Source organism: Mesorhizobium sp. WSM4808 (assembly GCF_055811675.1).
This window is the reverse complement of sequence record NZ_JBVVQX010000007.1, coordinates 1-109689: the sequence shown is the minus strand read 5'-3', so window position 1 is coordinate 109689 and position 109689 is coordinate 1. Positions and strand designations below refer to the sequence as shown.

Below are 109689 nucleotides of genomic sequence, written 5' to 3'. Positions count from 1 at the left end.
CGGTCAGCGTGTTGTTGAGCCCGATGCGCGCATAGAGGAAGAAGGTGCCGATGCCGATCAGGATCACCGGGACGATCAGCGACGCCGTCAGCAGCGCGTTGATGGTGCCATTGAAGCGCAGCGTGCCCCGGTTGATGGCATAGGCGGCCGCGGTCCCGAGCGGTGTCGCCACCAGCACCGTCATGACAGCCACCTTGACCGAGACGATCGTGGCGTCACGCCATTCCAGCGACCCGAAATAGGTCTGGTACCAGCGCAGCGACCATTGCTGCGGCGGGAATTGCAGCAGCGTCGAGTCCGAAAACGACATGATGACGATGATGATCGACGGCGCGATCAGGAACAGAAGCACGAGGCCGCCGAGGCAATAGAGCCACAGCCGTTGCCGGTGCGAGATAGGCAGGCCAAAATCCTCGCTCATCGCGAACTCCACACACCTGTGGCGCGCGCGCCGAGCAGCCACTGGAACAGGCCGAGAAGCGCCAGCGTGACCACCAGCAGCACCACGCCGAGTGCTGCACCCGCGCCCCAGTTGGAATAGAGGCTGGTGGTCTGTTCCATGCGCATCGCCCACATGATGACCTTGCCGCCGCCCATCAGCGCAGGCGTGACGAAGAAGCCCAGGCACAGCACGAAGACGATGACCACGCCCGAGGCGAGGCCGGGCAGCGACAGCGGAAAGAAGATCTGCCGGAAGGTGGCGGCCGGGCCGGCGCCGAGGTTCATGCCGGCGCGCAGGCAGTCGGTGTCGATTGTCTTCATCGAGGCGTAAAGCGGCAGCACCAGGAACGGCAGCAGGATATGCGTCATGCCGATGACGACGCCCGAAAAATTGTTGGCGAGCGATAGCGGCTGGCTGATCACACCGAGGTCGATCAGCCAGCTGTTGATCAGGCCCTTGCGCTGCAGGATCACCAGCCAGGCATAGGTGCGCACCAGGACCGATGTCCAGAACGGCAGGATGACGAAGATCAGGCAGATCGACGCTGCGCGGCGCGGCAGTTGCGACAGCATGTAGGCCAGGGGATAGCCAAGCAGCACGCAGGCGCCGGTGACGATGAAGGCGACCTTGAAGGTGGTGACAAAGGTCTTGATGTAGGAGGCCTGCTCGAAGAATCGCGCATAATTGGCGGCGCTGAAGCCGCCCGCTTCGTCGAACAGCGACAGCCAGAACAGCCAGCCGATGGGCACGATGATGATGGCGAAGACCAGCAACAGGCTCGGCGACAGCAGCGCCAGCAGCCGCAACGACTCGCGCCGCGCGTCCGTGCGCAGCGCCTGCGTGTTCAAATCCGGGCCCGCGCGGCCGGCATTCTCCTGCATGACGGCGGTCTGCGCGCTCATCAGTCTGCCGCTACCAGGATTGTGTCCTGCGCATCGAGACCGAACGAGACTGGCTGGCCGGGCGCCGGCATTTTCGCCAGCACATCGCTGCGGCAATAGTCGCGCAAAGTCAGCTGCCGGCCGTCGCGCAGCACGGCATAGCAGACGAAGCTGTCGCCCTGATAGATGATGTCACTGAGCGTCGCGTTGAGCACGTTGACGCCGCTTGTCGGTTCGGCGGTTGCCAAGAGCCGCAGCTTTTCCGGCCGCACCACCATCAGGTACTGGCCTGCCGCCGGCGTCGCCGCCGCCGTATGGATTCTTCGGTCCTCGTACCAGACGGAGCCGTTGCGGCACTCGACCGGAATGAAATTCGATTCGCCGATGAAGCCTGCTACAAATTGCGTTTGCGGCCTGGCGTAGAGGCTTTCGGGCTTGTCGAGCTGTTCGATGCGTCCGCCGTTCATGACAGCAATGCGGTCCGACATGGTGATGGCTTCGCGCTGGTCGTGCGTGACATAGACGGTGGTCATGCCGAGCCGCCGATGCAGGGCGCGCAGCTCGATCTGCATGTGCTCGCGCAGGCCCTTGTCGAGCGCCGACAAGGGTTCGTCCATAAGAACGATGCGCGGCTCGAAGACGATGGCGCGCGCCAGCGCCACGCGCTGGCGCTGGCCGCCGGAGAGTTGGTCGACCCGGCGCTCGCCCAGTCCCTGCAATTTCACCAGATCGAGTGCCTTCTCGACACGCTCGGCCGTCTCGGCGGCGGCGACGCCGCGTTGCTTCAGCGGAAAGGCGATGTTGTGAAAGACGTTCATATGCGGAAACAGCGCGTAGTTCTGGAACACCATGCCGATGTTGCGCTTGTGCGGCGGCGTGGTGATGATCTCGTCGCCGCCGACCCTGATCGAGCCGGCATTGGCCCGCACGAAACCGGCCAGGATCATCAGCAGCGTCGTCTTGCCGGAACCGGAAGGCCCCAGCAGCGTCAGGAATTCACCAGCCTCGACATCGAGGTTGAGGTCGCGCAGCACAGGCACGCTGCCAAATCGTTTCTCGATCCCGCGCATGCCGATCGGCAACGCGGATGGCGCAATGGACAAGATTTTTCTCTCCCAGGGGCTGAGGCGGCGAAAGCAGGGCGAGGCGTCGCCCTGCCGTGGTTTGGATTGCGGCCGCAGCCTATTGCTGGATCAGATTGTTGAACTTTTCCGTCGCCTCGACCAGGTTGTCGCGCCAGAATTCTGCATCCTGCAACACCTGCTTCTTGACGTTTTCGGGCGCCGAATTGATGTCCTTGATCCTGTCCTGCGGGATCTTGCCAGTCTCGAAAGCCTTCTCGTTGACCGGGCCATTGTCGACATAGAGCGGCAGATTGGCCTGCAATTGCGGGCTGACGAACATCGCCAGCGCCTTCATGGCCGCTTCCTTGTTCTTGGAGCCCTTGGGGATGACCATGCAGTCGGCGGTCAGCACGCCCTGGTCGAAGGAAAAGCTGATCGGCGCGCCTTCCTTTTTCAAGGTGCCGGCGCGGCCGTTCCAGATGCTCGCCATGTCGACTTCGCCGTCCTTAACCAGCTGCATGGCCTGGGCGCCGGAGGTCCACCAAGCGTCGACATTGCCGCGGATCTTGTCGACGGACTTCAACGCGCCGTCGATATCGACCGGATAGACCTTGTCGATCGGAATGCCCTCGGCCAGTGCGGCAACGCTCAGCGTTTCCGTCGCCTGGCTGCCGCTCAGCGCGCGCCGTCCCGGAAACTTTTCCACGTTCCAGAAATCGGCCCAGGTCTTCGGGCCTTTGTCGCCGAAGACGTCGGTCCGGTAGATCAGCACGACCGAGGTGTAGGAAATGCCGACCCAGTCGTCGTGGACAAGCTTCGGGTTGATGCCGCTCTTGTCGATGATGCCGTAGTCGAGCTTCTCGAACAGCCCTTCCTTCGAGCCGCGCGCACATTCGTCGGCGCCAAGTTCGGTGATGTCCCACTTCACCGCATTGCCGGTCACCTGCAGCCGGACGTCGTCGAGGCCGTTGGTGGTGTCTTCCTTGATGGTGATGCCGAGCGCGTCGGCGGTCGGCTTGAAAAACGCCTTGGTCTGCGCCTCCTGGTAGGTGCCGCCCCATGAGGCGACGGTGATAGTGTCGCCCGCCATGGCGGGGGCTGCGAACGAAGCCATGAGGCCCGCCATCGCAACGATGCTAACGTTTCTGGTTCTGTTCATTTTTCGGCTCTCCAACCGGTGTTCCCATTGTTTTTGATTTGGCATGCTATTTTGTATACAATCTTGAGTGTAGCCTAGCGATCGATGTTGTCAACACCGCCGGCGCGCTCGAAATGTACGCTTCGTGCCGGACCAGGTTGGTGAGGGACGGCTTCGCCGGAGGCGTGGCAAATTGCGCCGACTGCGGCTACAGCTATGCGTGTTCCGGCTGAAAGGCCGGAGAAGTGGGAAGGGAAGCTTGGCCAAGGAAACCAAAAATACGCTGCGCGACTCGGTCTACTCCGCGCTGAAGGCGATGATCGTGACCGGCCAGATCCCGCCGGGCTCCCGCGTCACCGAAAACGACATCGCGGCGAAGCTGACGGTCAGCCGAACCCCGGTGCGCGAGGCTTTCAATCGCCTCGAGCGTGACGGGCTGGTCACCGGCCGGCCGCGCCAGGGCTATGTCGTCACCGAGTTCGACATCAACATGTTCCACGAGGCCTTCGAGATCCGCGAACTGCTCGACGGCCATGCGACGGAACTTGCGGCAACGGCGGCGACGGAACAGGACAAGGCGCGGCTGCGCGCCATGCTGGCCGAATGCGAACGGCTGGCAGCCATTCCGGAACGCACGAACCGGGAAAAATTCCAGGAACTGGAAGTCGGCATCGACCTGCACCGCGTCATCGCCGAAATCAGCGGCAACGTGATGCTGCACAACATGCTGTGCGGCATTCTCGACAAGTGCCAGCACTACGTCTGGACCGAACTGTTGTGGCTGGACGAATGGAAGATCGCCCGCGACGAGCACGCCGAGATCGTCGATGCCATCTGCGCCGGCGACGCCGCCCGAGCCGGCACGCTGGCACGCGCCCATGTGCGCGGCTCGCGAGACAATGTGCTGCGCCTGCTGCAGGCCAAGTCGGATTATCGGAATTTTCTGGCGAAGGCGTCTTGATACAGGTGGCCTTCCTGGCATTCCGCATCGCTGCACAAGAGGGCAACAAATGGCGGTGTGATCGCCGGTTCTCACTTCACCTTTTGCCGAAACTTGGAATGGCAGCTTGAGCAATCCTGGAGGATAAGGTGCAGAAGATGCTCCGCCGGCAATCCGGCCGGATCCGCCTCCGTTGTCTTCAGCCGCTTGCCGAGCAGACTGCCCCCGTCCATTGACGTCATCGCGCCCATGCGCATGTCCGAGGTGATCCGGGCAGGCGCGGTTTCGGCCTTGGCTGCCAATGCATCGGCGAGTTCGCCAATGTGACTGGCGAGCGCCTCGAACTCCGGCCGCGCCTGATCGATTTCCGCTTTGGCGCCCGACGGCGCGCCCAGCGTGCCCGCCGGGAATTCAGCCATCAGGGCGGGTCCGGTACGGGCGCTGAGCGCCTCCGCCGCCGCCTTGAAGCTGGCGGCGTCGTAGGCGCGCTTGCCGCCGAACATCTCGGCGATGGTTTTCGCTGCCGCCGCCATAACCTTCATCGAGGCCTGGCGTGCGGCCACGATCTCATCACTGGAGGCGACCGCCTGCGGCGAGGAGAGGCTCAGCGAACCGGCCAGCGCCAGCACCACCGCTCCGAACGCGATGCCGAACTTCATGCCATGACATCGAGCACGCCCATCATGCCGAGCTGCTCGTGCTCGAGGATGTGGCAGTGATACATGCGCTGCCCCGGCCTATCCTGGCGCAGCAGGAGCCGCACCGTCTCGCCGCGGGCGACGTTCACCGTGTCCTTCCATGCGAGATAGGGCGGCTTGGACACCGCGCCGTCGCGCTCATGTTCGACGACCTGGAATTGAGTACCGTGGACGTGAAAGGGATGGTCCATGTCGGCCTCGTTGACTATCTCCCAGAGCTCGATCTCGCCGGCCCTGGCGACGAAGTCGACGCGTTCCATGTCGAAGGCCTTGCCGTTGATCAGGAAACCCATCTCCATGCCGGTGGGTTTCATCGCCATGGTCTCCGTTAAAACGAGCCGCCGGGTGAGGACAGGGTCAGCGAACGGTGCGATCGACCGCAGCCGCGCCGGCAGCTGCGGCACCGCCTCGGCTTCGCTCTCCGAGACATCGACCGTCAGCAGCGTCAGCCCCGCATCGGCCGGGCGGCCGGGACCCATCCAGCCACGGTCGTAGCCGAGCGTATCGAGGGTGATGGGGCCGGGCCTGTCGAAGGATGCGACCAACTCGAGGCGTTCGCCCGGGCTGAGCAGGATCTCGTCCGCCGCCACCGGCGCCGCGAGCAGCCCGCCATCCGTTCCGATGACTGTTATCGTCGCGCCGTCGAAGGCAAGCTTCAGGAACCGTGCGTTGGTGGCGTTGTAGAGGCGCAGGCGTCGCTTGGCGCCCTTTGCCACCGAGAGCCTGGGATTCTTCTGGCCATTGACCAGCACGTGGTCGCCAATGCGGCCGTTCATCAGATCGCTCATGCTGTTGCTCGGTATCGAGCCATCGGCGGCAAGTCTGAGGTCGGTGAACACCAGCACCGTGTCGCCATATTCGGCCGGGATGGGATCGGCCTTGGCCTTGACGACGAAGGCGCCGGCAAGACCCCGATAGACCTGCTCTGCCGTCTTGCCGTGCGGGTGCGGGTGGTACCAATAGGAGCCTGCGGAGCCTTCCGGCAGCTCGAAGGCATAAACGCGCTCGGTGCCCGCCGCAACCGGATCCATCGGACTGCCGTCCTGGTCGGCGGGCACCGGCATGCCGTGCCAGTGGATGGTGCTCACCTCGTTATCGATGCGGTTGGCAAATGTGATCTCGACGCGGTCGCCTTCGAAGGCCTCGATCAGCGGCCCCGGGCTGATGCCATTATAGGCGAGGATCGGTGTGTCGCGCCCCTCGGCGAACCTCGCAATGGCCGGTTCCGCGGTCAGCCTCGCCCTGAGCAGGCCCGGCCGGTCGGCTTCGTTGGCAAGCACTTGCAGGGCGCGCAACGCCTGGCCTTCGGGCAGGGTGACCGCGTCTTGCACCATCGCGGCCATGTCGTGCCCGGCATGGCCGCCCATGCCGGGCATCGACATATCGTCCATCTTCGTCTGCGCCAGCGCACGCGGGCTCGCCAGAACCGTCGCCAGGCTTGCCGTCAGAAATCCGCGTCGATGCATTTCTCCACTCCTTGCTCTCGATGAAAGGCCCGCCGGAAGACCTCGCGTGACCCTAAGGGTTCCAGCAGCTGGAAGGTCAAGTGAGATCGAGCAGTCGACGGTGACGATAGAAGCTGCCCTGGCGCACGATGTAGTGAGAGCACGGACCCGCTGTCCGATCATGAACACCGGTCGTTCCGGCGAAGTCGCAGAGTTCTCAGCCCTTGCGCTCCTGAAGGCTGTTGCCGCCGTCGACCACCAGCAGCGCGCCATTGACATAGCTGGCGCCTTCCGAGGCCAGGAATACCACCGCGGCGGCCACCTCATCCGGCCGCCCGGCCCGCGCTGGCGGCGTATGTAGGGCGGCTTGCCGCTCCATCTCGCTCGACGAGCCCGTTTCGATCCAGCCGGGAGCCACGGCATTGGCTGTGATGCCGCTTTTGGCCACTTCGAGCGCCAGTGTCCGCGTCAGGCCGACCATGCCGGCCTTGGCGGCGGAATAAGCGGCCGTGCCTTCAAAAGATACCAGCGGGCCGGTGACCGACGCCACATTGACGATGCGCCCGTAGCCCGCTTCGACCATCGCCGGCAGAAAGGCCTTCGTGACGAGGAATGCCGTCTTCAAGCTAACGTCGATCCCCTGATCCCAGTCGGCCTCGGTCATGGCGAGAAACGCCTTGTCGACCGATGGCGATGCCAGCGAGCCCATGCCGGCATTGTTGACCAGGATGTCGACGGCGCCGACTTCAGCCCGCAGCCGCGCGACACCAGCTGCCATGGTGAGATCGGCGACCACGGCCTTGGCATCGATGCCTTCTGCACGGAGCCCAACGGCGCGATCGAGCACACGCGCACTGGCACCGGTGAGAAAAACGGCATGGTCGGCATAGCCGAGCTGCCGGGCAATGGCAAAGCCGATGCCGTCGGCCGCGCCCGCGCCGGTGATAAGTGCGCGTTTGATGCGGGTATGGGGAATGGTCAAATCAGGCTCCGCTGGTTTCCGCCTTGTCGCGGTCTTACCACGCAGATTGGACGACGGCGCTGCGAAGATTTGCTCTGCAGCATTCTGCGCCGCTTTGCCGAGCTTCGTCCTGGTGACCCGCGTAGGCGCCGCCCGAATGCTTAGTCCATTGCGTGGCCGGTGTTGACCAGCCATCCTGCCACCGCCGTGCAGTCGCAGGCCGTCACTCGTTCCCGCCGTTCGGGTTGGAGCCCGCCATGACGCAAGTTGACACGCAACCGGACCCTATGCGCCCAATGTCATCCTCGATAGGTCACTTCCATGGCAGTCCTGCTGCGCTGAGGCGTGACCACAGGTTATTTCTAAACTCCGGACCGCGCGCTTGCTGCAATCGATCGACATACTCGCCGGTCAACCTGGGCGACTCGCGCGAGACGAACGACACGTCCTTCCGCGCAGACTCGAGATCGCCCATCCCCATGTATGATGCAGCCCGCAGGAGCCGTGCCCAGTGGTATTCAGGCAGGACCATCAGAAATCGATCAAACGAGGCAGTCGCGGCGGTATAGTTCCCGCCGGCGTATTCGGCATCGCCCCTGAACAGAAAGATCGGATGATAATTCGGACTGAGAAGGTCGGCCCGCGCGAAAGCTGCCTGTGCACCTTCGAGATCTCCGGCGTAAGTTAGCCCAATTCCCAGCCAGGTACGACACTCTGCATCGTTCGGATTGAGTGCGATGGCCCGCCACAGGCAGCCAAGGCCCGTCTGCAAGTTTCCGAGATAAGTCTCGGCCAATCCGAGAGCACTGTGCAGAGATGCTTCCCGGTCATGGCCACAAAGTCCGGCCCGAGCCTCATCACCAGCCCGGCGAAAGGCCTCGATGGGTTCAATGGACCATCCGTTGAAGCAGGAGTGGAAATCGACCCAGGCAAGAGTCTCCCTTATCAATGCATGCTCTGGCTCGGCGGCGAGGAGCCTTTCACAGAGACGCCGCGCTACGACCATGCCTTTCGCCGTCGGCCGTTCGACGTGGTAAAACGCCTTCAGATAGAGCTTGTGGTGCTGAATTGCTTCCTCGAGGGCGGGCGGGCCTGCCGCGTGCTTCATCAACACCTGGAAGAGATTTCCGCTGATCACGCCTGTCAATTCGTCATGCGATGACGTCTGGGCGAGATCATATCTTGCGCTCCAGACCTCGACTTCCTCCTCGGCGTCCACGAGATGCGCGAAGGCGTGCATGGCTTTGTCTTGGCTATGGACCGCGACCTCCAGGACATAGTTGGCTCCCGTGGTCCTGCCGATTTCCTTGACAGTGAGATGCCGCTTCGCGAGCGCGAACATTGTGGCCGCTGCGACGATTCCGATCTGGGAGAAGCGTCCGAGCTCTGCGGTCAACGCGCGCGTCAATGCATCCGCATCGGTCCTTGTTTTGCCGAACTGACCCTTGACCGGCATCACCGCCAGCCGCGGTTTTTCGCTTTGATGGGGTGACAGCCCGCCTGGCCGGGCGCCGGAAGCGCCGGCAAAGTACGCCGCGAGCCCGATCTTGGTCCGCACCCCAAGTTTTCCGTAGATGGTCGCAAGGTGAGTGCGAACAGTGGCCGGAGCAATGAAAAGCGCCTTGCCGATCTCCCGATAGGTCAGGCCGGCGGCGAATTTTTCCGCGACCTCGCGCTCACGACCCGACAAAGCGACAAGCGTTTGAGCTTTCGAAGCGCCGAGCACCATTGTGGACCCCCGTCCTTGGAAACCCCTCCGTAGCCGAAGAATGCTACAGAAGAATGCTACAAATGCACTAGGCCGAATACCGCATCTGCCCGATTCCGCCGCAGGCTCGCACGGCGCAAGCTTCCCTAACGGCAACAAACAATCGGCTAAGGGGGTTCCATGCGTCCTGTATCCATAGTGCTGGCATGCACGGCCTTGGGCTATTCCGCCCAACCGTCACCTTCTTTCGCAAGCGGGTGCCGACAGTTGCTGGAATCAAACGTGAAAATCGCCAGCATGCATGCCTATGCCAGCATCTTGGCCAATGCTGCCAGCAACGGCTGGAACTACACGCCTGAATCGATCGTCAGCGGCTCGAAGCGTCACTTCGAGGAGATGAGTCTCCAGTTGATCGCAGCCGGTTATGAGATTGTCCCCGCCAACGCTCACCCGCACTGCGCCAATCTGAACAGGGCGGGAGACGACGAGAGCACGATGACGACCGAGCCGATCACCGAAGCAAGCCCGATCGACCGCGGCCTGATCTAAGCTGGTCTCACCGCGCGCCACATACACCAGCTTTTGTCGAAACATCGATATGTCGAAGGTGCGGGCCAACTGTCTGCTGCTCGGATCGAGATGATCCAGCACGTCTTCTGCGTGCGCTGCCTGATCGCGGGGTTCGTTATCAATGATCATGCATGACCTTCCCGATGCCGCCGGAGAGCCGGGCGACACTTCAGGCCTGTCGCGTTTCGCCGCGGCAATCCGTTCACGCATGGTAGGTCCCGGAGGATATTACAATCTCGGCAATGGGCTCGGGCTGGCGACGGGCGTCATGGTCCAGATCGTTGACGTGCCGCCGGGTTCCGCCGTGAGTGGCCATGCCGCGCTCCTCGATTATTTCGTTGGCAGCATCGCTGCCCTGTCGCTCACCTTGGCCACGCTGGTCTTCTTCTGGAGCGGCGAGATCTACTGCCGCGCATGGGCCAGGAAGCCGTCCCCAGACGTGTCCCTAAACCGCCTTGGCGACATGACGTCAGGGGTCGGGGCGATCGGACTCGGCATCGCCCTGTTCCTGTTCGGCGAACCTGTGCTTGCGGCGACCTCGGGCTTGCTGCATGCGCTCGGCAAGTTCGGCAGCGCCTTCGAGGACGGCAAGCCGTTGCCCGGCTGGCCAGCCAACTGGCCCAATCCGTTCCGGAGTGCCGTTCTGGCCAGCCGTCTGCCGGCGCTGGTCTCGGCCGCGGTGGGGAGCGGCGGTGCCCTGCAACTGGTATGGTCGGGCGCTTCCTGGACGCTCGTCGCAGCGCCGCTGACATTGCTTGTCTGCTATCTGCTTTGGGCCAAGGCAGACCTGTTGCTGCTGCTCCAGGAGGTGCGAGCCGGGAGCGCGCCGGCATCGTCCGCCGGCAACCGAGATCGAACGTGACGGCCCATGTCGAAGACAGAGGCCCCTGCTTGCAGGCGCCTTTGGGGGTTTGGCAACGTCGCGCAGAAGACCGTGCTGGATCATCTGCAGCATCAGAAGACTCTTCCGGAGTTGAAGCGCACCAAATTCGAGGTGCGGGCGAGGGCCGGAGCGAGAGCGCGCCTCATCCCGCCGATCAGCATGTATGAGAACGCGAGGAATCGGCGGCAGTTGAAAACGGCCTTTTTCGGACAGTCATTCCCTAGGTTTTGCGTTGGGAGCCGGCAACATCAACACCGGTGCCTCATGCGTGTACCCAGCGACAGCGCTGACCGCCAGCCCGATCATGCCGATGCGGTTGATTGGCGAGGCCTGAAAGGAAGCAATTTCAGCTGGATGGAATGGCGCGCCCGAAGAGATTCGAACTCCTGACCCCCAGATTCGTAGTCTGGTGCTCTATCCAGCTGAGCTACGGGCGCGCAACAGGCCATGCTTTCCATGACCCCGCAATCCGATCGTAAACGACCGGTCGCGACGAGACGTGTTCCCTAGCGACTGAATTTCGGAAAAGCAAGCCGATCCGGCAAAAGTTTTGTCACAAGTGCCTTGGCCGGCGATGAACGCTGGAGATTCCGGCACCTGGCAACGGTCCGAAGTCGAGCCGGTTCCTGCTCATTGGAAGAATCGGGCCAGAAGACAAGAGGGCCGGGCGACCCAGCGCTCTAAACCGTCAGGCGGGGCGGCGCAGGCTGTTGCGGGCCTGGTCGAGCCGGACCGGCTGGTCGGGGATGGTGACGGCGAATGTGGTGCGCCCGCCAATGCTCTCGACCAGTTCCACCGTGCCGCCATGCGCGCGGATCAGTTCGTGCGCGATCGCTAGGCCAAGGCCGGTGCCGCCGCTGCGCGCCGAGCCGCGAAACGCCGCGAACAGGTTTTCCCGCGCCTTGGGCGGCAGGCCGGGTCCGGTGTCGCTGACGGCGATGCGGCTGACGCTGCCCAGACGCACGGCCGAAACCGCCAGGCGGCGCACCAGGGCGTTTTCGCTGTCGGCCGCCATCGCCTGCACGGAATTTCGGCACAGATTGGTGAGCACCCTGAACAGCTGGTCGGAATCGGCATCGACCTCGAAGGCCGGCTCGACCGAATTGACGAACTCGATGCCTTGCTCGATGTCGAGCAGGCCTTGCACATCCTCGACCAGCTGCCGCAGCCGGAGCCGGCGGCGCGCGGGCGGCGGCTCCTGGGTGCGGCCGTAGTGAAGCACGCCTTCGGAATAGGACACGGCACGGTCGAGTGCGCGCAGCAGTTTCGGCGCGAAGGCCTGCACGGTCGGATCCTTGACCTGGCGCAGGCGGTCCGACATCAGCTGCGCCGAGGCCAGGATGTTGCGCATGTCATGGTTGATCTTGGAGACCGCGAGGCCGAGGTCGGCAAGATGCTTCTGCTCGGAGAGCATTTTTTGCAGCCGCTCCTGCATTTGCGACAGCTCGCGCTCGGCAACGCCGATCTCGTCGGCGCGGGCAGCCGGATGGATGATCCGTCCGGGATCGTCGGGGGCCTCGGAGAAGGACAGCATCGAGCGCGTCATCGTCCGGATCGGCCCGATCATGATCAGGTCGATGGCGGCGTAGACCAGCATGGCGGTGAACAGCGAGATCAGCAGCGAGACGAAGGCGACGTTGCGCGAATAGCGCAGCATCGCATTGCGCAGGCTGTTGTCGGGCATGATCAGTTCGAACTCCTTGTCGGAGTCGCCGACCGGACCGAAGACGCGCAGCATCCGGTCGCCGCCGAAAAACAGCGTGTCGAGCGCACCGGTCATGCCCTTGATCATGCCGATCGAGGCGATATCGATGTGCTCGTCGACCTTCGGCGGCATTTCGGCCACCACCAGCAGCCGCGAGACGCCACCGTCGCGCACCGCGATCGCCTTGGCGCCGATCGCCATCAGCACGTCGTTCTGGGCCGTGCGCGACAGCGAGGTGGATTCACCTTGCACCAGCACGATCGACACCGCCGCCGCCGTGCTCAGCCGCTCCTTCAGCCAGTTCAGCCGGTAGCTCGCGATCCAGGGCAGGAAGATCAGCACTTCGGCCAACAGCACGAAGACGATGGTCAGCAGCAGCAGCTTGGTCGACAGGCCGCGCGACAGCGGAACCGTGCGCACGGCGGCTGGCGCCTCGGTGGACGCCGCCGTGCCGATCCCTTCCTGTGCCTGTATGGTTTCGCTCATGCGGCTAATGTCTTCACGATCACTTGATCAACGCAGATTAGGCGATTACGGCTTTTTTGCCAATTTCATCCTTGGTCGCAAACATAAACCGGCCTGAACGGAGCCGGATTGCGCCCGACGACTCCGGATTGACTTCCAAAAGCCTTCTTTCTATAAGCCCGCACACGCTCGGGCCATTCGTCCCGGCGCGGTTTCGATCGCGCCAAAGCCGGCCCGGCAAAGCTCCTGTTACACAGTGACAGAATCAAGAAGGGCCGCACCCCGCGGTATTAAAACAAATGAAGCGTACCTACCAACCGTCTAAACTCGTCCGCAAACGTCGGCACGGCTTTCGTGCCCGCATGGCCACCAAGGGTGGTCGCGGCGTCGTCGCAGCTCGCCGCAACCGCGGTCGCAAGCGGCTCAGCGCCTGAACGGAAGACGAGATCGTTGCCCGCAACCGGCAAGCCAGTGGGACCAAATCCCAAGCGGCTTCTGAAGCGCGCGGAATTCCTGGCCGTCCGTCGTGGTGAAAAGCGACGCGGGCGGCTTTTTCTCGTTGAAGTTCTCGACCGCGGCGACGGCCTGTCGCCGCGCGTCGGCTACACCGTCACCAAGAAGGTCGGCAATGCGGTTGTCCGCAACCGTGTCCGGCGGCGGTTGCGAGAAGCCGTCCGCACGCATGCGGCAAGTGACATGGCGCCTGGCAATGACTATGTCATCGTCGGGCGCGAAGACGTGCTTACCACTCCGTTCGGCCAGTTGAAGGCCGAACTTTCCCGCCGACTGCGCGGAACACGATAGGCCAAGGGCTTTCGATGGAAAACAACCGGAACTTCTTCATCACCATCGCGCTGTCGGTGCTGATCCTGGCGGTATGGCAATATTTTTACGTGTTGCCGCGCAGCGAAGCGCAACGCGAGGCCGCCCGCGTCGAACAGCAGCGCGTCGAGGAGCAGAAGAAGGCCGCCGGCACCAATCCCGGTACCGACACCGGAACGCCCGCCGCCCCTGGCGCCATTCCCAACGCACCGGGAACAGACGCCGTGACGCCGGCCGGCCGCGAACAGGCACTCGCCACGACGACCCGCGCCAGGATCGACACGCCGAGCCTCGAGGGTTCGATCAACCTGACCGGCGCCCGTCTCGACGACCTCAAGCTCAAGCACTACACCGAGACGGTCGACAAGAATTCGCCCGAGATCAGCCTGCTCAACCCGGCGGCACTGCCCAATGGCTACTATGCCGAGATCGGCTTCGTCGGCAACGACAAGACTGGCGCGGTGCCCGGTCCCGAGACTGTGTGGGCCGTCGACGGCAATGCGACGCTGACGCCGACGACCCCGGTCACGCTGACCTATTCGAACGACAAGGGCCTTACCTTCAAGCGCACCTTTTCCGTCGACACCAACTACATGTTCACGGTGTCCGACACGGTGCAGAATGCGGGCACGGCCGCCGTATCGCTGTCCAATTACGGCCGCGTCACCCGCTTCGACAAGCCGCTCGTTGCCAGCACCTATGTGCTGCATGAGGGCCTGATCGGTTTCACCGGCACCGAAGGCCTGCAGGAGCACAAATACGCGTCCATCGAGAAGGACAAGCAGTTCACGCCGGGCAAGTCGACCGACGGATGGCTCGGCATCACCGACAAATACTGGGCGGTGACGCTGGTGCCGACCGAGAAGCAGCCGTTCCAGCCGCGCTACGCCTATTTCGAGGACGGCCGCCATCGCTATCAGTCCGATTTCCTCACCGATCCGATCACCGTCGATGCCGGTCAGTCGGCGACGGTGGAGAGCGAAATCTTCGCCGGCGCCAAGGAAGTCGGCAAGATCAACGCCTATGCGGAAGATCGTCATATCAAGCGGTTCGATCTGCTGATCGACTGGGGCTGGTTCCACTTCATCACCAAGCCGATGTTCTGGCTGATCGACACGCTCTACAAATTCTTCGGCAATTTCGGCCTGGCCATCCTCGCCACCACCGTCATCGTCAAGGCCATCTTCTATCCGCTCGCCAACAAGTCCTACGCGTCGATGGCGAACATGAAGAAGGTGCAGCCGAAAATGCTCGAGATCCGCGAGAAATACGCGGACGACAAGATGAAGCAGCAGCAGGCGATGATGGAGCTGTACAAGACCGAGAAGATCAACCCGCTTGCCGGCTGCTGGCCGGTGGCGCTGCAGATCCCGGTCTTCTTCTCGCTCTACAAGGTGCTCTACATCACCATCGAGATGCGGCACGCGCCGTTCTTCGGCTGGATCCAGGATCTGGCCGCGCCCGATCCGACGTCGCTGTTCAACCTGTTCGGCCTGATCCCGGTCACCCTGCCGCACATGCTGATGATCGGCGTCTGGCCGCTGATCATGGGCGTCACCATGTTCCTGCAGATGCGCATGAACCCGACGCCGCCGGATCCGACGCAGGCGGCGATCTTCACCTGGATGCCTGTCATCTTCACCTTCATGATGGCGGGTTTCCCGGCCGGCCTGGTCATCTACTGGGCCTGGAACAACACGCTGTCGATCCTCCAGCAGGGCATCATCATGAAGCGCCAGGGCGCCAAGATCGAGCTGTGGGACAATCTGGTCGCGCTGTTCCGAAAGAAACCGTCGCCGGCCGAATAGAAGACGCAGCGCTTTCTCCAGCCTTCAAAGCCCCGCCTCGCGCGGGGCTTTTCGTTTAAGCAGCTCCGGCATCACGTTCCCGTGATCGGCGAAACTTGCGCCCCGTCGGCGGCGTGACTGCCTGTGCGTTTCCAAAGGCTATCAATTCCGATCAGCCCTCACCCGGAGGAAGACCACATGCGTTTGCCGTCATTCAGGACCATCGCCCTTTCCGCGTTCGTCGCCGGCGTGGCGATTGCCGCGCCCGCCTATGCCAAAAACCCGAATGTCGGCGGCGCGCCGATGTACACCACCAAGAACATCGTCGAGAACGCCGTCAATTCGAAGGACCACACGACGCTGGTCGCCGCGGTCAAGGCCGCCGGCCTGGTCGACACGCTGCAGGGCGCTGGCCCGTTCACAGTCTTCGCCCCGACTAACGCGGCGTTTGCGAAACTGCCCAAGGGCACCGTCGACACGCTGCTGAAGCCGGAGAACAAGGGCAAGCTCACCAAGGTGCTGACCGCGCATGTCGTGGCAGGCAAGATTTCGGGCGCCGAAATGATAAAGAAGGCCAAAGCGATGGGCGGCAAGTACGAGATGAAAACCGTCTCCGGTGACACGCTGACCGCTGAAGTCAAGAAGGACAAGCTCTACATCATGGATGAGTCAGGCGGCGAGGCGCGAGTGACGATCGCCGACGTCAACCAGTCGAACGGCGTCATCCATGTCGTCAACAAGGTGCTGTTGCCGAAGTAACGGCTTTCGGCAAAGGGGATCAAGGCAGGTCCGTCGGGGCTTTCTCGGGCCTGCCATCCCCACCTCATGACGAGGTGCCATGTTTCTTGGGAAGTCGTATCGGCATCGGCCGGGGTCCCGTCCCTCACAGGACCCCGGTTTCTTTTGGTTCATGGACCGAAGACCGTAGAGAACAAATACCTGAACGGAGCGGGTAGCCGAGATGCCGGCTAGCCGTAAGCTGGCACGGACCGCCGCGCACCGGAATGTGGCGTCGCGATGCGACTGCCAACGCGGTTGAGGGGTAGAGAGACAACGCTCACCTAGCGCCCGCAGATGTGACATACTGACTGCATATCGATTTCGTAGCCTTGTTAGGAACACGACGTGGATTGGTTTACCCAACGCAAGCCTTTCCCAAATGCCGCAAAGTCAGCTTTCGGAGTTGGAGCGCTTGGCGATATAGCTGCTGAGGAATTGACTCCCATCGTCGACGACACTTACCGAACAACCTCGAGGCATCTCACATCTGATGGGATCAGCATCTACATTCCCTATCGGTTGCATTTTCTGCCGACCGTAGCTGTCGATTTCGCTAGCTTTTCGCCGGGGTCGCAGTGCTTGCTGACACGTTCGACAGACGGTTATCTGAGGCAAAAATCAGCCAAAATTATCCTTCCGCTGAACGAGCCTTGGACGATTCCATTCATCGTTCTTCTCTTAGGCGAGTACGTCGTCGAAATTCTCGACGATATCCATTTGGCGATGCCGTATTTCGATCAGACAGCTTACGCCAGTTTCGTCCGGCAGAACCGGCAGGTAATGCGTGCAATACGCGCTAAGGCGACAAGCTATTGGAATGCCTACTACCGCCAAAGTTATCCCGGCAGGAAATCGTATCCGGCGATTGCCGTCCTCAATCAGCTGGATACTTGGGCAACCTAGCATCACGTGCAACGGGACAGCCGACGACGTCGCCATACGTTGTATTTCCATTTTGTCGACAGTGACGCATTCGAAACTTGCTTCAACAAAAGGCCCTCGACCAAAACATCACTCCATCACGGCGCTGTGGTCGATCTTGGCCGGAGTGGCCGGCTTGCGCAGCAACAGAACCAGCGGAATGGCGGCAAGCGACAGGATCATCATCAGCTTGAAGTCGTTCATATAACTGATGATTGTCGCCTGCAGCGTCACCACGCCGTCGAGCGCGGCGCGGCCCGCGGCGCTGTAGGGATCCATCGCCTGGAAGATGGCCGGATTGCTGAAAGCCTGGTTGTAGGGCGTCACATAGGTGGCGATGTTGGCGTGGTTGATCTGCACGTTCTCCGTCAACAGCGCGGTGACGACGGATATGCCGACGCTGGAGCCGATGTTCCGCGACAGATTGTAAAGGCCTGTGCCTTCCGCGCGCCGCTCCGGCGCCAGCGTGGCGAAGGTGATGGTGGTCAGCGGCACGAACAGGAAGCCCAGTCCCGCGCCCTGGATGAAGCCGGTGCTGATGATCGTCCATTGCGATACATCAGGGGTCCAGCCGGTCATGTCGTACATCGCCCAGGCGGTGACCAGCAGGCCGGTCAACAGCAGCCAGCGCGTGTCCACCTTGCCGATCAGCCTGCCGACCAGGAACATGCAAGCCATGGTGCCGAGACCGCGCGGCCCCATGACGATGCCGGCCGTCACCACCGGATAGCCCATCAGCGTCTGCAGATAGGGCGTCATCAGGGCCAGCGAGGCCAGATAGGTGATGCCGATGATGAAGATGAAGATCATGCCGACGGCGAAATTCCTGTCGAGGAACAGCCGCGGGTTCACGAAGGTGTTTTTGGCGGTGAAGGTGTGGACGAGGAAGATGTAGAAGGCCGACGCGCAGATCAGCGCCTCGACGATGATCTCGGACGACGAGAACCAGTTGAGCTGCTCGCCGCGATCGAGGAACATCTGCAGCGATGCGATGGTGACGCTGAGCATGCCGAAGCCCAGCCAGTCCAGCCTGGCCTTGAGGTCCGTCTTGGTTTCCTGGACGAACATCGAGACGCCGGCGAAAGCCAGGGCCCCGATCGGGACATTGATGTAGAACACCCAACGCCAGCTGACGTTTTCGGTGAGCCAGCCGCCGATGACCGGCCCGAGCACCGGCCCGACCATCACCGAAACGCCGAACAACGCCATCGCCGAGCCGCGCTCCTCGACGCTGTAGATGTCGAGCAGGATGCTCTGCGCCAGCGGCACCAGGGCCGCGCCGAACAGACCTTGCAGCAGGCGGAAGCCGACGATCTGCGGCAGCGACTGCGCGAAGCCGCACAGCACCGACGCGACGACGAAGCCGGTGATGGATATCAAAAGGATGCGCTTGCGGCCGAAACGATTGGCAAGATAGCCCGAAGGCGGAGTCATGACGGCCGCCGCGACGATATAGGACGTCAGCACCCAGTTTATCTGGTCGGCGCTCGCCGAAACGCTGCCCTGGATATAGGGCAGCGCCACATTGGCGATGGTCGTGTCCAGCGCCTGCATGATCACGGCCAGGATCACGCAGGCGGTGATGGCGCCGCGGTTGGCGACCACGCCACCTGTCGCGGACGCGCTGCTCATGACTTTTGTCCGAACCGGCCGAGGAGGTCCGTCACGAAGTCCGGCAAGCCGCGCGCATGACCGGTGTCGATGCCGACCACGACGCTCATCCCGCCACGCAACGGCGGCTTGCCCTGGAGATCGTCGACCGTCACGCGCATCGGAATGCGTTGCACGACCTTGACCCAGTTGCCGGTGGTGTTCTGCGCCGGAAGCAAGGAGAAGCTCGACGACGACGCCGGGCTGATCGAGGCGACCGTGCCGTGCCAGACGGTGCCGGGATAGCTGTCGACGCTGATCGTCGCCGTCTGTCCCGGCCGCACATAAGTCAGTTCGGTTTCCTTCGGCTCCGCCGCGATCCACAGATCGGTCGCCGAAATCAGGCTGAAGGCCGGCTGCGAAGCCGGCAGGTACTTGCCGACCTGAAGCGCGTCGACATTGGTGACTATGCCGTCGAACGGCGCCTTGACGATGGAATCGGCAAGATTGCGCTGGGCGTCGTCCACCGCCGACTGCGCCTGGAGGTAGAACGGATTCTTCTCCACCGGCTGGCTGGCGTCGCCGCCAAGCTGGGCAAGCGTCGCCTGTGCCTGCGCCTGGGCAACGGACACTTTCTGGCGGGCGGCGACGAGGTCGTGCTGGGCGCTGTCGAAGGTCGCCTTGGAGGAGGTGGAGGTCTTGAGCAGATCCTGCTGGCGCTGGAAAGCGGCCTCGTAATAGGGGATGTCGGCCTGCGCCTGCTCGATCAGCGCCTGCGACTGCTGGTAGCTCGCCTGCAAGGTCAGCACCTGGTTGCGCACAGTGCCGAGCTGCGCCTGGGCGGCGGCAAGAGCGGTTTCGAAAGAGGCCGGCCGCAGCCGGAAAAGCACCTGGTCCTTCTTCACCGCCTCGTTCTCGTGCACGTCGATCTCGGACACAGTGCCGGAGACATCGGTGGAAACGCCGAGCGACTGCGCCTGGATGTAGGCGTTGTCGGTCGTCATGACCTGGCCGCCGATGACGTAGTAATAGCCGCCGACGACCAGCGCGACCGGAAGCAGGGCAAACAGGATCGGCCGTGCCCGGCCGCGCTTGGGCTTGACCGGCGCCGGCGGCGCCACCGCAACCCCGGCCTGCCGTGGCTCCTTGGACGGCGCCTCGAGCGCGGCCGGCTCCAGGGCGACCGGTGCTTCGAGTTCGTCATTGCCGATGAGGGTGCCGGCTCGCCTTTGTTCGCGTTCGCTGTCCAGTCGGATGATCTGGTCGTGCGCCCGGCCGGCGGAGGATCCGTCTTCTTCGACAGGCTTCTTTGGTGAGGTTGATTCAGCCATGTGTTTTCTCCGGTCGGCGGCAGGCTGGGTGCAAGCCGCGAGCAGATTGGATTTGATGAGGGATAGGGTTTGCAGCAGATGCAGCTGGGCATCCGCGGAAAGACCGACAAAGGCCTCGTCCCGCGTCTTCTGCCCATTGGTGCGCATGGCTTCAATGAGCGGATAAGCTTGCGGCTTCAGGTAGAGCAGCCATGCCCGGCGGTCAGCGGGATTGGGCCGGCGCTCGATGAAGCCGCGTGCCTCCATCTTATCGAGCAGCCGGGCGAGCGTGATCGGCGTGATCTCGATAAGATCGGCCAGTTTGTTCTGGTGGATGCCCTCATGCAGGCAGAGATAGGCGAGCACCTGCCACTGGGCGCGGGTCAGCCCCGATGCCCGCGACCTCTGCTCGAACCGCTTTCGAAGCAGGCGCGCGACATCGTGCAGCACGAAGCTGATGTTGGGTGACGATGGCATGGAAGGTACTGAGGTTCTAAGGCGCAACTTTTAGTGAGCATGCTTATTATCATCATGCACATAATCCCGCTGGACGCGGTGCGCAAGACGGACTAAGCCCGCCTGGAAAAAATGACGCATGTGCTGCGACACCATAAAAAGGCTCAGGTAGCAGGCTGTTGCCGGGCAAGGATAGGACGATGAATTGGCTGAAGATCGTGACCGTGGCGGCCATCGCGGGATGGCCGGGCCTTGCGCTCGCAAAGGACGCCGTCAGCTGCGGCGGCGCCGCGATGCTGGGTGGCGCGCAATTGAACTGCAGCCACGTCGAACCCCAGGCGCCGCCTCAGTTTTGCACCTATAGCTGGGCTCTCCACATGCCGGCCGGAGACCAGAAAATCGTCGAAGGCAGCTTCATGCTGCCGCCCGGCGCGGCGAACGTCACCGTCTATCAGGGCAGCGGTTTCGACAGCGCAATGTCCGATCCGATCGTGATCTGTCGCGGCGGCAAATGAGCAAGGCCGTCAAGGAAAGCTCGCTCGTCGCCCGATTGGTGCTATAGGGCGGATCACGCTATTTTGAACGGGCGCATTCGAGTTTCGGATGTGCCTGGCTGCCATTTCTCTGACGGATTTCGACATGGACGGACCCAACCCAGACATCAAGCACCCGATCCCGATGCATACCCGCGTCGGCTTCCTCAAGGGGCTGGTGAATGCGCCGAACATCGAGATCGGCGACTTCACCTACTATGACGATCCGGACGGCCCCGACAAATTCGCCGAAAAATGCGTCCTGCACCACTATCCCTTCATCGGCGACAAGCTGATCATCGGTCGGTTCTGCGCCATCGCCGAGGGCGCGCGCTTCATGATGAACGGCGCCAACCATGCTATGTCCGGCTTTTCGACCTATCCGTTCAATATCTTTGGCCATGGCTGGGAAAAGGGTTTTGACCCGGCGACGTGGTCGAAGGAAGTGCGCGGCGACACCATTGTCGGCAGCGACGTCTGGATCGGCATGGAGGCGGTGATCTTGCCCGGGGTGGAAATCGGCCACGGCGCCATCATCGCCGCGAAATCGGTGGTGACGCACGACGTGCCGCCCTATGCGATCGTCGCCGGCAATGCGGCCAAGGTGGTGAAGATGCGTTTCGACGACCGGACAATCAGGCGGCTGCTGGCGGTGGCGTGGTGGGACTGGCCGGTGGACAAGGTCAGTCGCAACCTCGATGCTATCCGGGGCGCCGATATCTCTCTTCTGGAGGCAGCAGCTTGAACGCTCTGAACAGCAGCATAATCGGCACCGAACTGTTTACGCGAGGTTGGATCTTCATCCGCGGCGTGCCGGCCATGAAATTCCTGCCGCCTGAAGGGCCGCCGGAAATCGCCTTTGCCGGCCGCTCGAATGTCGGCAAGTCGTCGCTGATCAACGCGCTGGTCAACCAGAAGGGGCTGGCGCGCACCTCCAACACGCCGGGGCGCACGCAGGAGCTCAACTATTTCGTGCCGGACGGATTTTCGGGTGAGGGCGCCGACCTGCCGCCCTTGGCGCTGGTCGACATGCCCGGCTATGGCTATGCCACCGCGCCGAAGGAGAAGGTCGACGAGTGGACCAAGCTGGTCTTCGACTATCTCAAGGGCCGCGTCACGCTGAAGCGCGTCTATGTGCTGATCGACGCCCGCCACGGCATCAAGGCCAAGGACGACGAAGTGCTGTCGCTGCTCGACAAGGCGGCGGTGTCCTACCAGATCGTGCTGACCAAGACCGACAAGATCAAGACTGCCGGCGTGCCGAGGCTGATCGAGGAGACGCTGGCAAAGATCAAGAAGCGGCCGGCGGCGTTCCCGTTCGTTCTGGCGACGTCTTCGGAAAAAGCCGAGGGCCTCCAGGAATTGCAGGCGGCCATCGTGCTTGCCGCCAATGGCGGCTAAGCATCCACAGCTTAGAGCATGGCCTACGGCTTGGCCTCGATAGCAATCGTCTGGTGGCCTTCTTCCGCCACAAGCCTTTCGGTGCCGTATGCCTTGAGGAACATGCTGACGCCTGACCTGACGATGCGGTCGATCTCGTCCTGGCTCGGGGCTTTGGTGCGGTAGGCGAAGATGCACTGGCGGAACAGACCGGCCAGGCACAGTTCGGTGAACTGATAGGCGGCAAGATCGACATCGTCGATGCGCAGCAGGTCGCGCTCGATGGCGGCATTGAGAAAGGCCGCGACCTTGTCGTGGCCACGCTTGGGACCGCGCTCGTAAAACCGCGCGCCCATGTCGGGTATCCGGTCGGATGCACCGATCACCGTGCGCTGCGCCTGGATCACCTTGGCCGACGTGATCTTGAGGGCCAGCACCTTGCCGAACTTCACCAGCGTCTCGCGCAGGTTGTCGGCATTGTCCAGCACGTCATACATGTTCTTGAAGATTGTGCCGCGCTCTTCCTCGATCAGCGCTTCGAACAGCTCTTCCTTGTTGGCGAAATAGACGTAGATCGTACCCTTGGAGACACCGGCCTCGCGGGTGATGTCGTTCATCGAGGCGGCTTCGAAGCCCTTGTCGATGAAGACACGACGGGCGCCGTCGATGATCTGGCTGCGCTTGACCGGATCCTGCCCCGCGGCCGGGCGGCCACGACGCAAGCTTTCCAACAGGTCGTCGCACGACTCGTTTTCAACATTGGGCGGGGTCTCGGCCATGAAAGTCACACCTCGAAAATAATTCGAACCAAGCGGTTCGATTGCCCTTGATATGGTCCTCTTTACGCGCTATGTCAACGGCCGGATCGAACCGAACGGTTCAGTATTATATTATAACTTTAGAGAGATGTCATGTCCTCGAACGCGCCGACCACTGCCGAAGTCCGTCCCTTTCCCAACGCCAAGGTTGCGCCGGCGACGGAAGCCCCGGAAGTGCCTGTCCAGCCGGTCTCGTCGCCACCGGCAGAGGCTCCGGCCAAGAAGAAGCGTTCGGTGCGTTCCTTCCTGCTGCCGATCATCGGCGTCGCCTTGCTGGGCGCCGGCGCCTGGTATGGTTACGATTACTGGACCACGGGCCGCTTCATGATCTCGACGGACGATGCCTATGTCCAGGCGGACATGGCGTTCATATCGCCCAAGATTTCCGGCTATGTCGATCAGGTCAAGGTCAGCGAGAACCAGCTGGTCAAGGCCGGCGATCCGCTGCTCGTCGTCGATGACGGCGATTACAAGATTGCCGTCGCCCAGGCCGAGGCGCAGATCGCCACTTTGAGCAAGACGCTCGACCGTATCGACGCCCAGACCGACGCGGCCCGCGCCTCGCTGCAGCAGGCGCAGGCGCAGAAGGTCGCCGACCAGGCCGCCGCCGACAATGCGGCCAAGGTCGCGGCCCGCGCCTCTCAGTTGCTCAAGACCCATGTCGGCACGCAGGCGCAGCTGGACGACGCCCAGACGGCGGTCCAGCAGGCCGATGCCGCCCTTGTCGGCGCCGACGCACAGATCGCCGCCGCGCAGGCCAATATCGGCGTGCTGCAGGCGCAACGCGCGGAATCGGCGAGCACGCTGGCGTCCCTGCAGCTCAGCCATGACAAGGCGCTGCGCGATCTTTCCTTCACCGTGCTCAAGGCGCCTTATGACGGTATCGTCGGCAACCGCTCGGTCGAACAGGGCGACCTTGTCAGCCCCGGCCAGAAGCTCGCCGTCATCGTGCCGATGGACAAGCTCTACATCGTCGCCAACTTCAAGGAGACGCAGCTTGCCCGGCTGGTGCCCGGAGAGAAGGTGAAGATCTCGGTCGATGCGACCGACGGCCAGGACTTCGAGGGCACCGTCTCGTCGCTGGCGCCGGCTTCGGGTGCCGTGTTCTCGCTGCTGCCGCCCGAAAACGCCACCGGCAACTTCACCAAGGTCGTGCAGCGCGTTCCGGTCCGCATCGATGTGCCCGCAGATGTCCTGAAGAGCGGCAAACTGCGCGCCGGCCTGAGCGTCATCGTCGACGTCGACAGCCGCACCGCCCCATCCGGGTCGGGCCCAGTGGCCGCGAACTGAGCGGCGACGGGAGCAATGCCATGGCAACCGCAACCCTGACAGCAGGAGCGCCGCCGGCGAGGCCGGCTGTACCTGACACCATTTCGACGCGGCGCGTCATCGCCTTCCTGGCGATGGTGTTCGGCATGTTCATGGCCATCCTCGATATCCAGATCGTCTCCGCCTCGCTGTCGGAAATCCAGGCCGGCCTGAGCGCCAGCTCCGACGAAATCCCGTGGGTGCAGACCGCCTATCTGATCGCCGAAGTGGTGATGATCCCGCTGTCGGGCTTCCTCAGCCGGATGCTGTCGACGCGCGTGCTGTTCACGATCTCGGCGGCGGGCTTCACCGCGGCCAGTGCGCTGGCGGCGACTGCCACCAACATCGACCAGATGATTGTCTACCGCGCCGTCCAGGGCTTCATCGGCGGCGGCATGATACCGAGCGTCTTCGCCGCTGCCTTCACCATCTTCCCGCCCTCGCGCCGCGCCTTCGTCTCGCCGATGATCGGCCTGGTGGCGACGTTGGCGCCGACCATCGGCCCGACTGTCGGCGGCTATATCAGCCATGCCATGTCCTGGCACTGGCTGTTCCTGGTCAATGTCGTGCCCGGCATCCTGGTGACAGCGGCGGCCTGGACGCTGATCGACTTCGACAAGCCCAACCTCAAGCTGTTCAGCAAGTTCGACTGGTGGGGCCTCGCCGGCATGGCGGCTTTCCTGGGCTGCATGGAATATGTGCTCGAGGAAGGCCCCAACAATGACTGGCTGCAGGACCAGGGCGTCTTCATCTGCGCCATTGTCATGACCATCGGCGCGGTGCTGTTCTTCTGGCGGGTGTTCACCGCCGAGGAGCCGATCGTCGACCTGAAGGCCTTCACCAACATCAACTTCGCCTTCGGCTCGCTGTTTTCCTTCGTCATCGGCATCGGCCTTTACGGCCTGACCTATCTCTACCCGGTGTATCTCGGGCGCATCCGTGGCTACGATTCGATGATGATCGGCGAGGCGCTGTTCGTCAGCGGCCTGGCCATGTTCTTCACCGCGCCGATCTCGGGCATCCTGTCGAACAAGATGGACCCGCGGCTGATGATGATGATCGGCTTCTTCGGCTTCGCCACCGGCACCTGGTGGATGACGCATCTGACCGCCGACTGGGATTTCAACGAGCTGCTCATCCCGCAGATCCTGCGCGGCTGTTCGATGATGCTGTGCATGGTGCCGATCAACAACATCGCGCTCGGCACCTTGCCGCCCGAGCGGCTGAAGAATGCGTCCGGCCTGTTCAATCTCACCCGCAACCTTGGCGGTGCGGTTGGCCTCGCACTGATTAACACCGTGCTGATCGACCGCAATGCCTTCCACTACGCAAGGCTCTCCGAGCATGTGCAATGGGGCAGTGAAGCCGCGCAGACCAAGCTGCAGAACATGACGCTCAATTTCGAGCAAACCCCCGGCCTGGACGCGACAAGTGCCGCCATCTCCAAGCTGTCGGGCATGGTCCAGCAGCAGGCGGCGCTGCTGTCATTCATGGATGTGTTCTTCATGCTGACGGTGCTGTTTGCGACGCTTGGCCTGTTCACCATGTTGATCCGCAAGCCGGCCGCGGCGGCGGGTGGAGGTGGTGGCGGCGGCCACTGATACCGGAGCAATTCCAGGAAAAGTGTAAGGCGGTTTTCCGTCAGGAATTGCGACAAGACAGAGATACGTGGGCAGCTGTTTCGGGAAGCTCCTCCAGTCCACGCCCGAAAAAGCTCTGACCGCGCAAAAAACTCCGGGCCGCAAGCCCGGAGTTTTTCATATCCAGTTGGAATTTGTCAGGCTGTGGCGAGCTTGAAGGTCAGCGCGACGCCGTTGATGCAGTGGCGCAGGCCGGTCGGCGCTGGACCGTCGTCGAAGACGTGGCCGAGATGGCCGCCGCAGCGGCGGCAATGCGCCTCGGTGCGCGTCATGCCGAGCGAGCGGTCCACGGTCGTGCCGATAGCCTTGGGGATCTCTTGCCAGAAGCTCGGCCAGCCGGTGCCGGAATCGAATTTCGTCTCCGACGAATAGACCGGCAGGTCGCAGCCGGCACAGGCGAAGATGCCTTTACGGTGTTCGTTGAGCAGCGAGCTGGTGCCGGGATACTCCGTGCCTTCCTTGCGCAGCACGTCGAAGGCGGCAGGCGACAGGATGGCTTTCCACTCGGCGTCGGTCTTGGTGACTTCGAATTTCTCGGCGGCCTGTGCTGCCTGCGAATCGCCCATGCGCAACAGCGTTGCCCCGGCCCCGACGACGCCGATGGCGGCGGCACCGCTCAAAAGAAAGTCGCGACGGTTCATGACCAGTTCCTCCTGATGTCCTTTTGCCAAACTATACCGTCGCGCGGAAATCAAAAGCCGGTGACGGTAGCCCCTCGAACGAACACTCCGCGCTCTCCCACATCCGAATGTGGGCGGCGCGGAGTGCCCGGGTCAATTGCGGATCACGGGAGCGGGATCGTGCAATCGACGGAGGGCCCTTGCTGCCAGTTCGCCGGCAGCAATCCCCTTGTTACATCTTCGGCAAAAGAACCTTGTCGATGACGTGGATGACGCCATTGGACTGTTCGACATCGGCGATCGTCACATTGGCGACATCGCCGTTCTCGTCGGTGACGGTGACCTTGCCGCCGTCGGCCTTGAGCGACAGCTCGCAGCCGCCGACCGTCTTGACCTTGTGGGCGCCGCCGTCAGCCTTGGCCATCGCGGCGACATCCGCCCCCATCGCCTTGGCGCCGATGACATGGCAGGTCAGGATCTTGGTGAGCTTGTCCTTGTTTTCGGGCTTGAGCAGCGTCTCGACCGTGCCGGCCGGAAGGGCTGCGAAGGCTTCGTTGGTCGGCGCGAACACGGTGAACGGACCGGCGCCCTGCAGCGTCTCGACGAGCCCGGCGGCCTTCACGGCGGCGACCAGCGTCGTGTGATCCTTCGAGTTCACGGCGTTCTCGACGATGTTTTTGTTGGCATACATCGCGGCGCCGCCAACCATCGCGTTTTCGGCATAGGCGGCGGTGGCAAGGGCCGAAACGGCGATCGTGCCGGCGAGCAAAAGGGTGGCGTATCTACGCATGATGTCAAACTCCTCGGGTTTTTCTCTTCCCATTTTTGGGGACGCGAGGAGATACGGAACAAAATCGCCCGAGTTTCAGGAATATTGTGATTTTTGATTTTATCTTTGGCGCAGAGGGATTTTCCCGAGCAATCGGCCGCCGGCCGACATGCTGTCTATGGGCATGTTCAGTGAAGGATAGACTTATGATAGTCTGTTGTGATTTTTCAGGCGCGCGGAGCCGGTCAGATGCTCTTCAGGTCGCCGGCGGCGACCACCGGTCCGGTCGGCTGTCCGGTCGGCGAACCGCCTGACGGCTCGAGGCTGACGGCAAGCACCGCGCCCTGGGCAAGTTTCTGCTGGGCCGCCAGCGAGACGACGATATGCGCCGTTGCACCTGCCGGAATGACGCCCATCGAGACCGGCGGGTTCTTGCCCTCGATCATCCACAGCTCGAAGTCCTTGCCGGAAGCACGCTCACCGGAGACATGCGACAGGCCGACTTCGTGATGCGCGGCATCATAGACGGCAAGATATCTGACGTCACTGCCTTCGGCGGCCAGCGAAGCGACGAGTCGCGCCTGCGGCTGCTCGACCGGTGGGTTGAGAATGGGCACGGCGATGTAAATCGCCAGTGCCGCAACCGCGGCTGCGGCAAGGCCGCGCCAGAAGGCCAGGCTGGACCACAGGCCGCCGCGCACTTCGGCGGGCGTGGTCACCCCGGCAGCGTTGGCGAACAGGCGGCGGTCGACCGCGGTCTTCACCGAAACCGGCGGCTCGACTTCCCGATAGGCGGCGGCAAGCGGTGAGAGACTGACCTCCCATCCCTCGACAAGACGGGCGAAAACCGTATCCGCATCGATGCGGCGGGAGACGATCTGGCGTTCGTCGGCATCGAGCACGCCGAGAACGTATTCGGCGGCGAGCAGGTCGTCGCCTCCACGTTCCGGTCCTGTGTCTTCTGCCAGCGTCATCTTTCCAGACATTCTCTGAGTTTCAACAGGCTGCGGCGCAGCCATGTACGCATCGTGTTCAGCGGCACGCCATGGCGCTCCGCCAGTTCGGCATAGCTCTCGCCCTTGAGATAGGCGCCCCGGACGGCGGCTGCCCGGTCCTTCTCCAACTCATCGAGACAATGGTGGATACGTTCGGATTCTTCGCCCGCCACCGCCATCGCTTCAGGCCCCGGCGCCGGATCGGCCACGTCGAGCGCGGCATCGATGTCTGCGGCAGGCTTGCGCCGCGCTCGTATGCGATCGATCGCATGATTACGCGCAATTGCCACCAGCCAGGAGATCGGGCTTAGATCGGAGACGGCAAAACGATCCGCCTTCGTCCATATCTTGACGAAGACTTCCTGTAGCGCTTCTTCCGCATCTCCCCGGTCGTTCAATACACGAAGACAGACGCCAAAAAGTTTCGCGCTGGTCTGCCGGTAAAGCAGATCGAACGCGGCCCGATCCTTCATCGAAGTCCGGACGATCAGCTTGGTGATGTCCTGCGGCGTCATCTGCGGCAAGTTAGGCGATTGCAATGTATTTGCAACGGCGGAAATAACCTTGTGCACGCCTAAGCTTTTGTGTGTCGCCAGCCGGGTCCGTCGACCGATTGCCAATGGAATCGCCACTGGCTAGCTTGCCCTCAGTGATGGGGGGGAGCGCGCATGTCGGTCGAACGGATCCTTTGGGAAGAAGATGCCGCGGGCCTCGCCGATCTGGTCCGCAAGGGCGAGGTTTCGGCCGTCGAGCTGACCGACGCCGCGATCGCCCGCGCCGAGGCCACCCGTCACGACATCAATGCCACGGCCGAGCCGCTCTACGATGCCGCGCGGGCCCGCGCCAAGACCGTCGACCCCTCGCTGCCGCTGGCCGGTGTTCCCTTCGCCATCAAGGATCTAGGCATCGCCATCAAGGGCGTGCCGACGCATGGCGGCAGCCGCATTCCGGCATGGCTGGCCGATGTCAATTCGGTGCTGACCGACCGCTATCTCGCTGCCGGGCTTATCCCGATCGTCACCTCGACATCGCCGGAGCACGGCCTTCGATTGATGACCGAATCCAGGGACTTCGGCATCACCCGCAATCCGTGGAACACCGGCCAAACCAGCGGCGGCTCTTCGGGCGGTTCGGCTGCACTGGTCGCCGCCGGCGTCGTGCCGGTGGCGCATGCCTCCGATGGCGGCGGCTCGATCCGCGTGCCTGCCGCCTGCACCGGGCTTGTCGGCCTGAAGACGTCGCGCGGCCGCACACCGCTGACGCCGCTGGTGAGCGAAAGCTGGTACGGCATGGTCGTCGACCATGCGCTCACCCGTTCGGTGCGTGATTGCGCGCTGCTGCTCGACCTCACCCATGGGTCCGATCCTCTGTCGCCCTATGCCGCGCCGCCGCCGAAGGGCACGTTCGCGGCCGCTGCCGCGCGCGATCCCGGCAAGCTCAGCCTGGCCGTGTACCGCAAATCCCCGCTTGGCCTGCCGATCTCGGACGAGACGCTCAAGGCGCTCGACACGGCGATGGCGCTTGCCCGCGAGGGCGGCCACACGGTCGAGGAGATCGACCTACCCTTTATCGGCCGCGAGTTCTTCGCCGATTTCTGCAGGACGGTTGCCTCCGCAGTCGCCGGCACGATGCGGGCCGAAGCGCTGCGTGTCGGCCGTTCCGTTACCGGCGACATCGAGCGGGCGACGCGGGTGCTCGCCCGCTTCGGCGAAATAGTGTCGGCCGGCGAGACCTATGCCGACCTGCAGCGGCTGCATGCCGCCTCGCGGCAGCTGATTTCGGAGACCGTGCAGTACGACGCCGTGCTGATGCCGGTCATTGCCCACCCGCCGCTCGCCTGCGGCGCCATGGATCCGAAAGGCGCCGACGAGTTCATCGAAAACCTGCTCGACAAGCTTCACCTCACTCCCTTGCTGAAGCTGAAGCCGTTCTTCGGCCAGCTGATGGACAAGAGCCTCTGGTTCACCCATTGGCCGGCGATCCAGAATGTCAGCGGCCAGCCGTCGATCGCGCTGCCGGTCCATGTCACCGACGCCGGCCTGCCGATCGGCATCCAGGCGGCCGGCCGTCCGGGCGACGAGGAGACGCTTTTGTCGCTCGCCGCGCAGATGGAGAAGATCTCGGGTTGGCTGGACCGCAGGGCGCCGCTGATGGTGCCGACACGATGACGAGGTCGTGAAGCGCTTGAATATGACAGCAAAGCCATTTGCGGGCGGCGCCAATTCCCGCTAAGACGCCGCCGTCCTTACCTGATGCATGTCGCCCAAAAGGGTCCAGGGGTTTTGGGACAACGACGTGCTTAAAATAAAAAGCCGGGAACCAAGCCGATGACGGAAATAACCGCCACCGCCGAAATGCAGGCAGCCCTGTTGTCGCGGGCGCTGCCCTACATGCAGCGCTACGAGCACAAGACGGTCGTGGTGAAATATGGCGGCCATGCCATGGGCGACATCGAGCTCGGCAAGGCCTTCGCGCGCGACATCGCGCTGCTCAAGCAGTCCGGCGTCAACCCGATCGTCGTCCATGGCGGTGGCCCGCAGATCGGCGCCATGCTGGCCAAGATGGGCATCGAATCCAAGTTCGAGGGCGGCCTGCGCGTCACCGACCAGAAGACGGTCGAGATCGTCGAAATGGTGCTGGCCGGTTCGATCAACAAGGAGATCGTCGCGCTGATCAACGCCGAGGGCGAATGGGCGATCGGCCTGTGCGGCAAGGACGGCAACATGGTGTTCGCCGAAAAGGCCCGCAAGACCATGATCGATCCGGACTCCAACATCGAGCGCGTGCTCGATCTCGGCTTCGTCGGCGAGCCGGTCGAGGTCGACCGCACCTTGCTCGACCTTCTGGCACGCTCCGAAATGATCCCGGTGCTGGCGCCGGTGGCGCCAGGCCGCGACGGCCATACCTACAACATCAATGCCGACACCTTCGCCGGCGCCATTGCCGGCGCCTGCCAGGCGACGCGCCTGCTGTTCCTCACCGACGTGCCGGGTGTACTCGACAAGAACAAGAAGCTGATCGACGAACTGACCGTGGCCGAGGCCAAGGCGCTGATCAAGGACGGAACTGTCTCGGGCGGCATGATCCCCAAGGTCGAGACCTGCATCGAAGCGATCGAACGCGGCGTCGAAGGCGTCGTCATCCTCAACGGCAAGACGCCGCATGCGGTGCTGCTGGAACTGTTCACCGAACATGGCGCCGGCACGCTGATCGTGCCCTGAGGGGCATTAATATTCAGGTGATGCCGGCCTGCAAACGGCGACTTTCTCCGCTTCCGGTGCTCACGGACCCGAACGTCCGCTGCGCTCCGGTTCTCGAAAGCCACCGTTTTCGGCTCGGCCTGACCTGAAGCTCAACACCCCTTAACCAGGGCACAGCAACAGTCAGGCACTCGGCAAAATCGTGACCTCGGGCGGTGCCAGCTTGCGTACCGGGCGTCGAACGGACATCGATTCCTCCTCGGCGTCCTGCGGCGCGCCCCAGAATTCGGCCAGCGTCGGGCCGTCTTTCACCCTGATGTCGCGGACCAGAAAGCCCCAGACCTCGCGGAACCACACGCGGCGGCCCATCTGCGTGTACCAGCGCATCGAATGGCGCTGCTCGGGATCCTTGTGGAATAGGATGCGGGCCAGCGCCTTCGGCCGTGATTGCACCGCCAGTTCGATCAGTTTGACGCTGAAGAACAGCATCCAGGGTTTCAGCCTCGTCATTTGCAGCACCTGGTGCTTGTAGTCCCACAGGCGCGCATCCTGCTGGATCACCTTGCGATCCCGCGCGATGCGGAAGAACGGCGTCCAGCGATGCGGCGTCACATAGAGCGCCTGGATCTGGTCGGGGTCATAGGCGATGAGCTGGCGAAAGCCGCGCCACAGATCGCGGAGCCCTTCGTCCTCGAAGCCGGCCACCCAGGTCGCCATCGACAGGATGCCGTTGAGGCGCAGCAGCCTTATCGCCTCGCGGTCGGATGAGATGCTGCCGCCCTTGCGGATCAATTGAAGCGTCTGCTCGTCGGTGTTTTCCATGCCGAGCAGCCAGCGGATGACACCGGCCTTGCGGTAGAGATGCAGGATGTCGGCATCGCGCACGATGTCGTCGGCACGGGTCGAACCGACGATCAGCACCGGCACGTTCTCGGCGATAAGGGCGTCGAGGAAGGCACGCCAGGCCTTCTTCGAGACCGTCGGATTCTCGTCGGCGAGATTGATCAGCTCGATGCCGTGCTCGCGGTGCAGCCAGGCGATCTCCCTGGCGAATTTCACCGGATCGCGATGCCGCCAGCGGGTCCAGAAGCCGCGCTGGCCGCAATAGTTGCACAGATGCGGGCAGCCGCGCGAAAACTGCATGACCACGGCGCGCTTGCCGCCCCAGTAGCTGTAACTGGTATGGTCGATCAGCTCCCAACCGACGCGGTAGGCGTCGAGGTCGGCAATGGTCATGGCCGCCTGTGTGGCGAAGGGGCGGCTGAGATCGTCGCGATAGGCGATGCCGGCCACGCTCGCCGGCGGCTGGTGCATTTCCAGCGCCTCGACCAGCGCCACGACGGTCGCCTCGCCCTCGCCGCGCACGATGAAGTCGAAAGCATCGGTAGCGGCCAGGATGTCGCGCCAATGATAGGTCGGGAAAACGCCGCCATAGACGATGATGGTCGCCGGCTCCCGCTGCTTGATCTGCTCAGCGATCAGCAAGGCGGTCGGGTGCGCCGAGGTCGAGCCGGAATGGCCGATCAGGACGAAGTCGGGGTGGTCCTCCAGTGCGTTGCGTACGACGTCATCGAGCGGCATCGGTCCAAACTCGGCGTCGACGAGCCGCACCTGATGGCCGGCATCGATCAGCGGTCCGCCGATCGCCAGCAGGCCGAGCGGCGGCAAATGATCGTCGGGCACGCGGCTGCCGATGGCGGTGTGCGGCGGATTGATCAGGACGATTTTCATGGCGGACCTCTTGGGCAGTTGGTCCGCGCAAGCTGGCCGGCGATGTGGACACGCGATTGGCCCGTTTCAGCAGTTTGCGTGCAGCTTTTCCCCAAGGAGTGCGAAGAGAGGCATTGTCATCGCCTGAGATGCCCGAGCGGCACATGGCCCGGCCCCTTGATGTTCTGCAGCACCAACTGCGTGTGGACGTCGCGCACGCCGTCGAGCCGCATCAGCCGGTGCATAACGAAGGCGTTGAGTTCGTCGACCGACGGCACCATGACATGCAGTAGAAAGTCGTGGTCGCCGGTCATCGTCCAGCACGAGGACACCTCGTCCATGCGCTGCACGGCGGCGATGAAGCTTTCGGGCGAGCCGTCGCTGTGGCTGACCAGGCGCACCTGGATGAACACCTCGACCATCAGGCCGACCGCGCGGCGGCTGATCACCGCGGCAAATCCCTTGATGATGCCGGCCTCCTGCAGCGCCTCGAAGCGCCGCGCGCACGGCGTCGTCGACAGGCCGATCTCTTGCGCCAGTTCGGAAACCGGCTTGCGCCCGTCGCGCTGCAGGACATCGAGCATCTTGATCTCGAAATCGTCGAATTGAGGCATTTTCACTCCGATAGAGGGTTTTGTGAGTGGATGTTATCCCAAATATTCCGTTCGAGCCATCATCAAAACCGATTTGCCTCGGCAGATCGGGGTAGCCTTTTCGGCACGTCAGCCATTCATGATTTGCGAGGAGAAAAACCATGACGACGATGAGCGTTGCCGAATATGCCCGCGACTGCGCGGCGCAAGGATTGCGCGGCGACTATTCGGTCTGCCGCGCCGATTTCACCGTGTCGCAGGGCTACGATTACAGCGAAGAAGAGCAGGCGGTGTGGCGCACGCTGTGCGACCGCCAGACCAAATTGACGCGCAGGCTCGCCCACCACTCCTATCTCGACGGCGTCGAAAAACTCGGCCTGCTCAACCGTATTCCCGATTTCGACGAGGTCAGCGCCAAGCTGCGCAAATTGACCGGCTGGGAGATCGTCGCGGTGCCCGGTCTCATTCCCGCGGCCCCGTTTTTCGATCATCTCGCCGATCGCCGCTTCCCGGTCACCAACTGGCTGCGGACGAGGCAGGAGCTCGACTACATTGTCGAGCCCGACATGTTCCATGACTTCTTCGGCCACGTGCCGGCGCTGTCGCAACCGGTGTTCGCCGATTTCATGCAGATGTATGGCGAGAAGGCCGGCGACATCATCGCGCTGGGCGGCGACGAGATGATTTCCCGGCTTTATTGGTACACGGCCGAATACGGCCTGATGCAGGAGGCCGGCCAGCCGCTAAAGGCCTTTGGCGCCGGCCTGATGTCGTCGTTTACCGAGCTGCAGTTCGCGGTCGAAGGCAATGACGCCCACCACGTGCCCTTCGACCTCGAAACGGTGATGCGCACCGGCTACGAGATCGACAAGTTCCAGCGCGCCTATTTCGTGCTGCCGTCCTTCGACGCCTTGCGCGATGCCTTCCAGACCGCCGATTTCGCGGCGATCGTCGCCCGACGCAAGGACCAGCCGGCGCTCGACCCGGCGACGTTATAGTGCAGAACCGTCAGGTGGTGACCACCTTGCTCAGATGGTCGCCCAGCCGGCAGGCCAGCGCGGTGATCGTCGTCGTCGGGTTGCATTGGCCCGACGTGCAGAACACCGAGGAGCCGCCGACATAGAGATTGTCCATGCCGTGCACCTTGCAGTTGGCGTCGACCACGCTCTTGCTGACGTCGGTGCCCATGCGCGTGCCGCCCATGTGATGATGGCCCGCCGTCTCGTCGTTGGTCGGATAATCCTGACCATTGCTGATCCAGTCGGCAATACGCACGCGGCCGAGATTCTTCTCGATCAGCGTCATGCCGAACAGTCTGAGCCCTTCGAGCAGGGTGCGGCGCTCCATTTCCGATTTCTTCCAGTGCAATTCGATGCGTGGCACGCCGGCATGGTCGACATCGGTCTTCGACAACTCGATCTGGTTGGAGGCCAGCGGCGCCTGTTCCCAGGCGACGTAGAGCTGGGCGGCGCAGCGCAGTCTCTGACTGAGCTTGGAGGACATCCACTCGGCCATGTCGGGTGCCGTGCAGGCGAGGTCGGCGATAAGGCTCTTGACGCCGGGATACGGCGTCTCGATCAGCCGGATGCCGAAATTCATGATCTGCAGCCGCTCCATGGCGGCAAGGGTCGGCGAGAAGAAGGCCTCATTGACGGCGTCGACCTCGAACGCGTTGTAGTCGGCCAGGATCGCGTTGCCGCCCTCGAAGGTCGGATGCTCCATCCAGTAGCGGCCAAGCGCCGTCGCATTCGGCACGACGCCGCCGTTCGAACGCTGGTTCGACCACAGAAGCAGCCGCGAATTCTCCAGCCCGCCGGTGCAGACGATGAAATAGTCGGCACTGAAGGAGCCGGCATCCTGCCCGTTCGACCACAGTCTGGCGCCCGTCACACGTTTGCCGTCGCCGGAAAGTTCGGTGGCACAAGTGTTGAGCACCACCGCGATGTTCTTGGCCTTGTCGAGTTCATCGCCGAACTTCTCGGCGAAGCGCACGGCCGGGCTCTTGATCAGCTGCACCCAGCGAATGTCGTCCGAGATCGGCATATCGGGCCGGAGGGCCGGAAGGTCGAGAATGTCGCGCACTTCCGGCAGATAGGGTTCGATGTCGGTGCGGCGGATCGGCCAGCCCGTATCGGGTACCCAGGCCTTCGGCTCGAAATCTTGTTTGTCGAGCACGCGGCACCAGCCGGCCCAGTGGTTGGAACTGCCGCCCATCAACCGCAGCCGGGTTATGTCGAGATCGAAATAAAAATCCCCGACCGTGCTGCCACGGTAAAAGTCCTGCGACTCGTCGCTGAATTCGCGCGGACCGGCCTCCATCACCACCACCGGAATGCCGGCCGCACCAAGCTTGCGCGCAATGGTCATACCGGCCGGGCCGGAGCCGAGAATGCAGACTTTTGGAGTGAAGTTCGCGGCGCGATACGCCTCGTAGCTGTCGAAGATCATGCCAGGTCGCTCCGCTTGAGGATCCAGCCATTGACCTCGACGATCTCGTTCGGGTCGGGCTTTGGACCGGCGGCATCGGCATCAGGCAGCTTGCGGAACAAAGACAGGGCAGGCAATGCGATCAACGCCTGCACGAGCGCGCGGCGTGACATTTTCTTGATGATGAAACTCATGGCTCGTCTCTCGGCTGGGCTTCGGCACTGCATGGCGTTCCCAGAACGGCAATTCCCGGAACGACACATGCATCACCGTGGAAGCCAGTATCGTGCCAAGTCTGGCCGCAAAGCAGTGAAAACCCGGCTAAGCGGTACAACCGAGTGCAAACAGGGTTAGAATTTTCTTAACAGGCCGGTTGCGGCAGATCGGATCACGCCGCCTCGGAAATGCCGGTGTCGATGATCGTCAGGTTACGGCCCTGGTGCTTCGCCTGGTAGAGGCGCCGGTCGGCGGCGCGCATCAGCTCCGACACACTGGCTTCCTCGCCGCAGACGGTGCCGCCGATGCTGACCGTGAGCGGAATGGTCCGCTCGTCGACGGGCCGGAAGCGGATCAGCTCCACTTCGCGGCGAATGCGCTCGGCGACGCGCTTGGCCTCCTGCTCGGTGGCGCCGATCAGGAAGGCGCCGAACTCCTCGCCGCCGATGCGGCCGAGCACATCGCCGCTGCGCACGCCGCGCTGGATCGCGCTGGCGATCAAAAGCAGCGCGTCATCACCTGTCAGGTGGCCAAAATTGTCGTTGATGGTCTTGAAGTGGTCGGCATCGATGATCAGCAGCGCGCCGCGATCGGACTTGCGGCGCGAACCGTCGAGCGCGGCAAAGAAGCTTTCCCGGTTGAGCATGCCGGTCATGTCGTCGCGGCTCGCCTTTTCCGCCAGGCGGCGATGCGCGGCGGCGAGCTGGGCATGGGCTCGGGCGAGATCGCGATGCGCGTTTTTCAGCCTGTCGCTTTGCCAGAAAGTGCTTGCGCTGGCAGCCCACGCCAGCACCAGCGGACAGAGGGTGGAGGTCAGCCAGATCGTGCGGTTGACCGGAAATCCCATGGCCGGAACGATGATCAGGGTCAGCAGGAGAGAGGCCGCGACTGAGGCGAAAGCAACGGCGGCGGATCTCAGAATTATGCTGTTCATCGCTTGCTCCCACAAGACTGCCTCTCTGCCAGCAAGCCCTAAAGGCCACCTTTCCCAGATGCCTAAAATTTGAATCGTGAGGCGATTTACGCAACCTCAACGAGCAGAAGTTGTGGATAAAGTCGCTTCCGGAATGCGCGTTTCATGCCATAAGGAGCCCATGACCACGCTCCCTGACCCCGCCCGCTTCGCCCATGTCACCGACTGGGTTTTCGATCTCGACAACACGCTCTATCCGCATCATTCGAATCTGTTCTCGCAGATCGACGTCAAGATGACCGCCTATGTCGGCGAGCTGCTGGCATTGCCGCGCGACGATGCGCGCAAGTTGCAGAAGGAACTCTACCGCGAATATGGCACGACGCTGAACGGCCTGATGACACGTCATGGCATCGACCCCGATGATTTCCTCGAGAAGGTCCACGACATCGACTATTCATGGCTGGTGCCAGACCCCGTTCTCGGCACCGCCATCCGCCAGCTTCCGGGCCGCAAGTTCATCTTCACCAATGGCGACCGCAGGCACGCCGAGCGCACCGCGCGCCAACTCGGCATCCTCGACCATTTCGACGACATCTTCGACATCGTCGCCGCCGGGCTCAATCCCAAGCCGGCGCGCCAGACCTACGAGAAGTTCGCCGAACTCCACGCCGTCACCGGCCACAATGCGGTGATGTTCGAAGATCTTGCCCGTAACCTGTCGGTGCCGAAGTCGCTCGGCATGACCACGGTGCTTATCGTGCCGCGCAATTTCGAGCCCACCTTTTCCGAGATATGGGAGCGCGACCCGGCCAACGAGGACGACGTCGATTTCGTCACCGACGACCTGGCGGGGTTTCTGACGGCGATTGTGGAGGGGGAGGAAGAGGGGAATTGAAGAATTGAAGAATTGAAGAATGAAGGACGGTCTCTACGGATCAATTCCCCCAGTTCCCCAGTTCCCCAATTCTTCAATTCGTCAGCTCTTCAATTCCCCACTCCCCTACTCCCCTAACTTGTAGAACCGGCTGATGATCCCCCAGGCTTCGTCGGCGGTGTCGACGAAGTCGATGATGTCCTGATCGCCGGGGCTGATCGTGCCCTGCTCGGCGAGAAAATCGAGATCAATCGCCCGCTTCCAGAAGGATTTGCCGAACAGGATCACGGGCACGCGCTCCATGCGCCCTGTCTGGATCAGGGTCAGCGTCTCGAAGAATTCGTCCATCGTGCCGAAGCCGCCCGGAAACACCGCGACCGCCTTGGCGCGCATGACGAAATGCATCTTGCGGATAGCAAAATAATGGAAGTTGAAGCAGAGCTCCGGCGTCACATAGATGTTCGGCGCCTGCTCGTGCGGCAGGACGATGTTGAGGCCGATCGACGGCGCGCCGACATCGTCGGCGCCGCGGTTTCCCGCTTCCATCACGCCGGGCCCGCCACCGGTCACCACGACATATTCGCGGTAATAGGAGGTAGCCGACTGCTGCGAGCAGAGGCGGGCGAATTTGCGCGCTTCCTCGTAGTATTTGCTGTTCTCCTCGAGGTTCTTCTTCTGCGTCTCGTTCTTGGCCGCCCAGGCCTCGCCGCCGGGTTCCGGCAGGCGCGCGCCGCCGAACAGGATCACCGTCGAACGGATGCCGCGTTCGGCCAGGATCATTTCCGGTTTCAGCAATTCAAGCTGCAGCCGGACCGCGCGCAACTCGCGCCGCGTCATGAAGTCGGGATCGTTCCAGGCGAGTCGGTAGGTTTCGGCACGCGTCTGCGGCGTATCCGGCACACTCTTCGACCGCTCCAGATCCTCGTCCGAATGCGGCAGTGGCGTCCAGCCCGCCTTTTCCATAGGTGTCATATGCTCTACCCGTCCAAATTCTTCACTTGCGCCGCCCCATGACGCAGCCGCGATTGACCCTCACCAAGGCTTCACATAAGCAGGTTCCGCAAAAGTGTCCCGCGGTTTTGTGACAAGAACCTGCTACATGCAAAGATCCAGACAGGCAAAGCCTGCCAAGGGGTCCGCGCGACTTTCAAAACAGGTTAAGGCGTTGCCCCTTAACAGCTTGGTAATGGAGCGAATTCATGTCGAAGCCCGATCTGGCGAGCCTCGAAAAGACCATCGAGAAGGCCTTCGAGGAACGCGACGCGATTTCGACGGCAACGCGCGGCGAAACGCGCGACGCCATCCAGTCGGCGCTCGATCTGCTCGACCGCGGCGCCGTCCGCGTCGCCGAGCGGCAGGCCGACGGCAAGTGGCATGTCAACCAGTGGCTGAAGAAGGCCGTGCTGTTGTCGTTCCGGCTCAACCCGATGGAGATCATCAAGGGGGGGCCCGGCGAGGCGGTGTGGTGGGACAAGGTGCCGTCGAAGTTCGACGGCTGGAGTGCCGTCGATTTCGAAAAGGCGGGCTTCCGAGCCGTGCCGTCGTCGGTCGTGCGCCGTTCGGCCTATGTCGCACCGGGCGCCGTGCTGATGCCGTCCTTCGTCAATGTCGGCGCGTATGTCGACAGCGGCACCATGGTCGACACCTGGGCCTCGGTCGGCTCCTGCGCCCAGATCGGTAAGAACGTGCATCTGTCCGGCGGCGTCGGCATCGGCGGCGTGCTGGAGCCGATGCAGGCCGGCCCGACCATCATCGAGGACAATTGTTTTATCGGCGCGCGTTCGGAAGTGGTCGAGGGCTGCATCGTGCGCGAAGGCTCGGTGCTCGGCATGGGCGTCTTCATCGGCCAGTCGACCAAGATCGTCGACCGCGCCACCGGCGAGATCTTCTATGGCGAAGTGCCGCCGAATTCCGTCGTCGTCGCCGGAACGATGCCGGGCAAGCCCTTTCCGAACGGCGAGCCGGGTCCCAACCTCTACTGCGCCGTCATCGTCAAGCGTGTCGACGCCAAGACCCGCTCCAAAACCTCGATCAACGAATTGCTGCGCGATTGATCTTTGCGCAAAGCGAGCGCACCTTCCGCCGGCGCGACAATCGGTCGCGCTGGTTCAAGATGGAGGGGTGACATGGACTGGAAGTATCTGCTCACAAGTTTTGATGGTCGCATCAACCGTGGCAAGTTCTGGGCCGCGATTGGCGTTTTCATCGTCATTGGTATCGTTGCCTTCATTCTCGATGCGATCCTCGGTACACGTCTGACCACCGCCAGTGGCGCCCAGATCGGCATCATCGGCATTCTCATCGCTCTGGCCTCGATCTATTTCGCGCTCGCAGTCTACGCCAAGCGCTGGCATGATCGCGGCAAGTCGGGCTGGTGGAGCCTGATCATGCTGGTGCCGCTCATCGGCCCGATCTGGTTTCTGGTGGAATGCGGCATTCTCGAAGGCGCCAGAGGCGCCAATCAATATGGACCGGACCCGCTTGCCTGACAGATCAGATCTCACCTGGCTTTTCTTCAAAACCTCGGGCCGCGTCAGTCGCGCGGCCTATTTTCTTGGAGGGTTGCTCGTCGCCATCATCCAGGCCTTCCCGCTCTACCGCTTCACGCTGGTGCCGGAAGGTTCGGCCGAGAGCAACATGTGGTCGTTCATCTTCTTCGTCGCCTTCATCGCCTCGCTGTGGTCGAACATCGCCCTGGCGGTGAAGCGGCTGCACGATTTGGACAAGCCGGGCATTGCCGCGCTGATCCTGTTCGTGCCGGTGGTCTCGATCGTCGCCTTCCTTGTGTTGTGCCTGTTTCCAGGGCAGCCTGGACCCAACCGCTATGGCCGGCGCACCAACGAGCCGGAACAATCCTGAGGGCCGATCGGACATGCGCTACCGCACGCTTGATCCGAAACTGATCGTCGAAACCGCCGAGCGGCTGGAAGAGCGGATCGCCGACCGTTTCCCCGAAGCGGGATTGCGTGGTGTCGCCGCCGAACTGGTCTCGCTGTCGCGCGATCTGGCCAAGGCGGCCAAGGTGCTCGAAGCACCGATCTGGTGGCTGCGCGGGCTCATCGTCGCCGCCTTCGTCACGGGTGTGCTGGTGTTCCTGTTCGTCGGTACCATCTTGCCGATCGACCGCATTTCGGGAACCCACGATGCCCTGCAGTCGGTGCAAGGCATAGAGGCTTCGATCAACACCGTCATACTCGCTGTGTTGGGCTTGCTTGCTCTGATCCGCACCGAGGAGCGCATCAAGCGCAAAAGGGTGTTTCGCCAGCTGCACGGCCTGCGTTCGCTGATCCATGTCATCGACATGCACCAGCTGACCAAGGATCCGGCAGCCCTTTCGGCCGATTTCAAGCCGACGGCGCACTCGCCGGCCCGCATCACCAATGCTGCCGACCTGGCGCGTTACCTCGACTATTGCTCCGAAATGCTGTCGATCACGGGCAAGATCGCCGCATTGTTCGCACAGTCGGTCAATGACGACGTGGTCATCGACGGCGTCAACGACATCGAGAACCTGGCATCCAACCTGTCGCGGAAAATCTGGCAGAAGATCACGTTGATCGACGGCCGGCCGGTGCAACAACCTGCTCCGGCGCCAGGCCCGGCGAGCCAAGCCGCTCCGCTTCCGCCGCGCGCACCAAAGCGGTGACCCGCTGAACCGTCGGCACGGGCGTGCCGGCCTTCCCCGCCAGCTGCAAGATGGCGCCTTGCAGGTCGTCGATCTCTGTCGGCCAGTCCGGCAGCCTGAGCACCTTGGGCAGCAACGCCGGCCGCAGGCCGGCGATCCGCGCCGGCTCGATGCCGGACGCTCTCATCGCTCTCAGGGCCTCGTCGATCTGGCTGGCCAGGATCAGCCGCCAGCGCCGATCGGCCAGTTCGGTCGCCAGCGGCAGGCCGGAAAGCGCCACCAGCGCGTTGTTCAAATTCATCAGCAGCTTGCCCCACAGCACGGCTTTCATGTCGCCATGGGCTTCGACCGCAAACCCTTCGACGCCAAGCAGGCCGACCAGGCCGGCGGCGCCATCCTGGACCATTACCGTGCCGTCGCTGGCGCGGTGAACGCGCAGCGGCAGTTCGCCGTCCGGCGACTGCACCACATTGAACGGCACCATGCCGGCCAGCACCGTACGTCCGGCAAGTTCAGCGCGCAGCTTGTCGGCATTGTCGACACCGTTCTGCAGGCTGATCACCACGGCGTCGGGCCGGGCATGGGCTTTGATAAGATCTGCCATGTCCTGGGTGGCGCCGCTCTTGACCGTGACCAGGACCACGTCCGCCTGCGGCAAGGCGACGGCGGGATCGACGGTGACGACAAGCGCCTCGGGCTTGATCGAGCGATCGCGGCCCTGGAGGTCGCTGACCCGCAATCCATCCTGCCGCAACGCTGCCTCGAGGCGCGGCCGAGCCAGCAGAATGACCTCTCGACCGGCCAGCGCCAGGCAGCCGCCGGCATAGCAGCCGATGCTGCCGGCACCGGCAATTACGATCCGTTTGTCCTTGTCTGCCATCCTGTCGCCCGCGCCGGGTCGCAACTATACGACATGAAAACCATAATATTGGCGGCATCGCCAGCCATGAGGCTGGCCCCTATGTCTGGCCGTGACAGGCCCTGCACTTTCGACTATCGCTTTTGCCATGACGCTGCCGACCGATCCCGCCGAAAACCTCGCCGCCCTTATCCGTTGCGCTTCGGTGACGCCCGCTGAGGGCGGTGCGCTGACCGCGCTGGAGACGATGCTCAAACCGCTCGGCTTCCTGGTCGATCGGCCGGTGTTTTCCGAAGACGGCACGCCCGATATCGAAAACCTCTATGCAAGGCGCTCCGGCAATGGCCCGCATCTGATGTTCGCCGGACACACCGACGTGGTGGCTGTCGGCGACGAAGCCGCCTGGACGCATCCGCCTTTCGCCGCCGAGATCGCCAATGGCGAGATGTATGGCCGCGGCGCCGTCGACATGAAAGGCGGCATTGCCTGTTTCATCGCCGCCGTGGCACGCCATGTCGAGGCCAATGGCGGTCCGAAAGGGTCGGTTTCGCTGCTGATCACCGGCGACGAGGAAGGCCCGGCCATCAACGGCACGGTGAAGCTGCTCGAATGGGCGGCTTCGCGGGGCGAGAAATGGGATGCCTCTGTCGTCGGCGAGCCGACCAATCCGGACGCTCTCGGCGACATGATCAAGATCGGCCGCCGCGGCTCGATGTCCGGCGCGGTCACCGTCAATGGCCGCCAGGGCCATGTCGCCTATCCCCTGCTTGCCGACAACCCGGTGCGCGGGCTGATGAGCCTAGTCGATGCCTTGCTGCATCCGGTTTTCGACAAGGGAACCAGGGACTTCCAGCCGACCAATCTGGAGATCACCTCCATCGATGTCGACAACCCCGCCACCAATGTCATTGCGGCCAAAGCGACCGCGACCTTCAACATCCGCTTCAACGACACCTGGACGGACGAGACCCTGCAGGCCGAGATCCACAACCGGCTCGACCAGGCGGCCAGGCGCAGGAAGTACCGGCAGGGCAAGAAGACGCCGGTCGACTACGAGCTCGTCTGGCGCGACCGGCCGAGCCATGTCTTCCTGACCCGCGACGACAGGCTGATCGAGACGCTGCGCCGCTCGATCAAGTCGGCGGTCGGCAAGGAGCCGACGCTGTCGACCTCCGGTGGAACGTCCGACGCGCGTTTCATCAAGGACTATTGTCCGGTGGTCGAGTTCGGGCTGGTCGGCAAGACAATGCATATGGTGGACGAGCGCGTCGCCATTGCCGATTTGGAAACGCTGACGCAAATCTACCAGCGCTTCATAGAAGACTGGTTCGGACAGGGCTGAACAGCATGCTTTCGGCGGACGAAACCCAAGCTTCGCTGACGGGCGCCTGGCGATTGATGCTCGGTAAGGCCGACGGCCTGCGCCTGCTCGACCTGTCGGCCGACGGCTTCTGGAATTCCTTCTTCGCCATTGTCGTTGCTGCACCGGCGCTGATCGTCGGCTGGGTCGGCATCGCCAACGAAATCGGCGATCCCGACGCCTTCGCGGGCCGCTTCAGCATGCTGGTGCGCCTGGCGACGGTCGACATCGGCTCCTGGGTGCTGCCGCTGATTGCGCTCGCCCTGATCGCGCCGCGCGCCGGCATAGGCGGCCGCTTCGTCCACTACGTCGTCGCCAGCAACTGGGCTTCGGCCATCACCGCCTGGCTGATGCTGCCCTCGGCGCTGATCCGGCTTTTCCTGTCGTCCGCAAGCCAGGCTGCGAGCCTTGTGTCGCTGTTCCTGTTTGCCCTGTCGATGGTGCTGACCTGGCGCATGACCAACGCCACGATCGGCAGGGGCGCATCGGTCGGCACCGCCGTTTTCGTCGGCATGTTCATCGCCTCGCTGCTGGTGCTGTTCGGCCTGCAGACGCTGCTCGGCATCACCGTGCCGGACGATGCCGGAGTTCAGAGCCTGTCCGGGCTCGTCTCGACTGGATAATCGACACCGGTGAGAAACAGCCCGTCGGGCGGCGCCACTTGGCCGCAGGCGGCGCGGTCGTGCGCCTCGAGCGCCGTTTTCAGGTCGGCCGCAGTCCAGCCGCCGTCGCCGACGCGCTTGAGCGAGCCGACCATCGAACGTACCTGATTGTGCAGGAATGAGCGCGCCGAAGCCCTGACCTCGATCATGTCGCCCTGTCGGCTCACATCGAGCCGTTCCAGCGTCCTGATCGGGCTGTTGGCCTGGCACTGGGTTGAGCGGAAGGTGGTGAAATCATGCCGTCCCAGCAGGACTTTCGCCGCTTCGTGCATGGCGCCGGCGTCGAGCCGCTTCGGCACCCACCACACCTTGCCCTTGTCGAGCGCGGCCGGGGCACGGCGGTTCAGGATGCGGTAGAGATAGTGGCGGCCGATGGCCGAGAAGCGGGCGTCGAAGCTGTCGGAGACGACCGTCGCTTTCAGGATGGCGATGCGCGCCCCGGCCGCCTGCAGATGGGCGTTGACTGCATCGCGCACCTTGTCGCCCGGCCACGCCTTGGCGAGGTCGGCATGCGCCACCTGCGCGGTCGCATGGACGCGGGCATCGGTGCGGCCGGCGGCGCGCAGCCGGATCGCTTCGCCGCAGAATTTTTCGATCGCCCGCTCGATCGCCTGTTGCACCGAAGGCTGATCCGCCTGGTGCTGCCAGCCGGCAAACAGGTCGCCATCATATTCGATGTCGAGGCGAAAACGCGGCATGCCGGGCGGCTATACGCTCTCGCCTACGCGGCGAGAGCGGTGAAGGCGGAGGCGTAGACCAGCCTGCCGGCCTCAGGCGCGTCGCCCCAGGCCAGCGCCTGCAGCGCTTCGCCCTGGTATTCGCTCTCGAAGTTCTCGGCACGCGTGTGGCTATATCCGAAACGCCCGTAATAGATGGGGTCGCCGAGCACCACGGCCAGCGTTTCGCCGGCATCCCTGAGGCGGATATGCGCCTCGCGGATCAGCGCGCCGCCGATGCCGCTGCCATGGAACGAGGGCTCCACCGCCAGCGGTGCCAGCGCCACGGCCGCGAAAGTCTTGCCGCCATTCTGGACGAACAGCCGCGAAAACAGGATGTGGCCGACCACCTGGCCGTCCTCTTCCGCCACCAGTTCGGCAACAGCGTCGCCGCCGGTCACCAGCGCGTCGACCAGACCGGCCTCCGCCTGCTGGCCGAAAGCGTGTTCGTCGACGAGGCGGATGGCCTCGCGATCCCGCGGCGTTGCCGCGCGTATCGACATCATGCTCATGAGAATTTCAGTCCTTTTTCGATCTTGGCCCCGCGCAGGAACTCCGACGCGGCAGCGGGCTTTCCGCCCGCGCGTTGAACTTCGACCAGCCTGATCGCGCCTGCCCCGCAGGCGACCGTCAGCCGGTCATCGAGAATTCCTCCCGACTCGCCCAACTCTTCCCAAAGCGGCAGGCCTTGCGACAGCGTCGAGCGAAGCAGTTTCAGCCGCTCCTGACGGCCGCCAATTCCTATCTCCGACCAGGCGCCGGGAAAGGGCGACAGGCCGCGAATATGATTGTGGACCTCACTTGCTGAGCGAGTCCAGTCCACGCGAGTCTCGGATTTATCGATTTTCTTGGCGTAGGTCACCCCATCAACAGCTTGTGTGGTGAATGTCAGGGTATTCCTTTCCAGTCGCGCCAGCGCTTCCACCATCAAGGCAGCACCGACACTCATCAACCGATCATGCAGATCGCCGGCTGTCATATCGGGTTCGATGGCGCATTTTTCAACCAGCCCCACCGGGCCGGTGTCCAGCCCCTCTTCCATGCGCATCACCATCATGCCGCTTTCCAGGTCGCCGGCCATGATGGCGCGCTGGATCGGCGCGGCACCGCGCCAGCGCGGCAGAAGCGAGGCATGGCCGTTGATGCAGCCGAGCCGGGTCGCCTCGAGAACCGCCTTCGGCAGCAGCAAGCCATAGGCGACGACCACGGCGACATCGGCCTGCAAGGCACGGAAAGCGGCCTGCTCGGCCTCGCCCTTGAGCGAAACCGGCGCCCGGACTTCAATGCCCAGCCGCTCCGCCTCGCGCTGCACCGGCGATGGCGTCAACTCCAGCCCGCGCCGTCCTGCGGCGCGCGGCGGCTGGGTATAGACGGCTGATATCTCATGGCCAGCCTCGGCGATCGCGCGCAAAGTCGGCACCGAAAACTCCGGCGTACCCATGAAGATGACGCGAAGGGGCATGGCCCCTATCCCGCCAGCTTGCCCGGCGCCTTGTCCCTGGCGAGCTTCTTGAATTTCTTCACCACCATGTCGCGCTTCAGCTTCGAGATGTGGTCGATAAACAGGACGCCATTGAGGTGGTCGATCTCATGCTGCAGGCAGGTCGCCATCAGGCCTTCGGCCTCCATCTCCTGCAATTTGCCGTCGCGGTCGAGATATTTGACCCGCACGGCGGCCGGGCGTTCGACCTCGGCGTAATAATCCGGGATCGACAGGCAGCCTTCCTCATAGACCGAGCGCGCGTCGGCGCTCTCCAGGATTTCCGGGTTGATGAAGACATGCGGCGCCGGCGTCTCGTCTTCCTTGGCCAGATCGACCACCAGTAAGCGCAGCGGTTCGCCGATCTGGATCGCCGCCAGCCCGATACCCGGCGCGTCATACATGGTCGCCAGCATGTCGTCGGCTAATCTGCGCAAAGGCGCGTCGACACGCTCCACGGGCTTGGAAACCTGGCGCAGGATGGGGTCGGGAAGGATGATGAGCGGCTTGATCGGCATGGCGTTCCACCTAAGACCTCCAGAGAAAAGCGTCAACCGGTAGGCTGGAGGCTCGTTCACGTTTTGATCTGTGCCGGCAGCGCGAATCGTTTATGCTGTCCACATGAATGATTTGAGCACCATCCTTTCCGAACCTGTCGCCCGGCTTGGCGCCACAACCGTCACGCTCGGCCATGCGCTGGCCTTCGGCGCTTTGCTGTTTCTGGCCCTGTTCGTGGCGCTGGTCATTGCGCTGTGGCGGTCGGCGAAGGCTCGCGCCGTCGCGGCTGCGGAAGCCGCCGATCATGCCCGCGATGCGGAAGTGCGGATGGCCGGCATTCTGCAAAGCCAGGCCGAAATGCAGGGTCGTATGGGCGCCATCGCCGAAGTGTTCGGCGCACGGCAGGCGGAGCTGACGCAATCGATCGGCCAGCGCCTCGACGCCATGACCGGCCGGCTCGGCCAGACCATGACCGAGCAGACCAAATCCACGCACGAGAGTCTGGCCAAATTGCAGGAGCGGCTGGCCATCATCGATGTCGCGCAGGGCAACATCCAGTCGCTCGCCGGCCAGGTGGTGCAGCTGCAGGCGATCCTCTCCAACAAGCAGACGCGCGGCGCCTTCGGCCAGTCGCGCATGGAGGCGATCGTCGCCGACGGCCTGCCGCACGGCGCCTATGAATTCCAGGCGACGCTGTCGAACGGCAGCCGTCCTGACTGCCTGGTGAAGATGCCGAACGGCGCACCGTCGCTGGCCATCGACGCCAAGTTTCCGCTCGAAGCCTGGAATGCCATCCGCGCCGCCGATGGCGCCGACCTGCAGAAGGCCGCCTCGCAGGCCTTCCGCCGCGACATCGAGATCCATGTCCGCGATATCTCGGAAAAATACCTGATCCAGGGCGAGACGCAGGACACCGCCTTCATGTTCGTGCCCTCGGAATCGGTGTTCGCCGAGATCCACGAGAATTTCGAGGCGATCATCCACAAGGCGCACCGTGCCCGCATCGTCATCGTCTCGCCGTCGCTGCTGATGCTGTCGATCCAGGTCATCCAGGCGATCCTCAAGGATGCCCGCATGCGCGAACAGGCGCACCTGATCCAGGGCGAGGTCATTCGGCTGATGGAGGATGTCGCGCGTGTCGATGAGCGGGTGCGCAAGCTGCAGGTCCATTTCGGCCAGTCGGCCAAGGACATCGACGACATCCTGGTTTCGACGTCGAAGGTCACCAAGCGCGGCCAGAAGATCGAAGCGCTGGAGTTCGGCGCACAGCCCGACGGCGATGCCGCCGCGGACGCAGCGTCACGGGCTCCCGCCGCGAAGGTCGATACTGGCGCGCGCGTTGCCGATTCGAAAACCGGGCAGCTCAGGCTGAGGGTCGTCGAAGGCGACGATTGAGGCGCGGTGCCGGACCGGCGCTATTGCTCCTCCAACGTGGTCATGCCCTGAAATTCAGGCAGCCAGTGCAGCGCCGAGCGGTGCCATTTCTGCTGTGTTGGAATCAAATCCTGGCGCTGCCGCGCGGTCCCCACGCGAATCCCATAGACCTTGGGGCCATCGCCGACAGACGTGGCGTAAAGATGCGAGCCGCAGTCAGCGCAAAAGGCCTGGGTGCGCTTGGCGCCGCTCGCCACGATCTTGATGTAGATTTTCGGCGTGCCCTTGGTGATGCGGTAGTTGCTTTCCGGCGCCGGAACCGTCAGGCGAAAAGCCGTGCCGGTCAGTTGCTGGCAATCCGTGCAGTGGCAGATCGTGGTCTTTTCCGGATCGACCTCGGCCTCGTAAGTGATGGCGCCACAATGACAGCCGCCGTCTATTCTCATCTTCGTTCCTCCAAAGTCCCTTCAATCTAGCGGGGCAAGGCCGTGAGGCAATGGCGCAGCGCTAGTCCAGAGCCGGATCGGATGCGGTCTCGATCAGCTTGCGCCGCTGCTCCCAGGTGCCTGTCGTCTGTGGCTTGACGAACAGCCGCGTGATCTCCGGCATTTCCTTCTTCAGCTGCGCCTCCAGGCGCTCGACGCAAGCTTCGATCTCGGGCGCAGTCAAATGGTCCTCGAACTCGATGCTCAAGCCGGCGACGATCTCTGTCGGCCCCATATGGACGGTCAGGACGCCGTTCGCCCGCTGCACCGCCGGATCCTGCTGGGCGATCGCCAGCACCTTCATCTGCACCTCGGGCGATGCCGGCTCGCCGATCAGCAGGCCCTTGCTTTCGCGGGCCAGGAAGATCGCCGTCGCGCCCAGGATCAGCCCAATGCCGATCGAGGCGGCGCCGTCGAGTTCCGGCATCTCCAGAACTTCCGCCGCCAGGATGCCGGCGAACGCGACGATCAGGCCGAGAAGTGCTGCACTGTCCTCGAACAGCACGGTGTAGACGCTCGGATCCTTGCTCGACTGCACCGCCCGCAGCCAGCCCTGCTTGCCCTTCTGCTGGCGGAACTCCTTCAGCGCCACCCACCACGAACTGCCTTCGAACAGGAAGGAAAGGCCGAGCACGACGTAGGTCACCTCGGCGTTGGCGACCGGCTCCGGCGCCATCATATGGATCACGCCTTCGTAGAACGACACGCCGGCGCCCAGCGCGAAGACGAGGAGCGCGACGATGAAGCTCCAGAAGTAAAGTTCGCGGCCATGACCGAGCGGATGCGTGCGATCGGCCGGGCGGGCGGCGCGGTGCATGCCGTAGAGCAGCAGGCCGCCATTGCCGGTATCGACCAGCGAATGCACGCCCTCCGACAGCATCGCCGAACTGCCGGTGAAGAGGGCGGCGGCGAACTTGGTCAGCGCGATGGCGAAATTGCCGGCGAGCGCCGCGTAGATCACCTTTTTTGAGCCGCCGTGCCCGGCCATGGCATTTGTTCCCATTCAAGGCGCAGTCTAGCGGCCAGGCCGCTAAAGCTCCACAGGCATCACACCGCGCGAATGTCGGGTCGTCCAAGCCAGCGGTCATGAGAGATCGGCCTATGGAAAACGGCGACTACTCGACGATCTCGCTGGTCCACACCTTGAAGCCGGCAAGCGTTCCCGGGCCGAATATATGGGTCAGCGGCACGTCGGCGGCGTCGCGGCCGGAGGCGATCAGGATGCGGCCGATGCGCGGTGCATTGTTGCGCGGGTCGAAGACATGCCAGCGGCCGCCGAGATAGACTTCCATCCAGGCGCAGAAATCCATGCTCGCCCATGGTTTCGGCATACCGATGTCGCTGATGTAGCCGGTGCAGTAGCGCGTTGGGATGTTGAGCGCCCGGCAGAAGGTGACGGCGAGATGCGCGTAGTCTCGGCACACGCCGCTCTGTTCACGATACGCTTCCGCGGCGGTGCGTGTCGGCCGAGCATTGCCGTAGTTGAAGACGATGTGGTTGTGGACGAAGTCGCAGACCGCCTGCACGCGCGGAATGCCCAGCGGCGTGTTGCCGAACAGCCGCCACGCTTCATCAGCCAGAAGGTCGCTTTCGCAAAAACGGCTGGGCAGCAGGAACAGCAGCGTGTCCGCCGGCAGGTCGCGAACCTCGTGCTGCCAGGCCATCAGATCGCCCATCTCGAACGTGCCGGGATCGCGGATCACCGCGTCGGTGCCGAAGGTGAAACGCCCGGGCGGCGCGACGAACCGGTTGCACCAATTGCCGAAACTGTCGCGATAGCTTTCGATCGGCACCGGCGGGTTGGAAATCAGGAAATCCGGCCGCTCGAGGTCGGAGGCACGCGAATAATGCACATTCAGCATCGCGATGAGCGGCGTTTCCTGCGGAAAGTCGAAGCTCATCTCGCAGCCGATGTGGATTCGCATTGTCGTCCTGACGGCCTGCCTGACGATCACCCGGCGAAGCTCGGGTCGATGCTGCAGTGCGAAAATGACCATCGCACGGACCGTCATGGTTTACGAGCAAATTAGAAACCGGTTGAAAGCGAGCCGGCGACGCCGGCAACGGTCGCTAACCCCTTGCGGTCGGGCGGTTCTCTTGTTTCACTTGGCGTCCCACATCAGGAGGAACGAATCATGGCTAAAGGTGCGATGAAGGCAGGCAAGGAAGCCCGCAAGCCGAAGAAGGACGCCAAGAAGCCCGCTCCGGCTCCCGCGCTGAAGGCGCCGCCGGTCAAGGCGATGAAGCTCAAGGACAAGTAGGTCCGGCGATCCACTTCGCAATAAGGGTTACGGCCGGCGACACTGTTGCCGGCCGCTGTTGATCGAGCGCTCGAAATTCCTATATTGGCATGGCGGGGACGACCTCGCGCTTCCCCAAAATCCGGACGGGACGACCCGCCATTGTTTGACTGATCGTCGGACGCCGAAATCACCTTCCGGTCCGATGCTCTGATGGAGCGTTGTCGATGTCGTGGATTCTTCTCTTTTTCGCCGGCCTATTCGAGATCGGCTGGGCAATCGGCCTCAAATACACAGATGGCTTCTCGAAGCTGGTGCCGACCGTGCTGACCGTTGCCTCGATGGTCGTCAGCCTCACTCTGCTCGGCCTGGCGCTGAAGGCGCTGCCCGTTGGCACCGCCTATGCGGTGTGGACCGGCATCGGCACCGTCGGTACGGCACTGCTCGGCATCTGGCTGCTCGGCGAACCAGCCACCGCGATCAGGCTGGCCTGCATCGCGCTCATCGTCTGCGGCATCATGGGGCTGAAGTTCGCCGCCTGACGGTCTTTTGGTTTGCGCATGTCGTCCTCTCAGAACCGGGACCAATATTTGGGCGACGGACTAACACCTTCAGGGCCGCTGTGAGGCGACCCTGATTGTCGAAGCTGGCTGCTTCGGTAATCCTGAGGCTAGCGGGCGGAGAAGCCCGGCGGCGTCCTGCCGGTGCGCTGCTTGCGTGCCGCATAACGCGCGTCACGCTTGGCCTTGCGTTCGGCTTCGTCGGCCAGAAAACGGGCGATGCGCTCGTTCTCTTCGGATTCCCGAATCTTGGCCTCAGCCTGTGCAGCTTCCTCGGCGGCGATACGTGCCGCTTCGGCTGCTGCCTCGCGCTCGGCCTTCTCGACCGCTTCGCGTGCCAGCTTCTCCTGCTTCAGCCGAGCCTTTTCAGCCTCGCGGATTTCGCGGGCCGCAAGGATCGCCTTGCGTTCAGCCTGCCGTGCCAGCACAGCAGGATCATCCGCCGCCGGCTTTGCCTTGAAGCGCTCGAGGAGCGCCTTCTTTGCCTCGTTTGCGGCATTGCGCCGCTCGAAAACGTCTTTTTCCCTGTAGATAGCCAAGTCCACTTCCCTGAAGTCAATTCGCGACGCTTACATACGCGCGAAAACCGAGAGTTCAAGCGCCAAAACGGCATGGCAGCCATGAAATTGTCGGCTGTTGCACTCGGGAGACGCCTTTGGAGCAATTTCAGGGAAAGTGTGAAACGGTTTTCCCGGGAAAAGCGCGCAGCGCTTTCCCTTGGGAATTGCGACGAAGAGATTGAACCGAAAACGACATGCACTGTTCACCGTCGCGCCTCTGGCGGCGAGGTTGGCGGATGGCTACGTCTAGCGGCAAATTCCAACACCAGGATGACATTAGATGGAACTCGGTCTCTACACCTTCGCCGACGTCAGCCCGCAGCCGGGCCCCGGCGCCATCGGCCCGCATGAGCGGCTGCGCAACCTGATCGAGGAGGTCGAGTTGGCCGATCAGGTCGGCCTCGACGTCTTCGGCCTCGGCGAGCATCACCGGCCCGACTATGCCGCCTCCGCACCGGTCGTGGCCCTGGCCGCGGCCGCCGAGCGCTCGAAGCGCATCAAGCTGACCAGTGCCGTCACCGTTCTGTCTTCCGATGACCCGGTGCGCGTTTTTCAGCAGTTCGCCACGCTCGACCTTCTGTCGGGCGGCCGCGCCGAGATCATGGCCGGGCGCGGCTCGTTCATCGAATCCTTCCCGCTGTTCGGTTACAACCTCGAGGACTATGACGAACTGTTCGCCGAAAAGCTCGATCTGCTGCTTGCCATCCGCGACAGCGTGAAGGTTACCTGGTCCGGCAATCTGCGCGCGCCGATCAACGATCGCGGCGTTTATCCCCGGCCGTTCCAGGACAGGCTACCGGTCTGGATCGCCATTGGCGGCACGCCGCAGTCTGCCGCCCGCGCGGGTGCGCTCGGCCTGCCGCTGGCGCTCGCCATCATCGGCGGCGAGCCGGCGCGCTTCGCGCCGCTGTTCGATCTCTATCGCGAAGCCGCCAAGCGCGCCGGCAGCGACCCGAGGGGCCTTGCCACCAGCATCAACGTGCACGGCTTCATCGCCGAGACGACCGAGCAGGCGGCCGACGATTTTTACGGCCCGCAGGCGGAGGTGATGAACCGCATCGGCCGCGAGCGCGGCTGGGGTCCGACATCCCAAGCGCATTTCGACCAGTCGCGCGGCCCGAACGGCGCGTTGTTCGTCGGCGGTCCCGAGCAAGTGGCTGAGAAGATCGTCGCCCAGCACAAGATCTTCGGCAATGACCGCTTCCTGCTGCAAATGGCGATCGGCACCATGCCGCATGCCAAGATCATGAAGGCGATCGAACTCTACGGCACCAGGGTGGCGCCGATCGTGCGCAAGGAAACAGCCAGGGCTGCCACAGCCGTCACCGCACCAGCCTGACGGAAATGTCGGCTGCTGGCTGCTACCATTGAGAAGGGCCGGATTTTTCGTTCTCGTCGCCACGACATTTGGAAGAAAGCCAAATCTTTCTTCCAACTCCGTGAGTGCAGGCCTGGATGCTGCGGCGCGCTCTGATTTCCGGACCCGTGCAAACGGGCCTCATTCCGGAAGCCGGCTCATGGAACCTGCGCCCATAACTCTGCGTTCATGCAAGCAATAGCCGATCGCCGAGGGCGCCGGCTCGAGGGTGAGCATGAAAACCGAACCCGCTGCCTTGGGCCGCGCCATCGCCGACGAGTCGGATTCGCGCGTTGCGGCCCGCGCCGACACGCATCTGATGCGCTCGCTGCTCGTCGGCATTTTCCTGTTCATGGCCATCTATGCGCTCTACTTCGCTCGCGCTTTCTTCATGCCGGTCATTCTGGCTTTCCTGCTGGCGCTGACGCTGACGCCGATCGTTAGGCTCCTGCGCAGGCACGGCATCTCCGAAGTGGTTTCGGCGACCCTTCTGGTGCTGTTGTCGATCTGCATCTTTGCCAGCGTAGGCTACCTCCTCAGCGGACCGATCATCGACCTCATCAACAACACCTCTTCGATAGGCCAGCAACTTGCCGAACGGCTGGCGCAATTGCGCCGCCCACTCGAGAAGATCATGCAGATTTCGCATCAGATCGAACAGCTGACCCAGACGTCGCAGGAGCCGGGCATCCAGAGGGTGGCGATGGCGCAGTCCGGCATCCTGTCGGCGGCCGCCAGCAACATCCTGTCGGCCGGAACAGGCCTGACCATCATCTTCGTGATGTCGCTGTTCCTGCTCGCCTCCGGGACGATGTTCTATGAAAAGATCATCCAGTCCTTCGCCAGCCTCAGCGAAAAGAAACGGGCGCTGCGCGTCGTCTATGACGTCGAGCGCGAAATCTCGCACTATCTGCTCACCGTCACCATCATCAATGCCGGCCTTGGCACAGTCATCGCTCTCGGTCTGTGGGCGCTCGGCATGCCCAATCCGCTGGTCTGGGGAGCCGCCGCGGCGCTGCTCAACTTCTTGCCCTATGTCGGAGCGCTGATCACCATCGTGCTTGTCACGGTCATGGCGTTGATCAGCTTCGATACCATCTTCTACGCGCTTCTGGCGCCGGCCTTCGTGATCTTGTGCGACATCGTCGAAGGCCAGTTCGTGACGCCGATGGTGGTCGGCCGGCGCCTGGAGATCAACGCCGTGGCAATCTTGATCGCCATCGCCTTCTGGTCATGGCTGTGGGGCTTCGTTGGCGCCCTGATGGCGGTGCCGCTGCTGGTCGTCATCAAGGTATTCTGCGATCATTTCGACGGGCTCAGCCATGTCGGCAATTTTCTCGCCGCGCAGCACGCGGTTGTCGTCGAGGAGGACGACATCGCCGACCCCGAAGCTATCAAAGGCTGATCAATATTTTTGAATTTGCGGCGCCGCCGGATGCTTCCTACATGCGGTCCTGACACAGGATCCCATCCATGACCGCTCTTTCCGTTCTCGACCTGTCGCCGATCGTCGAAGGCAGCGATGCCTCGCAGTCGCTGGCCAACTCGCTCGATCTTGCCCGCCATGCCGAGCGCCTGGGCTACAAGCGTTTCTGGCTGGCCGAGCATCACAACATGCCGGGTATCGCCAGCGCTGCAACCGCCGTCGTCATTGCCCATGTCGCCGGCGGCACCAAGACCATTCGTGTCGGCGCCGGCGGCATCATGCTGCCCAACCATTCGCCGCTGGTGATTGCCGAGCAGTTCGGCACGCTGGCCGCCTTGCATCCGGGCCGCATCGATCTCGGCATCGGCCGGGCGCCCGGCACCGACATGGGCACCGCCCGTGCCTTGCGCCGCAATCTCGAGGCCGGGGTCGACAATTTCCCTCAGGATGTCGTCGAGCTGATGGGCTATTTCCAGCCGGCCGAGGAAGGCCAGCGAATTCGCGCCGTGCCCGGCGAAGGCCAGAACGTGCCGGTCTGGATCCTCGGCTCCAGCCTCTACGGCGCGCAGCTCGCCGCCATGCTCGGCCTGCCCTACGCCTTCGCTTCGCATTTCGCGCCGGCGGAGCTGGATCACGCGCTGGATGTCTACCGCTCGCGCTTCCAGCCGTCCGAGCAGCTCGACAAGCCGCATGTCATGCTTGGCCTCAATGTCTTCGCCGCGCCCACCGATGCGGAGGCCCGTTTGTTGTTCACCTCGCTGCAGCAGGCTTTCGTCAATCTGCGCACCGGTCGGGCCGGCCGGCTGCCGCCACCTGTCGAGAACTATGACCGCGATCTCGATCCGATGGCAAAGACAATGCTCGGCCAGGCATTGTCCTGCGCCGTCGTCGGCTCTCCGGAAACGGTGCGGCAAGGCCTCGATGCCTTCGTGCGCCGCACCGGTGCCGACGAGCTGATGGTCACTGCGCAGATTTTTGATCATGCGGCACGGGTGCGATCGTTCGAGATCCTGGCCGACGCGCACAAATCCCTGTCGCAGGCGGCCTGACAAATCCTGGTACGACTTACGCCGGGGGAAGGCTACGCGCTCACGCTCTGCGCAATCGCGCCGAGCGGACGGCATGAATTGCGGATCATCAGCCTGCCCTTGAGCAAAAGCTTGCGCGGCGGCGCGTCCCTGTTGCCGGCGAGACGATCGAGAAGCAGATTGGCCGCCTGTTCGCCGATCGCCTGCACGGGCTGGGCCACCGTGGTCAACTGCGGCTGGAACACGTCGGACCATGGAAAGTCGTCGAAGCAGGCGACCGAAATATCTTCCGGGCAGGACAGGCCGATGTCGCGGATCGCCTTCATGGTACCGATCACCATCGGATTGTTGGCCGAGAAGATCGCGCTTGGACGATCATGCGAGGAAAGCATCTGCATGGTTTCGTTATAGCCATCGATCTCGTGGAAATTGCCGAAGCGGATCAGCTCCTCGGCGATCGGCAGGCCGGCGGCGTGAAGCGCCTCGCGATATCCCGCCATGCGGTCATGCATCGGCGAGATGTCCGAGGTGCCGGTGATGTAACCGATGCGCCGGTGGCCGAGATTGATCAGATAGGTGATGGCGTCGAACACCGCGCGCTGGTTGTCCAGCACCACGGCATCGGTGTCGATGCCTTTGCAGATACGATCGAGCAGCACGACCGGCACGTTGGCGTCGTCGACGATCCGCTTGAGGATCGCGCCGTCGCCGACGCGCGCCACGATCAGCCCGTCGACCATGCGGTCGAGCAGCAGCCTGATCTGGTCGTCCTGGGTGTTCAAGTCCTCGTCCGTGCAGCACAGCATGACGGCATAGCCGGCCCGGTCGAAGGCCTGCTGGATGACCGAGACGACATCGGTGAAGAACGGGTTGGTGATGTGCGGCACGGTCAGTCCGATGGTGCGGGTCGTGCCCATCTTCAGGCTGCGGGCGATCGCGTTGCGCTTGTAGCCGATATCGCGGATCGCCTGCTCGATGCGCTGGCTAAGCTCCGGGCTGACCGTCGCCGTGCCATTGATCAGCGCCGAAACGGTGGCGACAGAAACACGCGCCGCTTCAGCCACATGGAGCATGGTGGGCGCGGTGGATTTGCGGTGTCTTTTTTGCCCTGACGCTGTCATTTTCGAAACGTTTCGCCACCCTTGCTGGCCAATACGTACGGAATCCTGTCCTTTTAAGCAAGAATCGAATTGCATCAAACGCCCGGCACCTTATATCGGCTTGACATGATCGAAACGTTTAGATTAGCGTTTGCGGGAAGTTGACGACGACGGAAGGGAGGCCGCCATTGTCATGCAAGAGAGCAATTCCCTTTCACCGGAGCACGGTGCGGCCGATCGGTCGCACATCGTTCTGAGTGCCGAGCGCATTTCCAAGAGCTTCGGCGGCATCGCCGCGCTTGTCGATGTCGGCTTTGAGCTGCGTCGCGGCGAGGTTCATGCCTTGATGGGCGAGAACGGCGCCGGCAAGTCGACGCTGATGAAAATCCTCTCCGGCGTCTATACCGGCTATGAAGGCACGGTCAGCGTCGATGGCCGCCCCGTCAGCTTCGCCGGCGTGCGCGACGCCGAGGATGCCGGCATCGCCATCATTCATCAGGAGCTCAACCTGGTGCCCGAACTCAGCGTCGCCGACAACATCTTCCTCGGCCGCGAGAAGCTGATCGCCGGGCTGATCGTCGACCGCAAGGCGAGCAGCCGCGCGGCAGGTGCTTTGTTGCAGCGGCTCGGCATCGAACTCGATCCGCAAGCCCGCGTCGGCGCCCTGCGCGTCGGCGAGCAGCAACTGGTCGAGATCGCCAAGGCTCTGTCGATGTCGGCACGCATCCTGATCATGGACGAGCCGACCTCGGCGCTTTCGCCGGCCGAATGCCAGCGGCTGTTCCGCATCATCCGCCAGCTTGCCGACAGCGGCGTCGCCATCGTCTACATCTCGCACCGCATCGACGAGGTCATGCACCTGGCCGGCCGCGTCACCGTGTTTCGCGACGGACGCCATATGCTGACCGAGCCGATGGCCAGGCTCGACGAAGATGCGATCATTTCGGCGATGGTCGGCCGCAACCTGCTCGCTTCCTCCCAGGAAGAGCGCCATTCCGGTGGCAATATCGTGCTTTCGGTCGAAAACCTGTCGCTGTCGAAGCCCGATGCCCATGGCTGGCGCACGGTGATCGACGGCGTCCGCTTCGATCTTGCCGCCAGAGAAATCCTCGGCATTGGCGGGCTACTGGGTTCGGGTCGCACCGAGATCCTGGAAGCGATCTTCGGCTCGAGCGATGGCCGCACCGGCGGCGAAATCCGTATTGACGGCCATCCCGTGGACATCCGTTCGCCGCGCGATGCGAGGCGGCTGGGCATTGCGCTGGTGACCGAGGACCGCAAGACGCAAGGGCTGCATCTGCAGGCTTCGATCGCGGACAATGTCGCGCTGCCGCTGGTCGGCTCGCTGGCCCGCTTCGGCATCCGCTCGCTGGCCGGCGAGCAGGGGCTGGCGCGGCAGGCGGTCAAGGCCCTCGGCATCCGCTGCCGGGACATCGACCAGCCCGCCGGTACGCTGTCGGGCGGCAACCAGCAGAAGGTTGTCATCGGCAAATGGCTGGCGACGAAGCCGAGGGTGCTGTTGCTCGACGAGCCGACGCGCGGCATCGATGTCGGCGCCAAACGCGAGATCTACGACCTGATCTTCAAGCTGGCGCGCGACGGTCTCGCCATCGCCGTCATCAGCTCCGAACTGCCGGAGCTGCTGCACCTCTCCGACCGCATCCTGGTGATGGCCGATGGCCGCCAGACAGGCATTCTTTCCCGCGACGCGGCCAGTGAGGAGGCCATCATGCGCCTCGCCGCCCCGCGCCGGACCATATCGAGACCAGCCGCATGACCGTTTTGAAACTCCTGTCCCGGACCAAGCTCTATTGGGGCCTGATCGCCATCTTCCTGATCGGTGTCCTGGGCTCGCCGATGAGCTCGAAGGGCAACAACATCTTCCTCTCCTACGGCAATCTGCTCGATGTGCTGCGCCAGGTGTCGACCACCGGCCTGATCGCCACTGGCATGACGGCTGTCATTATCACCGGCGGCATCGATCTCTCCGTCGGCTCGCTGATGGCCATCTGCTCGGTGGTCTGCGCCATGCTGCTGACGGTTCCAGGCGTGACGCCCGGCGTCGTGCTGGGCGTGCCAACCGTCGCCCTGGTGGCGCTTTGCCTCGGTTTCGTCGTCACCCGTTTCATTTTCCAGAACCTGGCAAAATCCCGTGCCGGCGCCGACCTCCTCCGTGAGATCAAGCTGGACGGGATTCGCGGCCTGGTCACGCCCGCCGTCGTCGGCGTGGTCCTGTGCTGCCTGTCGCTGTGGTTTCTGCTGCCGCAGATCGAGCCGAAATTCGGTGTGCTCGGCGTGCTGCTGGTGGCGCCGTGCGTTGGTTTGCTGTTCGGCGCGCTCAACGGCTTCATCATCGTTGCCGGGCGCCTGCAGCCCTTCATCGTCACCCTGGCGATGATGGTGACGGCGCTCGGCATCGCACGGTTGACCGCCGGCCAGAACAATGCGGTGCTGCCGGTCTATACCGGCTCCAACGCGACCGCCGATTTCGAGATACTGCGCTCGCTGGTGTTCGGCATCATCCCGATGCCGGGCCTGTTCTTCCTCGGCGCCATCCTGATCTATGGCGCGGTGCTGCGCTTCACGCCGTTCGGCCGTTACGTCTACGCCATCGGCGGCAACGAGGAGGCGGCGCGCCTCTCCGGCATCGCCGCCGGCCGCGTCAAGATCGCAACCTATGCCGTCTCGGGGCTGCTCGCCGGGATCGCCGCCGTGCTCTATGTCGCACAGTACCGGCAAGGCAAGCCGGATGCCGGCGCCGGGCTGGAGCTCGACGCCATCGCCGCCGTGGTCATCGGCGGCACCAGCCTGATGGGCGGGCGCGGCAGCCTCACCGGCACGTTCTGCGGCGTGCTGATCTTCGGTCTGCTCTCCAACATCCTGCAGCTCCACAACATCAATTCGAACCTTCAGCTGGTGCTGAAGGGGATGATCATCATCGGCACCGTGCTCGTGCAGGAGCGCAATGCCGGTGATCTCCTGGCCTATCTGCGCCTGCCCGGCGGGCAATCGGCGCACAAGGAAACGGCCGCGGCAAAGCGGCCGTCGCAAGAGACACCGTCTCTCAATCTCGGAGGAAACAAAAAATGAAACGACGTGACATGTTGAAGCTTGCCGCCGTGACCGCGGCACTGCTGACCACCACCGCGCTGCTGACCACCGGCAATGCCTTCGCCCAGGACAAGAAGTGGAAGATCGGCTTCTCGCAGGTGACGACCATCGAGCCCTGGCGCGCGCAGTTCAACAAGGACATTCTGGCCGAAGCCGCCAAGCATCCCGAGGTCGAACTGATCATCACCGACGGCGAGGACAAGACCGAAAAGCAGGTCGCCGATGTCGAGAACCTGATCCGCCAGGAAGTCGATGCGCTGCTGGTGTCACCGAAGGAATCGGCCGGCCTGACCGGCGTCGTGCAGCAGGCGATCGATGCCAAGATCCCGGTCTTCGTGCTCGACCGCAATGTCGAGACCAAGGACTATACGCAGTTCGTCGGTGGCGACAACGCGCTGATCGGCCGCGCGGCCGGCGAATATGCCGTCGAACTGCTTGGCGGCAAGGGCAAGGCTGCAGGCAACGTCGTCGAGATCTGGGGCGGCATGGGCACCCAGCCGGCGCATGACCGCCACGACGGCTTCCACGAATTCACCGACAAGGAGCCGGGCATCAAATATCTGCTCGACCAGCAGTCGGGCGACTGGAAGCAGGATCAGGCCTACAATCTGATGGCCAACGCGCTGAAGAGCAACGAGAAGATCGATCTCGTTTACGGCCACAACGACCCGATGGCCTATGGTGCCTATCTCGCCGCCAAGGATGTCGGCCGCGAAAAGGACATCAAGTTCATCGGCATTGACGGCCTGCCCAACGAAGGCGTGCAGATGGTCAACAAGGGCGAGCTGACGGCGACCTTCACCTATGTCACTCCCGGTGCCGAAGGCCTGCGCCAGGCGATCAAGTTCCTCAACGGCGAGAAGGTCGAAAAGACCATCACTCTGCCGACCGAGAAGATCACCAAGGAAAACGCCGCCCAGGTGCTGAAGGACAACGGCCTCTGAATGCTATTGCCGGAGAAGGTAGCTCCGGTGTTTAGAATTCGGCCATAGCTCTCCCGCTCTTTGGTGGGCTATGGCCGGAACCTCTTCACCCGTCGAACTCGATAACGGAAGCTTCATCACCTTGAATTAACCATCAACGTGAAGGAGAATCTTCCTATGGCTGAGACTTCGATCGAATGGACCGACGCGACGTGGAACCCGGTGGCCGGCTGCACGATCCTGACCGCCGGTTGTACGAACTGCTACGCGATGCGCATGGCGGCACGACTAGATGCCATGGGCATGAACAAGTACCAGGGCTTAACACGGAAGACGGGTGGCCGGGCGAAGTGGACCGGCAAAGTCATCACCGATCCGAAATCGCTGTCGATCCCCGCAACTTGGTCAAAACCACGCCGCGTCTTCGTGAACTCGATGTCCGATCTCTTTCATGTCGATGTGCCAGCCGATTTCATTCGGCAGGTATGGGCTGTGATGGAAGAGACGCCACGGCATACTTATCAGATTCTAACGAAGCGCCCGGAAGTCATGGCCAAGGTTCTGACGCGTGGCGACTTTCCCGTTCTGCCGAATGTCTGGCTCGGGACCAGCGTTGAAGACCATCGAGTGCTGGGCAGACTCGATGACCTTCGCCGAGTGCCAGCAGCAATCCGGTTCGTTTCTCTAGAGCCGTTGATTGGATCTGTGGCCGGTGCCAATCTCACCGGTATTCAATGGGCAATCGTTGGCGGTGAAAGCGGGCCAGGGGCACGGGATATGAATCCTCACTGGGTCGACGAGATCGAAACGATGTGCCGACGCGCGGGCACGGCATTCTTCTTCAAGCAGTGGGGAGGCAATAATAAGAAAGCCGCCGGTCGTATGCTCAATGGTCGTATCTACGATGAGATGCCGTCAGCTACCGCCTAGAAAAGGTTGCCCTGTCTTTGGTTGTTGGCAGCGACCTTCCAAAACGCCAGAGCGAGTTCATGCTTGGCGGCTAGCAGAAGCCAATATAGCGGCTGGTTGCCGGGTCCGGTTACTAGCTTGGGTTCGGGGGAGGGCCATACGCCGAGTCGTCCAACAAGTTCCGACCAATAACGCAAAATTGCATGGCGTGTTGCCTTGGCGTTTCCCGCTTTGATGGCGTCACGCCAGCCAGGAATGAAGGCATCGAACACCGTCGAGTCGCCCGACGAGTATTTGTCGAGGTTCCGCTGCAGGTCCATTTGGCTGACATGTACAAGCATGTCGACGTACCGAAGGTCTGACAGCGTCCTGATCATCTCGAAGTTGAGCGTCTCCAGGTTGTAAGGATCCAGGTATGCGAAATTCAAGCTATGAGGGTTCACAACGCCGACGACCGTCTTGATGGTGGCAACAGCATTACCCGTGAAAGCCACGACCGGAGCGTTCAGCGCTTGTAGCCGTTTCTTGCAAGCCTCAACCCGCCCGGGTTCGATATCTCCGATATATACCGCAGAGAATGGCGTTCTGCTGTCCGCACTCTTCTTCCAGGCAGCAACCACACCGCCATCAATGAACTCATTGGTGCCGCGAATCCTGCATCTGCCCGGTCCACAGAACGGATCAATCAGAGTTGCTCCAGCCTTTCCGTGATCGAGCCATTTTGATCGGACGCCACGGCTGATGTCGACATAACGACATAGATACTCGTGCTTAGTTTTGGCCCAGGCGCCGACCTCCTCTACGGGCGATCCGTCGTCGCCTTGAACAAGCTGCCCCACAAACGCCCCCGTTTTGATCGATCCAATCATCTTTGGTGTCAATCGACAAGCAACGAGCTAACCGCATTCGCCTGAGGCGAACTCTTCTCCGACAGCTATATTACATAAGGCCTTGCTAGTCGGCCCATTCTCGCGGCAGCGCCGCTCTAAGCCAGCTTCACCAGCAGCTTCATGAAGGTGGCGATCTCCTTGGCGGAGAGCGGCGCCAGCGTTTCCTGGGTGATCTCGCGCGCCAGCGGGATCAGGCGGTCGATGGCATCGCGGCCTGCCGCGGTCAGATTGACCAGCAGCCGTCTCTTGTCGACCTCGTGCCTGGAAAGCTCAACCAGGCCGCGCGCCTTCAGCCGGTCGATGACGCCCTTCACCGTCGCCGCATCCATCGCGATCAGCGTGCCGAGCTGGTTCTGCGAGGTCTCGCCGACGTCACGCAGCTTGGCCAACGCCGCGAATTGCGGCGGCGTCAGATCGCCGATATGCGCGGCAAAGATCGCCACATGGCGCTGATGCGCCTTGCGCAGGATGAAGCCGACCTGCTCCTGCAGGAGGTAATCCTGGTCGTCCGGCGCCTCGACCTCGACCAGCTTGAGCAGATTGTCCTCGGCGCTCACCGCAAGCCATCCCAGGCTTTGATGTCATCGGCCGCGAGACCACCCATGCGATCGTGGATGCGCGGGCCACAGGTCATGGCGAGGCAGAACAGGATTTCGTCCGGGCGCGGACCATCGCTGATGCCGACTTCCATGGCGTCGAAATGGCTGCGCACATAGGCGGCGTTGATGTGGCCGAGCGGTACATCGAGCTTTGAACCGAACGCGCCGACCTTCTTGGCCGACGGCACGATCGCCTTGGCGTCGCCGAGCCGTTCGCGCATGGCGTAGCCGCCGGGCACATGCCACAGCGCACCGTGCTCCAACTCGCCCGCCGTGCCGACAATGGCGCCCTTGCCGTAGCCGTCGATCTGCTTGACGTCGCCGCCGAGCGCCGCGATCAGCCGATCGGCGAGCAACAGGCCGAGCGGCTTCAGATCGTCCATGGCGCTCTGCAAGTCTTCGACATAGCGCCCGGCGAACGGGTTTTTCACCAGGGCCATGGCGGCGGCGCGGCGGCGCGGCACCTGGGCCACCGGCCCGCCCTCGTGAAAAATCTCTTCGGTCAGCACCGCGATTTTGCGGATCGAAAACTCAGGCATGGGCAACTTCCTCCCTCGAACTTTTGTTGGGCGCTGCAAGCGCGACCGAGCCACTGATGCGGATCTCACCGCCAAGAAACAGCGCCGATCCGGCAATCAGGCCGCGCCGGCGAAAATCTTCGGCGACGGCAAGGCCATTGTCCAGCGCCCGCGCCACTTCGCCAAGGCCAAGCGTGCCGACACCATGTGTCACCAGCCGCGCGCCGAGATCGCTGTCGGGCGACAGTTCGTGCGCGGGAATGCGCTTGATGGCTGGATTGCCGGGCAGGTCCACCGCGTTGGCAATGAGGGTCGCCGCCGCATCGGCCTCGGCGCCGGTCCGCGCGAGCACGGTGACGGCGTCGGCAATGCCAAGCGAGAAGGAGCGGCCGCGCCAGCCGCTGGTGGCAACGCCGCGAACGCGATCTTCCGCGCGGATCGTGATCCGGTCCGCCATGCCGTTACCGGTGCCGGCGACCGCCAATCCCATCGACTGTCCCCTGCCGATATGGATTGCGCAGTCGCCACCATTGTTGACATAGGCGCGATCGAGCTTGCGGCCGGCAAGCAATGCGGCGAGCATTTCGTCGGCTACCGATCCCGCGACGGCGGCCATCGGTGTTATGAAGCATTCCGCCAGGGGCATGACGGCTGCTTCCATGCGGCGCGCCGTCGGGCCGGCGAAGGTGCGCGGCGCCAGGAAAAACGCCGGTAGTCGCAATTCGGGGAGCTCCTCGACCAGCTCCATCAGGATCGTCTGGAACCGCGCTACCGCCTGTTCATAGGCTCGGCGGCATTCATCCGCCTCACCAAAAACCTCGACGATCAGGTCGATCGGCCCGTGGTTGAGATGGAGCCGCTTGCCGTCCTGCAGCCAGTTGGCTTGCGGGCCTTGCATCACCCGGCCCCGTTCGAGCCGGCACGGCGCAGCTGCGCGAGTGGCGGCCATGGATTGGTGGCTTCGGCGCCTGTGCCGCGGCGCGGATTCAGGTACTCACCGCCTTTTGCGACAATATCCTCGACGCTGCGGATCTCGGCCTCGTACCCGCCGAGCCTGACATAGTCGTCGCGGCGCAGCGTGAATTCGATAGGCGCCACCAGCGCCGGCGTCGGCACATAGCCGAAGGCACCCTCAGGCACTCTGGTGACATCGACCATCAGCGTGATGCCGCCGCCCGGCCAGACATAGACCGGCGCGCCGCCGACCGTGACATAGGTGGTCAGGCCCTGAACCGAGCGGGTGAGATTGACCGGGTTTTCGGTGACGCCGGCCCGCAGCGAGCCGCCGGCGCCGCCGATGAACAGCACTGTGCACAAAGCTGGCTCGCAATTGTCCTCGATCAGCCCGACCGACTTCTGCAGCCGTTCGGGGAAAGGTTTTTGCACCGGTTTCAGTTCGTCGTCGAGTTCGTAATAGGCGAACTGTTCCCCGGTGGTCGACACCATCAGCAGCGAAAGGCCCGGCCGCGCGCCTTTCTTGGCATTCCATTCGCCGAGGATCGACAGCGGGTCTGAAATGCTGGTGCCGCCCCAGCCCAGCCCGGGTTCGGAGACCTTGAAATAGCGGCCCGGCGTCGAACGGCGGCCGACTATTTTTATACCTGTATCCTGCCAGCCCAGCACCTTGCCGGCCTGATGCTCGGAAACGACGCCGGTGATGTGGTCGTCGACCACCACCACCTCGTCGACAAGGCCGCGCCATTGCGTGGCGAACATGCCGATGGTGGCCGAGCCGCAGCCGACACGCATGCGGTGTTCCTGCTTGCCGTCGATGACTGGTGCTTTGCCGGCTTCGACTATGATGGTGGCGCCGCCATCGATGGCCAGTTCCACCGGCTTGCGGTTGCACAGATTGAGCAGCGCGTCACAGGTGGCGCGACCCTCGGCCTTGGAGCCGCCGGTGAGGTGATGGACACCGCCCAGCGACAGCATCTGCGAGCCATATTCGCCTGTGGTGACATGGCCGATCGCTTCGCCGGCTGCGCGGACTATTGCCGTCTCGGGTCCGATATGCCGGTCGGTATCGATCTTCACCTTGACGCCGCAGTACGAAAAAATGCCTTCGGTGACGACGGTGACGAGATCGACGCCCTCGACTTCCTGGCTGACGATGAACGGGGCCGGCTTGTAGTCGGGATAGGTGGTGCCGGCGCCTATTGCGGTGACGAAGCGGCGGCCGGTGTTGACCAGTTCGCCGTCCCATGCCTCGCCCTCGGCGACGAACGGTACGATTGCCGCGCCGGTCTCGGCCGCATGGTCGAGGATGGTCAGCGGGTCCGTCCGCACGATCCTGCCGCCGACATTGCCGTAGCGGTCGCATGCTCCGGTGCGCCCGTCAGCGATGTAGCACATCACCGGACAGGCATCGCAGCGGATCTTCTCCGCCACCAGCTTCTCGCCGGGATCATGGGTTTCGAAGCGCTCGGCAAGCTCGCTCATCGGCGTGCCTCCTTTTCGCGGATGCCATTTTTTTCGCGGATGCCAGCGCGGATACGCGTCGGCGTCGCCGGAATCTTGGTGACCAGCACACCGGTGGCGTGGCGGATGGCGTTGAGGATCGCCGGCGCCGTCGGGATCAGCACGTGCTCGCCCAAACCCTTGGCACCAAAGGGTCCTTCCGGATCCGGAACTTCTATCAGGATGGTCTCGATCGGCGGCACGTCGCCAATGGTCGGGATGAGATAATCGTGCAGATTCTCGGTGCGGCCGGGGATATACTCTTCCATCAGCGCCATGCCGATGCCTTGCGCAATGCCGCCTTCGATCTGGCCCTCGGCCAGCAGCGGGTTGATCGCCTTGCCGACATCATGCGCGGCGGTGATTTTCAGCAGCTTCACCGTGCCGAGCTTGAGGTCGACCTCCAATTCGGCGATCTGCGCGCCATAGCCGTAGACGGCGTAGGGTTTGCCCTGGCCCTTGGCGTCGAGGGGCAGCGTCGGCGGGTCGTAGGTCTCCTCGGCGCGAAAGACGAAGCCTTCGGCATCCACGTCCAATGTAGCGAGATCGATGCGGCGGGTGGCTTCTCCCTCGCGGATGACGATCACCGAACCGTCCAGTTGCAGAGCGGCTTTTTCCGAAACATTGGCGAAGCGCAGGATCTTTTCGCGCAAGGCGCGGCCAGCCTTTTCGGCCGCCTTGCCGGTGACGAAGGTCTGGCGCGAGGCCGAGGTCTTGCCGGCGTCGGGGGTGATGGCTGTATCGGCGCTCTTCAACTGGAATTTCTCAAGCGGCAGGCCGAGCGCGTCGGCGCATATCTGGGCGATGACCGTGTTCGATCCCTGGCCGATATCGACGGCGCCCTGGTGCAGGATGACCGTGCCGTCAGCCGCGATGCCGACCCGGATGGTCGACGGATTGGGCAGCGAGGTGTTGCCGCAGCCATACCAGCAGGACGCGACGCCAACGCCGCGCTTTCTATCCCTGCTGGCACGGTTGAACGCATCCGCATCGGCCGTTGCGCGCACCCAGTGCGGCTGCAGCGATTCGAGGCATTCGGCAATGCCGACGCCGGACTCCAGAAGCTGCCCGGTAACCGTTTCGGATCCGTTACGAAGGCAGTTCTTCAAGCGAAAATCGAGCCGGTCCATGCCGAGCTTGCCGGCTAGCTCGTCATACAGCGTCTCCTGCATGATCGTCGCTTGCGGCACGCCGAAGCCGCGGAAGGCGCCGGAGATCGGCCCATGCGTGTGGATGGCGCGGCCTTCGGCGCGGTAATTCGGCGTCGCATAGGGTCCGGAGGCGTGCACCGGCACGCGGTTGGCCACGGTAGGGCCCCAGCTTGCATACGCGCCGGTGTTGAAGTCACCTTCGAAGATCATGCTGGTGACAATGCCGTCGGCATCGGCGCCGATGGTCGCCTTCATCTCGGCCGGATGGCGCTTGGTGGTCGACACCATCGATTCGTTGCGGGTGTAGGCAAGTGCCGCCGGCCGCCCCGTCTTTATCGCCACAAGGCCAATCAGCGGCTGCAGCGAAACGTCGAGTTTGGAGCCGAAACCGCCGCCGGTCGCGGTCGGCACGATGCGCACCTTGTCGACGGCTAGGCCGAGCACCTTCGCCGTCTCGTCGCGGTCCATATAGGGCGCCTGGGTGCAGGCGACGACGACCAGCGTGTCGCCGTCCAGATAGGCATAGCCGGCTTCCGGTTCGATATAGGCGTGCTCGACATAGGAGGTGTCGATGGCGCCAGAGACGGTGAAAGCCGCGCCGGCAAGCGCTGCTTCCGGATCGCCGCGTTCGACGAAGCCGGAGGTCAGCAAGTTTGCCGGCCTGTTCTCATGAATGAGCTTGGCACCCTCGGCGCGCGCTTCGCAGGATTGGAGAACATGCGGTAATTCGGTCCAGCGGATCGGAAAGTCCGAGAGGTCGAGATCGAGCATCGCCTCGCGCTCGCCGGCGACCAGCGCCACAGCCTCACCGCGAAGGCGGGCAAACCTTTCTGCCAGCGCCGGCTGGTCGGCGAACGGGCCGATGACGCCGAAACAGTTTTTTCCCGGAATGTCAGCGGCGGTGAAGACACCGGCAACGCCGGGATGTGCCTTCTCCCAGCCGTCCAGATCGCCGAAGGCGAAGCTGGCGTGATAATGCGGCGAGCGGACCACCAGCACGGCCAGCGCATCGGCGGGGAAGGAATCGCCGCCGAATTTCTCAGCCCCGGTGACCTTCGGCAGGCCGTCGAGCCGGACGGGCGAGGAGCCGATCGCATGGCCTGATCGAGGCAAGCGGAAATCGAGGCTTGCGCCCTGCAGGGACGCATCCATCACCGCCGCGATGATCTTCCGGTAGCCGGTGCAGCGGCAGAGAATACCGCCCAGCGCATCCTGCACCTCGGCCTCGGTCGGGCTTGGCTGTTTGTCCAGCAACGCCGTTGCCGCGACCAGCAGCGCCGGCGTGCAGATGCCGCACTGCGCCGCGCCATGGGCAAGGAACGAGGCCTGCAGCGCCGACAGCCGGCCATTGGCGAGGCCTTCGACGGATGTTACCGCCGTCCCGGCGGCGGAAGCCGCCGACATCAGGCAGGCGCAGACGGGATCGCCGTCGACCAGCACCGTACAGGCGCCGCAGTCGCCGGCGTCGCAGCCGACCTTCGTGCCGGTCAACAGCAATTCATCGCGCAGCACCAGGGACAGGCGGCGCAGGGGCGGCACATTGACCGAGATGGCGGCGCCGTTGACCTCGAAGGCGATATCGGCGCGCAAAGCGCCGAAGCCTGGCTGGGCCCTGCCCGGATCGGGCAGGGCTTCACGCGCGTCAGGCTGAATTTGGCTCATGCCGCCACCTCTTCGCCAGTCGTAAGCCCCATAGCCGCGAGCACCGTGCGGGCAACAATCTCGCGCACCGCATCGAGCCGGTATTCGGCGCTGCCGCGCACATCGGCGATCGGCGACAGTTCTGCCATCGGCGCGGCCAGGACCGCGTCGGCGAGTCCGCCGTCCACCGGCAGACCGTGCAGCGCGGCTTCGACGCCGGCCAGCCGCTTGGCCACCACCGAACAGGAGCCGGCGGCGACCGCCGCTTGCCGGACAAGGCCATCCTGGACGACCAGACGCGCCGCCACCATGGCGATGGAAATGACGAGATAACGGCGCGCGCCGAGCTTGACGAAAGCCGACATGCCCGCAGCGGCGGTTCTCGGCACGCGGATCGCCGTAACCATCTCACCGGGCAGCAGAGCCGTGTGGCGATTGCCGAGAATGAAGTCCTGCAGCGGCAGGTGCCGCGTCGCGGCAACTGAGCGCAGCTCGACCTCCGCGTCGAGGACGAGCAGGGCCGGCACGCCGTCTGCGGCAGGCGATGCGTTGCAGAGATTGCCGGCGACCGAGGCGACGTTCTGGATCTGCACCGAGCCAACCTCACGCGCCGCCTGTTTCAGCGCATCGAAGGCCGGCGGCAAGGGATGGCGGACGATGTCGGTCCAGGTCGTGCGCGCGCCGATGACGAAATGATCGCTCGTCTCGGCAATGCCGCGCAGCGAAGCCAGGCCGTTAACGTCGAGAACATTGTCGCGGAAGGGTTTGCTGCCCTGTGCCGGATAAAAATCGGTGCCGCCGGCAAGGATGCGCCAGGCGCCCTCGCCAAGCAAAGCGAGCGCTTCGTCGACCGAGGTGGGTTTCGCGTAACGGATCACGCTTTGCCTTCCAGAAAGGAACTTTCCGAATCCGGTATTTCCGGCGTTCGAGCCGAGAAACTCATTCGTATGCAAATGATATCAAGCCCGCAGGATTTGTCAAAGCCCGAGTTTGCGGCGGCCCGGCCGGCACGCATTTGTTATGTCACGAGAGGTTGACGCCGCCGGCCATCTGGTCAAGTTTCTGCGTCCGGTCGCGTCAGCGGCATTTTCCACTGGAGCCTGCATACGGAAGAGGAAAGCCCATGGCCGACGAAGCGCTTGTTGTCATCGACCTGCAGAACGATTTTTGTCCCGGCGGCGCGCTGGCGGTTGCCGGCGGCGATGAGATCGTGCCGCTGGTCAACGACCTGATCCGGCGAACCGACCACGTCGTGCTGACGCAGGACTGGCATCCCGCCGGTCATTCCAGCTTTGCCTCCAGCCATCCGGGCGCGCAGCCTTTCACGATGATCGAAATGCCCTATGGTCAGCAGACGCTGTGGCCGGACCACTGCATCCAGGGCAGCCTGGGCTCGGATTTCCATTCCGGCCTCGCCTGGACCAAGGCCGAGCTCGTCATTCGCAAGGGATTTCGGCCTGATATCGACAGCTATTCGGCTTTCTTCGAGAACGACCGCACGACCCAGACCGGCCTTGCCGGCTACCTCCGGGAGCGCGGCATCGACACGCTGACCCTGGTCGGGCTGGCGACCGATTTCTGCGTCGGCTTTTCGGCGCTGGACGCCGTCAGCCAGGGCTTCAAAACCACAGTGCGGCTCGATGCCTGCCGCGGCATCGATCTCAACGGTTCGCTCGATACAATGCTGCAGCGCATGCGCGACGCCGGCGTGACGCTCGAAGACCCTTTGTCGGATTGAACGGCCGTTGGGCAAGCACCCCCTCACCCGGATTGCCAGCCGAATTGCGAAGGGCAATTCGGGGCAATCCGACCTCTCCCCGAGGGGAGAGGAGGCTGCCGGCGCCGAAGCTCGTCTCTTCTCCCCAGCGGGGGTCCGAAGGACGGGCGAGGCCCGTGACTCGCCCCGGCATAGGTGGCCGCGTAGCGGCCGGATGAGGGGGCCTTTCTCGTACGCGATCCCATGCGCTGTAACAGTTTTCGCAATACTGTTTCCTGGAACAGCTTTTGCCGCCGAAGACCACGGCCTACCCGGCGCTTCGATGTCGCTGTGGTGGGCGCTGCCCTTTGCCGGGCTGCTGTTGTCGATCGCCACCGGTCCGCTGCTGTTTCCTCATGCCTGGGAACATCACTACGGCAAGATATCGGCCCTTTGGGCCGCGCTGGTGATCGTGCCGCTGGCGATTGCCTTCGGTGTTCCCACAGCGACCGAAGCGGTGCTGCATGCGTTGCTCACGGAATACATGTCGTTCATCATCCTGCTGTTTGCGCTGTTCACCATTTCGGGCGGCATTCTCCTTGCCGGCAACATTCACGGCACGCCGCTGGTGAATGCAGGCCTGCTGCTGGTCGGCGCGCTGCTGGCCTCGGTGATAGGCACGACCGGTGCCTCGATGATCCTGATCCGGCCGATCATCCGCGCCAACGATAACAGGCCGTTCAACGCCCATGTCGTCATCTTCTTCATCTTCCTGGTGTCCAACATCGGCGGCTCACTGACGCCGCTTGGCGATCCGCCGCTGTTCGTCGGCTTCCTCAGAGGCGTCGCTTTCTTCTGGACGACCGCCAATCTCTGGCGCGAGACGCTGTTCGTCGGCGGTGCCGTGCTGGCCGTTTTTCTGGTGATCGACATCATCCTGCATCGGCGCGAGGCTGGTGCGCCGAAGATCAAGGACCCGACGCCGGATAAAACGGTGCGCCTGCGCGGCCTGGCCAACCTTCCGCTGCTGGCAGGTGTGATCGGCGCCATCCTGCTGTCGGCGGCCTGGAAGCCGGGCGTCAGCTTCTCCGTGTTCGGGGTCAGCCTGGAACTGCAGAACCTGGTGCGCGATGCCATCATCCTGGCGCTCGCCCTGCTGTCGCTTCCGCTCTCCTACAAGAGCCACCGCGAGGCGAACGGCTTCAACTGGGGTCCGATAGCGGAGGTGGCCAAATTGTTTGCCGGCATCTTCGTCTGCATCGTGCCGGTCATCGCCATCCTCAGGGCGAGCCATGAGGGGGCACTGGCGCCGCTGGTGTCGCTTGTCAGTTCACCCTCGGGTGCGCCCAACGATCTCGCCTATTTCTGGCTGACAGGGGCATTGTCGTCCTTCCTCGACAATGCGCCGACCTATCTGGTGTTTTTCGAGCTTGCCGGTGGCGACCCAAGGCACCTGATGACGGAGTTCGCTTCGACGCTTGCCGCGATCTCGGCCGGAGCCGTGTTCATGGGCGCCAACACCTATATCGGCAATGCACCGAACTTCATGGTCTACGCCATCGCCCGCCATCGCGGCGTGAAGATGCCGGGCTTCTTCGGCTACATGCTGTGGTCTGGGCTGGTGCTGATCCCGACATTTTTGGTCGCGGGCTTTCTGTTCTTCGGCTGATCACCCGACGCCGACATAGCGGCGCACCGCCGACGGGTCGGCGCGCAACTCCTCGACGTCGACCGTCTCGCGGTTGCGGCCGTTTTCGATGAAGGCAACGTGGTCGGCGACCGAAAGCACGGCATCGACACGCTGCTCGACCAGGATGGTCGAGACGCCCATGTCGCGCAGCTTCGACACCGTCTCGCGGATCTTGGCGATCATCGACGGCATCAGCCCTTCGGTTGGCTCGTCGAGCAGCAGCACTTGCGGTTCGAGACAGAGCGCGCGCGCCATGGCCAGCATCTGCTGTTCGCCGCCGGACAATGTGCCGGAACGCTGCCGCAGCCGCTGGCGCAGCAATGGAAAGAGGTCGAGCACGTTTTCACGCGTCGCCTTGCCCTTGCCGCGCGCCATCAGGCCGATCTCGATGTTTTCGGCCACCGTCATTTCGGCGAACAGCCGCCTTCCCTGCGGCACATAGGCGACGCCGGCCTTGGGCACTTCATGCGCCGGCAGACCAGTCAATTCTTGGCCAGCCAGTTTGATCGAGCCGGCGCTTGAGGGAACCAGTCCCATGATGGCTTTCAGCGTCGTCGTCTTGCCGGCGCCATTGCGGCCGAACAGGCACAGCACCTCGCCCTTGTTCAGCACCAGGTCGAGGCCATAGAGCACCTGGACCTCGCCATAGTAGCAGTCCAGTCCAGAGATGGTCAGCGCCTCGGACTTTGCCTCGGTCATGGGGCGGTCCCCAGATAGGCTTCCTGCACCGCCGCGTTCTCGCGGATCGCTTCGGGGGTGCCTTCGGCCAGGATCTTGCCGGCATTGAAGACGGTGATGCGGTCGGCGAGTTGCATGACGACAGGCATGTTGTGCTCGATCAGAAGCACGGTGGCGTTCTTGGCGATCTCGCGCACCAGGGTGATGAAATTGTCGATCTCGCTGTCGGCCAGCCCTTGCGTCGGCTCGTCGAGGATCAGCAGGCGCGGCTTCAGCGCCAGGCCCATCGCCACTTCCAACAGGCGCTGATGGCCGTAGGACAATTGGCCGGCCGGCATGTGGGCACGATCGGCCAGGCCGGTGCGTTCCAGTGCGGTCAAGACAGCGGCCTGTATCGCGCTCTTGGAAAGACTGCCATGCCGCTGCGTCAGTTGCGCGGGCAGCGCGACGTTGGCGTAAACGGACAGGTTGGCATAGACGCTGGTGAGCTGGAAGGTGTAGGCGATGCCCCTGCGCACCCTGACATAGGCAGGCAGATTGGTGATGTCGGCGCCGTCGAACACGATCATGCCGGCAGACGGCTGGATGCGGCCGCTGACCAGGCTGACGAAGGTGGTCTTCCCCGCCCCGTTGGGGCCGATCACGGCGCGGATCTCGCCCGGCATCAGCGCGAAATCGACATTGTCGACGGCGCGCAGACCACCGAAATTGCGCGACAGGCCCTTGGTGGTCAAAAGCGGCATCATGGCAGCCACCCGAGCCAGCGCTGGCGGATGCTGCCCAGAATGCCTTTCGGGAAAAACAGCACCAGCAGGATCAGCGCGATGCCGACGATCAGCAGATAGGCGGAGGTGTAGCCGCTGGTGATATCAATGACATAGTACATGAACAGCGTGCCGATCAGCGGTCCGAGCGTCGTCGCGGCACCCCCCAGCAGCACCCACAGCAGCGGCAGGATCGAATACTGCACCGACGCGAAGCTCGATCCGACATAGCCGAACAGCAGCGCATAGGCGGCCCCCGAGGCCGCGCAGATGATGCCGGAGATGACGACGGCGGCGAGCTTGTTCGAAAACGTATCGTAGCCGAGCATCTTCGTGCGCTCCTCATTCTCGCGGATGGCGACCAGCACGCGGCCATAGCGGGAGCGGACGATGGCCAATGTGACGAGCAGCACGATGGAAAACAGCGCCAGCGCTGTCATGTAGCGCACCGCCGGATTGGTGAGTTCGAGCGATGTAGCGCCAAAGCTGAGCACCCGCGCCGGCTGCGGCACGACCATGCCTTGGTCGCCGCCGGTCCAAGTCGCGAAGTAGAGGATGAGGAGGTAGAACACTTGAGCGAACATCATGGTGACGATCATGAAGGCGACGCCCGTGGTGCGCAACGCCAGCAGGCCGATCACGAGTGAAACAACAACACCACAGCCGAGGCCCGAGGCGAATGCCGCTGGTACGCTCCAGCCGAGCTGGATGACGGCAAGGCCGGCGCCATAGAGCCCGGCGGCGAAGAACATCGCATGGCCGAGGCTGAGCAGGCCGGCATAGCCGAACAGCATGTTGTAGCCCATGGCAAAGACCGCCAGCACCATGATGCGGGCAAGCAGGCCGTGATAGTAGTCCGGCAGCAGGAAGCTCAGCACGAAGAGCAGGGCGATGACGCCGAGATGCAGGGCATAGGCTTTTGCCGGCGAAGCTTCGCTCATCGCGATGCCGTCCCGAACAGGCCTTGCGGGCGGAACACCAGCACCATGGCGACGAGCAGCGTGGCAATGATCTTGGCCAGCGTCGGCGAGAAGAACATCGAGATGATGCCGTCGGAGAGGCCGATCAGCACGGCGGCGACGACCGTGCCGCGCAGCGAGCCGAGGCCGCCGATAATGACGACGATGAAGGAGAGCAGCAGCGGATCCTGTCCCATCAGATAATGCGCCTGGCTGATCGGCACGATCAGCACCGCGGCAACGGCCGCCAGCATGGCACCGAGCGCGAAGACGCCGCCATAGACACGGCCGACAGGGATGCCGAAGGCCTGTGCGGTTTCGCTGTCATACTGCGTGGCGCGCATGACGAGGCCGATCCTGGTGCGCGTCAGCACCAGCCATGTCGCGGTGAGCAGCAGCGCGGAAGCGGCGATAACAGACAGTTTGTAGCCGGAGTAGCCGAACCAAGGCAAAAGGATGCGGTAGCTGAACGGCGGCTCGACCGGCCGAGCCTCCGGGCCATAGAAAGTCAGCGCCAGCTGCTGGATGATGTAGAGCATGCCGATGGTGGCGACGATGGTGGCTTCCGGATTGTAATTGAGCCGGCGCAGCACCAGCCGTTCGGCGACCAGCGCAATGGCGCCGACGATCAGCGGGGCAATCACCAGCGCCGCCAGGAAGCCGAGCGCAGGGTGACCGCCGATGGCCGTGGTGATCGCCCAGGCGAGCACCGCGCCCAGCATGAAGAACTCGCCATGCGCGACATTGACCACGCGCATGACACCGAACACCAGGGACAGCCCAAGCGCCGTCAGCGCCAGCACGGCTGAGGTGACGAGGCCTTCGAGGGCAGCGAGGAGGAGGTGGGGACCAAAGTGCATCGGTTACACGCTGGCAGGCGCTTGCTGGAATGCCAAACTCACAGCGCCTGCGTCGTATAATCTCCCTCGGCCTCGTAAAGCCCGTCCTCGATCTTGGTCTTGTGCACGACCTTGAGCTTGCCGCCCTCGACCTTGGAGATGTTCTGGATACCAAAGCACTGGTGGATCTTGCCGTTGAAGGTTTTTGGCCCCTGCGGATGCTGCGGGTCTTCGGCGAACTCGGTCAGTGCCTCGGTCGCCTCGACCAGCTTGGCGCGGTCTTCCGGACCCTTGTAGCCGGCGTCTTCCATTGCCTTCTTGACGACATAGAGCGTCTCCCAGCAGCCGAACATGTGGGCTGCGGTGGAGACATCCTTGGGATCGCCGACGGCAGCGCCATTGTCATCGATGCCGACAGCGGTGCGGTAGGCCTTCTGCGCTTCGGAATCGTTGGCCTGCGCATAACGCGGCGAGCCTTCCCAGAAATGGCTGCCGTCGAGGAATTCGAGGCCGGGACTGTTGATGTCGGTGGCTTCGAGCGAATCGATGAAGCCGAACAGTTGCGGCCGGTTGGAGCCATAGAACTCGCCGAGCTCCTTGACGAAGGTCAGCACGGCCGGGCCGACCATGACGTGGTAGATCACCTCGGTCTCGGCCGGGATCTGCGGGAAGTATTTGGTGAAGGACGATTCCGTCGGAGGGATGGCGATCTGCGCGATGACCTCGCCGCCTTGCGCCTTCAGTGCCGGCGGCAGGTAGTCGCGATGGTCGTAGCCGAAAGCGAAATCGGGGAAGATCTGCGTCACCTTCTTGCCGGCATTGGCCGCGATCCACGGCGCCATCGACTGGATCTGGCTCTTCACGTCGGTGATGCCGGGCTGGAAGACATAGCGGTTCAGCTTTGTCGAGGCGACGTGATGGCCTTCGCTGACGACGAAATAGGGCATCTTGTTTTCGCCGGCGGCGGGCGCCGAGCCAATGACGACATGCGAGAACAGCGTGCCGAAGACGATGTCGGTCTTGTGCTGGGTGGCGAACTTGCCGACCACCTCGGCGCCACGGCCGGGATCGGTGCCGTCATCCTCGATGATCACCTCGACCTGACGGCCGTTGATGCCGCCGGCGGCGTTGATCGCCTTGACCGCGGCAGCCGTGGTCTTCTCGTACCAGCGGCCATAGGCGGCGCCGATGCCGGTGCGGTGCGACTGGAAGCCGATCTTGATCGGCGCCGAGCTCTGCGCCTGGGAATAGCGGACGAAGCCGGGGGCCAGGCCCAGACCGGCGCCGGCGGCCAGACCCTTCAGCGCCGTGCGGCGGGTGAGCGTGGATCTGGAGAGATCGAAAAACCCATTCTTGTCAGTCACGGCAGTTCCCCTGTTTTTGAGTTTTGACTGGCTGTAACGAGGCAAAAAATCGCATGTGTACAAACTAAATCACCAAAGCCCCGACGTGGCAAGCGGGCTTTCCCCGAAGGCATGCTGGTCGCCTTTTCTCATCCGACAGTCGGCGTGGCAAGCAACCAGAGGCCGAAGACGGTGTAGGCGATCATCAGCAAGGTGAGCGGGAACTGGCTGAGTGCCGCGCGGGAGGGCTGTGGGTGCAGGCGCCAGGCGAAGCCGTGAGCGACGAGGACGGCGAGCACATGGCCCAGGATGATGGCGCCGGCCTGGATATTCCACAGCCACCACGCAGAGTCCGCCCCCGCAACGATGCCGGCCTCGATCTGCATGTCGGCGGTGCCGAACAGGTTCCAGCCCAGCGCCAACGGATCGGACAGTGCCGCAAGCGCATACTGGCCGTCGACGAGCAGCGCCGTCAGATAATGCGCAACGTGATAGGCAAGCGCAATCGGCACGATCGACCACACCAGCAGGCCTGCGGCCTGGCCGAGCGTGTGATCGCTGCCGGCAAGACGCTGGCCGAGCCGGACGGCAAGCAGGAACACCGCCGCCAGCAGCGCGAATGTCAGGATCAGCCCGCAAGTGCCGCTGCCGATCAGCGCGGTGCGGCCGGGAAATTCGAGCGGGTTGATGCCGAACAGGCCGAGCCAGAAGAAGGTCTTCGACAGGCCGTCGAAGGACACCGACGACAGGGCCAGCAGCAGGAAGGCGATGCCGCTGGCCGGCAGGGGCTGCGCCGTCAGCAGCTTGGCGCCGGGCCAGCACAGGCCAAGCCGGCCGTCTTGGTTGCGTTCGGCCACGGCGAAGCGCGCCACCATCGAGAAGAAAACCGTCAGGAATTCACCGCTGCGGCTCCAGTCGCGATAGCCGAACGCCAGCATGGCGAGGAAAGAGAACAGCCAGTAGAGGCCGGCGGCCAAGGCCAGCCGCCCCGGATCGTCGGGCGCCGGATCGATGAGTTCGAACCAGGCGAAGGCGAAGAACAGGATGACAGCCGGCCAGCAGCCGACCCATCCGGGCAGGCGCCATGCTCCGTGATCCCTGGTCCCGAACAGGCGCGAGGCGAGACGCCATGCTCCATACCAGGGGTTGAGCCATGACCAGAGGTCGCCGAAGACACCCTGCAGCAGCGTGACGCCGGCCCACAACAGTGTCCAGATCACCAGTGGCAGAGGATTGGAAAGTGGGTCGCGGCTGCCGAAAAGGCCGGCGGCTATGAGGATTACAAAGCCGGCAAAGGAGAGCAGGCTGATGACGGTGCGGGCGGCGTTGCTGAGGGCAAACAACGGCAGGCGCCGGCGCCAGAAACGGTCCAGCAAATCCGCAGGCAGCAGCGCCAGGACGAGGAAGCTTACGGCAACGGCGAAGGCGCCGCCGATCAGATAGTAGCCGGTCGGCAGCAGCAGGACAGAGGGGGGCGCCAGGGAACTCGTACTATCCAGGAACCCCACCCCTCACACCTTGACCAATTGCTCCACGCGGTCCTTCTCGCCGAAAATTCTGAGATACCGCTCGATCTCTTTCACATCGCCGGTCGCCTTGGCCGGATTGTCGGAAAGCTTGACCGCTGGCCTGCCATTGGCCTCGGTGACCTTGCAGACCAGCGATATGGCGTCGAGGCTGTTGGTTTCCGTCGGCGCGCAGCCTTCGAAATCATTGGTCAGATTGGTGCCCCAGCCGAAGGACATGCGCACCTTGCCCTTGAAGTGGCGATAGGTCTCCTCGATGGTCTCGACTTCAAGCCCGTCGGAGAAGATCAGCAGTTTCTGCCGGGGATCTTTGCCCTTGTCGCGCCACCAGGACAGGATCTTTTCGCCGCCTTCGATCGGCGGCGCGCTGTCGGGGCGAAAGCCCGTCCAGTCGGCCACCCAGTCCGGCGCATCGCGCAGGAACGATGCCGTGCCGAAGGCGTCGGGCAGCACGATCAAGAGATTGCCGCCATAGTAACGCTGCCAGTCCTGCAGCACCTTGTAGGGCGACTGCCTCAGCTCTTTTTCCGAGTCGGCGAGGGCGGCGAACACCATCGGCAGCTCATGTGCGTTGGTGCCGAGCGCTTCGAGGTCGTTGTCCATGGCCAGAAGCACGTTGGAGGTGCCGGTGAACGCTTCGCCGATGCCTTCCTTCAGCGCCTCGACGCACCAGCGCTGCCATAGGAAGGAATGGCGCCGGCGCGTGCCGAAGTCCGAGATGCGGATGCCGGGCAGCGCCTTCAGCCGCTCGGTCTTGGCCCACATCTTGGACTTGGCGCGGGCATAGAGCACGTCGAGCGCGAAAGGCCCGAACGCCCGCATCGCCGCGCGCGATCGAAGTTCATTGATGATGGCGAGCGCGGGGATTTCCCACAGTGTGGTGTACATCCACGGCCCGCTGAAGGTCAGTTCGTACTGCCCGTCGCGCTTCGACAGCTCGTAGTCGGGCAGCCGGAAGCCTTCCAGCCAGGCGAGGAATTCTGGCTCGAAGATCTGCTTGCGGCCGTAGAAATTGTTACCGCCGAGCCAGATCATCTCCTTCTTGGAGAAGCGCAAGGTGCGGGCATGGTCGAGCTGTTCGCGCAGTTCGCTCTCGTCGATCTCGTCGGCAAGGCGCACCGAAGTCGTGCGGTTGATCAGCGAGAAGGTTGCGTCGACCTTGGGATACATGCCCCAGATCATCTGCAGCATCAAAAGCTTGTAGAAATCCGTGTCGAGCAGGCTGCGCACGATCGGGTCGAGCTTCCAGGTGTGGTTGTAGACGCGCCGCGCAATATCGGTCTTAGCCATGTCTCAACACCGCCTTCGCTGCCTGCCATCCACAATCGCGACAGGCCTCATAGCATCGAATCGGCCAGAACGCTGCCCGCTTTCAGGCTGGCCCGACAAAAAGAGCTGCCTGCATGCGGTGGCGCAGAGCTTGGCATCAACTTGCGGATTTTCCGCCCATCACCCTGAGCGCCGGACGCTTGCGGCGGCTGACGATGCGGCCGGCCACAGGGGCGTCGGCGCGCCCGTCATCCCCGGCCTTCTCGGCGAACAGCCAGTCGATGAACACCTGCACGATCGGTGTCGCCCGCATCTCGTTGCGGCAGACGACATAGAAATCGTCGACCGCCGGCACCGACAGGCTGAACGGCGCGACCAGCATGCCCCTGGCCAGCAGCGCGCTTGCCGTCACGGAGTCGCCCAGCGCCACGCCATGGCCATGCACCGCCGCCTCGGTCGCCATACGCGCATCGCCGAGGTGATGGCGGCGACCCCGCTCCAGGTCCAGCGCATCGGCGGCCGCCAGCCAGGTGTGCCATTCGCGGCCGTCATCGCCATGCAGGGAGACATGGTCGGCGAGATCCCTGACGCTGCGGATCGGCCGGTTGTTGATCAGTGTCGGGCTGACCACGGGAAACAGTTCGAGGCCCGACCATTTGCGCATCCAGCAATCGGTCCAGCTGCCGTCGCCATAATGCACGCAGACATCGATGGTGGGCGCCCGCAAATCCTTGGAATCGTTGGAAGGGATGAGCGTCAGCCTTATGTCGGGGTATTGCGCCATGAAACTGCCGAGCCGCGGTGTCATCCACAACAACAGAAGCGCCGGCACGCAGGAGACCGAAAGTGTGCCGCTGCTCGCCGGCCTTGTCATGCGCTGGGTGGCGGCGGCGATGCCGTCGAAGGCGGTCGACACCGCCGGCAGAAGCTCCGCGCCATGCGGTGTCAGTTTGACCCGCTGGCCGGCCCGCTCGAACAGCTTGACATTGAGCGACTGCTCGAGCGCTTTGATCTGATGGCTGACGGCGCCATGGGTGACATTCAGCTCAATGGCCGCCTTGGTCAGCGAGCCATGCCGGGCCGTTGCCTCGAAGGCGCGCAGCGGATTAAGCGGTGGCAGGCGCTTGGTCATGGGTATCAACTTTATTGTGAGATTTTCTCACAGAAAACACCCTAACAATATCAATTGATTTTTCAATGCCGCTGCCGGACACTGAACCTGGAACAGCATCAAGACGTGAAATCTGCAGGCAGCCAGCGGGACAGCGGCCCGGCCGGATGACGGTCGGTTCGCAGGCGTCATCCGCGGCGGCACTGCATCAGCCCAGGAGGAGCGGACATGGGATACGATCGCGGCAAGCTCGACGCGTTGCGTCGCAAATATGGTGAAAGCCATGGCGGCGAGATGTTCGACCCGAAATTCCGCAAGGTCGCCGATAAGATCTTCTCCAAGAGCGGCACGCGGCTGGCACCCTATTCAGGCATCCCGACCTTCCTCGCCGCGCCCTACCGCGAAATATCGGCCGACAATCCGGATTTCGGCGATTTGCAGGTGGCGATGATCGGCGTGCCGATGGACCTCGGCGTCACCAACCGGCCAGGCTCGCGCTTCGGGCCGCGAGCGCTGCGCGCCATCGAGCGCATCGGCCCCTACAATCACGTTCTGGAATGCGCGCCCACACATGAGCTCCGGGTCGCCGATATCGGCGACACGCCGTTCCGCAGCCGCTACCGGCTTGAGACAAGCCATGAGGATATCGAGCGCCGCACCAACCAGATCGTCGATGCCGGCGTCATCCCGCTTTCGATCGGCGGCGACCATTCGATCAGCCACCCGATCCTGAAGGCCGTCGGCAAGAAAGCTCCGGTCGGGTTGATCCATATCGACGCCCACTGCGACACCAGTGGCCTGTTCGACATGACCAAGTTCCACCATGGCGGCCCGTTCCGCAACGCGGTGCTTGACGGCGTGCTCGACCCGACGCGCACGATCCAGATCGGCATCCGCGGCTCGGCCGAATATCTGTGGGAATTCACCTACGAGTCCGGCATGACCGTGGTGCATGCCGAGGAGGTGACCGGTCTCGGCATTCCGGCCATCATCGAGAAGGCGCGCAGAATAGTCGGCGACGGCCCGACCTATGTGTCCTTCGATATCGACAGCGTCGACCCGGCCTTCGCGCCGGGCACCGGCACGCCGGAAGTCGGCGGGCTGACGACGCGCGAAGTGCTCGAACTGCTGCGCGGCCTCAAGGGCCTCAACATCGTCGGCGGCGACGTCGTCGAGGTGGCGCCGCAATATGACGCTACCACCAACACGGCGCACGCCGCCGCACAGGTGCTGTTCGAGATATTGAGCCTGATGGTGTTCAGCCCGGCTGTCACCGGCAAGGGAGCCTGACCTCTACGAATCCAAACGAAGGCGGCCGCCGCGCTGGAGCCGGCGGCCGTAACCAACAAACAAGCGTCCAGACAGGGGAATAACAATGACAATCCGCAAGACATTTGCCTCGATCGCCGCCGTGCTGATGCTTGGCACCGCCGGTTTCGGCTTCGCCACACAAGCCGCAAGCGCCGATGCGCTGGCGGACATCACCAAGGCCGGCACCATCAATGTCGGCGTCTTCGCCGACTTTCCGCCCTTCTCCTCGGCCAGCGCCGATATGAGCCTCAAGGGCTATGACATGGATGTCGCGCAATACATTGCCGATACGCTCAAGGTGAAGCTCAACCCCATCGCCGTCACCGGCCAGAACCGCATCCCGTATCTGAACGACAAGCGCGTCGACATCCTGATGAGCGTCGGCTACTCGAAGGAACGCGAACAGGTCATCGACTTCGCCGCCGCGTACGCGCCCTACTACATCGCCGTGATCGGTCCGGCGGCTCTGACGGTCAAGGGCAAGGAAGACCTCGCCGACAAGTCGATCGCCGTCAATCGTGGCACGCTGGAAGACACCTCGCTCACCGAGGCAGCACCGGCGTCGGCCGACATCAAGCGCTTCGACAACTACAATTCGGTGATCCAGGCCTTCATCTCCGGCCAGACGCAGCTGATGGTCGTGGGCAACGATGTCGGCGCGCAGGTGCTGGCCAAGCAGGATGCGCTGAAGCCGGAGCAAAAGTTCCAGCTTCTGACCTCGCCTTCGCATATCGGCCTCAACAAGAACGAAGACGGCCTGAAGAAGGCTGTCAACGATGCGGTCGCCAAGATGCTGGCCGACGGCAAGCTGGACGAAAGCTCGAAAGCCTGGCTGAAGACGCCGCTCAATCCCGAAAACCTCAAGGATTGAGTTTCCGTGGCCTTTGCCTGGCTCCCGGGTGCTCTGGGCGACATCGCGCACGGCGCGGCCACGACGATCCTGCTGATCGCCGTGACCACGCTGGCCGGAACGCTGCTCAGCATCCTGGGTGCCGCGGGGCGACGAAACGGCCCGGTTCTGCTCAAGCGGGCGATCGCCTGTTACGTCGAGGTGATGCGCAACACGCCGTTCCTGGTGCAGCTGTTCTTCATCTTCTTCGGCCTGCCCAGCCTGGGCATCCGGCTCGATCCGATCTTGGCCGCCATGCTGGCGATGACGCTCAACATGGCGGCCTACACGATCGAGATCGTCGGCGCCGGGCTTGACGCCGTGCCCGGCGGACAGACGGAAGCAGCGCTCGCACTTGGGCTGCGGCCACGCCAGGTGTTCGTCAAGATCGTGCTGCCGCAGGCACTCAAGATTATCTATCCCGCGCTCACCAGCCAGATCGTCATCATGATGCTGGAGTCGGCCGTGGTGTCGCAGATCGCCGTGCGTGAACTGACCTACGAGGCCGATATGCTGCAGGCGCGCACCTTCCGCTCTTTCGAGACCTATTTCGTCGTGACGCTGGTCTATCTCGCTCTGTCGATGGCCTTGCGCCGGCTGCTGGTGTCAGGCGGGCGCCGTGCGCTCGGAGCCGGTGTATCATGATCGAGTTCACCTCCTGGGACATCGTGCGCAACCTGCTGCTCGCCGCCCGCTGGACGGTGCTGCTATCGCTGGCCGCCTTCATCGGCGGCGGCATCGTCGGCCTGATCGTGCTGTTCTTCAGGATCGCCAAGAACAAGTGGAGCAGGCGCATAGCCTCCGGCTACATCGCCCTGTTCCAGGGAACGCCGCTCTTGATGCAGCTGTTCTTGATGTTCTTCGGGCTGCCGATGCTCGGCCTGCGCATCGAACCCTGGACGGCGGCGGCGCTCGGCCTCACCTTCTTCGCCAGCGCCTATCTCGCCGAAATCTGGCGCTCCGGCGTCGTGGCGCTACCCCTGGGGCAATGGGACGCCGGCGCAAGCCTTGGCCTGCACTATCTGCAGGAGCTGAGGCTGATCATCCTGCCGCAGGCCTTTTCGATCACCCGCGCACCCACCGTCGGCTTCCTGGTTCAGCTGATCAAATCGACCGCGCTCACTTCGATCATCGGCTTCGAGGAGCTGGTGCGGACCTCCAACGCCATCAACAATGCGACTTTCGAACCGTTCAAGGTCTACGGGCTGGTGGCTCTGATCTTCTTCGTCATGTGCTTTCCGCTGACGCAATACGCCCGCAGGCTCGAGAAACAGGCGGCTGCTCGCTGACGCGCCAAGGCAGCGCTTGATTTCAGGCCGGCAGCCCAAGCTGCTTGCGCAGGCTCTTGTCGAATGCGGACGCGGGGACGAAACGGCGCAGGAAACTGACCTGGCGCGCCATCTTTCCCGCCGCATAGCGCGTCTTCGGCGCGGGATCGGTCGCCGCGGCCAAAACGGTGTTGGCGACCACTTCGGGCGCATCGCCTTTTTCCATCGATTTCCGCACTGATGCAGTCATCCCGGCACGCGCGGAGTCGTAGATTTCGAGCGACCGGTCGGGGGCGGCAAGATTGTCCTCGAATGCCGTGCGGGTATAGGCGGGCTCCACCAGCGAAACGCGGATGCCGAACGGGCGCAATTCGTGATCGAGCGACTCCGAATAACCCTCGATGGCATGTTTGGTCGCCGAGTAGAGTGCGAAATAGGGAGCGGGGATGAACCCCTGCACCGAACTCAAATTCATGATTCTGCCCTTCCCTTGGCGTCGCATTGCCGGCAGAACCGCGTTGGTCACACGCAAGACGCCGAAGACGTTCACGTCGAACAGCGCCTTAGCCTGAACGGTCGAAGACTCCTCCGCGCCGCCAAACAGGCCCATGCCGGCATTGTTGACAAGCAGGTCGATGCGTCCGGCCTTGGCCAGAACGTCATCGACCACTGTCGCAACGGACGCGTCGTCGGTCACGTCGCAGGTCAGCATGGTAACGCCGGCGGATGGCCGGGAGGCCACGCGACGGCTGGTTCCGAAGACGCGAAAGCCGGCGCCTAGCAAGGCATCGGCGGTAGCGCGCCCGATGCCGGAAGATGCCCCTGTGACCAGGGCGACGCCAGGAGTCTTGTTCATGGGATCATATCCTTCTTTGCGTTGGATCGGATTGGGAAAAGCATGAGAGGCCGGGGCAAAGGGCGTTGGTCATGACTGCGTCTGGCAACCGGTTAGTTCCAGCGTCTGAACAGGGCGCTGGCATTCACGCCGCCAAAGCCGAAGCCATTGGCGATCGCGTACTCCATCTCCATGGGCCGGGGCGCGTTTGCGACGAAGTCGATTCCGTCGCCGGCTGGATCGGCCTCGCCCAGGTTGAGGGTTGGCGGGGCGACCTGATCCCTGAGCGCCAGGATTGCGAAGATGGCACCAAGCCCGCCGGCCGCTCCGAGCAAATGTCCGGTCGCCGATTTCGTGGCACTGACAGCTATCGCGAAATCGCGCCCGAACACGCTCTTGATCGCTTCGATCTCACCCAGGTCGCCGACTGACGTGGATGTCGCATGCGCATTGAGATGACGAACCTCGCGTGGCGAAATCCCTGCCTGGGCAATCGCGATCTGCATGGCCCGGCGCGCGCCGTCGCCGTCCTCTGGTCCGGAGGTGACGTGGTGGGCATCCGCGGTCGTGCCGTAGCCGACGAGCTCAGCCAACGGCTTTGCGCCGCGCGCCAACGCGTGGTCCAATGCCTCGATGACCAGCACGCCGGCTCCTTCGCCCATGACGAAGCCGTCCCGCGATATGTCGAAAGGGCGCGAGGCTTGAGCCGGCGCCCAATTGAAGCCGGTTGAAAGAGAACGCGCCGCGGCGAAACCGCCGAGGCTGACGGTGTTGATACACGCTTCCGTTCCGCCGCATACGGCGATGTCGGCTTCGTTGGCGCGGATCAGGCGGGCGGCGTCGCCGATCGCTTGGATGCCCGCCGCGCATGCCGTCACCGGTGCGCCGAGTGGACCTTTGAAACCATGACGGATCGAGATGTGGCCCGCCGCGAGGTTTACAAGGAAGGACGGCACCGTAAAGGGAGACAGGCGGCGGGCGCCACGCAGGTCCACCGTGCGCACCGCCTCGGTGATGGCGGGGAACCCGCCGACCCCTGAAGCGATGATCGTGGCCGTGCGCAGGCGATCGATTTCCAGGGCAGGCTTCCATTGCGCCTGCGCGAGCGCCTCTTCCGCCGCAGCCAGCGCAAAGAGGATGAACCGGTCCACCTTGCGTTGATCCTTCGCCGACAGGACGGCATCGGCATCGAACCCAGCCTCCGGATCTTCGCCCAGGGAGGGAACCACGCCGCCAATCTTAACCGGCAGCTCTCCCACCACATCGTCCGGAAGCCTGCGAACGCCCGACCGGCCGGCAAGCAGGCGTGACCAGGACGCTTCGACATTGGCGGCAAGAGGCGTGACCGCTCCCATGCCCGTGACGACAATCCGTTGCATCTGCTCTCCTGTCCTTGGTGTGCCGGCGGCACTGCTCGCGCCGTTCAAGGGGCGACTGCTTCGCGAACCTGATCGGCCGCCGCATCCAGAAAAGCCCGCGCGAGGTCGGGGTCGTTGACGACCCGCGAGAGCACCACCGCGCCGACCATCGTCGAGAGAACGGCCATTGCCTTGTTGCCGGTCTTTTCGCTGTCGCCCTCGCCAACCCAACCGCCGAGCATCTCAAGGTACGCCTTGATGCCGGCTTCGAATGACGCCTTCACCTCGGCACCCTGCCTGGCTGCATCCGAACCGAGCGCAACGACCGGGCAGCCGTCCATCTTTTCCCCGCGATGATCCATGCTGAGGTAGAATGAGATCACCCCGTCGAGCGGGCTCCCAGGATGTGCGGCGGTCGCGGCCGACCATTTGTGGGTGGCGCTTTCCATCGCCCGCCTGGACGCCAGCGCCGCCAGATCGTCCTTCGACTCGAATTGCTTGTAAAAGGCGCCCTGGGTCAGCCCGGCACCCTTCATCAGGTCCTTGAGGCCGATGCCGTCAAAGCCGCGCTCCCGGAAAAGCCGGCTTGCCACATTGATCACGGTCTCGCGGTTTTCCGCGGCCTGAGTGCGACTCACACGCATCGTCATCTCCTTTTTTAGATTGTATTCGTAATCTATACCCTATATAGAGGGTGAACGCAATCTAAAAAAGGACAAATGAGATGATCCGCAAAACCCTGAGCGCCTCGCTGCTGGCCGCGCTGTTTCTTGCAACCCCGGCTCTTGCCGAGGAAGCCACCATCGGACGCCCGATCGAAGGCGGCAGCCTGCACCAGGGACACCTGGACATGGTGGCCTACTACGTTCCGCGCGGCGACCTGCTTGAGGTCACCGCCAATTTCGCACCGAAGGCCGGGGGTGATCCGCTGCGGGTTGTCATGGGCCTCGCCAACAGTGACTCGGTGGCGTTCTCCATACCGGGCTACCCGGGCTCGCTCTACGCGTTCTCGAGGTCCGGCAAGGAGGTGACGGTCTCGACCGAGACTGACACATCCCTGCGAGCCGACGCGACAATGCCCTGACATGACGCGCAGGCCGCGGCCGCACGATGCTGGCCGGGGCTCTCGCGTCGGAAGGGCGAGCCACCAACAAGTCTGGAGAGAGGTCACATGCTTTACAGCTATTTTGTCGAGAAATCGATCCGGCAGAGCTTCGACGACGTCAACAACCATCGCTGGGACGCGGCGGTGAAGGCCATCGCGCCGCATGTCCATCACCGGGTTGGTGGCGCCCACGCGCTTGGTGGGGAGCGCCACGACAAGCAAGCCCTGCGCCGCTGGTTCGAGCGCCTCGGCCGTGTTCTGCCCACTCTCCATCTCACGGTCAACCACGTCTGGGTGAAGGGTTGGCCGTGGCATACCACCGTGTTTGCCCAGTGGAATGGCACCGCAACCCTGCTCAACGGCGACACATCCTACGTCAACCGTGGTCTCCACGTGTTCACGCTGCGGTGGGGCACGGTTCATGCGCTCGAGGAGTTTTACGATTCACAGGCGGCAGCGCGCGGCCTCGCCGCCCAAGCGGCAGCCGGCCTCGAAGAAGCTGTCGCCGAACAGATAACAAGCTGAAGCGCGGTTCGAGGACGGCCGGGTTGCCCATGCGCCGACCGGCTCGGGTCCCGAGCCATCTCCGCTGCCGCGCTCCAACTTGTTGCAAGACGTTCAAATTTGAGCTTCCGCACTCATGCTTTGTCGAGAGTATCTCCTGTATTCACTTAAACGGTCTGCGCCGTAGTTTTAGCCGTTCTGAATCGCCGTCGGCGACGATGACGACGAAATAGGAGAACGCAATGGCTCGCAATCACGTTGAACGTCTTGGAGAGTTCAGGGAAATCCTGGTCGCAACCCGACGCGAAGGAGTCCGCAACGTGCACCATACCCGCGACGCAATGCGGGCAAGTGGCTTTCAGATAGGGGACAGCGATGGCTCCAGCTACGGAGCCGAGCTGAAGGCGCTCCAGGAAGAAATTGAGGCAGTCGATCGCGCCATAGAAGACGAGAAGCGGTTGGCCCAGGCCCTCGAGAGCGCAGCTCAATCCCGCCGGCCGAGCAAGCCGAGAATCGTGAAGGGAACATAGTTCCGCTCTCGGCCAAGACGTTCATTGCCTCGGTGCCAAGCGCCGGCTCACGGCACGAACGTTTCTGCAGGCGCCGCTTAATCAGCTACAAGGTCGGGACATGGCGACCGTCCTGTTTCAACCCCCCGAACACCAGCGGCGGCGCCAGTCGGTCGCGCCGCAGCCAGCGCGCCAGCAGCAGCGCGGCCACCACGGCCAGCCCCGTCGACAGGCCGATCCAGATGCCGACGCCATGCAGGCCGAAATGGAAGGCGAGCAGCACGCCGAGCGGCAGGCCGACGCCCCAATAGCCGATCGCGGCATAGATCATCGGCACCTTGGTGTCGTGCAGGCCGCGCAGCATGCCGGCGGCCACCGCCTGGGCGCCGTCGAAGACCTGGAACAGCGCCGCGAAGACGAGGAACGACACGGCAAGTTCGATCACCCTGGCATTGGCCGGATTGCCCAGATCGATGAAGGCGCTGATCAGCGGATGCGGCCACAGGATCATCACCAGCCCCATCAGCGCCATGAACGAGACGCCGATGACAAAGGCGGTCCAGCCGGCGCGCGAGACGCCTTCCGGATTACCGGCGCCATGCGCAAGCCCGACGCGCACCGTCACCGCCTGGTTGAGGCCGAGCGGCACCATGAAGGAGATCGAGGCGATCTGGATGGCGATTGCGTGCGCGGCCAGCGAATCCGCGTCGATCAGGCCCATCAGCAGGGCCGCCGCATTGAAGATCGTCACCTCGAAGGCGAGAATGCCGGCGATCGGCAGGCCGAGCCGCAGCAGACCCTTGAAGCGCGGCCAGTCGGCGCGCCAGAACCGGCCGGCGTGGCCGGAGACCAGTTGCCTGCGCCAGGAGGCCAGCGCCGCAGCGTGCGCGTCGGTCACTCTGCAGTCAGAACAACCTTGACGCTTTGGGAGCGGTCGGCGGCGAGGCGGAAGGCCTCGGGCGCGGACGAAAGGACGCGTTCGGCGGTAACCAGCTTCAAGACGTCGACTTCTCCATCGACGATGAGAGCGACCGCCTGATTGAATTCGGCGTCGAAACGGAATGACCCCTTCAGGTCGATCTCCTTGGCCATGACGGCGTTGGCCGGTACCGGGATCTGGCCGCCCGGCAGATTGCCGACCTGGACGACGACGCCGCCGCGCCGGACGCTGGCGATCGCCGCGGTAAGGCCGGCCGAGGTGCCTGAAATTTCGAAAGCAATATCGAATGGTCTGTCGGCGGCAAGCGCCTTGAGTTCGGCATCTCCGCCGGAAAGATCGATCGTCTGATCTGCACCCAGCCGGGTGGCGAAGGCGAGCGGCGCCGCGGCTATGTCGGCGACAGTTATCCCGCCGCAGCCTTTGAACCTGGCCGCGAGCATGGTGAGAAGTCCGATCGGCCCCGCGCCGAAGAGGATGACATTCCTGTCAGCGATCGCGCCGGCTCGCGCCACTGCGTGCAGGCTGACGGCGAGCGGCTCGGCGAGCGCCGCCGCTTGATATGCCACATGCTGCGGGACCTTGACGCATTGCGCCGGCGTGGCGTCGAAGACGCTGGCGAATCCCCCTTGCATATGCGGCGTCCTGGAAGCCGAACCCATGAAGTAGATGTTCTCGCAGAGATTGGCGCGGCCTTCGGCGCATCGCGCACAGTGCCCGCACCACCGCGAGGGGTTGACCGCTACGCGGTCACCGATGACAAGTCCGGACGCTGCTGCGTTGATCTCGACAATCTCTCCAGCAACCTCGTGACCGAGTACGAGCGGAGATGTGACGACGAAATCGCCGGTCCGCGCATGGCGAAAATAGTGCAGGTCGGAGCCGCATATGCCGCCAGCGCCGAAACGCACGCGCACCATGCCCGACACAAGGGGTTCGAGCGGACGCTCCACCATGCGCAGGTCTTCGGGGCTGAACAACGTCGCGGCGATCACATTGCCGGTCATTTGATCAGTCCCATTTGTGTCGGCAGCCACAGCGTGATGGCCGGAATGAAGGTGATCAGGATCAGCGCGACCAGCAACGGCACGAGCCAAGGCAGGATCGCCATCGTCGTGCGCTCGACCGACAGCTTGGCGATCCGCGAGAGAACGAACAGCACCATGCCGAGCGGCGGATGCAGCAGGCCGATCATCAGGTTGAGCGTCATGATCAGGCCGAAGTGCACGGGGTCGATGCCGTACAGGACGATGATGGGCAATAGGATCGGCACGAGGATGGTGATCGCGGCGATGGTATCAAGAAAGCATCCCACCACCAGCATCAGGATGTTGATCAGAATTAGGAACACCCATTTGTTCTCTGTCAGCGAGGTGATGAATATCGAGAACATCTGCGCCGCTTGGCTGACGGTTAGCAGCCACGCGAAGATCGACGCCGCGGTGACGATGAACAGAACCGACGCCGTCGTCTCAATCGTGTCGAAGCTGGCCTTGGCCAGCGTTGCGAAAGTCATCGTGCGATAGCGCACGAGCCCCAGGAACAGCGACCAGATGACCGCGGCCATGGCCGCCTCGGTTGGCGTGAACCAACCCATTGTCATGCCGCCGATCAGGATGATGGGCGTCATTAAAGCCATCACGGCGGAGAAGTCGAAATGCCAGTCGCAGGCGATCAGAACCGCGAGAGCGATGCCGACGGAGATGTTGAGCGACAACCCGGCGCTGACCAATATGTAGACCAGGACCGGAAAGCAGGCGACGACCAGGATCTCGAGAGACGCGGCGCCGAGTTTGCGCAGTTCGAACGGCGTGTCGGAGCCCCAGCCGCGGCGATAGGCGAAGATGGCGACCGTCACCATCATCAGCACCGTCATGACGACGCCGGGCAGGATGCCTGCCATGAACAGCGCACCTATGGAGACGTTGGCCATCATTCCGTAGATGACAAAGGGCAGCGACGGCGGAAAGATCGGGCCGAGCGTCGAGGATACGGCGGTGACGCCGACCGCCGCCTCGACTGGATAGCCGTGATCGCGCATGGCCTTGATCTCGATCGTGCCGATCCCGGCTGCATCTGCGAGGGCCGCGCCGGACATGCCAGAGAAAATCACCGATCCGATAATGTTCACCTGAGCGAGGCCGCCCTTCATCCAGCCGACGAGCGCCAGCGCGAACGAATAGATGCGCCCGGTGACGCCGGCGATGTTCATGAGATTGCCGGCGAAGATGAAGAAGGGCACGGCGAGCAGCGGAAAACTCTCGACGCCGGCGATCATGCGCTGCGCGGCGATGATGTCGGGCGCCACACCGTAGAAGACGAGGTAAAGCAGCGACGAGACGGCCATCGACACGGCGACGGGCACACCGATTAGCATCAGGACGAGAAAGGCACCGATCAAAAGCAGCATCGCCTTACTCCCCCAACCCGTCGAATGCGGCGGGGCGCTCGAGCACCGAGTAGCCGCGGCGAACATTGCCGACGAACACCTGGACCGCGCGAAGCATCATCAGCACGAAGCCGGCGAAGACGGAGTAGAAGACGATGTTGCGCGGCAGGTTGATCGTGACCATCCGCTCGCGGTGGACGATCCCGACATAGCGCCACAGAAGCCAGGACATGTAGGCGAAAAAGCCGATGGTGATCAGGTTCACCGCAAGCGCCAGATAGCGCCCGACCCGCGCCGGCAGATAGTGGTAAAGCACATCGACTTGGATGTGGCGCGACATGCGGGTGCACATCACGGAACCCAGAAACACGACGACGACAAGGCAGTTGATCGCGATCTCTTCGGTCCAGGCATAGCTGTTGTTGAGGACATAGCGGGTGAAGAACTGCAGGAAGACGCAGAGCGACATGCCCCAGAACACGGCGAGCGTCGCCCAGTCCTCGACTGCGTAGCGAGAGAGGTCGACGGGCGCGGTCTCCTCCTCGAAGGCATGCGCCAGTTCTTCGGCTGTCACCGGGTTGTGAATCTCTTCAGTCATCGGCATGGCTCCGGGTTGAACGACCTGCGCTGTCATTGTCCAAACCGGTCCGGACGCATATACGCCGGACCGGTTTGAAGCGATTACTTGATGGCGCGGATCGCCTCCCAATCTGCCTTGCGGTAGCCGAACTCCTCGAACGTCACTTTTTCCGTCACGTTCTTCTCGAAGTCGGCCCGATCGACTTCGGTCACGGTCAGGCCGCGGTCCTTGAAGGTCTGAACGAGGGCCTTCTCGCGATCCACGATGATCTTGGTGGCGCGCGCGGCGGCTTCCTGCATCACTTCGGTGAAGACCGCCTTGTCCGCGTCAGAGAGCTCGGCCCAGCGCGATTTCGACACGATTGTGTTGAGATGGTCGACGATATGACCGGTCAGGACGATGTGCTTCTGCACCTCGTAGAATTTCTTCGCGTCGATCGTCGTCAGCGGGTTTTCCTGTGCCTCGACCGTGCCCTGCTGCAGAGCCAGATAGACCTCGGCGAAGGCGATCGGGGCAGTGTTGGCACCGCAGGCGCGCGGCATTGCGAGGTAGGCCGGCACATCCGGCACCCGGATCTTCAGGCCCGCCATGTCCGCGCATTTCGCGATAGGGCGGTTCGAGGTGGTATGGCGCGTGCCGTAGTAGGTCGTTGCTGTGATGTGATGGCCGGATGCTTCCTCGTAGCCGCCGGTCAGTTCCTTGTATTTGTCGCTTTTCGCGTAAGCGAGCAGGTGGTCGGCATCGCGGAAGGTGAACGGAAAATAGGTCACCCCGATCGGCGGGAATTCGCGCGCCGCGAAGCTTGATCCGGAAATGATGATGTCGACCGTGCCCAGGGTCAGACCCTGATTGATATCGGCTTCCTTGCCGAGTTGGGACGCCGGAAACACGTCGATCGTATAGCGGCCGTCGGTGCGCTTCTTGATTTCTTCTGCTGCCCACAAGGCCTCCGTGTGGAAGGGCTCGGACGTTTCATACACATGCGCCCATTTCAACGCCGTTTGTGCCGAGGCCGAAGCCATGGGCAGAGCGATCGTGGCGATCGCGCAGAGCAGTGCGGTATACCTTGAAAACATCTTCATTCCTCCCTGTGATTGGACCGATGACGGCCGGATCTCCTCCCGGCTGGTTTTATTCCGCAACCTCCATGGTTGCGGGGCTCTCACCGAAATTGCGTGAGAATCGAAGTTGCGACCGACGCAGATGCTCCTGCATCGCCGCCTTTGCCCTTTCCGGATCGCGCGCCGCAATCGCGTCGCGCACCGCGCGATGCTCTACCGCGGCGGCCCGCCATGAGTCCTTGTTCTCGAAATAGCTCGAGAGACGTTCGAAATAGGGGTTCATGCGCTGGTCGAACATCTCGCCGATAAAACGCACCAGCACCGCGTTGCCGAGGATGCCCGCCACCGTCGTATGGAATTCCCGGTCAAGCATGATGGTCGTCGTGGCGGGCAGGCTTATGTCGTCCATCCGGCGCAGCGCATCGTCCAGCAGATCGAGATCGGTCGGCCGAACCTGGAGAGCGGCTTCCGCGGCGATCGCACCTTCGATGAACTCCCGCGCCCGCAGCAGTTCGAACGGGCCTTCATCCGTTTCTGCGGCGAGTATTTCGGCGCGCGGCGGGGCAGTGACGTAGATGCCAGAGCCTACGCGAATGCGTATGCGGCCCTCAACCTCAAGCGCAATCAGCGCTTCACGGACCGTCGGGCGCGAGATCCCCAACTGGTCGGCTAGTTCCCGCTCCGTCGGCAGACGGTCGCCAACGGCAAACTCACCAGAGCCGATCAACTGCCTCAATTGATCGGCGACCTGTCGATAAAGCCGACGCGGCTCAACAGCCTGAATAGGCATCGCTCCCTGCTCCCGAAGTCGCCTTCAATACAACAGGTAAATTGGTCTGGCCAATTGACCTTTAGCTTGTGGGCGGCACGAGTCAAGAGTGATGAGACGTTCATTGCCTCGATGCCAAGCGTCGGCTCATGGCGCTTAGCGGACGTTTCGAGGCAATTCTGCAGGCCCGGCAATGAGCCTCAATGTTAGCAAAAACGGCCGCCGGTGCCCGGCGGCCATTTCTACTTTCAATGCCCAAACGCAAAAGTCGGCGCGATCCGATCCCGCCGCAGCCAGCGCGCCAGAAGCAGCGCGGCCACCACGGCCAGCCCCGTCGACAGGCCGATCCAGATGCCGACGCCATGCAGGCCGAAATGGAAGGCGAGCAGCACGCCGAGCGGCAGGCCGACGCCCCAATAGCCGATCGCGGCATAGATCATCGGCACCTTGGTGTCGTGCAGGCCGCGCAGCATGCCGGCGGCCACCGCCTGGGCGCCGTCGAAGACCTGGAACAGCGCCGCGAAGACGAGGAACGACACGGCAAGTTCGATCACCCTGGCATTGGCCGGATTGCCCAGATCGATGAAGGCGCTGATCAGCGGATGCGGCCACAGGATCATCACCAGCCCCATCAGCGCCATGAACGAGACGCCGATGACAAAGGCGGTCCAGCCGGCGCGCGAGACGCCTTCCGGATTACCGGCGCCATGCGCAAGCCCGACGCGCACCGTCACCGCCTGGTTGAGGCCGAGCGGCACCATGAAGGAGATCGAGGCGATCTGGATGGCGATTGCGTGCGCGGCCAGCGAATCCGCGTCGATCAGGCCCATCAGCAGGGCCGCCGCATTGAAGATCGTCACCTCGAAGGCGAGAATGCCGGCAATCGGCAGGCCGAGCCGCAACAGGCCCTTGAAGCGCGGCCAGTCGGACCGCCAGAAGCGGCCGAACAGACGGTAGCGGCGGAACTTCTTCTCCAGCATCACCACGGCAGCCATGCCGATGAACATCAGCGCTGAGGACAACGAGGTGGCAAGGCCCGACCCGGCAATGCCCATTGCCGGCACGCCGAGATTGCCGAACATGAACACCCAGTTGAAGAAGACGTTGCAGGCGACGGCGACGAAGACGATGACCAGCGCCCAGCCCGGCCGTTCCAGCGCCGAGATGAACGAGCGCAGCACGATATAGAAGTAGAACGGCAGCACCGCCCATTCGAGCCAGCGCAGATAGATGCCGGCCTGACGGGCGAGCGCCGGGTCCTGGCCCATGGCCAATAGAATGCCCTCGCCGTGCCAAAGCACGAGCCAGATCGGGATCGAGATCAGGATCGCCAGCCACAGGCCCTGGCGCACGGTGCGGCGCAGGTCGCGCACCGAATAGCGGCGGCGGCCGAGCTCGGTAGCGATCATCGGCGAGGTCGCCAGCATCAGGCCGAGGCCGAAGATCAGCGGCATGAAATAAAGGTTGGCGCCAAGCGCGCCGCTGGCCAGCGTGTCCGGCCCCAGACGACCCATCATCATGACGTCGGTGGCAGTCATCGCGGTCTGGCCGAGATTGGTCAGCACCATCGGCCAGGCAAGCGCCAGCGTCGCCCTGATTTCCTGACGCCAAAGATTTTCCGGCGCGCGAGCGCCGGCTTCGATCGCAGACATTGTTCCGCTCTTTCCAGCTACGGCACGTCGGCCAGAGCCGGAAGCCGCATGTCAAACGGCAAAACCTTCGGTTTCGCGGCGTTTGCGTCAGCTTCTGGACGAAACGCGACATGAAGGCAAGAGAGGAGGGACGGGAACGGATTGAGCCAGCGACCGGCCCCGATGCTCTAGCGGATCGCGTCCAGCATCCGCCGCTGGCGGTGCATCTCGAGGAAAACCTTGTAGTCGCGCTCGAAACGCCCTGATGATTTCGGGTTCGACGGGCGCGTCCGGCCGCCTTGCTGCATGGCAAGACAGGCCGCGTTGAGGTCGGGAAACAGCCCGGCCGCGGTGGCTGCGATCATGCCGGTGCCGAGCAGCACCGCCTCGTCGGCCAGCGGCTCGATCACCGTGCAGCCGGTGGCGTCGGCATAGAGCTCCATCAGCAGCGGGTTCTTGGTATGGCCGCCGGTGACGTGCAGCGTGTCGATCAGATAACCGTTCTCGTTCAGCGCCTCCAGCACGTGGCGCACGCCGAGCGCGATGCCGACGGCGGTGCGCCAGTAGAGCTTGCACAGGCTGTCGAAGGAGGAGTCCAGCGTCAGCCCGCTGACGACGCCGACGGCATGCGGATCGGCGAGCGGTGAGCGGTTGCCGTGAAAGTCGGGCAGCACATGCAGCCTTGCGGCGAGGTTGTCGCCCTCGGTGGCGCGCAGCTCGGCGACACGCCTGGCGATCTTCGCATGCATGGCGGCATCCGGCTCGCCGCCGGCGCCGTGCCAGCGGATGATGTGGTCGAGCAGGGCGCCGGTCGCCGACTGGCCGCCTTCCGACAGCCACAGCCTGGGCAGTGCCGCGCCGTAATATGGCCCCCAGACGCCGGCGAAGGGCTGCGGATCCGGCGACATCGCCATGACGCAGCTCGACGTGCCGGCGATCAGCGCCAAATGCCGGCCGATATCCTGTTCGTCATCGGCAAAGCCGCCGAGCACGCCAAGCGCGCCGGCATAGGCATCGATGACCCCGGCGCCGACCCGGCATTTCTCGCTCAGCCCAAGTTCGGCCGCCGCTTGCGCCGTCAATCGACCGATATCGGCGCCGACGGGACTGGCCTTTTCCGGCAGGCTGCCGTGCTCGAAAAGATCGTCGAGGCCGACGAGTTCGAAGAAATCGCGCCGCCAGCCTGTCTCCTCATGCGCCAGATAGGTCCATTTGGCGGTCAGCGTGCATTGCGAGCGGGCCAGCGAGCCCGTCGCTTGCCAGGTCAGGAAATCGGTCAGGTCGAATAAATAGCCGGCTTCATTCCACGTCCGCGGCAAATTGCGCTTCAGCCACATCAGCTTCGGCGTCGCCATTTCCGGTGACATGACGCCGCCGATGTAATTCAGCACGGCGTGGCCGCTTGCCGTGCATTCGTCGGCCTCGGCGATGGCGCGGTGGTCGAGCCAGACGATGGTGTCCCAGCGCTTGTCGCCCGTGGTCGAGACGCTGAGCTGGCCGCCTTGCCGGTCGCGCACCACCAGCGAACAGGTGGCATCGAAGGAGATGCCGACAATGTCCTCAGGCTCGACACCGGCTTTTTCGCGGGCAGCACGCACGGCGGTGCAGACAGAAGACCATATGTCGCGCGAATCATGCTCGGCGTGATCGGGCTTCGGCTGGTTCATGGCGATCGGCCGCTCGGCGCGACCGAGCAAGGTGCCTGTGGTGTCGAGAATGCCCGCGCGAGCGCTCCCGGTGCCGACATCGACCGCGCAAACGAACTGTTTCGTCAAGATGCTCTGTCTCTCGCTCCCAGGCCTGCAATCAGATCGGGCAATTGCAGCATGTCAGCGAATATAAAGTCCGGCTCACTCGACGCAAGCCGCGCTTTCAAGGTCGGGTTGCCGGCATGCGAGCCGCCGGTGAAGGCAAACACGCGCATCCCCGCCGCGCGCGCAGCAATGATGCCGGCCGGGCTGTCCTCGACGACGAGACATTTGCGCGGATGGGCCCGCATGCTGGCGGCGGCATGCAGGAACAGATCCGGCGCCGGCTTTCCCTTGGCCACCATGGTGGCACTGAACAGATGCGGTTCCATCAGCCCAAGCAATCCGGTGACGTCGAGCGCGTAGCGGATGCGGTCGAGCGTGCCTGAGGACGCGACACAGAACGGCAGCCCAAGCTTCGGCAGCATCTTCTTGACGCCGGCGATCGGCTTCAGCTCCTCGCGGAATTTGCGCATCAGTTCGACGCGCATCTCGGTCAGGTGCAGGTCTGTGATATCGAGCCCGAAGTCGCGGCCGAGGATCTCGCGCACGCTTTTCATGCTCCTGCCGAGGAAATGCTCGTAGGCGGCATCCTCACTGACGCTGCCGCCGGCGACTTTGACCATGCCGAGCAGCGCCGAGACGGAGAGCGCCTCGCTGTCGACCAGCACGCCATCGCAGTCGAAGATGACCAGTTCAGGCGTCATGGCCGAGAATGGCTCTCAGAGCTTGCCGGCGAGGTAGCGCGTCAGCGTCGCGCGTGCGCCGTTCGCCCACAGCACGTTGAGCGCATGGGCGAAGGCCTCGACAAACGCCGTTGCGCGACCGACATCGCCATAGATGTCCTCCATGGCGAGCCAGGCGGCGGGAGCATCCTTTGCCGCCTTTGCCGTCGCCTGCAGCCGGTCCCAGCTCGGGTCGTTGGGCTCGATGACGGCGCCGCTGTCGGTGGTGCCGAAGCAGTAGCGGCACCACAATGCCGATTCCAGCGCCAGGCCGGCGACGCTCTTTCCGGCCTTCAGCCGGTCGGAGATGGTCGGGATGATGAATTTCGGCTGGCGGTTGGAGCCGTCGAGGCAGAGCCGGCGCACCGTGTCGCCGATCTTGGGATTGGAAAAGCGGCTCTCGATGAGCTGGTAATAATCTTCTAGGACCGTGTCCGGCACCGGCGGCACCGTCGGGATGATTTCGTCCCGTTCGAGCTTGGCCAGGAAACCGCTCACCAGTGGCTCCTGCATCGCCTCATGGACGAAATGGATGTCCATCAGGCCGGCCGGATAGGCAATCGTCGCGTGGCCGCCATTGAGGATGCGGATCTTCATCAATTCATAGGGCGCAACGTCTTTGACGAACTGCACGCCGACCTTTTCCAGTGGCGGCCGGCCGCCGGTGAAATGGTCCTCCAGCACCCATTGCCGGAACGGCTCGCAGAATACCGGCCAATTGTCCTCGAGGCCAAAATCCTTGGCCAGGATGCCGCGTTCGCGGTCCGTGGTGGCCGGCGTGATGCGATCGACCATGCCGTTCGGGAAGGCGACATGCTCGCTGGCCCAGTTCGCCAGATCCTCGTCGATCAAACGGGCCAGGCCGATGACGCCGTCCGAGGTGACATGGCCGTTGTGGGGAATGTTGTCGCACGACATGACCGTGAACGGCACGGTGCCTTCATCGCGCCGCCGCACCAGCCCGGCAAGGATGATGCCGAACACCGTCTTCGGTGTCGCGCCGGGCTGCGCATCGGCGACGATGTCGGGGTGGGTCGGGTTGAACACGCCGGATGCCGGATCGATGAAATAACCGCCCTCGGTGATGGTCAGCGAAACGATCTTGATCGCCGGGTCGGCCAGCCGTTCGATGATGCCGGCCGCATCGCCGGGCATCAGGAAGTCGATCATGGCGCCGGTGACCCGGGCGCTCATATGGCCGCTGTCCTGCTCGACCACCGTGGTCAGCCAGTCCTGCTCTTCCAGTTTGCCGCGGCCGATCTTTTCACCGTCGAACACGCCGGCGCCGATCAGTGCCCAGTCATGGCCGATGCCCGAATTGAACAGATCGTCGAGATAGACGGCCTGATGCGAGCGATGGAAATTGCCGACGCCGAAATGCACGATGCCGGCCTTCAATGTCGCGCGGTCATAGTTCGGCCCGGCGACCTCAGCGGGCAGTTTGGAGAGGTTTGAGGACGAGAGTTTCACGGTCATCTGTTTTACCCTTTGGCCGGATCTAGGCCTTCGTTACGCTCCTCTCCCGGTCGGGGAGAGGATAAGGGGTGGCACTGGCTACGCGCCCGCTGATGTCGGCCTCTGCTCCCCGCGGAGGGACGAGGAGCAGAGGCCGTCCCCCGCCTCAACTCATCCACTGGCCGCCGTCGACATTGTAGGTCTGGGCGACGATGTATTCGGCGTCGCTGCTGGCGAGAAAAACCGCCATGCCGGTGAGGTCCTGCGCCGTGCCCATGCGGCCATACGGCACTGTCTCGCCGACCAGCTTCTTCTTCTCGCCCTTCGGCCGGTTCTCATATTTGGCGAACAGCGAATCGACGTGATCCCAGTGCTCGCCGTCGACGACGCCAGGGGCAATCGCGTTGACGTTGATGCGGTGCTTGATCAGGTCGAGCCCCGCTGACTGTGTCAGCGAAATGACGGCGGCTTTGGTGGCGCAATAGACGCCGACCAGCGCCTCGCCGCGTCGCCCGGCCTGGCTTGCCATGTTGATGATCCTGCCGCCCCGGCCAGCCGCGATCATCGAGCGGGCGGCTGCCTGCAGCATGAACAGCGTGCCAGCGACATTGACGGAAAACAATTTATCGTAGCTTGCCTTGGTGATCTCGACGATCGGTGCCAGATCGAAAAGAGCGGCGTTGTTGATCAGGATATCGAGGCCGCCGGTCTTCGTCTCGACGGCTTTCACCGCCGCCTCGATGGAGGCGAGGTCGGTGACGTCGAGCTTGACCGCATAGGCCCTGCCGCCGATCTCGGCGGCCGTCTTCTGCGCCGCCTCGAGATTGATGTCGGCTATGGCGACGGTGGCGCCTTCGCCGGCATAGGCTTCGGCGAAGGCTCTGCCGATGCCGCGGGCCGAACCTGTGATCAGCGCGGATTTGCCGGCCAGCCGCATGTTCAGATTGCCTTCCCGTCGGCGCCGAAGCGATGCAGCTTGGCCTTGTCGGGCGTTAGATAGATGGTGTCGCCATGATGGACGCCGAGTTCGCCGTCGGCGCGCACCGTCAGCGGACCGACGCCATCGGCCTGGACATGCAGGAAGGTGTCGGAGCCGAGATGCTCGGCGACGCCGACGACCGCCTTCCATTCGCCCGCCGTGGTCGAGATCTCCAGGTGTTCGGGACGGATGCCGATGGTCTTGGCGCCGTTTTTGGCAGCCGGCGCGCCTTCGATCAGGTTCATCTTCGGCGAGCCGATGAAGCCGGCGACGAACAGGTTCTTCGGCGTCTTGTAGAGCTCCATCGGCGAGCCGACCTGCTCGATGTTGCCGGCGTTCAGCACGACGATCTTGTCGGCCATGGTCATGGCTTCGACCTGGTCATGGGTAACGTAGATCATGGTCGTCTTGAGCTGATGGTGCAGCTCGCTGATCTCCAGCCGCATGGTGCCGCGCAGTGCCGCATCGAGATTGGACAGCGGTTCGTCGAACAGGAAGGCGGTCGGCTGACGCACGATGGCGCGGCCGATGGCGACGCGCTGGCGCTGGCCGCCGGAAAGCTGGCCGGGCCGGCGTTCGAGATAGTTCGTCAGGTTGAGCACGCGCGCCGCGTCTCCCACCTTCTTGTCGATCGTCGCCTTGTCCTCGCCGGCCATCTTCAGCGGGAAGCCGATGTTCTTGGCCACCGTCATGTGCGGATAGAGCGCGTAGGACTGGAACACCATGGCGAGCTTGCGCTTGGCCGGTGCCTCGCCGGTGACGTCGCGGCCGTCGATGTTGATGGAGCCGCCGCTGGTGTCCTCGAGCCCGGCGATCAGCCGCAGCAGCGTTGACTTGCCGCAACCCGACGGGCCGACGAAGACGACGAACTCGCCATTCTCGATCACCAGGTCGAGACCGGGGATGATGGACGTCGCTCCGAAGGATTTGGAGACGTTCTTGAGCGTGATATTTCCCATGATTTCCTCCCCGAGGGGTTATTTCTGCCGATTGCTTCGGGCAATTCCGTTACTTCACCGCACCACCAACTATTTGACCGCACCAAATGTCAGGCCGCGCACCAGCTGCTTCTGGCTGAACCAGCCCATGATCAGGATCGGCGCGATGGCCAGTGTCGAGGCGGCCGAAAGCTTGGCCCAGAACAGGCCTTGCGGGCTGGAGAACGAGCTGATGAAGGCGGTCAGCGGTGCTGCTTCCGTCGTCGTCAGCCGGATGGTCCAGAATGCCTCGTTCCAGGCCAGGATGATGTTGAGCAGCATCGTCGAAGCGATGCCCGGCACCGCCATCGGCGTCAGCACATAGACGATCTCGTTCCACAGCGACGCGCCGTCCATGCGCGCCGCTTCCAGGATCTCGCCCGGTATTTCGCGGAAATAGGTGTAGAGCATCCACACCACGATCGGCAGGTTGATCAGCATCAGCATGATCATCAGGCCGATGCGGCTGTCGAGCAGTCCTGTATCGCGGAAGATCAGGTAGATCGGGAACAGCACCGCGACCGCGGGCATCATCTTGGTGGACAGCATCCACATCAAGATGTCCTTGGTCCGCTTGGTCGGCGAGAAGGCCATCGACCATGCCGCCGGTATGGCGACGAGCAGGGCCAGGATGGTCGAGCCGACCGAGAGCAGCACCGAGTTGAAGAAGAACTTGAAGTAGCCGCTCTGCGCCTGGACCTCGGCATAGCTCTCGAACGTTCCCGACGGGATGATGCTGAAGCCCTGGATGGCTTCCTGCTCCGACTTGAACGAGGTGATGATCGTGTAGAGGATCGGGAAGAAGATCAGCAGGGCGACGATCCAGGCGGCAACTGTCGCAATCGTCTTGTGCTGGGTGGTGACTGAGCGTGCCATAGTAGCCTCCCTTACTTGTCCAGGTTCTTGCCGACGGCGCGCATGGCGAAGAAGGCAACGATGTTGGCGAGAATGACGGCGATCACACCGCCGGCGGATGCCTGGCCGATTTTGAACTCCAGCAACGCCTTCTGGTAGACGAGGAAGGGCAGGTTGGTGGAGGCGTATCCCGGGCCGCCATTGGTGGTGACGAGGATCTCGGCATAGACGGAGAGAAGGAAGATCGTCTGGATCAGGATGACGACCGTGATGGCGCGCGACATGTGCGGCAGCGTCAGATAGATGAAGCGGCTGATGAAGCCGGCGCCGTCCATCTCGGCGGCTTCCTTCTGCTCGCCGTCGAGCGACTGCAGCGCGGTCAAGAGAATGAGCGTGGCGAAAGGCAGCCATTGCCAGGCGACGATGATGATGATCGCCAGCATCGGATGCTGCCCGAACCAGTCGATCGGCTGGGCCCCGAAGAAGCGCGCTATGTCGGCGAACACCCCATATTGCGGGTGCATGATCATGTTCTTCCACACCAATGCGGCCACCGGCGGCATGACGAAGAACGGCGAAATGACCAGGATGCGCACGACGCCCTGGCCCCACATCGGCTGATCGATCAGCAGCGCCAGAAGGATACCGCCGATCACCGTGATCAGGAGCACGCTGACCACCAGGGTGAGCGTGTTGAGGATCGATTGCAGGAAGGCCGGGTTGGAATAGAACAGCGCGTAATTCGAGAAGCCGACAAAGCCGTCGCGGACCGGATTGAGCGGGTTGTATTGCTGGAAAGAGAACCAGATGGTGATGACCAGCGGCACAATCATCCAGACGAACAGCAGCACCACGGATGGCGCCATCATGAAACGGGCAAGCGAACGGGTCTGCTGAGTAGCCATGACGGTCACCCTTCACTGGTCAGACGGAATTTTCAAAAGGCGTTAAAGGCGGCCGCCCGAACTGGGAACTCGGGCGGCCGTTGCCGGTCAAGGAGGCGACCGGCAGTCGGCACCGGGAGGAGCCTTACTTGATGTATCCGCCTTCGGTCATTGCCGCGGTGGCAGCGTCCTGGGCCTGCTTCAGCGCGTCGTCGACGCTCGACTGGCCGGCAAGAGCCGCCGAGAAGAGCTGGCCGACCGTGGTGCCAAGACCCTGGAACTCAGGGATGGCGACGAACTGTACGCCGACATAGGGCACCGGCTTGACGGTCGGATGCGTCGGGTCGGCGGCGTTGATGGAGTCCAGCGTCATCTTGGCGAACGGAGCCGCCTTCTGGTACTCGGCGTTGGCATAGAGCGAGGAGCGCGTGCCCGGAGGAACGTTGGCCCAGCCTTCCTTCGAAGCGACCAGTTCGGCGTAGTGCTTGCTGGTCGCCCAGGAGACGAACTTCTGGGCGGCATCGGCCTTCTGCGTGCCGGCGGGGATCGCCAGCGACCATGCCCACAGCCAATTGCCGCGCTTGCCCAGGCCATTGTCGGGTGCCAGCGCATATCCAACCTTGTCGGCGACCTGCGATGCCTTGGGATCGGATACGAAGGACGCAGCGACGGTGGCGTCGATCCACATGCCGCACTTGCCCTGCTGGAACAGCGCCAGGTTTTCGTTGAAGCCGTTGGAGGACGCACCCTCGGGGCCGTCGGCCTTCATCAGGTCGACATAGAACTGCAGCGTGTTCTTCCATTCCGGCTGATCGAACTGCGGCTTCCAGTTCTCGTCGAACCAGCGGGCGCCGAAGGAGTTCGACATGGCGGTCAGGAAGGCCATGTTCTCGCCCCAGCCGGCCTTGCCGCGCAGGCAGACACCGTTCACGCCATTCGCGCGGTCGGTCATCTTGTCGGCGGCCTGCTTGATGAAGTCCCAGGTCGGCGCGTCGGGCATCTTCAGTCCGGCCTTCTCCATCAGGTCCTTGCGGTACATGACGAAGGAGCTTTCGCCGTAGAAGGGCGCGGCATAGAGCTTGCCGTCGACCGAAAGGCCGCCGGCGATGGCGGGGATGATGTCCTTGGCGTCATAGTCGTCGCCGAGCTTGTCGAGCGGCAGCAGCCAGCTCTGCTTGGCCCAGATCGGAACCTCGTAGGTACCGATGGTCATCACGTCGTACTGGCCGCCCTTGGTGGCGATGTCGGTGGTGACGCGCTCGCGCAGCACGTTTTCTTCGAGCGTGACCCAGTTGAGCTGGATGTCCGGGTTCGCCTTGGTGAAGTCGTCGGTCAGCTTTTGCATGCGGACCATATCGCCATTGTTGACGGTGGCGATGGTGATGGATTCGGCGTGTGCGGCGAACGCAAGCGTGCTGGCCGACAACAAGCCCAGGGTGAGCGTGCGAAGTTTCATCAAATTCCTCCCTTGAACCAAGATGAGCATTTGCCTTGGCTTTGGGCAATTACTCACTTGGCGTGAATTATGTCAAGTCGGATTCGATGCTGCAGCGCAGCACCCGGGCGACACCGCAGGCCGGGACGAGCGGAAATTGCCAGGGCGAGAATCATCCCGGCCGGATACAGTGAGGCAGCAGCGGATAGATCTGCGAAAACCAGGTGCAGCCCGAAAGCTTGCCGGTCAGCCGGCGATCTCGGCCAGCAGCCAGTCGCGGAAGGCACGGATCTTCGGCACGTTGCGGCGCGCTTCGGGGTAGACCAGCCAATAGGCATGGCCGTCGTCGCCAACAAGATCGAAAGGCTGGATCAGGCGCCCGTCGGCAAGTTCCGCCTTGAACAGCGCCCTGGTCAGGACCGCGACGCCATGACCGGCGATCGCCGCATTGGCCTCATAGGCCTGCGCGCCCATGCTGCTGCCGGGCCGCTTGGCAAGATCGTGCGAATGCACGCCGGCAGCCTCGAACCATTGCGTCCACCAGATGTCGCCGGGATCGAGGATCGGCAGCCGCAACAGGTCCGCCGGTTCCCTGACGCCGCCGATGCTTGCCGCGAGCTTCGGGCTCAGCATCGGGGTGAAGTCGGCATCGAGCAGCTTGTAGGCTTCCAGCCCCGGCCATTTGCCGCCGCCCGACCGGATGGCGAGGTCGACATCCTCGCGGGCGAAATCCGTCAGCCGGCTCGACGTTTCGAGCCGCACGGCAAGGGAGGGATGAGCGATCTGGAAAGAGCCCAGATGGTGCGCCAGCCAGTTCGAGGCAAAGGTCAGCACCGTCGTGACGCACAGCAATCCATCGGCGCCGCCACGCGCCGCCGCATAGGCCTGGCCGAGAATGGCAAAGGCCTCGCTGACCGCCGGCGCGAGGCGCTGTCCGGCCTCGGTGAGTGCGATCTGGCGCGGCCGGCGCAGGAACAGCGGTGCGCCGACCCGTTCCTCCAGCACCTTGATCTGATAGCTGACCGCTGCCTGCGTCATGGCGAGTTCGCCGGCGGCCTTGGTGAAGGAAAGATGCCGCGCCACCGCTTCGAACACCCGGATCGCCTGCAGCGGCGGAAGCTGTGAAACCTGCCGAGAGCTCAGGTCCGGCATAAAGCCTCCTTATGGGTCCTTATCGACGTTCGATTGGCAAAGGCCGCCGTCAAGACCGACATTCCCAGTCAACCCGTCATTCGGGTTCAGGATAGCGAAGGTTGACGATCATGACCATGGCGCAGCAGAAATGCACTCCCGCTCCGGATCACCGCTGGTTTTCGTGGCTTACGGATGGATTCGGCTGGTTCGCGGTCAAAAAACGGGCACATCTCGACATCAGGGACCTGTCGCCGCATCTGCAGCGCGATCTCGGTTTTCTCGATGGCAATGACCCTTTCGGGCGGCACAGCTAGCGCGGCTGGTTTTATCGCAAATCAGGTGTGGTTCCGGTCAGATGTTGGCCAGCAGGGCGGCGGCGGTCCGTTCATCGGTGATGAGGCCGTTGATCAGCCGCCGGTTCGCGGCCGCCAGGATGCCTGGCAGCTTTCGTTCGCCCATGGCCAGTGCGATGACCAGCGATTTCTCGCGTGACGGAAGCGACGCCGACGACACCCGGTCGTTGGTGATGCCCTCGATCATGCGGCCCTCCCTGTCGAATACCCAGCCGACGATCTCGGCGATGCCGCCGGCCTTCTGCAGCGCCTTCAATTCGCTCTCCGAAATGAAGCCGTCTTCGTAGAGCGGCGCCTTTGGGCCGAGATCGCCGATGCCGATGAAGGTGACGTCGGCCTCGGCGGCAAGCGCAAGCGTCGGCTGGATCATCGGCTGGTTGAGCAGCATCTCGCGCTCCTCCGGCGACGAGGCGATGACCGGCAGCGGCATCGGGAACGAGCGCGCCTTGACCCTGTCGGCCATGGTGAAGATGACGTTGTAGAAGGCTGCCGAGCCGTCCGGCGAGATGTTGCCGGTCAACGACACCACCTTGTGCTGCGGGCATTCCATCGGCGGCAACTGCTCGATCGCCGCCTTCAGCGTGCGCCCGGTGCCGATCGCCATGACGATCGGGGTCGGTGACCGCAACCGCCGCTCGATCTCGGCGGCAGCCGCCTCGGCGATGCCGATCGTGGTCGAGGACGAATTGGGGTCGCTCGGCACCACCTCGACCAGATCGAGCGCAAAGCGCGATCTCAGCCGTGCCGCCAGATCGAGGCAGTTGGCGATCGGATGGTCGACGCGAACCTTGATCAAGCCCTCCGACACCGCCAGCGATACCAGCCGCTGCGCCGTTTGCCGCGAAATGCCGAGCGTCGAAGCGATCTGGTCCTGTGTGTTGCCGGCAACATAATAAAGCCAGCCGGCGCGCGCCGCATCGTCCAGCCTGTTGCTGCCACCATCCTGCCGGCTATTCAAGGTCCTGCCTCCCGAGACCGCCGGTCATGAGAGCGGCCCATGCTCACTTTCGCAGGGAACAGCCTCCTGCGCAATTGTCAATCTCGGGGGCAATTGCTTGCTATTCATCGACGTAAGCACGGCCCAGTTTTTCTTCTCCCACGAAGTCTCTGTCGCCAAAGAGACTTGGCCGCGGCCGCGGCAGGCGGCACGTTCTTCGATCCCGAAGGTTTATCTCCCGGCTCAAACCCTTTAAGGGATGGCAAAAAGGAGCCTCGCATGATGCCGAAAGCGGTTTTCTGGGACATGGACGGCACGCTGGTCGACAGCGAACCGTTGCACGAAGCAGCCCTGGTGGCGGCGATGCGCAATGTCGGCCTTGTCCCGCCGGACGATCTGCATGAGCGCGTGCTCGGCGTCGCCGCCTGGCCGGTCTACGAGATGATGCGCGACGAGTTCGGCCTGGACCTGCCTTTCGACGACTGGATCGTGCGCAAATACGAGCATTATCTGCCGCTGGTGGAGAGCTTGAAGCCGCGCCCCGGCGCGATCGAGATCTTCAACGAGCTTCGTGCAAGAGGCATCCAGCAGGCCGTGGTCTCGAATTCGGACCGGATGATCGTCGACGCCAATCTGAGCATGGTCGGCCTGATCTACCCCGGCATGAAGACGATCAGCCGCAACGATGTGCGCGAAGGCAAGCCGCATGCCGAGCCGTTCCTGCGCGCCGCCTATCTGGCCGATGTCGACCCCGCGCACGCCGTGGCGATCGACGACAGCTGGCCGGGCGCCATGGCGGGACTGGCGGCGGGCATGAAAACGATCTTCTGGCCGGAAAAGCCGATGGAAGGCCCGCCCGGCGCTATCGTCATCAACAGCACCGAGGAATTGCGGACTGAACTGGGGCTTTAAGCTTGGGGAAAGTGGGTGGCTCTTCCTGCGACGTCGATGATTGGCGAAACCGGCGAATAAGAGCTGTCCAGCCGATAGATGGGTAACAGTTTGAACCGGATACATAGGTAACAGTTTTCCCCCTTATGATGGGTTCGCGGCAGCGCCAAGCGGTTGGGTTGGCGCGGCGCTGCGGCGAAC

The 109689-nt window shown here is 63.3% G+C and carries 111 protein-coding genes, 1 tRNA gene and 2 pseudogenes (1 of these 114 only partly in view); 44 read left to right on the top strand and 70 right to left on the bottom strand.

Translation table 11 applies throughout. The features are described 5' to 3' along the window. From AC0L2U_RS14710 to AC0L2U_RS14695, 4 genes are all read right to left on the bottom strand, one after another. Positions 1-421, bottom strand: the 5' portion of a protein-coding gene (locus tag AC0L2U_RS14710; RefSeq protein ID WP_127328093.1) for an ABC transporter permease. The gene continues 380 nt to the left of window position 1, outside the view; 421 of the gene's 801 nt are visible here — the first part of the coding sequence; it begins with the start codon at positions 419-421; the stop codon falls past the left edge of the window. Next, positions 418-1344, bottom strand: a complete 927-nt coding sequence (locus tag AC0L2U_RS14705; protein ID WP_127380931.1) for an ABC transporter permease — start codon at positions 1342-1344, stop codon at positions 418-420. The genes AC0L2U_RS14710 and AC0L2U_RS14705 overlap by 4 nt, the downstream gene beginning before the upstream one ends. Further along, a complete protein-coding gene (locus AC0L2U_RS14700; RefSeq protein ID WP_127398375.1) occupies positions 1344-2426 on the bottom strand; it encodes an ABC transporter ATP-binding protein in 1083 nt (360 codons plus the stop codon). Before AC0L2U_RS14700 ends, AC0L2U_RS14705 begins: the two co-directional genes overlap by 1 nt. A gap of 79 nt (positions 2427-2505) precedes the next feature. Next, complete coding sequence (locus AC0L2U_RS14695) at positions 2506-3546, bottom strand: ABC transporter substrate-binding protein (RefSeq protein ID WP_127328099.1); 1041 nt, start codon at positions 3544-3546, stop codon at positions 2506-2508. A 238-nt stretch (positions 3547-3784) separates the two neighbouring features. Between AC0L2U_RS14695 and AC0L2U_RS14690 the strand changes: the two genes are divergently transcribed. Then, complete coding sequence (locus AC0L2U_RS14690) at positions 3785-4486, top strand: GntR family transcriptional regulator (protein ID WP_473602099.1); 702 nt, start codon at positions 3785-3787, stop codon at positions 4484-4486. 71 nt (positions 4487-4557) lie between these two features. Here AC0L2U_RS14690 and AC0L2U_RS14685 read toward each other — a convergent pair whose 3' ends face one another. The 4 genes from AC0L2U_RS14685 to AC0L2U_RS14670 all read right to left on the bottom strand — a co-directional run bounded on the left by AC0L2U_RS14685 (position 4558) and on the right by AC0L2U_RS14670 (position 9298). Next, positions 4558-5094, bottom strand: coding sequence for a cytochrome c (locus AC0L2U_RS14685; protein ID WP_245481819.1), 537 nt, complete (start codon positions 5092-5094; stop codon positions 4558-4560). 26 nt (positions 5095-5120) lie between these two features. Then, positions 5121-6629, bottom strand: a complete 1509-nt coding sequence (locus AC0L2U_RS14680) for a multicopper oxidase family protein (protein ID WP_127396676.1) — start codon at positions 6627-6629, stop codon at positions 5121-5123. A 196-nt stretch (positions 6630-6825) separates the two neighbouring features. Next, positions 6826-7590, bottom strand: a complete 765-nt coding sequence (locus AC0L2U_RS14675) for an SDR family NAD(P)-dependent oxidoreductase (protein ID WP_473602098.1) — start codon at positions 7588-7590, stop codon at positions 6826-6828. A gap of 292 nt (positions 7591-7882) precedes the next feature. Next, positions 7883-9298: a LuxR C-terminal-related transcriptional regulator gene (locus AC0L2U_RS14670; RefSeq protein WP_473602097.1), complete on the bottom strand. Its 1416-nt coding sequence runs from the start codon at positions 9296-9298 to the stop codon at positions 7883-7885. A 261-nt stretch (positions 9299-9559) separates the two neighbouring features. On the opposite strand from AC0L2U_RS14670, the gene AC0L2U_RS14665 reads away from it, so the two are divergent. After that, positions 9560-9826, top strand: a complete 267-nt coding sequence (locus AC0L2U_RS14665) for a hypothetical protein (RefSeq protein ID WP_127396678.1) — start codon at positions 9560-9562, stop codon at positions 9824-9826. Between the two features lie 142 nt (positions 9827-9968). Beyond that, positions 9969-10709 (top strand): hypothetical protein, encoded by a 741-nt coding sequence (locus AC0L2U_RS14660; RefSeq protein ID WP_174800304.1) that lies wholly within the window; start codon positions 9969-9971, stop codon positions 10707-10709. Positions 10710-11090: 381 nt separating this feature from the next. Here AC0L2U_RS14660 and AC0L2U_RS14655 read toward each other — a convergent pair. Together AC0L2U_RS14655 and AC0L2U_RS14650 are read right to left on the bottom strand one after the other, a co-directional pair. Beyond that, a tRNA-Arg gene (locus AC0L2U_RS14655) sits at positions 11091-11167 on the bottom strand. Between the two features lie 251 nt (positions 11168-11418). Continuing rightward, a complete protein-coding gene (locus AC0L2U_RS14650; protein WP_127397631.1) occupies positions 11419-12921 on the bottom strand; it encodes a sensor histidine kinase in 1503 nt (500 codons plus the stop codon). Between the two features lie 278 nt (positions 12922-13199). Here AC0L2U_RS14650 and rpmH point away from each other — a divergent pair, with 278 nt between their 5' ends. From rpmH to AC0L2U_RS14625, 5 genes are all read left to right on the top strand, one after another. Then, a complete protein-coding gene (rpmH, locus tag AC0L2U_RS14645; protein WP_008833937.1) occupies positions 13200-13334 on the top strand; it encodes a 50S ribosomal protein L34 in 135 nt (44 codons plus the stop codon). A gap of 16 nt (positions 13335-13350) precedes the next feature. After that, positions 13351-13704, top strand: coding sequence for a ribonuclease P protein component (rnpA, locus tag AC0L2U_RS14640; protein WP_027040126.1), 354 nt, complete (start codon positions 13351-13353; stop codon positions 13702-13704). A 14-nt stretch (positions 13705-13718) separates the two neighbouring features. Then, positions 13719-15530: a membrane protein insertase YidC gene (yidC, locus tag AC0L2U_RS14635; protein ID WP_127294616.1), complete on the top strand. Its 1812-nt coding sequence runs from the start codon at positions 13719-13721 to the stop codon at positions 15528-15530. 177 nt (positions 15531-15707) lie between these two features. Beyond that, a complete protein-coding gene (locus tag AC0L2U_RS14630) occupies positions 15708-16268 on the top strand; it encodes a fasciclin domain-containing protein (protein ID WP_473602096.1) in 561 nt (186 codons plus the stop codon). Between the two features lie 366 nt (positions 16269-16634). Continuing rightward, the gene (locus AC0L2U_RS14625; protein ID WP_127271419.1) at positions 16635-17192 is read left to right on the top strand and encodes a hypothetical protein; all 558 of its coding nucleotides are present in this window, start codon (positions 16635-16637) and stop codon (positions 17190-17192) included. A gap of 108 nt (positions 17193-17300) precedes the next feature. Here AC0L2U_RS14625 and AC0L2U_RS14620 read toward each other — a convergent pair whose 3' ends face one another. From AC0L2U_RS14620 to AC0L2U_RS14610, 3 genes and pseudogenes are all read right to left on the bottom strand, one after another. Beyond that, positions 17301-18842, bottom strand: coding sequence for a DHA2 family efflux MFS transporter permease subunit (locus tag AC0L2U_RS14620; RefSeq protein WP_127808381.1), 1542 nt, complete (start codon positions 18840-18842; stop codon positions 17301-17303). Then, the gene (locus AC0L2U_RS14615) at positions 18839-20131 is read right to left on the bottom strand and encodes an HlyD family secretion protein (RefSeq protein ID WP_127808380.1); all 1293 of its coding nucleotides are present in this window, start codon (positions 20129-20131) and stop codon (positions 18839-18841) included. Before AC0L2U_RS14615 ends, AC0L2U_RS14620 begins: the two co-directional genes overlap by 4 nt. 252 nt (positions 20132-20383) lie before the next feature. Continuing rightward, positions 20384-20587, bottom strand: a pseudogene (locus tag AC0L2U_RS14610) (MarR family winged helix-turn-helix transcriptional regulator); the annotation flags it as partial. 179 nt (positions 20588-20766) lie between these two features. On the opposite strand from AC0L2U_RS14610, the gene AC0L2U_RS14605 reads away from it, so the two are divergent. From AC0L2U_RS14605 to yihA, 3 genes are all read left to right on the top strand, one after another. Continuing rightward, positions 20767-21081 carry a peptidase associated/transthyretin-like domain-containing protein gene (locus AC0L2U_RS14605; RefSeq protein ID WP_127318876.1) on the top strand — a complete coding sequence of 105 codons (315 nt, stop codon included), beginning with the start codon at positions 20767-20769 and terminating at the stop codon, positions 21079-21081. A 124-nt stretch (positions 21082-21205) separates the two neighbouring features. Then, positions 21206-21844: a CatB-related O-acetyltransferase gene (locus tag AC0L2U_RS14600; RefSeq protein WP_164873738.1), complete on the top strand. Its 639-nt coding sequence runs from the start codon at positions 21206-21208 to the stop codon at positions 21842-21844. Continuing rightward, the gene (gene yihA, locus AC0L2U_RS14595) at positions 21841-22500 is read left to right on the top strand and encodes a ribosome biogenesis GTP-binding protein YihA/YsxC (RefSeq protein ID WP_024502094.1); all 660 of its coding nucleotides are present in this window, start codon (positions 21841-21843) and stop codon (positions 22498-22500) included. Before AC0L2U_RS14600 ends, yihA begins: the two co-directional genes overlap by 4 nt. 23 nt (positions 22501-22523) lie before the next feature. Here yihA and AC0L2U_RS14590 read toward each other — a convergent pair whose 3' ends face one another. Further along, on the bottom strand, positions 22524-23258 hold the full coding sequence (locus AC0L2U_RS14590; protein WP_127380942.1) for a TetR/AcrR family transcriptional regulator: 735 nt from the start codon (positions 23256-23258) through the stop codon (positions 22524-22526). Between the two features lie 132 nt (positions 23259-23390). Between AC0L2U_RS14590 and AC0L2U_RS14585 the strand changes: the two genes are divergently transcribed. Both AC0L2U_RS14585 and AC0L2U_RS14580 read left to right on the top strand, forming a co-directional pair. Beyond that, entirely contained in the window at positions 23391-24587 is a 1197-nt protein-coding gene (locus tag AC0L2U_RS14585) for an HlyD family secretion protein (RefSeq protein ID WP_473602095.1), read from the top strand. Positions 24588-24607: 20 nt separating this feature from the next. Continuing rightward, positions 24608-26206, top strand: coding sequence for a DHA2 family efflux MFS transporter permease subunit (locus AC0L2U_RS14580; protein WP_127267221.1), 1599 nt, complete (start codon positions 24608-24610; stop codon positions 26204-26206). Between the two features lie 176 nt (positions 26207-26382). On the opposite strand, the gene msrB is transcribed toward AC0L2U_RS14580, so the two are convergent. The 4 genes from msrB to AC0L2U_RS14560 all read right to left on the bottom strand — a co-directional run bounded on the left by msrB (position 26383) and on the right by AC0L2U_RS14560 (position 29144). Then, positions 26383-26886: a peptide-methionine (R)-S-oxide reductase MsrB gene (gene msrB / locus AC0L2U_RS14575; protein WP_292337496.1), complete on the bottom strand. Its 504-nt coding sequence runs from the start codon at positions 26884-26886 to the stop codon at positions 26383-26385. 211 nt (positions 26887-27097) lie between these two features. Then, entirely contained in the window at positions 27098-27655 is a 558-nt protein-coding gene (locus AC0L2U_RS14570) for a fasciclin domain-containing protein (protein ID WP_473602094.1), read from the bottom strand. A 224-nt stretch (positions 27656-27879) separates the two neighbouring features. Beyond that, on the bottom strand, positions 27880-28608 hold the full coding sequence (locus AC0L2U_RS14565; RefSeq protein ID WP_473602093.1) for an anti-sigma factor: 729 nt from the start codon (positions 28606-28608) through the stop codon (positions 27880-27882). After that, a complete protein-coding gene (locus tag AC0L2U_RS14560) occupies positions 28605-29144 on the bottom strand; it encodes a sigma-70 family RNA polymerase sigma factor (protein WP_292140009.1) in 540 nt (179 codons plus the stop codon). Before AC0L2U_RS14560 ends, AC0L2U_RS14565 begins: the two co-directional genes overlap by 4 nt. Positions 29145-29297: 153 nt before the next feature. On the opposite strand from AC0L2U_RS14560, the gene AC0L2U_RS14555 reads away from it, so the two are divergent. Then, the gene (locus AC0L2U_RS14555) at positions 29298-30797 is read left to right on the top strand and encodes an amidase (protein WP_473602092.1); all 1500 of its coding nucleotides are present in this window, start codon (positions 29298-29300) and stop codon (positions 30795-30797) included. 159 nt (positions 30798-30956) lie between these two features. Continuing rightward, on the top strand, positions 30957-31850 hold the full coding sequence (gene argB, locus AC0L2U_RS14550; protein WP_013528489.1) for an acetylglutamate kinase: 894 nt from the start codon (positions 30957-30959) through the stop codon (positions 31848-31850). A gap of 162 nt (positions 31851-32012) precedes the next feature. On the opposite strand, the gene bchE is transcribed toward argB, so the two are convergent. Beyond that, positions 32013-33560 (bottom strand): magnesium-protoporphyrin IX monomethyl ester anaerobic oxidative cyclase, encoded by a 1548-nt coding sequence (gene bchE, locus AC0L2U_RS14545; protein WP_473602091.1) that lies wholly within the window; start codon positions 33558-33560, stop codon positions 32013-32015. Positions 33561-33676: 116 nt separating this feature from the next. Beyond that, complete coding sequence (locus AC0L2U_RS14540; protein WP_027040109.1) at positions 33677-34153, bottom strand: Lrp/AsnC family transcriptional regulator; 477 nt, start codon at positions 34151-34153, stop codon at positions 33677-33679. A 140-nt stretch (positions 34154-34293) separates the two neighbouring features. On the opposite strand from AC0L2U_RS14540, the gene phhA reads away from it, so the two are divergent. Beyond that, positions 34294-35130, top strand: a complete 837-nt coding sequence (gene phhA, locus AC0L2U_RS14535) for a phenylalanine 4-monooxygenase (RefSeq protein WP_128287709.1) — start codon at positions 34294-34296, stop codon at positions 35128-35130. 10 nt (positions 35131-35140) lie between these two features. Here the strand turns inward: phhA and AC0L2U_RS14530 are convergent, their stop codons facing one another. From AC0L2U_RS14530 to AC0L2U_RS14520, 3 genes are all read right to left on the bottom strand, one after another. Then, positions 35141-36580 (bottom strand): GMC oxidoreductase, encoded by a 1440-nt coding sequence (locus AC0L2U_RS14530; RefSeq protein WP_473602090.1) that lies wholly within the window; start codon positions 36578-36580, stop codon positions 35141-35143. Beyond that, positions 36577-36753 carry a hypothetical protein gene (locus AC0L2U_RS14525; RefSeq protein ID WP_473602089.1) on the bottom strand — a complete coding sequence of 59 codons (177 nt, stop codon included), beginning with the start codon at positions 36751-36753 and terminating at the stop codon, positions 36577-36579. The genes AC0L2U_RS14530 and AC0L2U_RS14525 overlap by 4 nt, the downstream gene beginning before the upstream one ends. Before the next feature lie 194 nt (positions 36754-36947). Then, a complete protein-coding gene (locus AC0L2U_RS14520; RefSeq protein ID WP_127269432.1) occupies positions 36948-37709 on the bottom strand; it encodes a GGDEF domain-containing protein in 762 nt (253 codons plus the stop codon). 160 nt (positions 37710-37869) lie between these two features. Here AC0L2U_RS14520 and AC0L2U_RS14515 point away from each other — a divergent pair, with 160 nt between their 5' ends. After that, the gene (locus AC0L2U_RS14515) at positions 37870-38586 is read left to right on the top strand and encodes a pyrimidine 5'-nucleotidase (protein ID WP_127808367.1); all 717 of its coding nucleotides are present in this window, start codon (positions 37870-37872) and stop codon (positions 38584-38586) included. Positions 38587-38691: 105 nt separating this feature from the next. On the opposite strand, the gene AC0L2U_RS14510 is transcribed toward AC0L2U_RS14515, so the two are convergent. Then, positions 38692-39537, bottom strand: a complete 846-nt coding sequence (locus tag AC0L2U_RS14510) for an LOG family protein (RefSeq protein ID WP_013528481.1) — start codon at positions 39535-39537, stop codon at positions 38692-38694. 227 nt (positions 39538-39764) lie between these two features. Between AC0L2U_RS14510 and dapD the strand changes: the two genes are divergently transcribed. From dapD to AC0L2U_RS14490, 4 genes are all read left to right on the top strand, one after another. Beyond that, positions 39765-40619 carry a 2,3,4,5-tetrahydropyridine-2,6-dicarboxylate N-succinyltransferase gene (dapD, locus tag AC0L2U_RS14505; RefSeq protein WP_127269742.1) on the top strand — a complete coding sequence of 285 codons (855 nt, stop codon included), beginning with the start codon at positions 39765-39767 and terminating at the stop codon, positions 40617-40619. 72 nt (positions 40620-40691) lie between these two features. Continuing rightward, positions 40692-41054 (top strand): DUF805 domain-containing protein, encoded by a 363-nt coding sequence (locus AC0L2U_RS14500; protein WP_127318322.1) that lies wholly within the window; start codon positions 40692-40694, stop codon positions 41052-41054. Beyond that, complete coding sequence (locus AC0L2U_RS14495) at positions 41047-41424, top strand: DUF805 domain-containing protein (protein ID WP_023810766.1); 378 nt, start codon at positions 41047-41049, stop codon at positions 41422-41424. Before AC0L2U_RS14500 ends, AC0L2U_RS14495 begins: the two co-directional genes overlap by 8 nt. Before the next feature lie 13 nt (positions 41425-41437). Then, positions 41438-42211, top strand: a complete 774-nt coding sequence (locus AC0L2U_RS14490; RefSeq protein WP_127318320.1) for a hypothetical protein — start codon at positions 41438-41440, stop codon at positions 42209-42211. On the opposite strand, the gene AC0L2U_RS14485 is transcribed toward AC0L2U_RS14490, so the two are convergent. After that, positions 42114-43070, bottom strand: coding sequence for a 2-dehydropantoate 2-reductase (locus AC0L2U_RS14485; protein ID WP_473602088.1), 957 nt, complete (start codon positions 43068-43070; stop codon positions 42114-42116). The genes AC0L2U_RS14490 and AC0L2U_RS14485 overlap by 98 nt on opposite strands. Before the next feature lie 127 nt (positions 43071-43197). Between AC0L2U_RS14485 and dapE the strand changes: the two genes are divergently transcribed. Beyond that, entirely contained in the window at positions 43198-44391 is a 1194-nt protein-coding gene (dapE, locus tag AC0L2U_RS14480) for a succinyl-diaminopimelate desuccinylase (RefSeq protein ID WP_473602087.1), read from the top strand. 5 nt (positions 44392-44396) lie between these two features. After that, positions 44397-45032: a transporter gene (locus tag AC0L2U_RS14475; protein WP_292564715.1), complete on the top strand. Its 636-nt coding sequence runs from the start codon at positions 44397-44399 to the stop codon at positions 45030-45032. On the opposite strand, the gene truA is transcribed toward AC0L2U_RS14475, so the two are convergent. From truA to def, 4 genes are read right to left on the bottom strand one after another with little or no spacing between them, the layout of a single operon-like run. Continuing rightward, on the bottom strand, positions 44999-45769 hold the full coding sequence (gene truA, locus AC0L2U_RS14470) for a tRNA pseudouridine(38-40) synthase TruA (RefSeq protein ID WP_473602086.1): 771 nt from the start codon (positions 45767-45769) through the stop codon (positions 44999-45001). The genes AC0L2U_RS14475 and truA overlap by 34 nt on opposite strands. A gap of 23 nt (positions 45770-45792) precedes the next feature. Next, positions 45793-46299 carry a GNAT family N-acetyltransferase gene (locus AC0L2U_RS14465; protein WP_473602085.1) on the bottom strand — a complete coding sequence of 169 codons (507 nt, stop codon included), beginning with the start codon at positions 46297-46299 and terminating at the stop codon, positions 45793-45795. Next, positions 46296-47249, bottom strand: coding sequence for a methionyl-tRNA formyltransferase (fmt, locus tag AC0L2U_RS14460; RefSeq protein ID WP_292141392.1), 954 nt, complete (start codon positions 47247-47249; stop codon positions 46296-46298). The genes AC0L2U_RS14465 and fmt overlap by 4 nt, the downstream gene beginning before the upstream one ends. A gap of 5 nt (positions 47250-47254) precedes the next feature. Next, positions 47255-47785, bottom strand: coding sequence for a peptide deformylase (gene def / locus AC0L2U_RS14455; RefSeq protein ID WP_473602084.1), 531 nt, complete (start codon positions 47783-47785; stop codon positions 47255-47257). Between the two features lie 103 nt (positions 47786-47888). On the opposite strand from def, the gene AC0L2U_RS14450 reads away from it, so the two are divergent. Then, on the top strand, positions 47889-49160 hold the full coding sequence (locus AC0L2U_RS14450; protein WP_292632367.1) for a DNA recombination protein RmuC: 1272 nt from the start codon (positions 47889-47891) through the stop codon (positions 49158-49160). 20 nt (positions 49161-49180) lie between these two features. Here the strand turns inward: AC0L2U_RS14450 and AC0L2U_RS14445 are convergent, their stop codons facing one another. The 3 genes from AC0L2U_RS14445 to AC0L2U_RS14435 form a co-directional block, all read right to left on the bottom strand. Next, on the bottom strand, positions 49181-49585 hold the full coding sequence (locus tag AC0L2U_RS14445) for a GFA family protein (RefSeq protein WP_013528467.1): 405 nt from the start codon (positions 49583-49585) through the stop codon (positions 49181-49183). A 61-nt stretch (positions 49586-49646) separates the two neighbouring features. Further along, entirely contained in the window at positions 49647-50612 is a 966-nt protein-coding gene (locus tag AC0L2U_RS14440; RefSeq protein WP_127808360.1) for a cation diffusion facilitator family transporter, read from the bottom strand. A gap of 127 nt (positions 50613-50739) precedes the next feature. Then, complete coding sequence (locus tag AC0L2U_RS14435) at positions 50740-51549, bottom strand: transglutaminase-like domain-containing protein (RefSeq protein WP_027040094.1); 810 nt, start codon at positions 51547-51549, stop codon at positions 50740-50742. Positions 51550-51759: 210 nt separating this feature from the next. Here AC0L2U_RS14435 and AC0L2U_RS14430 point away from each other — a divergent pair, with 210 nt between their 5' ends. After that, positions 51760-51885: a hypothetical protein gene (locus tag AC0L2U_RS14430; protein WP_013528464.1), complete on the top strand. Its 126-nt coding sequence runs from the start codon at positions 51760-51762 to the stop codon at positions 51883-51885. A gap of 206 nt (positions 51886-52091) precedes the next feature. After that, on the top strand, positions 52092-52406 hold the full coding sequence (gene sugE, locus AC0L2U_RS14425) for a quaternary ammonium compound efflux SMR transporter SugE (protein WP_013528463.1): 315 nt from the start codon (positions 52092-52094) through the stop codon (positions 52404-52406). A 128-nt stretch (positions 52407-52534) separates the two neighbouring features. Here sugE and AC0L2U_RS14420 read toward each other — a convergent pair whose 3' ends face one another. After that, on the bottom strand, positions 52535-52963 hold the full coding sequence (locus tag AC0L2U_RS14420) for a DUF6481 family protein (protein WP_023761392.1): 429 nt from the start codon (positions 52961-52963) through the stop codon (positions 52535-52537). Positions 52964-53264: 301 nt separating this feature from the next. Here AC0L2U_RS14420 and AC0L2U_RS14415 point away from each other — a divergent pair, with 301 nt between their 5' ends. The 3 genes from AC0L2U_RS14415 (at position 53265) to AC0L2U_RS14405 (ending at position 56816) form a co-directional block, all read left to right on the top strand. Beyond that, a complete protein-coding gene (locus AC0L2U_RS14415; protein WP_292337483.1) occupies positions 53265-54323 on the top strand; it encodes an LLM class flavin-dependent oxidoreductase in 1059 nt (352 codons plus the stop codon). Between the two features lie 253 nt (positions 54324-54576). Next, on the top strand, positions 54577-55746 hold the full coding sequence (locus tag AC0L2U_RS14410) for an AI-2E family transporter (RefSeq protein WP_127397071.1): 1170 nt from the start codon (positions 54577-54579) through the stop codon (positions 55744-55746). Positions 55747-55814: 68 nt separating this feature from the next. Continuing rightward, positions 55815-56816: an LLM class flavin-dependent oxidoreductase gene (locus AC0L2U_RS14405; RefSeq protein ID WP_127328151.1), complete on the top strand. Its 1002-nt coding sequence runs from the start codon at positions 55815-55817 to the stop codon at positions 56814-56816. Between the two features lie 32 nt (positions 56817-56848). Here AC0L2U_RS14405 and AC0L2U_RS14400 read toward each other — a convergent pair whose 3' ends face one another. After that, positions 56849-57868 (bottom strand): LacI family DNA-binding transcriptional regulator, encoded by a 1020-nt coding sequence (locus tag AC0L2U_RS14400; protein WP_127267670.1) that lies wholly within the window; start codon positions 57866-57868, stop codon positions 56849-56851. A 220-nt stretch (positions 57869-58088) separates the two neighbouring features. On the opposite strand from AC0L2U_RS14400, the gene AC0L2U_RS14395 reads away from it, so the two are divergent. The 4 genes from AC0L2U_RS14395 to AC0L2U_RS14380 all read left to right on the top strand — a co-directional run bounded on the left by AC0L2U_RS14395 (position 58089) and on the right by AC0L2U_RS14380 (position 62859). Beyond that, positions 58089-59672, top strand: a complete 1584-nt coding sequence (locus tag AC0L2U_RS14395; protein WP_473602083.1) for a sugar ABC transporter ATP-binding protein — start codon at positions 58089-58091, stop codon at positions 59670-59672. Continuing rightward, positions 59669-60985 (top strand): ABC transporter permease, encoded by a 1317-nt coding sequence (locus AC0L2U_RS14390; RefSeq protein WP_127322601.1) that lies wholly within the window; start codon positions 59669-59671, stop codon positions 60983-60985. Before AC0L2U_RS14395 ends, AC0L2U_RS14390 begins: the two co-directional genes overlap by 4 nt. Next, a complete protein-coding gene (locus AC0L2U_RS14385; RefSeq protein WP_127267673.1) occupies positions 60982-61950 on the top strand; it encodes a substrate-binding domain-containing protein in 969 nt (322 codons plus the stop codon). Before AC0L2U_RS14390 ends, AC0L2U_RS14385 begins: the two co-directional genes overlap by 4 nt. Positions 61951-62106: 156 nt before the next feature. Beyond that, positions 62107-62859, top strand: coding sequence for a DUF5131 family protein (locus tag AC0L2U_RS14380; protein WP_023810743.1), 753 nt, complete (start codon positions 62107-62109; stop codon positions 62857-62859). Here the strand turns inward: AC0L2U_RS14380 and AC0L2U_RS14375 are convergent. From AC0L2U_RS14375 to AC0L2U_RS14345, 7 genes are all read right to left on the bottom strand, one after another. Beyond that, the gene (locus AC0L2U_RS14375) at positions 62856-63707 is read right to left on the bottom strand and encodes a three-Cys-motif partner protein TcmP (RefSeq protein WP_473602081.1); all 852 of its coding nucleotides are present in this window, start codon (positions 63705-63707) and stop codon (positions 62856-62858) included. The two genes, AC0L2U_RS14380 and AC0L2U_RS14375, sit on opposite strands and share 4 nt — an antisense overlap. A gap of 116 nt (positions 63708-63823) precedes the next feature. Continuing rightward, positions 63824-64285, bottom strand: coding sequence for a MarR family winged helix-turn-helix transcriptional regulator (locus AC0L2U_RS14370; protein ID WP_127395504.1), 462 nt, complete (start codon positions 64283-64285; stop codon positions 63824-63826). After that, entirely contained in the window at positions 64282-64866 is a 585-nt protein-coding gene (locus tag AC0L2U_RS14365) for an amino acid synthesis family protein (protein ID WP_127395503.1), read from the bottom strand. The genes AC0L2U_RS14370 and AC0L2U_RS14365 overlap by 4 nt, the downstream gene beginning before the upstream one ends. Continuing rightward, positions 64859-65743 carry a UPF0280 family protein gene (locus AC0L2U_RS14360; protein WP_128287697.1) on the bottom strand — a complete coding sequence of 295 codons (885 nt, stop codon included), beginning with the start codon at positions 65741-65743 and terminating at the stop codon, positions 64859-64861. Before AC0L2U_RS14360 ends, AC0L2U_RS14365 begins: the two co-directional genes overlap by 8 nt. Then, entirely contained in the window at positions 65743-67284 is a 1542-nt protein-coding gene (locus AC0L2U_RS14355; RefSeq protein WP_127395501.1) for a 6-hydroxynicotinate reductase, read from the bottom strand. The genes AC0L2U_RS14360 and AC0L2U_RS14355 overlap by 1 nt, the downstream gene beginning before the upstream one ends. Continuing rightward, entirely contained in the window at positions 67281-70115 is a 2835-nt protein-coding gene (locus AC0L2U_RS14350; protein ID WP_473602079.1) for a molybdopterin-dependent oxidoreductase, read from the bottom strand. Before AC0L2U_RS14350 ends, AC0L2U_RS14355 begins: the two co-directional genes overlap by 4 nt. Continuing rightward, on the bottom strand, positions 70112-70972 hold the full coding sequence (locus AC0L2U_RS14345; RefSeq protein WP_128287695.1) for an FAD binding domain-containing protein: 861 nt from the start codon (positions 70970-70972) through the stop codon (positions 70112-70114). Before AC0L2U_RS14345 ends, AC0L2U_RS14350 begins: the two co-directional genes overlap by 4 nt. Before the next feature lie 245 nt (positions 70973-71217). Between AC0L2U_RS14345 and pncA the strand changes: the two genes are divergently transcribed. Both pncA and AC0L2U_RS14335 read left to right on the top strand, forming a co-directional pair. Further along, positions 71218-71832, top strand: a complete 615-nt coding sequence (gene pncA / locus AC0L2U_RS14340) for a bifunctional nicotinamidase/pyrazinamidase (RefSeq protein WP_127808351.1) — start codon at positions 71218-71220, stop codon at positions 71830-71832. A gap of 193 nt (positions 71833-72025) precedes the next feature. Next, positions 72026-73459, top strand: coding sequence for a sodium:proton antiporter (locus AC0L2U_RS14335; protein WP_127808350.1), 1434 nt, complete (start codon positions 72026-72028; stop codon positions 73457-73459). On the opposite strand, the gene AC0L2U_RS14330 is transcribed toward AC0L2U_RS14335, so the two are convergent. From AC0L2U_RS14330 to gcvA (AC0L2U_RS14295), 8 genes are all read right to left on the bottom strand, one after another. Beyond that, positions 73460-74179 (bottom strand): ABC transporter ATP-binding protein, encoded by a 720-nt coding sequence (locus AC0L2U_RS14330; protein WP_127321450.1) that lies wholly within the window; start codon positions 74177-74179, stop codon positions 73460-73462. Then, positions 74176-74904, bottom strand: a complete 729-nt coding sequence (locus tag AC0L2U_RS14325; RefSeq protein ID WP_127395496.1) for an ABC transporter ATP-binding protein — start codon at positions 74902-74904, stop codon at positions 74176-74178. Before AC0L2U_RS14325 ends, AC0L2U_RS14330 begins: the two co-directional genes overlap by 4 nt. Beyond that, positions 74901-75863 carry a branched-chain amino acid ABC transporter permease gene (locus AC0L2U_RS14320; RefSeq protein WP_473602078.1) on the bottom strand — a complete coding sequence of 321 codons (963 nt, stop codon included), beginning with the start codon at positions 75861-75863 and terminating at the stop codon, positions 74901-74903. Before AC0L2U_RS14320 ends, AC0L2U_RS14325 begins: the two co-directional genes overlap by 4 nt. Beyond that, the gene (locus AC0L2U_RS14315; protein WP_292134374.1) at positions 75860-76741 is read right to left on the bottom strand and encodes a branched-chain amino acid ABC transporter permease; all 882 of its coding nucleotides are present in this window, start codon (positions 76739-76741) and stop codon (positions 75860-75862) included. Before AC0L2U_RS14315 ends, AC0L2U_RS14320 begins: the two co-directional genes overlap by 4 nt. Positions 76742-76779: 38 nt before the next feature. After that, positions 76780-78084 (bottom strand): ABC transporter substrate-binding protein, encoded by a 1305-nt coding sequence (locus tag AC0L2U_RS14310; RefSeq protein ID WP_473602077.1) that lies wholly within the window; start codon positions 78082-78084, stop codon positions 76780-76782. Positions 78085-78212: 128 nt separating this feature from the next. Then, positions 78213-79571 carry a hypothetical protein gene (locus tag AC0L2U_RS14305; RefSeq protein ID WP_473602076.1) on the bottom strand — a complete coding sequence of 453 codons (1359 nt, stop codon included), beginning with the start codon at positions 79569-79571 and terminating at the stop codon, positions 78213-78215. Between the two features lie 3 nt (positions 79572-79574). Further along, positions 79575-80879: a nicotinate phosphoribosyltransferase gene (gene pncB, locus AC0L2U_RS14300; RefSeq protein ID WP_352582887.1), complete on the bottom strand. Its 1305-nt coding sequence runs from the start codon at positions 80877-80879 to the stop codon at positions 79575-79577. A gap of 136 nt (positions 80880-81015) precedes the next feature. Further along, complete coding sequence (gene gcvA / locus AC0L2U_RS14295; protein WP_473602075.1) at positions 81016-81990, bottom strand: transcriptional regulator GcvA; 975 nt, start codon at positions 81988-81990, stop codon at positions 81016-81018. Positions 81991-82197: 207 nt separating this feature from the next. On the opposite strand from gcvA (AC0L2U_RS14295), the gene speB reads away from it, so the two are divergent. The 4 genes from speB (at position 82198) to AC0L2U_RS14275 (ending at position 85458) form a co-directional block, all read left to right on the top strand. Continuing rightward, positions 82198-83259: an agmatinase gene (gene speB / locus AC0L2U_RS14290; protein ID WP_127330421.1), complete on the top strand. Its 1062-nt coding sequence runs from the start codon at positions 82198-82200 to the stop codon at positions 83257-83259. An 85-nt stretch (positions 83260-83344) separates the two neighbouring features. Further along, positions 83345-84151 (top strand): transporter substrate-binding domain-containing protein, encoded by an 807-nt coding sequence (locus AC0L2U_RS14285; protein ID WP_127808346.1) that lies wholly within the window; start codon positions 83345-83347, stop codon positions 84149-84151. A 6-nt stretch (positions 84152-84157) separates the two neighbouring features. Beyond that, positions 84158-84814 carry an amino acid ABC transporter permease gene (locus AC0L2U_RS14280; protein ID WP_127808345.1) on the top strand — a complete coding sequence of 219 codons (657 nt, stop codon included), beginning with the start codon at positions 84158-84160 and terminating at the stop codon, positions 84812-84814. Next, a complete protein-coding gene (locus AC0L2U_RS14275; protein ID WP_127808344.1) occupies positions 84811-85458 on the top strand; it encodes an amino acid ABC transporter permease in 648 nt (215 codons plus the stop codon). Before AC0L2U_RS14280 ends, AC0L2U_RS14275 begins: the two co-directional genes overlap by 4 nt. Before the next feature lie 22 nt (positions 85459-85480). Here AC0L2U_RS14275 and AC0L2U_RS14270 read toward each other — a convergent pair whose 3' ends face one another. The 3 genes from AC0L2U_RS14270 to AC0L2U_RS14260 form a co-directional block, all read right to left on the bottom strand. Further along, positions 85481-86293, bottom strand: a complete 813-nt coding sequence (locus tag AC0L2U_RS14270; RefSeq protein ID WP_127808343.1) for an oxidoreductase — start codon at positions 86291-86293, stop codon at positions 85481-85483. A 92-nt stretch (positions 86294-86385) separates the two neighbouring features. Then, a complete protein-coding gene (gene fabF, locus AC0L2U_RS14265) occupies positions 86386-87651 on the bottom strand; it encodes a beta-ketoacyl-ACP synthase II (RefSeq protein WP_127808342.1) in 1266 nt (421 codons plus the stop codon). Positions 87652-87695: 44 nt separating this feature from the next. After that, entirely contained in the window at positions 87696-88274 is a 579-nt protein-coding gene (locus AC0L2U_RS14260) for a TetR/AcrR family transcriptional regulator (RefSeq protein WP_127808341.1), read from the bottom strand. An 80-nt stretch (positions 88275-88354) separates the two neighbouring features. On the opposite strand from AC0L2U_RS14260, the gene AC0L2U_RS14255 reads away from it, so the two are divergent. The 3 genes from AC0L2U_RS14255 to AC0L2U_RS14245 all read left to right on the top strand — a co-directional run bounded on the left by AC0L2U_RS14255 (position 88355) and on the right by AC0L2U_RS14245 (position 89769). Continuing rightward, the gene (locus tag AC0L2U_RS14255) at positions 88355-88714 is read left to right on the top strand and encodes a hypothetical protein (protein ID WP_127808340.1); all 360 of its coding nucleotides are present in this window, start codon (positions 88355-88357) and stop codon (positions 88712-88714) included. Between the two features lie 87 nt (positions 88715-88801). Next, positions 88802-89260 (top strand): nuclear transport factor 2 family protein, encoded by a 459-nt coding sequence (locus tag AC0L2U_RS14250; protein ID WP_473602074.1) that lies wholly within the window; start codon positions 88802-88804, stop codon positions 89258-89260. 221 nt (positions 89261-89481) lie between these two features. Next, entirely contained in the window at positions 89482-89769 is a 288-nt protein-coding gene (locus AC0L2U_RS14245; protein WP_473602073.1) for a hypothetical protein, read from the top strand. 85 nt (positions 89770-89854) lie between these two features. On the opposite strand, the pseudogene AC0L2U_RS14240 reads toward AC0L2U_RS14245, so the two are convergent. The 16 genes and pseudogenes from AC0L2U_RS14240 to gcvA (AC0L2U_RS14165) all read right to left on the bottom strand — a co-directional run. Beyond that, positions 89855-90583: pseudogene (locus tag AC0L2U_RS14240) on the bottom strand (MATE family efflux transporter); the annotation flags it as partial. A 59-nt stretch (positions 90584-90642) separates the two neighbouring features. After that, on the bottom strand, positions 90643-91692 hold the full coding sequence (locus AC0L2U_RS14235; RefSeq protein ID WP_292338189.1) for an L-idonate 5-dehydrogenase: 1050 nt from the start codon (positions 91690-91692) through the stop codon (positions 90643-90645). Beyond that, entirely contained in the window at positions 91689-93095 is a 1407-nt protein-coding gene (locus AC0L2U_RS14230; protein WP_292338190.1) for a TRAP transporter large permease, read from the bottom strand. The genes AC0L2U_RS14235 and AC0L2U_RS14230 overlap by 4 nt, the downstream gene beginning before the upstream one ends. A gap of 4 nt (positions 93096-93099) precedes the next feature. Beyond that, positions 93100-93672 carry a TRAP transporter small permease gene (locus AC0L2U_RS14225; RefSeq protein WP_473602072.1) on the bottom strand — a complete coding sequence of 191 codons (573 nt, stop codon included), beginning with the start codon at positions 93670-93672 and terminating at the stop codon, positions 93100-93102. Positions 93673-93755: 83 nt separating this feature from the next. Further along, a complete protein-coding gene (locus AC0L2U_RS14220) occupies positions 93756-94730 on the bottom strand; it encodes a sialic acid TRAP transporter substrate-binding protein SiaP (protein ID WP_473602071.1) in 975 nt (324 codons plus the stop codon). A gap of 55 nt (positions 94731-94785) precedes the next feature. Beyond that, positions 94786-95505 carry a FadR/GntR family transcriptional regulator gene (locus AC0L2U_RS14215; RefSeq protein WP_292353218.1) on the bottom strand — a complete coding sequence of 240 codons (720 nt, stop codon included), beginning with the start codon at positions 95503-95505 and terminating at the stop codon, positions 94786-94788. 227 nt (positions 95506-95732) lie between these two features. After that, positions 95733-97136 (bottom strand): MATE family efflux transporter, encoded by a 1404-nt coding sequence (locus tag AC0L2U_RS14210; protein ID WP_473563931.1) that lies wholly within the window; start codon positions 97134-97136, stop codon positions 95733-95735. Between the two features lie 167 nt (positions 97137-97303). Further along, the gene (locus AC0L2U_RS14205; RefSeq protein ID WP_473602070.1) at positions 97304-98890 is read right to left on the bottom strand and encodes an FGGY-family carbohydrate kinase; all 1587 of its coding nucleotides are present in this window, start codon (positions 98888-98890) and stop codon (positions 97304-97306) included. Further along, positions 98887-99570 carry an HAD family hydrolase gene (locus tag AC0L2U_RS14200; RefSeq protein WP_127396879.1) on the bottom strand — a complete coding sequence of 228 codons (684 nt, stop codon included), beginning with the start codon at positions 99568-99570 and terminating at the stop codon, positions 98887-98889. Before AC0L2U_RS14200 ends, AC0L2U_RS14205 begins: the two co-directional genes overlap by 4 nt. A gap of 15 nt (positions 99571-99585) precedes the next feature. Further along, positions 99586-101064, bottom strand: a complete 1479-nt coding sequence (locus tag AC0L2U_RS14195) for a mannitol dehydrogenase family protein (RefSeq protein ID WP_128289359.1) — start codon at positions 101062-101064, stop codon at positions 99586-99588. Between the two features lie 145 nt (positions 101065-101209). Then, positions 101210-101980 (bottom strand): L-iditol 2-dehydrogenase, encoded by a 771-nt coding sequence (locus tag AC0L2U_RS14190; protein WP_128289360.1) that lies wholly within the window; start codon positions 101978-101980, stop codon positions 101210-101212. A gap of 2 nt (positions 101981-101982) precedes the next feature. Beyond that, positions 101983-102981 (bottom strand): ABC transporter ATP-binding protein, encoded by a 999-nt coding sequence (locus AC0L2U_RS14185; protein WP_127330447.1) that lies wholly within the window; start codon positions 102979-102981, stop codon positions 101983-101985. A gap of 69 nt (positions 102982-103050) precedes the next feature. Beyond that, complete coding sequence (locus tag AC0L2U_RS14180) at positions 103051-103875, bottom strand: carbohydrate ABC transporter permease (protein ID WP_023810705.1); 825 nt, start codon at positions 103873-103875, stop codon at positions 103051-103053. Positions 103876-103886: 11 nt separating this feature from the next. Further along, the gene (locus AC0L2U_RS14175) at positions 103887-104759 is read right to left on the bottom strand and encodes a carbohydrate ABC transporter permease (protein WP_128289361.1); all 873 of its coding nucleotides are present in this window, start codon (positions 104757-104759) and stop codon (positions 103887-103889) included. A gap of 124 nt (positions 104760-104883) precedes the next feature. After that, a complete protein-coding gene (locus tag AC0L2U_RS14170; protein WP_128289362.1) occupies positions 104884-106194 on the bottom strand; it encodes an ABC transporter substrate-binding protein in 1311 nt (436 codons plus the stop codon). Positions 106195-106419: 225 nt separating this feature from the next. After that, positions 106420-107325 (bottom strand): transcriptional regulator GcvA, encoded by a 906-nt coding sequence (gene gcvA, locus AC0L2U_RS14165; protein WP_127808328.1) that lies wholly within the window; start codon positions 107323-107325, stop codon positions 106420-106422. 110 nt (positions 107326-107435) lie between these two features. Here gcvA (AC0L2U_RS14165) and AC0L2U_RS14160 point away from each other — a divergent pair, with 110 nt between their 5' ends. After that, positions 107436-107621 (top strand): hypothetical protein, encoded by a 186-nt coding sequence (locus AC0L2U_RS14160; RefSeq protein WP_127397766.1) that lies wholly within the window; start codon positions 107436-107438, stop codon positions 107619-107621. A gap of 37 nt (positions 107622-107658) precedes the next feature. Here the strand turns inward: AC0L2U_RS14160 and AC0L2U_RS14155 are convergent, their stop codons facing one another. Then, positions 107659-108618, bottom strand: a complete 960-nt coding sequence (locus AC0L2U_RS14155) for a sugar-binding transcriptional regulator (RefSeq protein ID WP_127268413.1) — start codon at positions 108616-108618, stop codon at positions 107659-107661. Positions 108619-108876: 258 nt separating this feature from the next. On the opposite strand from AC0L2U_RS14155, the gene AC0L2U_RS14150 reads away from it, so the two are divergent. Continuing rightward, positions 108877-109509, top strand: coding sequence for an HAD family hydrolase (locus AC0L2U_RS14150; RefSeq protein ID WP_292704151.1), 633 nt, complete (start codon positions 108877-108879; stop codon positions 109507-109509). Here AC0L2U_RS14150 and AC0L2U_RS14145 read toward each other — a convergent pair. Then, on the bottom strand, positions 109506-109689 hold a 184-nt coding region (locus AC0L2U_RS14145; protein WP_473602069.1), incomplete at its 5' end, for a hypothetical protein. The two genes, AC0L2U_RS14150 and AC0L2U_RS14145, sit on opposite strands and share 4 nt — an antisense overlap.

Excerpts from the sequence above, each read along its gene's own strand:
- AC0L2U_RS14670 (WP_473602097.1), bottom strand. The coding sequence starts at position 9,298 with ATGGTGCTCGGCGCTTCGAAAGCTCAAACGCTTGTCGCTTTGTCGGGT.
- AC0L2U_RS14230 (WP_292338190.1), bottom strand. The coding sequence starts at position 93,095 with ATGCTGCTTTTGATCGGTGCCTTTCTCGTCCTGATGCTAATCGGTGTG.
- AC0L2U_RS14415 (WP_292337483.1), top strand. The coding sequence starts at position 53,265 with ATGGAACTCGGTCTCTACACCTTCGCCGACGTCAGCCCGCAGCCGGGC.
- AC0L2U_RS14615 (WP_127808380.1), bottom strand. The coding sequence starts at position 20,131 with ATGGCTGAATCAACCTCACCAAAGAAGCCTGTCGAAGAAGACGGATCC.
- dapE (WP_473602087.1), top strand. The coding sequence starts at position 43,198 with ATGACGCTGCCGACCGATCCCGCCGAAAACCTCGCCGCCCTTATCCGT.
- AC0L2U_RS14605 (WP_127318876.1), top strand. The coding sequence starts at position 20,767 with ATGAATTGGCTGAAGATCGTGACCGTGGCGGCCATCGCGGGATGGCCG.
- AC0L2U_RS14580 (WP_127267221.1), top strand. The coding sequence starts at position 24,608 with ATGGCAACCGCAACCCTGACAGCAGGAGCGCCGCCGGCGAGGCCGGCT.
- AC0L2U_RS14555 (WP_473602092.1), top strand. The coding sequence starts at position 29,298 with ATGTCGGTCGAACGGATCCTTTGGGAAGAAGATGCCGCGGGCCTCGCC.
- AC0L2U_RS14320 (WP_473602078.1), bottom strand. The coding sequence starts at position 75,863 with ATGAGCGAAGCTTCGCCGGCAAAAGCCTATGCCCTGCATCTCGGCGTC.
- AC0L2U_RS14405 (WP_127328151.1), top strand. The coding sequence starts at position 55,815 with ATGACCGCTCTTTCCGTTCTCGACCTGTCGCCGATCGTCGAAGGCAGC.
- AC0L2U_RS14390 (WP_127322601.1), top strand. The coding sequence starts at position 59,669 with ATGACCGTTTTGAAACTCCTGTCCCGGACCAAGCTCTATTGGGGCCTG.
- AC0L2U_RS14245 (WP_473602073.1), top strand. The coding sequence starts at position 89,482 with ATGGCTCGCAATCACGTTGAACGTCTTGGAGAGTTCAGGGAAATCCTG.
- AC0L2U_RS14400 (WP_127267670.1), bottom strand. The coding sequence starts at position 57,868 with ATGCTCCATGTGGCTGAAGCGGCGCGTGTTTCTGTCGCCACCGTTTCG.
- AC0L2U_RS14430 (WP_013528464.1), top strand. The coding sequence starts at position 51,760 with ATGGCTAAAGGTGCGATGAAGGCAGGCAAGGAAGCCCGCAAGCCGAAG.
- AC0L2U_RS14500 (WP_127318322.1), top strand. The coding sequence starts at position 40,692 with ATGGACTGGAAGTATCTGCTCACAAGTTTTGATGGTCGCATCAACCGT.
- AC0L2U_RS14450 (WP_292632367.1), top strand. The coding sequence starts at position 47,889 with ATGAATGATTTGAGCACCATCCTTTCCGAACCTGTCGCCCGGCTTGGC.
- AC0L2U_RS14200 (WP_127396879.1), bottom strand. The coding sequence starts at position 99,570 with ATGACGCCTGAACTGGTCATCTTCGACTGCGATGGCGTGCTGGTCGAC.
- pncB (WP_352582887.1), bottom strand. The coding sequence starts at position 80,879 with ATGGCTAAGACCGATATTGCGCGGCGCGTCTACAACCACACCTGGAAG.
- AC0L2U_RS14285 (WP_127808346.1), top strand. The coding sequence starts at position 83,345 with ATGACAATCCGCAAGACATTTGCCTCGATCGCCGCCGTGCTGATGCTT.
- speB (WP_127330421.1), top strand. The coding sequence starts at position 82,198 with ATGGGATACGATCGCGGCAAGCTCGACGCGTTGCGTCGCAAATATGGT.
- AC0L2U_RS14375 (WP_473602081.1), bottom strand. The coding sequence starts at position 63,707 with ATGATTGGATCGATCAAAACGGGGGCGTTTGTGGGGCAGCTTGTTCAA.
- AC0L2U_RS14680 (WP_127396676.1), bottom strand. The coding sequence starts at position 6,629 with ATGCATCGACGCGGATTTCTGACGGCAAGCCTGGCGACGGTTCTGGCG.
- AC0L2U_RS14350 (WP_473602079.1), bottom strand. The coding sequence starts at position 70,115 with ATGAGCCAAATTCAGCCTGACGCGCGTGAAGCCCTGCCCGATCCGGGC.
- AC0L2U_RS14395 (WP_473602083.1), top strand. The coding sequence starts at position 58,089 with ATGCAAGAGAGCAATTCCCTTTCACCGGAGCACGGTGCGGCCGATCGG.
- AC0L2U_RS14170 (WP_128289362.1), bottom strand. The coding sequence starts at position 106,194 with ATGAAACTTCGCACGCTCACCCTGGGCTTGTTGTCGGCCAGCACGCTT.
- AC0L2U_RS14570 (WP_473602094.1), bottom strand. The coding sequence starts at position 27,655 with ATGCGTAGATACGCCACCCTTTTGCTCGCCGGCACGATCGCCGTTTCG.
- gcvA (WP_127808328.1), bottom strand. The coding sequence starts at position 107,325 with ATGCCGGACCTGAGCTCTCGGCAGGTTTCACAGCTTCCGCCGCTGCAG.
- AC0L2U_RS14325 (WP_127395496.1), bottom strand. The coding sequence starts at position 74,904 with ATGATGCCGCTTTTGACCACCAAGGGCCTGTCGCGCAATTTCGGTGGT.
- gcvA (WP_473602075.1), bottom strand. The coding sequence starts at position 81,990 with ATGACCAAGCGCCTGCCACCGCTTAATCCGCTGCGCGCCTTCGAGGCA.
- AC0L2U_RS14385 (WP_127267673.1), top strand. The coding sequence starts at position 60,982 with ATGAAACGACGTGACATGTTGAAGCTTGCCGCCGTGACCGCGGCACTG.
- AC0L2U_RS14190 (WP_128289360.1), bottom strand. The coding sequence starts at position 101,980 with ATGCGGCTGGCCGGCAAATCCGCGCTGATCACAGGTTCGGCCCGCGGC.
- AC0L2U_RS14435 (WP_027040094.1), bottom strand. The coding sequence starts at position 51,549 with ATGCGAATCCACATCGGCTGCGAGATGAGCTTCGACTTTCCGCAGGAA.
- AC0L2U_RS14465 (WP_473602085.1), bottom strand. The coding sequence starts at position 46,299 with ATGAGCATGATGTCGATACGCGCGGCAACGCCGCGGGATCGCGAGGCC.
- AC0L2U_RS14185 (WP_127330447.1), bottom strand. The coding sequence starts at position 102,981 with ATGGGAAATATCACGCTCAAGAACGTCTCCAAATCCTTCGGAGCGACG.
- bchE (WP_473602091.1), bottom strand. The coding sequence starts at position 33,560 with ATGAAAATCGTCCTGATCAATCCGCCGCACACCGCCATCGGCAGCCGC.
- AC0L2U_RS14705 (WP_127380931.1), bottom strand. The coding sequence starts at position 1,344 with ATGAGCGCGCAGACCGCCGTCATGCAGGAGAATGCCGGCCGCGCGGGC.
- AC0L2U_RS14335 (WP_127808350.1), top strand. The coding sequence starts at position 72,026 with ATGAGGGGGCCTTTCTCGTACGCGATCCCATGCGCTGTAACAGTTTTC.
- AC0L2U_RS14515 (WP_127808367.1), top strand. The coding sequence starts at position 37,870 with ATGACCACGCTCCCTGACCCCGCCCGCTTCGCCCATGTCACCGACTGG.
- AC0L2U_RS14225 (WP_473602072.1), bottom strand. The coding sequence starts at position 93,672 with ATGACTGAAGAGATTCACAACCCGGTGACAGCCGAAGAACTGGCGCAT.
- AC0L2U_RS14260 (WP_127808341.1), bottom strand. The coding sequence starts at position 88,274 with ATGCGTGTGAGTCGCACTCAGGCCGCGGAAAACCGCGAGACCGTGATC.
- AC0L2U_RS14410 (WP_127397071.1), top strand. The coding sequence starts at position 54,577 with ATGAAAACCGAACCCGCTGCCTTGGGCCGCGCCATCGCCGACGAGTCG.
- AC0L2U_RS14510 (WP_013528481.1), bottom strand. The coding sequence starts at position 39,537 with ATGACACCTATGGAAAAGGCGGGCTGGACGCCACTGCCGCATTCGGAC.
- phhA (WP_128287709.1), top strand. The coding sequence starts at position 34,294 with ATGACGACGATGAGCGTTGCCGAATATGCCCGCGACTGCGCGGCGCAA.
- AC0L2U_RS14175 (WP_128289361.1), bottom strand. The coding sequence starts at position 104,759 with ATGGCTACTCAGCAGACCCGTTCGCTTGCCCGTTTCATGATGGCGCCA.
- AC0L2U_RS14520 (WP_127269432.1), bottom strand. The coding sequence starts at position 37,709 with ATGAACAGCATAATTCTGAGATCCGCCGCCGTTGCTTTCGCCTCAGTC.
- AC0L2U_RS14565 (WP_473602093.1), bottom strand. The coding sequence starts at position 28,608 with ATGACGCTGGCAGAAGACACAGGACCGGAACGTGGAGGCGACGACCTG.
- AC0L2U_RS14540 (WP_027040109.1), bottom strand. The coding sequence starts at position 34,153 with ATGCCTCAATTCGACGATTTCGAGATCAAGATGCTCGATGTCCTGCAG.
- AC0L2U_RS14560 (WP_292140009.1), bottom strand. The coding sequence starts at position 29,144 with ATGACGCCGCAGGACATCACCAAGCTGATCGTCCGGACTTCGATGAAG.
- def (WP_473602084.1), bottom strand. The coding sequence starts at position 47,785 with ATGCCGATCAAGCCGCTCATCATCCTTCCCGACCCCATCCTGCGCCAG.
- AC0L2U_RS14220 (WP_473602071.1), bottom strand. The coding sequence starts at position 94,730 with ATGTTTTCAAGGTATACCGCACTGCTCTGCGCGATCGCCACGATCGCT.
- AC0L2U_RS14585 (WP_473602095.1), top strand. The coding sequence starts at position 23,391 with ATGTCCTCGAACGCGCCGACCACTGCCGAAGTCCGTCCCTTTCCCAAC.
- AC0L2U_RS14525 (WP_473602089.1), bottom strand. The coding sequence starts at position 36,753 with ATGAGTTTCATCATCAAGAAAATGTCACGCCGCGCGCTCGTGCAGGCG.
- AC0L2U_RS14695 (WP_127328099.1), bottom strand. The coding sequence starts at position 3,546 with ATGAACAGAACCAGAAACGTTAGCATCGTTGCGATGGCGGGCCTCATG.
- AC0L2U_RS14250 (WP_473602074.1), top strand. The coding sequence starts at position 88,802 with ATGCTTTACAGCTATTTTGTCGAGAAATCGATCCGGCAGAGCTTCGAC.
- AC0L2U_RS14590 (WP_127380942.1), bottom strand. The coding sequence starts at position 23,258 with ATGGCCGAGACCCCGCCCAATGTTGAAAACGAGTCGTGCGACGACCTG.
- truA (WP_473602086.1), bottom strand. The coding sequence starts at position 45,769 with ATGCCGCGTTTTCGCCTCGACATCGAATATGATGGCGACCTGTTTGCC.
- AC0L2U_RS14270 (WP_127808343.1), bottom strand. The coding sequence starts at position 86,293 with ATGAACAAGACTCCTGGCGTCGCCCTGGTCACAGGGGCATCTTCCGGC.
- AC0L2U_RS14485 (WP_473602088.1), bottom strand. The coding sequence starts at position 43,070 with ATGGCAGACAAGGACAAACGGATCGTAATTGCCGGTGCCGGCAGCATC.
- AC0L2U_RS14160 (WP_127397766.1), top strand. The coding sequence starts at position 107,436 with ATGACCATGGCGCAGCAGAAATGCACTCCCGCTCCGGATCACCGCTGG.
- AC0L2U_RS14380 (WP_023810743.1), top strand. The coding sequence starts at position 62,107 with ATGGCTGAGACTTCGATCGAATGGACCGACGCGACGTGGAACCCGGTG.
- yidC (WP_127294616.1), top strand. The coding sequence starts at position 13,719 with ATGGAAAACAACCGGAACTTCTTCATCACCATCGCGCTGTCGGTGCTG.
- AC0L2U_RS14355 (WP_127395501.1), bottom strand. The coding sequence starts at position 67,284 with ATGAGCGAGCTTGCCGAGCGCTTCGAAACCCATGATCCCGGCGAGAAG.
- msrB (WP_292337496.1), bottom strand. The coding sequence starts at position 26,886 with ATGAACCGTCGCGACTTTCTTTTGAGCGGTGCCGCCGCCATCGGCGTC.
- pncA (WP_127808351.1), top strand. The coding sequence starts at position 71,218 with ATGGCCGACGAAGCGCTTGTTGTCATCGACCTGCAGAACGATTTTTGT.
- AC0L2U_RS14490 (WP_127318320.1), top strand. The coding sequence starts at position 41,438 with ATGCGCTACCGCACGCTTGATCCGAAACTGATCGTCGAAACCGCCGAG.
- AC0L2U_RS14360 (WP_128287697.1), bottom strand. The coding sequence starts at position 65,743 with ATGCAAGGCCCGCAAGCCAACTGGCTGCAGGACGGCAAGCGGCTCCAT.
- AC0L2U_RS14600 (WP_164873738.1), top strand. The coding sequence starts at position 21,206 with ATGGACGGACCCAACCCAGACATCAAGCACCCGATCCCGATGCATACC.
- AC0L2U_RS14180 (WP_023810705.1), bottom strand. The coding sequence starts at position 103,875 with ATGGCACGCTCAGTCACCACCCAGCACAAGACGATTGCGACAGTTGCC.
- AC0L2U_RS14330 (WP_127321450.1), bottom strand. The coding sequence starts at position 74,179 with ATGACCGAGGCAAAGTCCGAGGCGCTGACCATCTCTGGACTGGACTGC.
- AC0L2U_RS14440 (WP_127808360.1), bottom strand. The coding sequence starts at position 50,612 with ATGGCCGGGCACGGCGGCTCAAAAAAGGTGATCTACGCGGCGCTCGCC.
- argB (WP_013528489.1), top strand. The coding sequence starts at position 30,957 with ATGACGGAAATAACCGCCACCGCCGAAATGCAGGCAGCCCTGTTGTCG.
- rpmH (WP_008833937.1), top strand. The coding sequence starts at position 13,200 with ATGAAGCGTACCTACCAACCGTCTAAACTCGTCCGCAAACGTCGGCAC.
- AC0L2U_RS14210 (WP_473563931.1), bottom strand. The coding sequence starts at position 97,136 with ATGTCTGCGATCGAAGCCGGCGCTCGCGCGCCGGAAAATCTTTGGCGT.
- AC0L2U_RS14195 (WP_128289359.1), bottom strand. The coding sequence starts at position 101,064 with ATGACCGTGAAACTCTCGTCCTCAAACCTCTCCAAACTGCCCGCTGAG.
- AC0L2U_RS14630 (WP_473602096.1), top strand. The coding sequence starts at position 15,708 with ATGCGTTTGCCGTCATTCAGGACCATCGCCCTTTCCGCGTTCGTCGCC.
- AC0L2U_RS14215 (WP_292353218.1), bottom strand. The coding sequence starts at position 95,505 with ATGCCTATTCAGGCTGTTGAGCCGCGTCGGCTTTATCGACAGGTCGCC.
- AC0L2U_RS14650 (WP_127397631.1), bottom strand. The coding sequence starts at position 12,921 with ATGAGCGAAACCATACAGGCACAGGAAGGGATCGGCACGGCGGCGTCC.
- AC0L2U_RS14255 (WP_127808340.1), top strand. The coding sequence starts at position 88,355 with ATGATCCGCAAAACCCTGAGCGCCTCGCTGCTGGCCGCGCTGTTTCTT.
- AC0L2U_RS14315 (WP_292134374.1), bottom strand. The coding sequence starts at position 76,741 with ATGCACTTTGGTCCCCACCTCCTCCTCGCTGCCCTCGAAGGCCTCGTC.
- fabF (WP_127808342.1), bottom strand. The coding sequence starts at position 87,651 with ATGCAACGGATTGTCGTCACGGGCATGGGAGCGGTCACGCCTCTTGCC.
- AC0L2U_RS14445 (WP_013528467.1), bottom strand. The coding sequence starts at position 49,585 with ATGAGAATAGACGGCGGCTGTCATTGTGGCGCCATCACTTACGAGGCC.
- fmt (WP_292141392.1), bottom strand. The coding sequence starts at position 47,249 with ATGCCCCTTCGCGTCATCTTCATGGGTACGCCGGAGTTTTCGGTGCCG.
- AC0L2U_RS14660 (WP_174800304.1), top strand. The coding sequence starts at position 9,969 with ATGATCATGCATGACCTTCCCGATGCCGCCGGAGAGCCGGGCGACACT.
- AC0L2U_RS14530 (WP_473602090.1), bottom strand. The coding sequence starts at position 36,580 with ATGATCTTCGACAGCTACGAGGCGTATCGCGCCGCGAACTTCACTCCA.
- AC0L2U_RS14150 (WP_292704151.1), top strand. The coding sequence starts at position 108,877 with ATGATGCCGAAAGCGGTTTTCTGGGACATGGACGGCACGCTGGTCGAC.
- AC0L2U_RS14235 (WP_292338189.1), bottom strand. The coding sequence starts at position 91,692 with ATGACCGGCAATGTGATCGCCGCGACGTTGTTCAGCCCCGAAGACCTG.
- sugE (WP_013528463.1), top strand. The coding sequence starts at position 52,092 with ATGTCGTGGATTCTTCTCTTTTTCGCCGGCCTATTCGAGATCGGCTGG.
- AC0L2U_RS14365 (WP_127395503.1), bottom strand. The coding sequence starts at position 64,866 with ATGCCTGAGTTTTCGATCCGCAAAATCGCGGTGCTGACCGAAGAGATT.
- AC0L2U_RS14475 (WP_292564715.1), top strand. The coding sequence starts at position 44,397 with ATGCTTTCGGCGGACGAAACCCAAGCTTCGCTGACGGGCGCCTGGCGA.
- dapD (WP_127269742.1), top strand. The coding sequence starts at position 39,765 with ATGTCGAAGCCCGATCTGGCGAGCCTCGAAAAGACCATCGAGAAGGCC.
- AC0L2U_RS14620 (WP_127808381.1), bottom strand. The coding sequence starts at position 18,842 with ATGAGCAGCGCGTCCGCGACAGGTGGCGTGGTCGCCAACCGCGGCGCC.
- AC0L2U_RS14275 (WP_127808344.1), top strand. The coding sequence starts at position 84,811 with ATGATCGAGTTCACCTCCTGGGACATCGTGCGCAACCTGCTGCTCGCC.